This is a genomic window from Streptomyces sp. SLBN-118 (genome assembly GCF_006715635.1).
Taxonomy (GTDB): domain Bacteria; phylum Actinomycetota; class Actinomycetes; order Streptomycetales; family Streptomycetaceae; genus Streptomyces.
Genome location: NZ_VFNP01000001.1, coordinates 2063438 through 2178780, shown reverse-complemented (window position 1 = coordinate 2178780; position 115343 = coordinate 2063438). Strand labels below are relative to the sequence as shown.

At 68.9% G+C, this 115343-nt stretch carries 86 protein-coding genes, 1 tRNA gene, 3 rRNA genes and 1 riboswitch (1 of these 91 cut by a window edge); of the genes, 60 read left to right on the top strand and 30 right to left on the bottom strand.

Translation table 11 applies throughout. The features are described 5' to 3' along the window. Nucleotides 1-79: 79 nt before the first annotated feature. The 9 genes from rpsB (at nt 80) to FBY35_RS09670 (ending at nt 9881) form a co-directional block, all read left to right on the top strand. Nucleotides 80-994, top strand: a complete 915-nt coding sequence (rpsB, locus tag FBY35_RS09710; protein ID WP_142213402.1) for a 30S ribosomal protein S2 — start codon at nt 80-82, stop codon at nt 992-994. 99 nt (nt 995-1093) lie between these two features. After that, nucleotides 1094-1930 carry a translation elongation factor Ts gene (tsf, locus tag FBY35_RS09705; RefSeq protein WP_142213401.1) on the top strand — a complete coding sequence of 279 codons (837 nt, stop codon included), beginning with the start codon at nt 1094-1096 and terminating at the stop codon, nt 1928-1930. A gap of 160 nt (nt 1931-2090) precedes the next feature. Then, nucleotides 2091-2873, top strand: a complete 783-nt coding sequence (gene pyrH / locus FBY35_RS09700; RefSeq protein ID WP_142213400.1) for a UMP kinase — start codon at nt 2091-2093, stop codon at nt 2871-2873. A gap of 128 nt (nt 2874-3001) precedes the next feature. Further along, complete coding sequence (frr, locus tag FBY35_RS09695; RefSeq protein ID WP_142213399.1) at nt 3002-3559, top strand: ribosome recycling factor; 558 nt, start codon at nt 3002-3004, stop codon at nt 3557-3559. Then, nucleotides 3559-4668, top strand: coding sequence for a phosphatidate cytidylyltransferase (locus FBY35_RS09690; protein WP_142213398.1), 1110 nt, complete (start codon nt 3559-3561; stop codon nt 4666-4668). The genes frr and FBY35_RS09690 overlap by 1 nt, the downstream gene beginning before the upstream one ends. 95 nt (nt 4669-4763) lie before the next feature. Beyond that, entirely contained in the window at nt 4764-5870 is a 1107-nt protein-coding gene (gene rlmN / locus FBY35_RS09685) for a 23S rRNA (adenine(2503)-C(2))-methyltransferase RlmN (RefSeq protein ID WP_142213397.1), read from the top strand. A 19-nt stretch (nt 5871-5889) separates the two neighbouring features. Next, nucleotides 5890-6014: riboswitch (TPP riboswitch) on the top strand. Between the two features lie 68 nt (nt 6015-6082). Further along, nucleotides 6083-7174, top strand: a complete 1092-nt coding sequence (locus FBY35_RS09680) for a thiamine ABC transporter substrate binding subunit (protein WP_142213396.1) — start codon at nt 6083-6085, stop codon at nt 7172-7174. 62 nt (nt 7175-7236) lie between these two features. Then, nucleotides 7237-8853: an iron ABC transporter permease gene (locus FBY35_RS09675; protein WP_260848568.1), complete on the top strand. Its 1617-nt coding sequence runs from the start codon at nt 7237-7239 to the stop codon at nt 8851-8853. Further along, nucleotides 8853-9881 carry an ABC transporter ATP-binding protein gene (locus tag FBY35_RS09670; protein ID WP_186356895.1) on the top strand — a complete coding sequence of 343 codons (1029 nt, stop codon included), beginning with the start codon at nt 8853-8855 and terminating at the stop codon, nt 9879-9881. The genes FBY35_RS09675 and FBY35_RS09670 overlap by 1 nt, the downstream gene beginning before the upstream one ends. Here the strand turns inward: FBY35_RS09670 and FBY35_RS09665 are convergent. From FBY35_RS09665 to FBY35_RS09640, 6 genes are all read right to left on the bottom strand, one after another. Next, nucleotides 9868-10803: a hypothetical protein gene (locus FBY35_RS09665; protein ID WP_260848567.1), complete on the bottom strand. Its 936-nt coding sequence runs from the start codon at nt 10801-10803 to the stop codon at nt 9868-9870. The two genes, FBY35_RS09670 and FBY35_RS09665, sit on opposite strands and share 14 nt — an antisense overlap. Before the next feature lie 84 nt (nt 10804-10887). Beyond that, nucleotides 10888-12006 (bottom strand): LOG family protein, encoded by a 1119-nt coding sequence (locus FBY35_RS09660; RefSeq protein WP_142213394.1) that lies wholly within the window; start codon nt 12004-12006, stop codon nt 10888-10890. A gap of 308 nt (nt 12007-12314) precedes the next feature. Further along, complete coding sequence (locus FBY35_RS09655; RefSeq protein WP_142213393.1) at nt 12315-13490, bottom strand: hypothetical protein; 1176 nt, start codon at nt 13488-13490, stop codon at nt 12315-12317. Further along, entirely contained in the window at nt 13472-14200 is a 729-nt protein-coding gene (locus FBY35_RS09650; RefSeq protein ID WP_142213392.1) for an ABC transporter ATP-binding protein, read from the bottom strand. The genes FBY35_RS09655 and FBY35_RS09650 overlap by 19 nt, the downstream gene beginning before the upstream one ends. A 201-nt stretch (nt 14201-14401) precedes the next feature. Further along, nucleotides 14402-15781 carry an aspartate aminotransferase family protein gene (locus FBY35_RS09645; RefSeq protein ID WP_142213391.1) on the bottom strand — a complete coding sequence of 460 codons (1380 nt, stop codon included), beginning with the start codon at nt 15779-15781 and terminating at the stop codon, nt 14402-14404. After that, entirely contained in the window at nt 15766-16272 is a 507-nt protein-coding gene (locus FBY35_RS09640) for an Lrp/AsnC family transcriptional regulator (RefSeq protein ID WP_142213390.1), read from the bottom strand. The genes FBY35_RS09645 and FBY35_RS09640 overlap by 16 nt, the downstream gene beginning before the upstream one ends. Nucleotides 16273-16437: 165 nt before the next feature. Between FBY35_RS09640 and FBY35_RS09635 the strand changes: the two genes are divergently transcribed. Then, nucleotides 16438-17877: a gamma-aminobutyraldehyde dehydrogenase gene (locus FBY35_RS09635; protein WP_142213389.1), complete on the top strand. Its 1440-nt coding sequence runs from the start codon at nt 16438-16440 to the stop codon at nt 17875-17877. A gap of 44 nt (nt 17878-17921) precedes the next feature. Here FBY35_RS09635 and FBY35_RS09630 read toward each other — a convergent pair whose 3' ends face one another. From FBY35_RS09630 to FBY35_RS09615, 4 genes are read right to left on the bottom strand one after another with little or no spacing between them, the layout of a single operon-like run. Further along, the gene (locus FBY35_RS09630; protein WP_142213388.1) at nt 17922-18497 is read right to left on the bottom strand and encodes a TetR/AcrR family transcriptional regulator; all 576 of its coding nucleotides are present in this window, start codon (nt 18495-18497) and stop codon (nt 17922-17924) included. After that, complete coding sequence (locus FBY35_RS09625; RefSeq protein ID WP_142213387.1) at nt 18494-18856, bottom strand: DUF1304 domain-containing protein; 363 nt, start codon at nt 18854-18856, stop codon at nt 18494-18496. Before FBY35_RS09625 ends, FBY35_RS09630 begins: the two co-directional genes overlap by 4 nt. A 57-nt stretch (nt 18857-18913) precedes the next feature. Continuing rightward, a complete protein-coding gene (locus FBY35_RS09620; protein WP_142213386.1) occupies nt 18914-19621 on the bottom strand; it encodes a glycerophosphodiester phosphodiesterase in 708 nt (235 codons plus the stop codon). Nucleotides 19622-19642: 21 nt separating this feature from the next. Beyond that, on the bottom strand, nt 19643-20668 hold the full coding sequence (locus FBY35_RS09615) for an adenosine deaminase (RefSeq protein WP_142213385.1): 1026 nt from the start codon (nt 20666-20668) through the stop codon (nt 19643-19645). Nucleotides 20669-20779: 111 nt separating this feature from the next. Here FBY35_RS09615 and FBY35_RS09610 point away from each other — a divergent pair, with 111 nt between their 5' ends. After that, on the top strand, nt 20780-21475 hold the full coding sequence (locus tag FBY35_RS09610; protein WP_142213384.1) for a DUF4190 domain-containing protein: 696 nt from the start codon (nt 20780-20782) through the stop codon (nt 21473-21475). Between the two features lie 73 nt (nt 21476-21548). Here the strand turns inward: FBY35_RS09610 and FBY35_RS09605 are convergent, their stop codons facing one another. Next, nucleotides 21549-22097: an NADAR family protein gene (locus FBY35_RS09605; RefSeq protein ID WP_142213383.1), complete on the bottom strand. Its 549-nt coding sequence runs from the start codon at nt 22095-22097 to the stop codon at nt 21549-21551. A gap of 175 nt (nt 22098-22272) precedes the next feature. On the opposite strand from FBY35_RS09605, the gene FBY35_RS09600 reads away from it, so the two are divergent. The 7 genes from FBY35_RS09600 (at nt 22273) to FBY35_RS09570 (ending at nt 31453) form a co-directional block, all read left to right on the top strand. Beyond that, the gene (locus FBY35_RS09600; RefSeq protein ID WP_142213382.1) at nt 22273-23787 is read left to right on the top strand and encodes a gamma-aminobutyraldehyde dehydrogenase; all 1515 of its coding nucleotides are present in this window, start codon (nt 22273-22275) and stop codon (nt 23785-23787) included. Between the two features lie 50 nt (nt 23788-23837). Beyond that, complete coding sequence (locus FBY35_RS09595) at nt 23838-25085, top strand: PotD/PotF family extracellular solute-binding protein (protein ID WP_142213381.1); 1248 nt, start codon at nt 23838-23840, stop codon at nt 25083-25085. Between the two features lie 40 nt (nt 25086-25125). Continuing rightward, nucleotides 25126-26277 carry an ABC transporter ATP-binding protein gene (locus FBY35_RS09590; protein WP_142213380.1) on the top strand — a complete coding sequence of 384 codons (1152 nt, stop codon included), beginning with the start codon at nt 25126-25128 and terminating at the stop codon, nt 26275-26277. After that, nucleotides 26274-27200, top strand: a complete 927-nt coding sequence (locus FBY35_RS09585; RefSeq protein ID WP_142213379.1) for an ABC transporter permease — start codon at nt 26274-26276, stop codon at nt 27198-27200. Before FBY35_RS09590 ends, FBY35_RS09585 begins: the two co-directional genes overlap by 4 nt. After that, a complete protein-coding gene (locus tag FBY35_RS09580) occupies nt 27200-27997 on the top strand; it encodes an ABC transporter permease (RefSeq protein WP_142213378.1) in 798 nt (265 codons plus the stop codon). Before FBY35_RS09585 ends, FBY35_RS09580 begins: the two co-directional genes overlap by 1 nt. Before the next feature lie 19 nt (nt 27998-28016). Further along, nucleotides 28017-29429, top strand: a complete 1413-nt coding sequence (locus FBY35_RS09575) for an FAD-binding oxidoreductase (protein WP_142213377.1) — start codon at nt 28017-28019, stop codon at nt 29427-29429. Nucleotides 29430-29653: 224 nt separating this feature from the next. After that, entirely contained in the window at nt 29654-31453 is a 1800-nt protein-coding gene (locus FBY35_RS09570) for a chitinase (RefSeq protein ID WP_142213376.1), read from the top strand. Here FBY35_RS09570 and FBY35_RS09565 read toward each other — a convergent pair. Beyond that, entirely contained in the window at nt 31389-32204 is an 816-nt protein-coding gene (locus tag FBY35_RS09565) for a phosphatase PAP2 family protein (protein WP_142213375.1), read from the bottom strand. The two genes, FBY35_RS09570 and FBY35_RS09565, sit on opposite strands and share 65 nt — an antisense overlap. 113 nt (nt 32205-32317) lie before the next feature. Beyond that, a complete protein-coding gene (gene gabT, locus FBY35_RS09560) occupies nt 32318-33652 on the bottom strand; it encodes a 4-aminobutyrate--2-oxoglutarate transaminase (RefSeq protein WP_142213374.1) in 1335 nt (444 codons plus the stop codon). A 436-nt stretch (nt 33653-34088) separates the two neighbouring features. On the opposite strand from gabT, the gene FBY35_RS09555 reads away from it, so the two are divergent. The 12 genes from FBY35_RS09555 to FBY35_RS09500 all read left to right on the top strand — a co-directional run bounded on the left by FBY35_RS09555 (nt 34089) and on the right by FBY35_RS09500 (nt 50936). Then, complete coding sequence (locus FBY35_RS09555; RefSeq protein ID WP_142213373.1) at nt 34089-36185, top strand: ATP-binding protein; 2097 nt, start codon at nt 34089-34091, stop codon at nt 36183-36185. Between the two features lie 125 nt (nt 36186-36310). Beyond that, complete coding sequence (locus FBY35_RS09550; protein WP_142214988.1) at nt 36311-37876, top strand: PucR family transcriptional regulator; 1566 nt, start codon at nt 36311-36313, stop codon at nt 37874-37876. Between the two features lie 154 nt (nt 37877-38030). Next, nucleotides 38031-38951 (top strand): EamA family transporter, encoded by a 921-nt coding sequence (locus FBY35_RS09545; RefSeq protein WP_260848675.1) that lies wholly within the window; start codon nt 38031-38033, stop codon nt 38949-38951. 292 nt (nt 38952-39243) lie between these two features. Further along, the gene (locus tag FBY35_RS09540) at nt 39244-40689 is read left to right on the top strand and encodes an aldehyde dehydrogenase family protein (RefSeq protein ID WP_142213372.1); all 1446 of its coding nucleotides are present in this window, start codon (nt 39244-39246) and stop codon (nt 40687-40689) included. 211 nt (nt 40690-40900) lie between these two features. Continuing rightward, complete coding sequence (locus FBY35_RS09535; RefSeq protein ID WP_142213371.1) at nt 40901-42850, top strand: acyl-CoA dehydrogenase family protein; 1950 nt, start codon at nt 40901-40903, stop codon at nt 42848-42850. 117 nt (nt 42851-42967) lie between these two features. Next, nucleotides 42968-43696: a hypothetical protein gene (locus tag FBY35_RS09530; protein WP_142213370.1), complete on the top strand. Its 729-nt coding sequence runs from the start codon at nt 42968-42970 to the stop codon at nt 43694-43696. Between the two features lie 45 nt (nt 43697-43741). Next, nucleotides 43742-44992, top strand: a complete 1251-nt coding sequence (gene dxr / locus FBY35_RS09525; protein ID WP_142213369.1) for a 1-deoxy-D-xylulose-5-phosphate reductoisomerase — start codon at nt 43742-43744, stop codon at nt 44990-44992. Then, nucleotides 44989-46290: an RIP metalloprotease gene (locus tag FBY35_RS09520; protein ID WP_142213368.1), complete on the top strand. Its 1302-nt coding sequence runs from the start codon at nt 44989-44991 to the stop codon at nt 46288-46290. The genes dxr and FBY35_RS09520 overlap by 4 nt, the downstream gene beginning before the upstream one ends. Before the next feature lie 161 nt (nt 46291-46451). After that, a complete protein-coding gene (gene ispG, locus FBY35_RS09515; RefSeq protein ID WP_142213367.1) occupies nt 46452-47606 on the top strand; it encodes a flavodoxin-dependent (E)-4-hydroxy-3-methylbut-2-enyl-diphosphate synthase in 1155 nt (384 codons plus the stop codon). Between the two features lie 125 nt (nt 47607-47731). Continuing rightward, a complete protein-coding gene (locus FBY35_RS09510; RefSeq protein WP_186356894.1) occupies nt 47732-48577 on the top strand; it encodes a GNAT family N-acetyltransferase in 846 nt (281 codons plus the stop codon). 29 nt (nt 48578-48606) lie between these two features. After that, a complete protein-coding gene (locus FBY35_RS09505; RefSeq protein ID WP_142213366.1) occupies nt 48607-49176 on the top strand; it encodes a GNAT family N-acetyltransferase in 570 nt (189 codons plus the stop codon). A 65-nt stretch (nt 49177-49241) separates the two neighbouring features. Beyond that, nucleotides 49242-50936, top strand: coding sequence for a proline--tRNA ligase (locus FBY35_RS09500; protein WP_142213365.1), 1695 nt, complete (start codon nt 49242-49244; stop codon nt 50934-50936). A gap of 75 nt (nt 50937-51011) precedes the next feature. On the opposite strand, the gene FBY35_RS09495 is transcribed toward FBY35_RS09500, so the two are convergent. The 3 genes from FBY35_RS09495 to FBY35_RS09485 are packed head-to-tail and all read right to left on the bottom strand — an operon-like array spanning nt 51012 to nt 52805. After that, the gene (locus FBY35_RS09495; protein WP_142213364.1) at nt 51012-51881 is read right to left on the bottom strand and encodes an aminoglycoside phosphotransferase family protein; all 870 of its coding nucleotides are present in this window, start codon (nt 51879-51881) and stop codon (nt 51012-51014) included. A gap of 22 nt (nt 51882-51903) precedes the next feature. Beyond that, complete coding sequence (locus FBY35_RS09490; protein ID WP_142213363.1) at nt 51904-52320, bottom strand: ferritin-like domain-containing protein; 417 nt, start codon at nt 52318-52320, stop codon at nt 51904-51906. Continuing rightward, entirely contained in the window at nt 52317-52805 is a 489-nt protein-coding gene (locus tag FBY35_RS09485) for a hypothetical protein (RefSeq protein ID WP_142213362.1), read from the bottom strand. Before FBY35_RS09485 ends, FBY35_RS09490 begins: the two co-directional genes overlap by 4 nt. Before the next feature lie 151 nt (nt 52806-52956). Here FBY35_RS09485 and rimP point away from each other — a divergent pair, with 151 nt between their 5' ends. The 8 genes from rimP (at nt 52957) to FBY35_RS09445 (ending at nt 61199) form a co-directional block, all read left to right on the top strand. After that, nucleotides 52957-53454 (top strand): ribosome maturation factor RimP, encoded by a 498-nt coding sequence (rimP, locus tag FBY35_RS09480; RefSeq protein ID WP_142213361.1) that lies wholly within the window; start codon nt 52957-52959, stop codon nt 53452-53454. A gap of 2 nt (nt 53455-53456) precedes the next feature. Beyond that, the gene (gene nusA, locus FBY35_RS09475) at nt 53457-54464 is read left to right on the top strand and encodes a transcription termination factor NusA (RefSeq protein WP_142213360.1); all 1008 of its coding nucleotides are present in this window, start codon (nt 53457-53459) and stop codon (nt 54462-54464) included. Between the two features lie 118 nt (nt 54465-54582). Continuing rightward, nucleotides 54583-54861, top strand: coding sequence for a YlxR family protein (locus FBY35_RS09470; protein WP_142213359.1), 279 nt, complete (start codon nt 54583-54585; stop codon nt 54859-54861). Nucleotides 54862-55008: 147 nt separating this feature from the next. Continuing rightward, complete coding sequence (infB, locus tag FBY35_RS09465) at nt 55009-58116, top strand: translation initiation factor IF-2 (RefSeq protein WP_142213358.1); 3108 nt, start codon at nt 55009-55011, stop codon at nt 58114-58116. Nucleotides 58117-58255: 139 nt separating this feature from the next. Continuing rightward, entirely contained in the window at nt 58256-58549 is a 294-nt protein-coding gene (locus FBY35_RS09460) for a DUF503 domain-containing protein (RefSeq protein WP_142213357.1), read from the top strand. 36 nt (nt 58550-58585) lie between these two features. Then, nucleotides 58586-59053 (top strand): 30S ribosome-binding factor RbfA, encoded by a 468-nt coding sequence (gene rbfA / locus FBY35_RS09455; protein WP_142213356.1) that lies wholly within the window; start codon nt 58586-58588, stop codon nt 59051-59053. After that, a complete protein-coding gene (truB, locus tag FBY35_RS09450) occupies nt 59050-59949 on the top strand; it encodes a tRNA pseudouridine(55) synthase TruB (RefSeq protein ID WP_142213355.1) in 900 nt (299 codons plus the stop codon). The genes rbfA and truB overlap by 4 nt, the downstream gene beginning before the upstream one ends. 305 nt (nt 59950-60254) lie before the next feature. Further along, nucleotides 60255-61199 carry a bifunctional riboflavin kinase/FAD synthetase gene (locus FBY35_RS09445; protein WP_142213354.1) on the top strand — a complete coding sequence of 315 codons (945 nt, stop codon included), beginning with the start codon at nt 60255-60257 and terminating at the stop codon, nt 61197-61199. 718 nt (nt 61200-61917) lie between these two features. Here the strand turns inward: FBY35_RS09445 and FBY35_RS09440 are convergent. The 9 genes from FBY35_RS09440 to eccE all read right to left on the bottom strand — a co-directional run bounded on the left by FBY35_RS09440 (nt 61918) and on the right by eccE (nt 75760). Further along, entirely contained in the window at nt 61918-64434 is a 2517-nt protein-coding gene (locus FBY35_RS09440; protein WP_142213353.1) for a Flp family type IVb pilin, read from the bottom strand. 237 nt (nt 64435-64671) lie between these two features. Next, nucleotides 64672-65682: an ABC transporter ATP-binding protein gene (locus FBY35_RS09435; RefSeq protein WP_142213352.1), complete on the bottom strand. Its 1011-nt coding sequence runs from the start codon at nt 65680-65682 to the stop codon at nt 64672-64674. Further along, nucleotides 65637-66638, bottom strand: a complete 1002-nt coding sequence (locus FBY35_RS09430) for an ABC transporter ATP-binding protein (RefSeq protein ID WP_142213351.1) — start codon at nt 66636-66638, stop codon at nt 65637-65639. Before FBY35_RS09430 ends, FBY35_RS09435 begins: the two co-directional genes overlap by 46 nt. Continuing rightward, the gene (locus FBY35_RS09425; RefSeq protein WP_142213350.1) at nt 66635-67528 is read right to left on the bottom strand and encodes an ABC transporter permease; all 894 of its coding nucleotides are present in this window, start codon (nt 67526-67528) and stop codon (nt 66635-66637) included. Before FBY35_RS09425 ends, FBY35_RS09430 begins: the two co-directional genes overlap by 4 nt. Further along, nucleotides 67525-68583, bottom strand: coding sequence for an ABC transporter permease (locus FBY35_RS09420; protein ID WP_186356893.1), 1059 nt, complete (start codon nt 68581-68583; stop codon nt 67525-67527). Before FBY35_RS09420 ends, FBY35_RS09425 begins: the two co-directional genes overlap by 4 nt. A 3-nt stretch (nt 68584-68586) precedes the next feature. Further along, the gene (locus FBY35_RS09415) at nt 68587-70398 is read right to left on the bottom strand and encodes an ABC transporter substrate-binding protein (RefSeq protein WP_142213349.1); all 1812 of its coding nucleotides are present in this window, start codon (nt 70396-70398) and stop codon (nt 68587-68589) included. Between the two features lie 196 nt (nt 70399-70594). After that, nucleotides 70595-73450 (bottom strand): SCO5717 family growth-regulating ATPase, encoded by a 2856-nt coding sequence (locus FBY35_RS09410; RefSeq protein ID WP_142213348.1) that lies wholly within the window; start codon nt 73448-73450, stop codon nt 70595-70597. 295 nt (nt 73451-73745) lie between these two features. Continuing rightward, nucleotides 73746-74465 carry a hypothetical protein gene (locus FBY35_RS09405; RefSeq protein WP_186356892.1) on the bottom strand — a complete coding sequence of 240 codons (720 nt, stop codon included), beginning with the start codon at nt 74463-74465 and terminating at the stop codon, nt 73746-73748. After that, on the bottom strand, nt 74465-75760 hold the full coding sequence (gene eccE, locus FBY35_RS09400) for a type VII secretion protein EccE (RefSeq protein ID WP_142213346.1): 1296 nt from the start codon (nt 75758-75760) through the stop codon (nt 74465-74467). The genes FBY35_RS09405 and eccE overlap by 1 nt, the downstream gene beginning before the upstream one ends. Nucleotides 75761-75981: 221 nt before the next feature. On the opposite strand from eccE, the gene eccB reads away from it, so the two are divergent. The 4 genes from eccB to FBY35_RS09380 all read left to right on the top strand — a co-directional run bounded on the left by eccB (nt 75982) and on the right by FBY35_RS09380 (nt 79601). Beyond that, the gene (gene eccB, locus FBY35_RS09395) at nt 75982-77526 is read left to right on the top strand and encodes a type VII secretion protein EccB (protein WP_142213345.1); all 1545 of its coding nucleotides are present in this window, start codon (nt 75982-75984) and stop codon (nt 77524-77526) included. An 11-nt stretch (nt 77527-77537) separates the two neighbouring features. After that, on the top strand, nt 77538-78779 hold the full coding sequence (gene mycP / locus FBY35_RS09390; RefSeq protein ID WP_142214984.1) for a type VII secretion-associated serine protease mycosin: 1242 nt from the start codon (nt 77538-77540) through the stop codon (nt 78777-78779). Nucleotides 78780-78925: 146 nt separating this feature from the next. Then, a complete protein-coding gene (locus tag FBY35_RS09385; protein ID WP_142213344.1) occupies nt 78926-79267 on the top strand; it encodes a WXG100 family type VII secretion target in 342 nt (113 codons plus the stop codon). Nucleotides 79268-79307: 40 nt separating this feature from the next. Beyond that, entirely contained in the window at nt 79308-79601 is a 294-nt protein-coding gene (locus FBY35_RS09380; protein WP_142213343.1) for a WXG100 family type VII secretion target, read from the top strand. 70 nt (nt 79602-79671) lie between these two features. Here the strand turns inward: FBY35_RS09380 and FBY35_RS09375 are convergent, their stop codons facing one another. After that, nucleotides 79672-79917, bottom strand: coding sequence for a DUF397 domain-containing protein (locus tag FBY35_RS09375; RefSeq protein ID WP_142213342.1), 246 nt, complete (start codon nt 79915-79917; stop codon nt 79672-79674). Nucleotides 79918-79965: 48 nt separating this feature from the next. Further along, nucleotides 79966-83916, bottom strand: coding sequence for a type VII secretion protein EccCa (gene eccCa, locus FBY35_RS09370; protein ID WP_142213341.1), 3951 nt, complete (start codon nt 83914-83916; stop codon nt 79966-79968). A gap of 185 nt (nt 83917-84101) precedes the next feature. Here eccCa and eccD point away from each other — a divergent pair, with 185 nt between their 5' ends. From eccD to FBY35_RS09340, 6 genes are all read left to right on the top strand, one after another. Next, entirely contained in the window at nt 84102-85571 is a 1470-nt protein-coding gene (eccD, locus tag FBY35_RS09365; RefSeq protein WP_142213340.1) for a type VII secretion integral membrane protein EccD, read from the top strand. Nucleotides 85572-85786: 215 nt separating this feature from the next. Further along, nucleotides 85787-86077, top strand: a complete 291-nt coding sequence (rpsO, locus tag FBY35_RS09360; RefSeq protein ID WP_006346214.1) for a 30S ribosomal protein S15 — start codon at nt 85787-85789, stop codon at nt 86075-86077. Nucleotides 86078-86368: 291 nt separating this feature from the next. After that, a complete protein-coding gene (locus FBY35_RS09355) occupies nt 86369-88588 on the top strand; it encodes a polyribonucleotide nucleotidyltransferase (protein WP_142213339.1) in 2220 nt (739 codons plus the stop codon). Beyond that, nucleotides 88585-89964: a pitrilysin family protein gene (locus tag FBY35_RS09350; RefSeq protein WP_142213338.1), complete on the top strand. Its 1380-nt coding sequence runs from the start codon at nt 88585-88587 to the stop codon at nt 89962-89964. The genes FBY35_RS09355 and FBY35_RS09350 overlap by 4 nt, the downstream gene beginning before the upstream one ends. 19 nt (nt 89965-89983) lie before the next feature. Further along, on the top strand, nt 89984-90736 hold the full coding sequence (dapB, locus tag FBY35_RS09345) for a 4-hydroxy-tetrahydrodipicolinate reductase (protein ID WP_142213337.1): 753 nt from the start codon (nt 89984-89986) through the stop codon (nt 90734-90736). A gap of 5 nt (nt 90737-90741) precedes the next feature. Further along, on the top strand, nt 90742-91200 hold the full coding sequence (locus FBY35_RS09340) for a hypothetical protein (protein ID WP_142213336.1): 459 nt from the start codon (nt 90742-90744) through the stop codon (nt 91198-91200). A gap of 26 nt (nt 91201-91226) precedes the next feature. On the opposite strand, the gene FBY35_RS09335 is transcribed toward FBY35_RS09340, so the two are convergent. Together FBY35_RS09335 and FBY35_RS09330 are read right to left on the bottom strand one after the other, a co-directional pair. Continuing rightward, complete coding sequence (locus tag FBY35_RS09335) at nt 91227-91775, bottom strand: hypothetical protein (protein ID WP_142213335.1); 549 nt, start codon at nt 91773-91775, stop codon at nt 91227-91229. A gap of 128 nt (nt 91776-91903) precedes the next feature. After that, nucleotides 91904-92170, bottom strand: coding sequence for a hypothetical protein (locus tag FBY35_RS09330; RefSeq protein WP_142213334.1), 267 nt, complete (start codon nt 92168-92170; stop codon nt 91904-91906). 177 nt (nt 92171-92347) lie between these two features. Here FBY35_RS09330 and thyX point away from each other — a divergent pair, with 177 nt between their 5' ends. The 7 genes from thyX to FBY35_RS09290 all read left to right on the top strand — a co-directional run bounded on the left by thyX (nt 92348) and on the right by FBY35_RS09290 (nt 101948). Then, nucleotides 92348-93088 (top strand): FAD-dependent thymidylate synthase, encoded by a 741-nt coding sequence (gene thyX, locus FBY35_RS09325; protein WP_142213333.1) that lies wholly within the window; start codon nt 92348-92350, stop codon nt 93086-93088. Between the two features lie 208 nt (nt 93089-93296). After that, entirely contained in the window at nt 93297-94196 is a 900-nt protein-coding gene (gene dapA, locus FBY35_RS09320; protein ID WP_142213332.1) for a 4-hydroxy-tetrahydrodipicolinate synthase, read from the top strand. Between the two features lie 133 nt (nt 94197-94329). Next, on the top strand, nt 94330-96015 hold the full coding sequence (locus FBY35_RS09315; protein ID WP_142213331.1) for a ribonuclease J: 1686 nt from the start codon (nt 94330-94332) through the stop codon (nt 96013-96015). Between the two features lie 515 nt (nt 96016-96530). Then, nucleotides 96531-98056: ribosomal RNA gene (locus FBY35_RS09305) — 16S ribosomal RNA — on the top strand. A 298-nt stretch (nt 98057-98354) separates the two neighbouring features. Further along, a 23S ribosomal RNA gene (locus FBY35_RS09300) occupies nt 98355-101478 on the top strand. 92 nt (nt 101479-101570) lie between these two features. Further along, nucleotides 101571-101687: ribosomal RNA gene (gene rrf, locus FBY35_RS09295) — 5S ribosomal RNA — on the top strand. Together the 16S, 23S and 5S rRNA genes with 1 tRNA gene alongside form the textbook arrangement of a ribosomal RNA operon. A 188-nt stretch (nt 101688-101875) precedes the next feature. Continuing rightward, nucleotides 101876-101948: transfer RNA gene (locus FBY35_RS09290), tRNA-Thr, on the top strand. A 46-nt stretch (nt 101949-101994) separates the two neighbouring features. Here the strand turns inward: FBY35_RS09290 and FBY35_RS09285 are convergent. Then, a complete protein-coding gene (locus tag FBY35_RS09285; RefSeq protein WP_142213329.1) occupies nt 101995-104646 on the bottom strand; it encodes a SpoIIE family protein phosphatase in 2652 nt (883 codons plus the stop codon). A 269-nt stretch (nt 104647-104915) separates the two neighbouring features. On the opposite strand from FBY35_RS09285, the gene FBY35_RS09275 reads away from it, so the two are divergent. The 5 genes from FBY35_RS09275 to rimO all read left to right on the top strand — a co-directional run. Beyond that, entirely contained in the window at nt 104916-110396 is a 5481-nt protein-coding gene (locus FBY35_RS09275) for a HAMP domain-containing protein (RefSeq protein ID WP_142213328.1), read from the top strand. A gap of 247 nt (nt 110397-110643) precedes the next feature. Continuing rightward, nucleotides 110644-111324 (top strand): two-component system response regulator, encoded by a 681-nt coding sequence (locus FBY35_RS09270; protein ID WP_142213327.1) that lies wholly within the window; start codon nt 110644-110646, stop codon nt 111322-111324. 114 nt (nt 111325-111438) lie between these two features. Next, nucleotides 111439-114198 carry a DNA translocase FtsK gene (locus FBY35_RS09265; RefSeq protein ID WP_142213326.1) on the top strand — a complete coding sequence of 920 codons (2760 nt, stop codon included), beginning with the start codon at nt 111439-111441 and terminating at the stop codon, nt 114196-114198. 189 nt (nt 114199-114387) lie between these two features. After that, complete coding sequence (locus FBY35_RS09260; protein ID WP_142213325.1) at nt 114388-115221, top strand: helix-turn-helix domain-containing protein; 834 nt, start codon at nt 114388-114390, stop codon at nt 115219-115221. A gap of 71 nt (nt 115222-115292) precedes the next feature. Next, on the top strand, nt 115293-115343 hold the 5' portion of the coding sequence (gene rimO / locus FBY35_RS09255; protein ID WP_142213324.1) for a 30S ribosomal protein S12 methylthiotransferase RimO. Its footprint extends 1407 nt past the window's final position; 51 of the gene's 1458 nt are visible here — the first part of the coding sequence; its start codon is at nt 115293-115295; the stop codon falls past the right edge of the window.

The following is a 115343-nucleotide window of genomic DNA, read 5'->3' as shown; positions in this document are numbered from 1 at the left end:
GTGGCCGCGCTCCTCGGTCCCTTGTGGCACGGCGCGTCGGGGCGTCAGGACAAAACCGAGAATCCAAGGAGATACGGCCATGGCCGTCGTCACGATGCGGGAGCTGCTGGAAAGCGGCGTCCACTTCGGTCACCAGACCCGTCGTTGGAACCCGAAGATGAAGCGATTCATCTTCACGGAGCGCAACGGCATCTACATCATCGACCTGCTCCAGTCGCTGTCGTACATCGACCGCGCCTACGAGTTCGTCAAGGAGACCGTCGCCCACGGCGGCTCCATCATGTTCGTCGGTACCAAGAAGCAGGCCCAGGAGGCCATCGCCGAGCAGGCGACGCGCGTTGGCATGCCGTACGTCAACCAGCGTTGGCTGGGCGGCATGCTCACCAACTTCTCCACCGTCTACAAGCGCCTTCAGCGTCTGAAGGAGCTTGAGCAGATCGACTTCGAGGATGTGGCCGCGTCCGGCCTCACCAAGAAGGAGCTCCTGGTCCTCTCCCGCGAGAAGGCCAAGCTGGAGAAGACCCTTGGTGGTATTCGCGAGATGCAGAAGGTGCCCAGCGCCGTCTGGATCGTCGACACCAAGAAGGAGCACATCGCCGTCGGTGAGGCGCGCAAGCTCCACATCCCGGTCGTCGCGATCCTGGACACCAACTGCGACCCGGACGAGGTCGACTACAAGATCCCCGGCAACGACGACGCCATCCGCTCCGTCACCCTGCTCACCCGCGTGATCGCCGACGCCGTCGCCGAGGGCCTCATCGCCCGTTCCGGTGTCGCCACCGGCGACTCCAAGCCGGGCGAGAAGGCCGCCGGCGAGCCGCTGGCCGAGTGGGAGCGCGACCTCCTCGAGGGCGAGAAGAAGGCTGACGACGCCGAGGCCGAGAAGCCGGCCGAGGCCGCTGCTGAGGCTCCGGCCGCCGAGGCCGCCCCGGCCGCCGAGGCTGCCCCGGCGGCCGAGGCTGAGAAGCCGGCCGCGGACGCCGAGCAGGCCTGACCGCACAGGTTCGGTAGTTGACGGCGGGGGACGGTGCCACAAGCGCCGGCCCCCGCCGCTCACCCGTAGATCTTCGACTTTCGAGAGAGATTCAAGGACATGGCGAATTACACCGCCGCTGACGTCAAGAAGCTCCGCGAGCTCACCGGCGCCGGCATGATGGACTGCAAGAAGGCCCTGGACGAGGCCGAGGGCAACGTCGACAAGGCCGTCGAGGCACTGCGCATCAAGGGCCAGAAGGGCGTCGCCAAGCGCGAGGGCCGCTCCGCCGAGAACGGCGCCGTCGTCTCCCTGATCGCCGACGACAACACCTCCGGTGTCATCGTCGAGCTGAAGTGCGAGACGGACTTCGTCGCCAAGGGTGAGAAGTTCCAGGCCGTCGCCAACGCTCTGGCCACCCACGTCGCCGCGAGCTCTCCGGCCGACCTCGACGCGCTGCTCGCCTCCGAGATCGAGGCCGGCAAGACCGTCCAGGCGTTCGTCGACGAGGCCAACGCCAACCTCGGCGAGAAGATCGTCCTCGACCGCTTCGCGCAGTTCTCCGGTGCCTACGTCACGGCGTACATGCACCGCACCATGCCTGACCTCCCGCCGCAGATCGGTGTCCTCGTCGAACTCGACAAGGAGAACGCCGAGGTCGCCAAGGGCGTCGCGCAGCACATCGCCGCCTTCGCGCCGAAGTACCTCTCCCGCGAGGACGTCCCGGCGGAGGTCGTCGAGTCCGAGCGCCGCGTCGCCGAGGAGACCACCCGCGCCGAGGGCAAGCCCGAGGCTGCCCTCCCGAAGATCGTCGAGGGACGCGTCAACGGCTTCTTCAAGGAGGCCACTCTCCTTGGCCAGCCCTACGCGCTCGACAACAAGAAGTCCGTCCAGAAGGTTCTGGACGAGGCCGGTGTCACGCTGAAGCGCTTCTCGCGCATCAAGGTCGGCATCTGACCCGTTGAGCGATCGACACGGGAGCCCGCTAGGGTTTCTTACGCAGTCGCCGGTCGCGCTCGCGCCGGACGACCGCAGATCTGACGAGGAGGCCATTGCCGACAGGGACACCAGCACCCCAAGGCAATGGCCTTCTTCGTATGTGCACGAGGAGATCTCCATGAACAAGGGCGCGGACGCCAACCAGGCAGCCGACGACAAGAGCGACCACGACGTCAAGCAGGCCGGGCGCTTCATGCTGAAGCTGTCCGGTGAGGCCTTCGCCGGCGGCGGCGGACTCGGCGTCGACCCCGACGTCGTACACGCCATCGCGCGCGAGATCGCCGCGGTCGTCCGCGACGGTGCGCAGATCGCGGTCGTCATCGGCGGCGGCAACTTCTTCCGCGGGGCCGAGTTGCAGCAGCGCGGCATGGACCGGGCTCGCTCCGACTACATGGGCATGCTCGGCACGGTGATGAACTGCCTCGCCCTCCAGGACTTCCTGGAGAAGGAGGGCATCGCCTCCCGTGTCCAGACCGCCATCACCATGGGGCAGGTCGCGGAGCCGTACATCCCGCTGCGCGCCGTACGCCACCTGGAGAAGGGGCGCGTCGTCATCTTCGGCGCCGGTATGGGTATGCCGTACTTCTCCACCGACACCACCGCCGCGCAGCGCGCCCTGGAGATCGACGCCGAAGCCCTGCTGATGGGCAAGAACGGCGTCGACGGGGTCTACGACTCCGACCCCCAGACCAACCCCGACGCGGTGAAGTTCGACGCGCTGGAGTACGGCGAGGTACTCACCCGCAACCTCAAGGTCGCCGACGCCACGGCCATCACTCTCTGCCGCGACAACGCTCTTCCGATCCTCGTCTTCGAGCTGCTCGCCGAAGGCAATATCGCTCGGGCCGTCAAGGGTGAGAAGATCGGCACGCTCGTGAGCGACCAGGGCACCAGGGCCTGACCCGGGGGACTTCCCTCGAGGGATGGACAAAGTCCTGCCGGTCGGACACCGTGCAGGGAACAGACGCGACGCAGGTTCCGCCGGCCCAGTCGAACGCCGGGCCTACTCAAGACACGCAGGAGCAAGTGGTGATCGAAGAGACCCTCCTCGAGGCCGAGGAGAAGATGGAGAAGGCCGTCCTGGTCGCCAAGGATGACTTCGCCGCGATCCGCACCGGACGTGCGCACCCGGCGATGTTCAACAAGATCGTGGCGGACTACTACGGTGCGCTGACCCCGATCAACCAGCTGGCCTCGTTCTCGGTTCCCGAGGCGCGGATGGCCGTGGTGACACCGTTCGACAAGAGCGCGCTGCGCAATATCGAGCAGGCCATCCGCGACTCCGACCTCGGCGTCAACCCGAGCAACGACGGCAACATCATCCGGGTGGTGTTCCCGGAGCTGACGCAGGACCGCCGCAAGGAGTACATCAAGGTCGCCAAGACCAAGGCCGAGGACTCCAAGATCTCGATCCGTTCCGTGCGCCGCAAGGCCAAGGAGACGATCGACAAGTTCATCAAGGACGGCGAGGTCGGCGAGGACGAGGGCCGCCGTGCGGAGAAGGAGCTCGACGACACCACCGCGAAGTACGTAGCGCAGGTCGACGAGCTGCTCAAGCACAAGGAAGCCGAGCTGCTCGAGGTCTGATGAACGACTCTTCCTGGGGGGCCCCGCCGAGTGCCGGTTTCTGGGGACCGCCCGACCAGGGGCCTGCCCCGGCGGGTCCCGCATACGATGAGCATGACGCACAGCAGACTCGGCCCATGCCCATCGTGCCGGACTTTCCCGACGCAGGTAGAGACGCCGAAGACCGTAACGACCGCGACCTGAACGACGACCGCGACCGGGGGGCCGCTCGGCTGAGCGGCCCGCTGTTCCGGGACGAGATTCCGCAGGAGCCCATGCCCACCCCGCCGCCGGCGGCCCAGCCGCCTCAGAAGAAGCGGGCGGGTCGTGATCTGCGTGCGGCCATAGCGGTCGGTGTCGGGCTCGGCGCCGTGATCGTGGCATCGCTCTTCGTCGTCAAGGCCGTGTTCGTCGGCGTGATAGCGGTCGCCGTCGTCGTCGGGCTGTGGGAGCTCACCTCGCGTCTCGAGGAGCGCAAGCAGATCAAGGCGCCGCTGGTACCGCTCGCGGTGGGCGGCGCGGCAATGGTCGTGGCCGGTTATGTCCGCGGTGCGGAGGGCGCCTGGGTCGCGATGGCGCTGACGGCGCTCGCGGTCCTGGTCTGGCGGATGACGGAGCCGCCCGAGGGTTACCTGAAGGACGTCACGGCGGGTGTCTTCGCCGCGTTCTATGTGCCGTTCCTGGCGACGTTCGTCGCGATGATGCTCACCGCCGACGACGGGCCGCAGCGGGTGCTCACCTTCCTGGTACTGACCGTGGTCAGCGACACGGGTGCGTACGCGGTGGGCTGGCGCTTCGGCACCCACAAGCTCGCGCCGCGCATCAGCCCCGGGAAGACCCGCGAGGGCCTGGTGGGCGCGGTGACGTTCGCGATGGCTGCGGGCGCGCTGCTCATGGAGTTCGTGATCGACGACGGCACCTGGTGGCAGGGTCTGCTGCTCGGCTTCGCGGTCGCGGCCAGCGCGACGCTCGGTGACCTGGGCGAGTCGATGATCAAGCGGGACCTCGGGATCAAGGACATGGGCACGCTGCTGCCGGGACACGGCGGCATCATGGACCGGCTCGATTCGCTGCTGCCGACGGCTCCGGTGGTGTGGCTGCTGATGGTGATCTTCGTAGGGTCCGGTTGACCTGCTGACCCTGCTGACCTGCGCGTTCGGCTGAGGGGTTCGGTGTCCGAGGGACGGCGAACCCCTCTTCGTATCTCTGCGACACTGGTAGCACCATGCCCAAGCCCGGAGAACTCACTTTCGTCGCGCCCCGCGGAGCCAACAAGCCCCCGCGGCACCTCGCCGACCTCACGCCCGCCGAGCGCAAGGACGCCGTCGCCGCCATCGGCGAGAAGCCGTTTCGTGCCAAGCAGCTCTCGCAGCACTACTTCGCGCGCTATGCCCACGATCCCGCCCAGTGGACCGACATCCCCGCGTCCGCGCGCGAGAAGCTCGCAGCCGAGCTGCTGCCGGATCTGATGTCGGTCGTACGGCACATCTCGTGCGACGACGACACCACCCGCAAGACCCTGTGGCGGCTTCACGACGGCACGCTCGTCGAGTCCGTGCTCATGCGCTACCCGGACCGGGTGACGATGTGCATCTCCTCGCAGGCCGGCTGCGGGATGAACTGCCCCTTCTGCGCCACCGGTCAGGCGGGACTCGACCGCAATCTGTCGACCGCCGAGATCGTGCACCAGATCGTCGACGGCATGCGCGCCCTGCGCGACGGCGAGGTGCCCGGAGGCCCGGCGCGGCTGTCCAACATCGTCTTCATGGGCATGGGCGAGCCACTGGCCAACTACAAGCGGGTCGTCGGCTCCATCCGCCGTCTCACCGACCCCGAGCCGGACGGTCTCGGTCTCTCGCAGCGCGGGATCACCGTGTCCACCGTCGGTCTGGTGCCGGCGATGCTGCGCTTCGCCGACGAGGGCTTCAAGTGCCGTCTCGCCGTCTCGCTCCACGCGCCGGACGACGAGCTGCGCGACACCCTGGTCCCGGTCAACACCCGCTGGAAGGTCCGCGAGGTCCTGGATGCCGCATGGGAGTACGCGGAGAAGTCCGGCCGCCGTATCTCCATCGAGTACGCGCTGATCAGGGACATCAATGACCAGGCGTGGCGGGGCGATCTGCTGGGCCGCATGCTCAAGGGCAAGCGGGTTCACGTGAATCTGATCCCGCTCAACCCGACGCCGGGCTCGAAGTGGACCGCATCGCGGCCCGAGGACGAGAAGGCCTTCGTGGATGCGATCGCGGCCCACGGTGTGCCTGTGACCGTACGGGACACCCGTGGCCAGGAGATCGACGGAGCGTGCGGACAGCTGGCGGCGACCGAGCGGTAGTCTGGGCTCGAACACTTGCATATTCCGACAGGGGAGCGCCACAGCGCTGAGAGTGCGGCACATGCGTGGAAACAGGCATCTGGTCGCAGACCCTCTGAACCTTGCCCAGGTCATTCTGGGTAGGAAGTTCGGTCATCACTCAAGCTGTTGCGCCCTGCTCACTCCATGTGAGCGGGGCCGCGTCTCTTCCTGGTCACTCCAGGAGGAATTCAGTGAGCACCACCAAGAAGGTGGCGGTTTCCGCCGTCGCCGTCGCGCTCGGCGTCTCGACGCTGGCTGCGTGCGGGGAGTCCAAGGACTCCGCCAAGAACAGCGGTCCGACGTCCAAGACCGTGACACTCGTCGCCCATGACTCGTTTGTCGCCTCGCCCGCCGTACTGAAGCAGTTCACCAAGGAGACCGGCTACACGGTCAAGCTGCTCCAGAGCGGCGACGCGGGCGCCGCCCTCAACAAGGAGATCCTCACCAAGGGCTCCCCGCAGGGCGATGTGTTCTTCGGCGTCGACAACACCCTCCTCTCGCGTGCTCTGGACAACGACCTGTTCACGCCGTACGAGGCCAAGGGCCTGGACCAGGTGCCCGACGAGGTGCAGCTGGACAAGGACAAGCACCGCGTCACGCCTGTCGACACCGGCGACATCTGCGTGAACTACGACAAGAAGTACTTCGCCGACAAGAAGCTGGCCCCGCCCCGGTCTTTTGACGACCTGATCAAGCCCGAGTACAAGAACCTGCTGGTCACGGAGAACGCGGCGACCTCGTCGCCCGGTCTCGGCTTCCTCCTCGGCAGTGTCGGCAAGTACGGCGAGGACGGCTGGCAGGACTACTGGAAGAAGCTGAAGAGCAACGGCGTCAAGGTCGTCGACGGCTGGGAGCAGGCGTACAACAGCGAGTTCTCCGGTTCCGCCGGTGGCAAGAAGGCCAAGGCGGACCGCCCGCTGGTCGTCTCGTACGCCTCCAGCCCGCCGGCCGAAGTCGTCTTCGCCAAGCCGCAGCCGACCCAGGCGCCCACCGGCGTCGCGACCGGAACCTGCTTCCGCCAGACGGAGTTCGCGGGACTCCTGAGTGGCGCGAAGAACGAGGAGGGCGGCAAGGCCCTACTGGACTTCCTGCTCTCCAAGCAGTTCCAGGAGGACATGCCGCTCAACATGTTCGTCTACCCGGTGGTCAAGGGGGCGAAGCTGCCCGAGGCGTTCACCAAGTTCGGCGCAAGCGTCGACAAGCCGGAGACCGTCGCTCCCGACAAGATCGCCAAGAATCGTGAGCAGTGGGTCCAGTCATGGTCCTCGCTCGTACTGAAGTAACGAAGTCCGTCCCGGGTTCCGTCCGCGGTTCCCTACGGAGCAGTGCGGCGCGGCTCGGGCTGATGGCCGGGCCCGCCGTGTTCTTCGCGGTCTTCTTCGCCTACCCCGTCGTCTCGATCGTCGGCCGCGGCCTCCAGGTCGACGGGGTATGGCAGTTCGGGCGGATCGGCGAGGTGCTGAGCCGCGGCGACATCCAGCATGTGCTGTGGTTCACCGTCTGGCAGGCGCTCGCCTCCACCGTCCTCACACTGCTGATCGCGCTGCCCGGCGCGTATGTCTTCGCGCGCTTCGACTTCCCGGGCAAGCAACTGCTGCGGGCGGTGGTGACCGTTCCCTTCGTGCTGCCGACCGTCGTCGTCGGGACCGCGTTCCTGGCGCTCCTCGGCCGTGGCGGACTGCTCGACGAGCTGTGGGGCGTCAGGCTGGACACCACCGTGTGGGCGATTCTGCTCGCGCATGTCTTCTTCAACTACGCGGTGGTCGTACGGACCGTGGGTGGCCTGTGGTCACAGCTTGACCCGCGCCAGGAGGAGGCCGCCCGGGTGCTGGGTGCAGGGCGGTTCGCCGCCTGGCGGCGGGTGACGCTGCCCGCGCTCGGACCATCTGTCGCGGCGGCCGCCCTGATGGTTTTCCTTTTCACCTTCACTTCGTTCGGCGTCGTACAGATCCTCGGCGGACCGACCTTCTCGACGCTCGAGGTGGAGATCTACCGGCAGACGGCCCAGCTGCTGGATCTGCCGACGGCGGCCGTGCTCACCATGGTCCAGTTCGCCGCGGTCGGCGCGATCCTGGCGGTTCACGCCTCGACGGTCCGGCGGCGGGAGACCGCGCTGAAGCTGGTCGACCCGGCCCAGACCGCGCACCGGCCGCGCGGCGCGCGGCAGTGGGCGCTGCTCGGCGGGGTCCTGCTCACCGTGCTGCTGCTGATCCTGGTGCCGCTCGGAGTGCTCGTGGAACGCTCGCTGGACGGGCAGGGCGGCTACGGTCTCGACTTCTACCGGGCCCTGCAGTCGACCGGCGACGCAGGCAGCAGCTTCCTCGTCCCGCCGATCGAGGCGATCTGGAACTCGATGCAGTATGCGCTGGCGGCGACCGGCGTCGCACTGCTCGTCGGCGGGCTCGCGGCCGCGGCGCTCACCCGGCGCGCGGGACGGCTCGTGCGCGGGTTCGACGCGCTGCTGATGCTTCCGCTCGGGGTCTCCGCGGTGACCGTCGGCTTCGGATTTCTGATCACCCTCGACGAGCCGCCGCTGGATCTGCGGACCTCATGGATTCTCGTACCACTGGCGCAGGCGCTGGTCGGTGTCCCCTTCGTCGTACGGACCATGCTGCCCGTCCTGCGAGCGGTCGACGACCGGCTGCGCGAGGCCGCGGCCGTGCTCGGGGCCTCGCCCCTACGGGTCTGGCGTGAGGTCGATCTGCCGATGGTGCGGCGTGCCGTGCTGATCGCGGCGGGGTTCGCCTTCGCCGTGTCGCTCGGTGAGTTCGGGGCGACCGTCTTCATCGCCCGGCCCGACCGTCCGACCCTGCCGGTCGCCGTAGCACGCCTGCTCGGACGGCCCGGGGAGCTCAACTACGGTCAGGCGATGGCTCTTTCGACGATCCTGATGCTGGTGTGCGCGGTAGCGCTGCTGCTCCTCGAACGCATCCGTACCGACAAAACCTCGGGGGAGTTCTGATGGCCTTGCTGCGACTGGAGGATGTGACCGTACGGTTCGGGGCGCGCGTGGCTCTCGACGCGGTGGACCTGGAGGTGGCCGAGCACGAGATCGTCTGCGTGCTCGGCCCGAGCGGCAGCGGCAAGTCCACGCTCCTGAGGATCGTCGCCGGGCTCCAGCCCGCGGACACCGGGCGGGTGCTGCTGTCCGGCGCCGACCAGGCGGGGGTGCCGGTGCACCGGCGTGGAGTCGGGCTGATGTTCCAGGATCACCAGCTCTTCCCGCAGCGCGATGTGGGCGGCAATGTCGCCTTCGGGCTGCGGATGCGCGGTGCCGGCCGGGCCGAACGAGCCCGCCGCGTCGATGAGTTGCTGACGCTCGTCGGGCTGCCCGCCGCACAGCGCCGGGCGGTTGCCTCGCTGTCCGGCGGCGAGCAGCAGCGGGTGGCGCTGGCCCGGGCGCTCGCGCCGGAGCCCCGGCTGCTGATGCTGGACGAGCCGCTCGGTCAGCTGGACCGGGGGCTGCGCGAGCGGCTTGTGGTCGAACTGCGTGAGCTGTTCGGGCGGTTGGGCACCACCGTGCTTGCGGTCACTCACGACCAGAGCGAGGCCTTCGCACTCGCCGACCGTGTCGTGGTCATGAGGGACGGCCGGATCGCCCAGGCGGGCACTCCGCTGGAGGTCTGGCAGCGGCCCGCGTCCGAGTTCGTCGCACGCTTCCTCGGCTTCGACAACGTGGTGGCGGCGACGGTGAGCGGGACGGCCGCCGACACGGTGTGGGGAAAGATCCCGGTGCCGGACGGCTCGCCACAGGGCGAAGGCAAGGTCCTGGTCCGGCCTGCCGGCGTACGGCTGGACGACGCGTCGTCCGGGCTGCCGTGCAGGGTCGAGGGGCTTACGTTCCGGGGCAACCATGTCGCCGTACGGCTGAGGCACTCCGACGCGCCGCCGCTGGAGGCGGAGTGCTCTGTGCGGGACGCGCCGGAGGAAGGGGCCGAGGTGGGCGTGGTCTTCGGCGCCGAAGATGTGGTCGTGCTCAGCGAACGGTGAGGACGTCCTGCGGACGCAGCTCGTCGGCACCGGGCTCATGCGGCTGTGACTCCGTGCCATGAGCCTCGGACGCGCCGAACCAGGCGACCGCGACCGCGCCCGCCACCGCCGTTGCGAACCCGAGGATCGCCATCCACGCGAAACCCTCGCGCGAGGCGTCACCCAGCCACAGCACGCCGATCATGCCCGGCAGTACGGTTTCGCCCACCACCAGCGCCGCCGTCGCGCCGTTCACCGAGCCGATCTGAAGGGCGACCGTGTGCAGGTACATGCCGCCGATCCCGGCCACCAGGATCGCGTACAGCGCCGGGTCCGTGAGCAGCGCACCCAGGTCGAAGGGGTCGATGCCGTTCAGTACGCGTACGCCGACACCCAGCGCGCCGAAGCCGAGACCCGACAGCAGACCGGCCAGGATCGCGGCACGGCCGCCGAGAAGACGTACGAAGACGGTGCCACCGGCCATCAGCAGCAGCGAGATCGCCAGCAGCCACCAGTGCGTCGCGATGGGGGTGTCGCCGCTGCCCTCCGGGCCCGCAGCCGTGGCCAGCAGCACCAGCGCCGAGCAGACGACGGCGATCGAGGTCCACTCGGCGCGGGTCAGCCGGATGCCCAGCATCCTGACGCTCAGCACGGCCGTGATCACCAGATTCGCGCTGATCACGGTCTGCGAGAGGAACAGCGGGAGCAGCCTGGCCGCCAGCGCGCCCAGGCCGAAGCCGACGAAGTCCAGGATGGTGCCGACGATGAACTCCCAGGTCATCGCGGCCTTCGCGGTGGACGAAAGGCTCGGCCCGCCGTGCTGCGTCATGCCCGACGCGGCCGCCTCGCGGCGCGCGGACCTGCGGGATCCCACGGCCTGGAGCACCGACCCCGTGCCGTAACAGATCGAGGCCGCGACAGCGGTCAGTAGGCCAATCAGCACCAGGGGCTCCGTTCACGTGGGGTCAGTCCAACTCCGGCTGGACTGCCAGACGTGTCTTCGGCCTCCGAAGTTGCTTTTGAGTGGTCAACCGCTGCCGGTCAGGCTCATCAGGGCGGCCGGAGCCTCGTCGACCGAGTCGACGAGCGCGATACGCGACTCCATCGGGCGGCCCGCCGCGAGGGACTGGAGCAGCGGCCAGGTGGGGAGCGTCCGCGTCCAGTGCGCGGTATTGACGAGGACCATGGGGGTCGGCTCGCCGCGGGACTCGTAGTAGTTCGGGGTCGCGTTGTCGAAGATCTCCTGGACCGTGCCGGCGGCGCCGGGCAGGAAGATCGCGCCCGCGGCTGAGCGGGCGAGGAGGCCGTCCTCGCGGGTGGCGTTCGCGAAGTACTTGGCTATGTGGCCCGCGAAGGCGTTCGGCGGCTCGTGGCCGTAGAACCAGGTGGGGATGCCGATGGAGTCGCCGCCGCCCGGCCAGCGGTCGCGGACCTCGAAGGCGGCGTCGGCCCAGTCGGAGACGGACGGGGTGAACGAGGGGGCCTTGGCGAGGAGTTCAAGCGCCTCGTCCAGCATCTCGTCGGGGTGCGGTGCGGCGTACGCGCCGAGGTTGGCGGCCTCCATGGCGCCGGGGCCGCCGCCGGTGGCGACGGTGAGCCCGCTCCGGGCGAGGACCCGGCCGAGGCGGGCGGCGCCCGCATAGGCGTCCGTGCCGCGGGCCATGGCGTGCCCGCCCATCACGCCGACGACGCGCGCGCCGATGAGGTGTTCGTCCAGCGCGTCGGATATGGCGTCGTCGTGGATCGAGCGGAGCATGGAGGCGAATATGTCGCCGTCGGCCTTGGTCTTCTGGAACCAGGCGTATGCCCGGGCGTCGGGAGTGGCCTCGTAGCCGTCGGTCGCCAGGCCCTCGAAGAGCTCGTCGGGGGAGTAGAGCAGCCCGCGGTACGGATCGACGTGCAGATCGGGAACCGGCGGGAAGACGAGCGCGCCGTCGGCCCGGACCTTGGCGGCGGCGTCGGGCTGCATGGGGCAGCCGAGGAAGACGGCGCCGGTGGTGTCGGCGCCGAGCAGTGCGAAGGTGCGGTCGGTGAGGTCGACGGACTGGACGCGGTGTCCGGCGAGGGTGCCGTGGGAGACGGCGAGATCGAACTCTTCGAGGGATTCGATCTCGCCGTCGTGGCGGGGTCCGGGGGGAGGCGGCATGCGGCCACGATAGGGGGTTGGGGTTTGGTCTCCCCCACCCCGACCCTTCCCTGAACCGGGGTGGGCCCCCGGACCCCGCCTGGCCGGGCCACGCCTTGCAGGGATCCGGCCCCCGCCGCCGGGGCAGGACGTGCGGGGCTGACGCCCTCGGATCCGGGCGGACGCCCGGATCCGGCGGGGGCTTCGTCGTGTCTTGTGGGACGCGAGCTCGGGGCGCCGGGCTTCGCGCTGCGTTGCGGCCCCTGGCACGGTCGTCGGCTTCGCGGCGTGGGACCCCGTGCCGGACGCCAAGTTCGCGGCGCCCGGTCTCAGGAACTGAGAGGGAACGCCGCCACCGCGCCCACCGCACACGTCAGGGGCGTGAAGACCAGCAGGAGCGTTACCGCTCGCAGGGCCGCCGCCCGGCGGAGGAGGGGGGCCGCGGTGCCCAGGCGGCGGAGGGATTCCGTTGTTGTTGCACGGGCCTGCTTGGCCTCCAGGGCCGAGACCAGGAGCGTCGCCGTCGTGCAGGTGATCACCAGGGCCGCGCCCAGGCCGGTGAGGGGGCCGAAGGGGCGGGGGGCCGCCTCGTCGTAGAGCGCGGAGGCCGCCAGCGCCGCCGCGGCGACCGCGCACACGACACCCAGCGGGCCCCCGATGCGGGTCGCCTCCAGCATCAGGGTGCGGCCCGCCAGCAGGCGGGTCGCACCCGGGCGGAGGGACTGCAGGAGGCGGCCGCAGAAACGGGTGATGCCCGGGCCCGCCAGGGCGAGGCCGAGGGCGGCGAGGGACCAGCCCACGAGGACTCCGGCAGGGTTGCCCTCGACGGGGCCGGTGAATTCGCCCGGCAGGGGAAGCGGTGACCCCGAAACGCCGCGGCTCGCGTATGTCTCGACGGCCAGGCCCGCCGCCATCAGCGCGACCCCCCACGGCAGCCCGGCCGGAGCAGGAGAAGGCGCCGGGGCGGACCCGGACACCGTGGTGGGCGACGGAGACCGCCGTGGGCGCAGTGTCAGCGCAGCCGCCACCGACGAGAGCAGCGGCACCAGCGCGAGCAGTGTCAGCGCCGCGCCCAGCGGCAACGGCCGGTTCGCCGCGAGCAGTTCGGCAGCCGCACCGTCGAACGGCAGCCCCGTCAGATCCCCCCGCAGGTGGAGGAAGAACAGCAGGGCGACCATGCTGCCGAGCGTGCCGGAGACGGCGGTCGACACCGCGGCCAGCGCGCTGAGCCGTGCGGGCCCCAGGCCGATCGCCGAGAGCCCGGACCTCGGACGCGTACTCGGATCCGTACGCGCCACGGCCACCGCGAAGTGCACCGTTGCCGCGAGTGGGATCAGGCACCACACCAGCCGTACCGCGGACGCGCCGGGGTCGGTGGGGTGGGACAGCGCGTATGTCAGCGTGGACAGCAGCAGAAACCCGACGCCCGCGGATGCCGCCGCCACCATCAGGCGGCGCAGCAGGACCAGGGGATGCGTGCCGCGAGCTAGACGGAAAGCGAGCACTCGGGCCGGCCTTCCGCGTCCACGGTCGCGAGCGAGTTGACCCGCCGGCCGTCGACGAGCGCGATCGAACGGTCGGCGAGCGCCGCGACCTCCGCGTCATGCGTGGCGAGCACGACGGTGATGCGGTGCGAACGGGCCGCGGCCGTGAGCAAACGCAGCAGATGCGCCCGGTCCGCCCGGTGCAGCGTCGCCGTCGGCTCGTCCGCGAACAGCACCGATGGCGTGGCGGCCAGCGCCCGCGCGGCGGCGACCCGTTGCCGCTGCGCCTGCAGCAGCGCATACGGCCGCTTACGCGCACACGCTCCGATGTCGAGCCGCTCCAGCCACTCCATCGCCGCGCTCTTCGCCGCGCGGTGCGACATACCGCGCAGCAGCAGCGGCAGGGCGGCGTTCTCCCACGCAGTCAGCTCCGGGACCAGCGTCGGCTCGGGGTCGATCCACCCGAAGCGGTCCCTGCGAAGCCGCTCGCGCCGCGGCACGCTCAGCGTGTGCACGGGGGAGCTGTTGAACCAGACTTCGCCCTCCCGCGCGACCAGTTGACCCGACAGGCACCTCAGAAGCGTGGTCTTGCCACTGCCGCGGGGCCCGCACACGGCGAGGATCTCGCCCTCCCGTACGCCGAGCGATACGCCGACGAGCGCGGGCGAGCCGTTGTGGGAGTGGTGCAGGGAACGAGCCCAGAGCACATCGTTGTCCGGCGGAGCCACCATGGCGTACACCTCGGTTCTGATCAGATTTCCCCTCCCCCGTCCGGGGGAACGAAGACAGGGCCGATGGGTTACTCGGCACGCTAGGGATTCAGAACCGGGGTCGCGGGAAGCACACGGCCCGGGTGCACCCCATCTCACTCGGATGGTCGAAATGAGTGAGGGGTGCCCCGGGCCGGTGGCCGCACGCAGACAGCGTGAAGGCTAGAGCTTCGTCCAGGCCTCCGCGAGAACGCCGCGCAGAACGCCCTCGATCTCGTCGAAGGTCTCCTGCGTGGAGATCAGCGGCGGCGCGAGCTGTACGACCGGGTCGCCACGGTCGTCGGCGCGGCAGTACAGCCCGGCGTCGTAGAGCGCCTTCGAGAGGAAGCCGTAGAGCACACGCTCGGTCTCCTCGTCGGTGAAGGTCTCCTTGGTGGCCTTGTCCTTGACGAGCTCGATGCCGTAGAAGAAGCCGTTTCCGCGGACGTCGCCGACGACCGGCAGGTCGTGCAGCTTCTGCAGGGTGGAGAGGAACGCGCCCTCGTTGTCGAGGACGTGCTGGTTGAGGCCTTCCTTCTCGAAGATGTCGAGGTTGGCCAGGCCCACCGCCGCGGAGACCGGGTGGCCGCCGAAGGTGTAGCCGTGCAGGAAGGTGTTGTCGCCCTTGTAGAACGGTTCGGCGAGGCGGTCGGAGACGATGCACGCGCCGATCGGGGAGTAGCCCGAGGTCATGCCCTTGGCGCAGGTGATCATGTCCGGGACGTAGCCGAACTTGTCGCAGGCGAACATCGTGCCGAGGCGGCCGAAGGCACAGATGACCTCGTCCGAGACGAGCAGCACGTCGTACTGGTCGCAGATCTCGCGGACCCGCTGGAAGTAGCCGGGCGGCGGCGGGAAGCACCCACCGGCGTTCTGCACCGGCTCCAGGAACACGGCGGCGACCGTGTCCGGGCCCTCGAAGAGTATCTGCTGCTCGATCTGGTCGGCGGCCCAGCGGCCGAAGGCCTCGGGGTCGTCGCCATGGATCGGAGCGCGGTAGATGTTGGTGTTCGGCACCTTGTGCGCGCCGGGGACCAGCGGCTCGAAGGGGGCCTTGAGCGCGGGCAGGCCGGTGATGGACAGGGCACCCTGCGGGGTGCCGTGGTAGGCGACCGCACGCGAGATGACCTTGTACTTGGTCGGCTTGCCCGTGAGCTTGAAGTACTGCTTGGCCAGCTTCCAGGCGGTCTCGACCGCCTCTCCGCCACCGGTGGTGAAGAAGACCTTGTTGAGGTCGCCCGGGGCGTGCTGGGCCAGCCGCTCGGCCAGCTCGACGGCCTTCGGGTGGGCGTAGGACCAGACGGGGAAGAAAGCGAGCTCCTGAGCCTGCTTGTACGCGGCCTCGGCGAGCTCGTGACGGCCGTGGCCCGCGTTGACCACGAACAGGCCGGAGAGGCCGTCGAGGTAGCGCTTGCCCTTGTCGTCGTAGATGTAGGTGCCCTCGCCACGCACGATGGTGGGCACGGGTGCGTTCTCGTACGACGACATCCGGGTGAAGTGCATCCACAGGTGGTCGTAGGCGGCTTTGGAGAGGTCCTTGCTCACGGCTATCGGGTTCCCCACATATAGGTCTGCTTCTTGAGCTTGAGGTAGACGAAGCTCTCGGTGGAGCGCACGCCGGGGAGCGCACGGATCCGCTTGTTGATCACTTCGAGCATGTGGTCGTCGTCCTCGCAGACGATCTCCACCATGAGGTCGAAGGAGCCCGCGGTCAGGACCACGTACTCGCACTCGGCCATGGCGGTGAGCGCGTCGGCCACCGGGTCGAGGTCTCCCTCCACCTTGATGCCGACCATCGCCTGGCGTCGCAGGCCCACGGTGAGCGGGTCGGTGACGGCGACGATCTGCATGACGCCCTGGTCGAGCAACTTTTGGACGCGTTGGCGTACGGCCGCTTCGGAGAGACCGACGGCCTTTCCGATCGCGGCGTACGGGCGACGCCCGTCCTCCTGGAGCTGTTCGATGATCGCGAGGGAGACGGCATCGATCGTCGGGGACGATCCGCTGCCGTTCCTGGAGTCTGCGTTTCGACTGGCCACGGGCACACTGTGCACTGCGACTCGTCTGTCCCGCAAGCCCTGAGCGATGAAATTCGTTGTTCGAGGGGTCGAATCTCACTGAATCCGAAGGTGCGGAGGGTCGGGTCTGTCGAAAGCGTCACCCGAGAGCTTAGGGTGGGTGTCTCACCCATCGGACATCTGACAGGAGGGGTGGCAACAGTGACCACCGAGCTGCGTCGTCTGCGCAACTACATCAACGGGGAGTTCCGGGACGCCGCCGACGGGCGGACCATCGAGGTCGTCAATCCGGCCACGGGCGAGGTGTACGCCACGTCGCCGCTCTCCGGACAGGCCGACGTGGACGCCGCCATGGACGCTGCCGCGGCCGCCTTCCCCGCCTGGCGCGACACCACGCCGGCCGAGCGCCAGAGGGTGCTGCTGAAGATCGCGGACGCCTTCGAGGAGCGGGCCGAGGACCTGATCGCGGCCGAGTCGGAGAACACGGGCAAGCCGCTGGGCCTTACCCGTAGCGAAGAGATCCCGCCGATGGTGGACCAGATCCGCTTCTTCGCGGGCGCGGCCCGGATGCTGGAGGGCCGCTCCGCCGGCGAGTACATGGAGGGCATGACCTCCATCGTCCGGCGTGAGCCGGTCGGCGTCTGTGCGCAGGTCGCGCCGTGGAACTACCCGATGATGATGGCCGTCTGGAAGTTCGCGCCCGCGCTGGCGGCGGGCAACACGGTCGTCATCAAGCCCTCGGACACCACCCCCGCGTCGACCGTACTGATCGCCGAGATTATCGGCGCGATCGTGCCCAAGGGTGTCTTCAACGTCCTCTGCGGCGACCGGGACACCGGTCGCGCGATGGTCGAGCACCCGATTCCGGCGATGGCCTCGATCACCGGTTCCGTACGGGCGGGCATGCAGGTCGCCGAGTCGGCGGCCAAGGACGTCAAGCGCGTACACCTGGAGCTGGGCGGCAAGGCGCCGGTCGTCGTCTTCGAGGACACGGACATTCCCAAGGCCGTCGAGGACATCGCGGTGGCGGGCTACTTCAACGCGGGCCAGGACTGCACGGCGGCGACGCGTGTGCTCGTGCACGAGTCGATCCACGACGAGTTCGTCGCGGCGCTGGCGAAGGCCGCGACGGACACGAAGACGGGCGCGCCGGACGACGAGGACGTGCTCTACGGCCCGCTCAACAACGCCAACCAGCTCAAGCAGGTCAGCGGCTTCATCGAGCGGCTTCCGGCACACGCCAAGGTCGAGGCCGGTGGCCACCAGGTCGGCGAGAAGGGCTACTTCTACGCCCCGACGGTTGTCTCCGGCCTCAAGCAGGACGACGAGATCATCCAGAAAGAGGTCTTCGGCCCGGTCATCACCGTCCAGTCCTTCCGGGACGAGGCGCAGGCCCTGGAGTGGGCGAACGGCGTCGAGTATGCCCTTGCCTCGTCCGTGTGGACCAAGGACCACGCGCGCGCGATGCGCATGTCCAAGAACCTCGACTTCGGCTGTGTGTGGATCAACACGCACATTCCGCTGGTCGCGGAGATGCCGCACGGTGGCTTCAAGAAGTCCGGCTACGGCAAGGACCTTTCCGCGTACGGGTTCGACGACTACACGCGGGTCAAGCACGTCATGACGTCGCTCGACGCGTAAGTCCGGTGAACGGGGCGCGGGACCCGGTTTCCCGCGCCCCGTTCTCATGCCGTTCGTGCCACCGGCGTGCGGTGCAAGGCCAGGAGCAGGCACCATATCTGAGCTGCCATCAGCTCCGGGGGCGCCTCGATCGACCCGTGCAGCCAGTCCGCCAGGACGCCCGCGAAGGTCGCCGCCACCGCCGAGGCGATCAGGGGCGCGGACGGGGCTCCGGCCAGCTCGCGCTCACTGCGGCTGCGCTCGCGCAGTTCGCTGTGAAGCAGATCGCCCAGGGGGCCGCTGCCGCCCTCGTGGAGGAGGGTGCGGTAGAGCGCGGCGTGCGGGGCCAGGTCCCTGAAGAAGTCCGTCAGCGCCGGCGGGGGAGCGGCCGGATCCGGGGTGCCGCGCCAGGCGTGCAGGGCGTCCACCGCGTCCCGCACGACCCCGGCGCAGGCGTCGACCGCCAGGGCGTCCAGGTCCGGGTAGTGCAGATAGAACGTGGCCCGGCCCAGGCCCGCCCTGCGGACCAGCGCCGCGACGCTGACCTCCGCGAGCGGACGCTCGGCGCACTCCTCGAGCAGCGCCTCGCGCAGCCTGGCCCGGGTGCGTTCGGCGCGCGGGTCTCCCGTGGGGGCACTCATCGCGCCACCAGCACGGCCGCCAGCGCGAGCGCGCCAGGCAGCGCCTGCGCCACCAGGATGCGCCGGTTCGCCGTGAAGCCGCCGTACAGGCCCGCGACGAGCACACAGCTGAGGAAGAAGACCTGGACGCGGTGTCCCGTCGGATCGGCCGCTATGAGGCCCCAGATCAGGCCCGCGGCGAGGAAGCCGTTGTAGAGCCCCTGGTTCGCGGCGAGCGGGGCGGTCGCGCGGGCCATGTCCGCGTCGAAGCCCGAGAGCTCGCGGCCCGGCCTGCGCTCCCAGAGGAACATCTCCAGAACCAGGATGTAGATGTGCAGCGCGGCGACCAGGCCGACCAGGACGTTTGCCGTTGTGTTCATCGTGGACCCTCAGTTCATGGACAGGTGTCCAGTAAGTATAGACATCCGTCCATGATCTCAGGCCTTGCGGGCAGGAGGGTTCGGCCGTGGGGTGACAACGCTGTGCAGCGCCTCGACGCGGTTGGTGGTGATCGAGTCGACGCCGTAGCGGACCAGCCGTCGCATGCTGCGCCGGGTGTCAGCCACCCAGGCCGAGACCAGCATGCCGTCCCGGTGAATACGGTCCGTCAGCTCCTGGCCGAGCAGGCTGAATCGGTAGTTGAGCCACCGCGGACCCACCGCTTCCAGCAACGTGGGCCGCGGCGGGGCCAGCGACGTCCATGTCATCGCGATCTCGGCCGAAGGATCGGCCGCGCGCACCGCGAGCATGGCGACCGGGCCCGCGCAGTAGTACACCCGCTCACCCGCGCCGCATTCGTGGACGGTGCCCACGATGGTGCGCACCGATGCCTTCGAGGCGCCGGGCAGATCGATCATCACGCGGTGGGTTCCGAGGGCGCTCAGGGCCTCGCTCAGCGAGGGCACCCCGCCGCCGGTGAGCTCGTGCAGCTCGTCCCGGGTGAGTCCGGCGAGGGGCCGGTCGTGGCCCCACAGCCGTTTCAGGGTGTCGTCGTGCAGCAGCACCGGCACGTCGTCGCGGGTGAGGCGTACGTCGATCTCCACCGCGTCCGCGCCCTGTTCGACGGCGGAGAGGATCGAGGGGAGGGTGTTCTCACGGACGCGGTAGGGATCGCCGCGATGGCCAACGACACTGACTCTGCGCATGGGCCCCATTGTCGGGGTCGCTCAGCGCGCGAGCCAGGCTTCTGTGTACTGGTCGATCTCGGCCGCGATCCGCGCCTTGCCGGCCGGGTCGAGGAAGGACGCCTCAACGGCGTTCTTGGCGAGGTCGGCGAGACCGCGCTCGTCCAGCGTCAGCAGCCGGGCTGCGACCGCGTACTCGTTGTTCAGGTCGCTGCCGAACATCGGCGGGTCGTCGCTGTTGATCGTCACCAGCACACCGGCCGCGACCATCTCCTTGATGGGGTGCTGGTCGAGGTCGGCGACGGCGCGGGTGGCGATGTTCGAGGTCGGGCAGACCTCCAGCGCGATCCTCTTCTGCGCCAAGTGGGCGAGCAGCTTCGGGTCCTGCGTCGCGCTGGTGCCGTGGCCGATGCGCTCGGCGCGCAGGTCGTTCAGCGCGTCCCAGATGGTCCCCGGGCCCGTCGTCTCCCCGGCGTGCGGCACTGAGTGCAGTCCCGCGGCGATCGCACGGTCGAAGTAGGGCTTGAACTGCGGCCGCGGCACTCCGATCTCCGGACCGCCGAGCCCGAATGAGACCAGGCCCTCGGGACGCAGGTCCACCGCGAGCCGCGCGGTCTCCTCGGCTGCTTCGAGCCCGGCCTCGCCGGGGATGTCGAAGCACCAGCGCAGTACGACACCGAGCTCGGCCTCGGCCGCCCGGCGGGCGTCCTCGATCGCCGCCATGAAGGCCTTCTCGTCGATGCCGCGGCGGGTCGAGCTGAAGGGCGTGATGGTCAGTTCGGCGTAGCGGATGTTCTGGCGGGCTATGTCACGGGCCACCTCGAAGGTCAGTAGCCGTACGTCCTCGGGAGTACGGACCAGGTCCACGACCGAGAGGTAGACCTCGACGAAGTGCGCGAAGTCGGTGAACGTGAAGTAGTCCGCGAGCGCCTCAGGGTCCGTGGGGACCTTCGAGTCGGGGTGGCGGGCGGCCAGTTCGGCGACGATGCGCGGCGATGCCGAGCCGACGTGGTGCACGTGCAGTTCGGCCTTGGGGAGCCCTGCGATGAAGGGGTGCAGATCGGTCATCGGGGTCCTCCGTGTTCAACGCGCCGCTTGAGTCAGGGATCATCGTAGGGGGCCCGGCCGAGGACAGGGTGAGGGGCCGTAGCATGACGGCGAACCACGATGGGGGAGACCATGTCAGACAACCAAGCCCAGCCGGCGGGCGGCTCCGAGCCCCGCGACCGCGATCCGTGGGCTCCGCCGGAGAGCAGTGCGGCGCAGAACAGGGTGCCGCTGGACAAGCCCGCCGCGCAGCACCCGCCGGCATCGCCGGCGCACGACCAGCAGACCGTCACGTCGATGCCGGGTGCCGGTCCGGTTCCCGATGCGGGCGCTGTGCCGCCGCCCCCGATAGCCCCGGGCGGGCCCGCCCAGCCCGCCGCGGGCCCTTACGGCTATCCCGCGGCCCCGAGCCTTCCCCAGCCCGGCCCCGGCGCCGGTGATCCGTACGGCGGCTACCCCGGGTACCCGGGCTACACCCAGCCGGGCTGGCAGGCACAGCCGGCGAACGGCATGGGTATCACCGCGATGGTGCTCGGCATCCTGTCCATCTGCCTGTTCTGTCTGTACGGAGTCGTGTCGATCGTCCTCGGCGCGCTCGGCCTGATCTTCGGAATCCTGGGCCGCAAGCGGGCCCAGCGCGGCGAAGCGACCAACGGCGGCATGGCGCTCGCGGGCATCATTACCGGCTCCATCGGCATTGTGCTCGGCCTGGTCGTCGTGGGCCTGCTGGCCTGGGGCATCACCGAGGCGATCAACGACGAGCGGAACAGGGACAACGGGTACGACGACTACTCGAACACGCTCGTGCTCGAAGACGCGGCCCACTGACCGGTCGCACCGGTCGCACACCCGGGACGACCGAGCGCACGCCCCGGACCCGGGTCCGGGGCGCAGCCCCCTCTCACCCGCGCTTCCGCAGCTCCTCCCGCGCCTCCATCAGCGCGAACCCCAGCAGATTGAGCCCACGCCAGCGCGTGGGATCCTGCGCCAGCTCGTCGTCCGAGGCCAGCCCGATGCCCCACACCCGGTCGAGCGGGCTTGCCTCCACGAGCACCCGGCCCCCCGTGCCCAGCAGATAGTCGCGCAGGTCGGCATGCTGTCCGAATTTGTGCACACTGCCCGAGCGCACGATCGCGAACCGCTCGCGCTCCCATATCGCGTCGTCGAAACCGCGCACCAGCCGCCCCGCCCGCTTGGCCGCGGCAGGGCTGGTCGCCGTGAGCGCCTGCCGCTCGGCCTCCGTGTCGCCGAAGAGGCGCGCCTTGCCCGCCATCATCCAGTGCTCAGCCGTGGCGTACCGCACGCCGTCGACCACGAACGGTGAGGGCCACCACTGGCTGAGGCAGCTCGGGCCGATGCTTCCGTCCCGCCGCGGCGCGTGCCCCCAGAAGTGCAGATACTTCACTCGCTCGTCGCTGCTGACCTGCCGGATCAGCTCTTCCATCCCCATGCACGCGAGTCTCGCATCCAGCACTGACACTCCGTACGCCCAGAGGTGCCCTGACCCGACACATGGTCGACCGATTCCGTCGCGTAATCAAAAGGCAACAACGGAATCACTTGTTGGAGGAGCCTTGCTCTGTCAGGATCGGCACTCAATTCGAGCTGGAACAACGGAGAGCTTCATGAGCAACCGCTTCCAGGCGCGGGACCGCTACGCGGACGGCGCGCAGTACATCGGCGGGCGGCTGCGGCCCGGCACTTCAGGACGTACGCAGGACATCGTCAACCCTGCCACGGGAGAGACGGTCCACAGCTACGAACTGGCAGCCACCGCCGACGTCGACGCTGCCGTCGCCGCTGCCCGCGATGCGTTCCCCGGGTGGGCGGGTGCCACCCCGGGCGAGCGCTCCGACGCCCTGCACCGCTTCGCCTCCGTCCTCGCGGAGCAGTCCGCCGACTTCGCGTACGCCGAGTCCCTCCAGTGCGGCAAGCCGATCCGGCTCACCACCGAGTTCGACGTCCCGGGCACCGTCGACAACACGGCCTTCTTCGCGGGCGCCGCGCGCCATCTCCAGGGGCAGTCGGCCGGTGAGTACAGCGGTGACCACACCTCGTACGTCCGCCGGGAGCCGATCGGAGTCGTCGGCTCCATCGCTCCCTGGAACTACCCGCTGCAGATGGCTGCCTGGAAGGTCCTTCCGGCCGTCGCGGCGGGAAACACCATCGTTCTCAAGCCCGCCGAGATCACCCCGCTGACCTCGCTGATGTTCGCCGAGGCAGCCAAGGCGGCCGGCATCCCGGACGGGGTTGTCAACGTCGTCAACGGCGCGGGCAAAGACGCGGGCGAGCATCTCGTCGGGCATCCCGAGGTCGCCATGACCTCCTTCACCGGCTCCACCCCCGTGGGCAAGCGCGTCGCCGAGATCGCCACCGCCACCGTCAAGCGGCTGCATCTGGAGCTCGGCGGCAAGGCCCCCTTCGTGGTCTTCGACGACGCAGATCTAAAGGCCGCGATCCACGGCGCGGTCGCCGGTTCGCTCATCAACTCCGGGCAGGACTGCACGGCCGCCACCCGCGCCTATGTGCAGCGGCCGCTGTACGACGCTTTCGTCAGCGGTGTCGCCGATCTGATGGCGGGCGTCCGCCTCGGTGACCCCCTCGATCCCGCCACCGACCTCGGCCCGCTCGTCTCGCACCTCCAGCGAGACCGGGTCGCGGGCTTCGTCGACCGGGCCCGCGCCTACGCCACCGTCGTCACCGGCGGCGAGTCCCCCGGCGGTGACCTGGAGAAGGGCGCCTACTACCGGCCCACCCTCGTCGCGGGCGCCGCCCAGGACAGCGAGATCGTCCAGTCCGAGATCTTCGGCCCGGTCCTCGTCGTCCTCCCCTTCGACTCGGACGACGAAGGCATCGCGCTGGCCAACGACACCCCCTACGGCCTCGCCGCCTCCGCCTGGAGCCGCGACGTGTTCCGCGCGAACCGCGCCACCCGCGAGATCAAGGCGGGGTGCGTCTGGGTCAACGACCACATTCCGATCATCAGCGAGATGCCCCATGGCGGATACAAGGCCTCCGGCTTCGGCAAGGACATGTCGGCGTACTCCTTCGAGGAGTACACGCAGGTCAAGCACGTGATGTTCGACAACACCGCGGTAGCCAGGAAGGACTGGCACCGCACCATCTTCGGCGACCGATAGCCAGCCCACCGCCGCACGAGCGGCGGCACCATCCCGAAAGGGCACAGCGCATGGATCAGCACGAGCCGGACGTCCTGTCCGATGCCCAACTGGCGGCAATGCGACGCAGTATCACCAGCGGCCGGGGCGCCCTCAGTCGCCGTTCGATGCTGCGCGCCGGCGGTATCGGCGCGCTCACCATCGGCGGCCTCGCCTCCTTGAGCGCCTGCGGCATCCCGCCCGCGAAGCGAGAAGGACAAGGAGCGGTCTCGGACGACCACTCCTCTGCGGAGAAGCGGATCAACTTCTCCAACTGGACCGAGTACATGGACGTCAGCGAGGACGAGAAGCACCGTCCCACGCTGGAGCAGTTCACCAAGCGGACCGGGATCAAAATCAAGTACACGGAGGACATCAACGACAACGTCGAGTTCTTCGGCAAGATCCAGCCGCAGCTCGCCGCGGGCCAGGACACCGGCCGCGACCTGATATGCGTCACCGACTGGCTGGCCGCCCGGATGATCCGGCTCGGCTGGGTGCAGAAGCTCGATCCCTCGCTGCTTCCGCACGCGTACGCGAATCTCTCCCCGCAGTTCCGCAGTCCCGACTGGGACCCGGGCCGCGCCTACTCCTACCCGTGGACCGGTATCTCGACCGTCATCGCCTACAACGTCAAGGCGACCGGCGGCAAGAAGGTCGACTCCGTCACGCAACTCCTCGACGACCCCACGCTCAAGGGCCGGGTCGGCTTCCTCACCGAGATGCGTGACTCGGTCGGCATGACCCTGCTCGACATGGGCAAGGACCCGGCCAAGGTCAACGAAGCCGACTACGACGCGGCGATCGGCCGGCTCCAGAAGGGCGTCGACAAGAAGCAGATCCGGCGCTTCACCGGCAACGACTACACCTCGGACCTGGACAAGGGCGACATCGCCGCCTGTCTCGCCTGGGCCGGTGACCTCATTCAGCTCCAGGTCGACAACCCCGACATCAAGTTCGCGATCCCGGCCGCCGGTTATATGACGTCCTCGGACAATCTGCTGGTCCCGGCGAACGCCAGGCACCAGCAGAACGCCACCCGCCTGATCGACTACTACTACGAGCTCCCTGTCGCCGCCCAGCTCGCCGCATACATCAACTATGTGTGCCCGGTCGAGGGTGTCGCCGCCGAACTCACCAAGATCGACAAGTCGCTTGCCGAGAACACGCTGATCCTCCCGGACAAGGCCATGGCCGCCAAGTCCCACGCCTTCCGCTCGCTCAGCAGCGCGGAGGAGAAGGCGTACGAAGAGAAGTTCGCCAAGCTCATCGGCGCCTGACCTGCCCCTGCTCCCCTCGACACCACTGGGACCGCGACCCATGACTGAAAAGACAGAGGGCGGCGACGTCCGCCTCTCCGGGATCGGCAAGACCTTCGGCAGCTTCACGGCCGTCCACCCACTCGACCTGACCATCCCGCAGGGTTCGTTCTTCGCCCTGCTCGGTGCTTCCGGCTGCGGAAAGACCACCACCCTGCGGATGATCGCCGGTCTTGAGGACCCGAGCACCGGAACGGTGTTCCTCGGCGACAAGGACGTCACCGGCCTTCCGCCGTACAAACGCCCCGTCAACACCGTCTTCCAGAGCTATGCGCTCTTCCCGCACCTCGACATCTACGAGAACGTCGCCTTCGGACTGCGCAGGCGCGGCATCAAGTCGGTGAAGAAGCAGGTGGGCGACATGCTCGACCTCGTCGAGCTCGGAGACTTCGCCAAGCGCAAGCCGCACCAGCTCTCCGGCGGCCAGCAGCAGCGCGTCGCCGTGGCCCGCGCCCTGATCAACCACCCCCAGGTGCTCCTCCTCGACGAGCCCCTCGGCGCCCTCGACCTCAAGCTGCGCCGCCAGATGCAGCTGGAGCTCAAGCGCATCCAGACCGAGGTCGGCATCACCTTCGTGCATGTCACCCACGACCAGGAGGAGGCCATGACCATGGCCGACACGGTCGCGGTGATGAACGGCGGACGGGTCGAGCAGCTCGGTGCGCCCGCCGAGCTCTACGAGAACCCGCAGACCACCTTTGTTGCCAACTTCCTGGGCACCTCCAACCTCATCGAGGCCGAGGTCGCATCCAACGGCGGCGGCGAGGTCGTCGTCACGGCCGCCGACGCCAAGCTGCGGCTGCCCGCCCAGCGCTGCGCCACCCAGCCCCGCACCGGCGGAAAGCTGCTGGTCGGTGTGCGCCCGGAGAAGATATCGCTCGCGCACGCGGACGACGCGGGCACGATCAACGACGGCCGTAACCGGTTCACCGGCAAGATCGCCGACTCCAGCTTCATCGGCGTGTCCACGCAGTTCGTCATCGACAGCCCGGTCTGCCCGGAGCTGGAGGTGTACGTGCAGAACATCGAGCGGGACCCGCGCCTGGTGCCCGGCGCCGAGGTCGTCCTGCACTGGAACCCGGAGCACACCTTCGGCCTCGACGCCGCCCAGGACATCGACGCCGGTGTGGAGACGGTGGAGGAGACGCCATGACCGTCACCGAGGCACCGCCCGCCTCGCCCGTCGCCGAGCCGGTCGTCCACAAACCGTCCGTGCGCCGCAAGCTGGTCCCGTACTGGCTGCTGCTGCCCGGCATCCTGTGGCTGGTCGTCTTCTTCGCGCTGCCGCTGGTCTACCAGGCCTCGACATCCGTGCAGACGGGTTCCCTCGAAGCCGGCTTCAAGGTCACCTGGCACGTCCAGACCTACTGGGACGCGCTGAACGAGTACTACCCGCAGTTCCTGCGCTCGGTCCTCTACGCCGGAACGGCCACGATCCTGTGTCTGCTGCTCGGCTACCCGCTGGCGTACCTGATCGCGTTCAAGGCGGGCCGCTGGCGCAACCTGCTGCTGGTGCTGGTCATCGCACCGTTCTTCACCAGTTTCCTGATCCGCACGCTCGCCTGGAAGACGATCCTCGCGGACGGCGGCCCGGTGGTGAACGTGCTGGACAGCGTCGGCTTCCTGGACGTCACCAGCTGGCTCGGCATGACCGAGGGCAACCGGCTGCTCGCCACCCCGCTCGCGGTGGTCTGCGGTCTGACGTACAACTTCCTGCCATTCATGATCCTTCCGCTGTACACCTCGCTGGAGCGGATCGACCCGAGGCTCCACGAGGCGGCCGGAGACCTGTACGCGAAGGGGTCCACCACCTTCCGCAAGGTGACCTTCCCGCTCTCCATGCCCGGTGTCGTCTCCGGCACCCTGCTGACCTTCATCCCGGCCAGCGGTGACTACGTGAACGCCGAACTGCTCGGCTCCACCGACACCAAGATGGTCGGCAATGTCATTCAGTCGCAGTTCCTGAGGGTGCTCGACTACCCGACCGCGGCCGCGCTGTCGTTCATTCTCATGGCGGTCGTGCTGATCATGGTCACCGTCTACATCCGCCGGGCCGGAACGGAGGACCTGGTCTGATGCGCTGGATACGGAAGAACCTTGTGGTCATCGCGGGGCTGCTCACGCTCGCGTACATGATCCTGCCGAACATCGTTGTGATGGTGTTCTCGTTCAACAAGCCCGCCGGCCGGTTCAACTACTCCTGGCAGGAGTTCTCCACCGACGCCTGGGAGGACCCGTGCGGGGTCGCCGACATGTGCGGCTCGCTCTCGCTCTCCCTCCAGATCGCGCTGTGGGCCACCATCGGCGCGACCGTCCTCGGCTCGATGATCGCCTTCGCGCTGGTCCGCTACCGCTTCCGGGCGCGTGGCGCGGTCAACTCGCTGATCTTCCTGCCGATGGCGATGCCCGAGGTCGTCATGGCCGCATCCCTGCTCACGCTCTTCCTCAACCTGGGCGCGGAGCTGGGCTTCTGGACCATCCTCATCGCGCACACCATGTTCTGCCTCAGCTTTGTGGTGGTCGCGGTCAAGGCGCGTGTGCTGTCGATGGACCCGCGCCTCGAGGAGGCCGCGCGCGACCTCTACGCGGGACCTGTGCAGACCTTCGTACGGGTCACGCTGCCGATCGCCGCTCCCGGCATCGCGGCCGGCGCGATGCTCGCGTTCGCGCTCTCGTTCGACGACTTCATCATCACCAACTTCAACTCCGGCAACACCGTCACCTTCCCCATGTTCGTGTGGGGCTCGGCGCAACGCGGCACGCCCGTCCAGATCAATGTCATCGGCACGGCGATGTTCGCCATCGCCGTGCTGATCGTGGCCGGCGGCCAGATCATCAGCGGCCGGCGGAAGAACAGCGCCTTGTCCAAGTAGCTCCGAAGGAGTGGAAACCATGGCCCCAGCTGCCATGACCTTTGCCTCATCACTCTCCGACGCCCAGCCCGTCTCCTATTGGCTGGACGACCCCGCGAAGCCCGGGGCACTGCCGGCACTGACCGGCGACGAGCACTGCGACCTCCTCGTCGTCGGCGGTGGATACAGCGGACTGTGGACCGCGCTGCTCGCCAAGGAGCGCGACCCCGGGCGGGACGTCGTACTGATCGAGGGGCGCGAGGTGGGCTGGGCCGCCTCGGGCCGCAACGGCGGCTTCTGCGCCGCATCGCTCACCCACGGCCTGGGCAACGGACTCGCCCGCTGGCCGGGGGAGATGGCGAAGCTGGAGGAGCTGGGCGCCCGCAATCTCGACGCCATCGAGGCCGCGGTCAAGGCGTACTCCATCGACTGCGACTTCGAACGCACCGGTGAGATCGACGTCGCCACCGAGCCCCACCAGACCGAAGAGCTGCGGGAGATGTACGAGGAGGCGACGCAGCTCGGCTTCACCGGCCTCGAACTCCTCGACCAGGACGCGGTACGGGCCGAGGTGAACTCCCCGACCTTCCTCGGCGGACTGTGGGACCGGCGCGGTGTCGCGATGCTGCATCCGGCCCGGCTCGCCTGGGGTCTCAAGCAGGCCTGCCAGGACCTCGGTGTACGGATCTACGAGAACACCACTGGACAGCAACTCGCCTCGTCCGGAACGGGGATGGCCGTCCGCACCCCCTACGGCCGGATCTTCGCCCGCCAGGTCGCGCTCGGCACGAACGTCTTCCCGTCCCTGGTCAAGCGGGTACGCGCGTACACCGTCCCGGTCTACGACTACGCCCTGATGACCGAACCGCTCAGTCCGGAGCAGCTCGCCGCGATCGGCTGGAAGCGACGGCAGGGACTGGGCGACAGCGCGAACCAGTTCCACTACTTCCGGATCACCGCCGACCACCGCATCCTCTGGGGCGGCTACGACGCGATCTATCCGTACGGCGGCAAGGTCAGCGCCGAGATGGACCACCGGCCCGAGACCTATCTGAAGCTCGCCGCCCACTTCTTCCGCTGCTTCCCGCAGCTTGAGGGGCTGCGCTTCAGCCATGCCTGGGGCGGTGCGATCGACACCTGCTCGCGCTTCTCGGCCTTCTTCGGAACCGCGCACGGCGGCAAGGCCGCTTATGCGGCCGGGTACACGGGTCTGGGCGTCGGCGCGACCCGCTTCGGCGGGGAGGTCATGCTCGACCTGCTCTCCGGGCAGCCGACTGAGCGCACGGAACTGGAGATGGTGCGCAGCAAACCGCTGCCGTTCCCGCCGGAGCCCGTCGCCTGGGCCGGTATCGGACTCACCAAATGGGCGCTGGCCAGGGCGGACGCCAACGGGGGCCGCCGCAATCTGTGGCTGAAGGCGATGGACCGGCTCGGCCTCGGCTTCGACAGCTAGAGATTCGACGGCTGGAAATTCGACAGGATTGGCGGCCGAAACCCGCGTCATTCTCCGCGTCCACCCCGCTCTCCCCCCTGTACGCACTTCTGCGTACAGGGAAGGGAGGCCGGGGCGGCGGGGGAGTGAAGGGCCCGGGCGCAGTCAGAGGTCTTGACAACCTGATTGGTCTGGACCATGTTGAGCGGCGCCCCCACTCAATCCCCCCATGCCCGGAGGCAGTTGTGGACCGCACCAGACTTCCGGCCGCCCTTTCGGCGGCCGCCCTCGCCATCAGCGGACTCGTTGCCACCGCGGCCTCGGCCGGAGCGGCCGACACCGAACTCGCGCGCAACGGCGGCTTCGAGACGGGCCTCGACGGCTGGAGCTGCACGGCGGGCAGCGGTGTGGTGGTCAACTCGCCGGTCCACAGCGGCAGCTCCGCACTCAAGGCCACCCCTGCGGGCAGCGACAACGCCAAGTGCAGCCGGACCGTCAGCGTCAAGCCCAACTCCGACTACACGCTCAGCGGCTGGGTTCAGGGCAGCTATGTCTACCTCGGCGCATCCGGCACCGGCACGACTGACGTCTCCACCTGGACGGCGTCGGCGCCGAGCTGGCAGAAGCTCTCGACGAGCTTCCGCACCGGCGCCTCGACCACGTCGGTGACCATCTACACCCGCGGCTGGTACGGCACCCCCGCGTACGCCGCCGACGACCTCTCCCTGCTCGGCCCGGGCGGCGACCCGGTCCAGGCACCGGCCGCCCCCACCGGCCTGACCGCCGGATCCCCCGGCTCCACCTCGGTCCCGCTGAGCTGGTCCCCGGTCTCCGGCGCCACCGGATACAACATCTACCGCGGCGGCACCAAGGTCCTGTCCGTCAGCGGGACTTCGGCCACCGTCACCGGTCTTGCCCCATCGACCTCGTACAGCTTCCAGGTCGCCGCGACGAACAGCGCCGGTGAGTCCCCGAAGTCCGCAGCCGTCAGCGCGACGACCACCCGCGGCGGCAACCCCGGCACCGGCCTACCCGCGCACGCCCTCGTCGGCTACCTGCACGCAAGCTTCGCCAATGGCTCCGGCTACACACGCATGGCGGACGTGCCCGACTCCTGGGACATCATCAACCTCGCCTTCGGCGAACCGACCTCCGTCACATCGGGCGACATCCGCTTCAGCCTCTGCCCGGCCTCCGAGTGCCCGAACGTCGAGTCCGTCGCCGACTTCAAGGCCGCCGTCAAGGCGAAGCAGGCAGCGGGCAAGAAGGTCCTGATCTCCATCGGCGGCGCCAACGGCCAGGTGCAGCTGAGTAGCACGGCCGCCCGCGACACCTTTGTCTCCTCGGTCTCGAAGATCATCGACGAGTACGGCCTCGACGGCCTGGACATCGACTTCGAGGGCCACTCGCTGTCGCTGAACACCGGCGACACGGACTTCCGCTCCCCGACCTCGCCTGTGATCGTCAACCTGATCTCGGCGGTCAAGACCCTCAAGGCCAAGTACGGCTCCGGCTTCGTCCTCACCATGGCCCCGGAGACCTTCTTCGTGCAGCTGGGCTACCAGTACTACGGCTCGGGCCCCTGGGGCGGTCAGGACCCGCGAGCCGGTGCCTACCTGCCGGTCATCCACGCCCTGCGCGACGACCTCACGCTGCTGCACGTCCAGGACTACAACTCGGGCTCGATCATGGGCCTGGACAACCAGTACCACTCGATGGGCGGCGCCGACTTCCACATCGCCATGACCGACATGCTGCTGACGGGCTTCCCGGTCGCCGGTGACACCGCCAGGGTCTTCCCGGCCCTGCGCCCCGAGCAGGTGGCGATCGGGCTGCCCGCCTCCACCCAGGCGGGCAACGGCCACACCGCGCCCGCCGAGGTGAACAAGGCGCTGGACTGCCTGACGAGGAAGGTGAGTTGCGGCTCGTACCAGACCCATGACAGCTGGCCGTCCCTGCGCGGCCTGATGACCTGGTCGGTCAACTGGGACCGCTACAACCAGTGGGAGTTCTCGAAGAACTTCGACGCCTACCCATGGAGCTGATCAGCAGCAGCGCCCCGCCCAGGCAGCAACTGGCCAGCACGTCCAGGGGCCAGTGGTAGCCGCGCAGCATCAGGCCGATGCCCGTCGCCACCGTCAGCAGGACGGCGGCGGGCATCAGCCGCACCGATACGAGCAGTGCCGCGCCGCAGTACGCGACCATCGCGGTCGCCGTATGACCCGACGGGTAGAAGCCGACCGCCTCGGTGAGCGGGCCCTGCCGGTCGATCAGCGCCTTCAGCGGAACGACGAGCGCGGGCACGGCGGCCATGGCCAGTGCGGCACGCAGGGCCTCGGCCCTGCGGCGCTGCCCCAGGGCGTACGCGATCGCCGTGGCCAGGACCGGAAGGGCGACCTCCATGCTGCCGAGGTCTGCGAGCAGCTCGGTCAGCGCCGGGCGGCCGTGGCCGGCGATTCTGAGTTCGATGCGCTCGTCCACGTACCGCAGCTGCCCGTCTGTGACCACCTGCCAGGTGATCAGCGCGAAGAGAGCGACGCAGAGCGTCAGAAGGGCGCCAGGAGTCAGAAAAGGAGAAGCCGACCGCCTCGGAACAGGGGGGGTGGTTCCGAGTCGGCCGGCCGGACCGGTGTACCGCGCGCCCCGGGGGGTTTGGGGCGGGCGGCCATCCGATCGGTGAGGAGTTCCGGAGCCGGAGGCTCCAGTGGTGTGCGCGAGGGCACGACCAGGACGAGGCTGGGGAGGCTCCGTCCCGGGGTCGCCCGCAGTCCCCTGCGAGCGGGGTGTTTCTCTCATCTGCAGAAACCGTACGGTAGGCGCAGGGGGACCGACAGGCGGATCTACATCCCGCCATCGGCCCCCCACAGAGTCTTCACATGCCCCCGCCGTTACCGCCGGTCAGACCTCTGTCAGACGCCCGCGAACGCCTGCTCGATGATGTCCAGACCCTCGTTGAGCAGGTCGTCGCCGATCACCAGCGGAGGCAGGAAGCGCAGCACATTGCCGTAGGTGCCACAGGTGAGGACGAGCAGACCCTCGGCGTGGCAGGCCTTGGCGAGCGCGGCGGTCGCAGCCGGGTTCGGCTCCTTGGTGTCCCGGTCCTTGACCAGCTCGATCGCGATCATCGCGCCGCGGCCGCGGATGTCACCGATGATGTCGAACTTCTCGGCCATCGCGCCGAGGCGGCTCTTCATGACCTGCTCGATGTGCTTGGCCCTGCCGTTGAGGTCGAGCTCCTTCATGGTCTCGATCGAACCGAGCGCACCGGCACAGGCGACCGGGTTGCCGCCGTACGTACCACCGAGGCCGCCCGCGTGCGGGGCGTCCATGATCTCGGCGCGGCCCGTGACCGCGGCGAGCGGCAGACCGCCCGCGATGCCCTTGGCCGTGGTGATCAGGTCGGGGACGATGCCCTCGTCCTCACACGCGAACCACTGGCCGGTGCGGCAGAAGCCGGACTGGATCTCGTCCGCGACGAAGACGATCCCGTTGTCCTTCGCGAACTGCGCGATCGCGGGCAGGAAGCCCTTGGCCGGCTCGATGAAGCCGCCCTCGCCGAGGACCGGCTCGATGATGATCGCGGCGACGTTGTCGGCGCCGATCTGCTTGTTGATCATGTCGATGGCCTGTGCGGACGCCTCGGCACCGGCGTTCTGCGCACCCGTCGGCCAGCGGTAGCCGTACGCCACGGGCACCCGGTAGACCTCGGGCGCGAACGGCCCGAAGCCCTGCTTGTACGGCATGTTCTTGGCGGTCAGCGCCATCGTGAGGTTCGTGCGGCCGTGGTAGCCGTGGTCGAAGACGACGACCGCCTGGCGCTTGGTGTACGCGCGGGCGATCTTGACCGCGTTCTCGACGGCCTCGGCTCCGGAGTTGAACAGCGCGGACTTCTTCGCGTGGTCACCCGGGGTCAGCTCGGCGAGGGCCTCGGCGACCTCCACGTACCCCTCGTAGGGCGTGACCATGAAACAGGTGTGGGTGAAGTCGGCGAGCTGCGCGGAGGCGCGGCGTACGACGGCCTCGGCGGAGGCGCCGACCGAGGTCACGGCGATACCGGAACCGAAGTCGATGAGGCGGTTGCCGTCGACGTCCTCGATGACACCGCCCCCGGCGCGGGCGGTGAAGACGGGCAGCACGGACCCCACACCGCCGGCGACCGCGGCGGTACGGCGGGCCTGCAGCTCGATCGACTTGGGCCCGGGAATGGCGGTGACGACGCGGCGCTCCTGCGGGATTGCGGTCATGAGGGGCTCCTGGGGGTGCTGTGGACGCTAGTTCTCTTTCTCCGCAGGCTAGGCGCGGGGGAGGGGAGCGGGCATGCGCCGTTCGGGAGTGTTGGGGGTGTGTCGTTGTCCGCGCCGGACATAGGCGGGTCCGCCCCGGACCCGGCGCGCGGACCCCACGAGGCGGCTGTGTCTTCCCGGGGGGCGTCCCCCGGACCCCCGGGAGATGCCCGCAGGGGGGCGAACCAGTGCTGTGTCTTCCCGGGGGGCGACCCCCGGACCCCCGGGAGAGACCCACAGGGCGGGGCGAACCAGTGCTGTGTCTTCCCCGGGGGGCGACCCCCGGACCCCCGGGAGAGACCCACAGGGCGGGGCGAACCAGTGAACTACCCCCTGCGGGGCACTAGATTGACGGGTGCACAGAGAGCGGGCCTGGCTGGTCAGGGGGCAGCAGTTCATGGATTCCGAAGGCACATTCGACGCACGCGGCACACGGTCCAACCCGGTGCCACGGCCCGCGGGGCCACCTGCCGTGCCCGGGATTCCGGCCGTCCCAGGCCATGCCCCGACCACCCGCCCCGCCGTCGTCGACTGGCTGCGCACCCCACGCCCGGCCGCCGAGCCCGGTGTCTGGCGGCTCGGCCACCGCGCCAGGCCCGAGGAGGAGCCCGAGCTCGTACCGGCCCGGCGGCTCTTCACGGGCGCCGTCATCGCGCTGCTCAGCGGCTGGCTGCTGTGGTCACTGCTGTGGAACGGCTACCTCGGCCGCTACTGGATCTGGCCGCTGCTCGTCCTGACCCCGGACTCCTGGCGCTCCGACCCGCCCACCTGGGCCACTGCCAGCTACGTCTACTACGCCGTCGTCGGCGGCGCCATCCTGGTGTTCTTCGCCCGGATCGGCCACGTGCCGGAGATCTGGCAGCGCTATGTGCGCCGCGGCGACAAACCGGTCACCGCCCCGCCGCCGCGGCCCGATGCCGACCCCGCCGACTGGCCCGATCTGCGCTCCGCGGGGCTCGTCGACGTGGCGCAGAGCCTCGCCGAGGCCACCCGCTCGGGCGCGCTCGGCGATGTGGACTACGCGCGTATCCGACGCGCCTGGCAGGGCGTGCATGCCCGGCCGGACCGGCTCGTCGCGTTCACCGACACCGTGCGCAAGCACGGCGCCGCCGCCTGCGCGCATCCCTCCGGCGTGCGCGACCTGCCCCTGCGCACCGCCACCCACGATCTGGCCACCGCCCAGGTCAAGATCGGCACCGCCGTCGACGACGAACGCAACCCCTACGCCCGCCGCACCACCGGCGTCGCCCTCGAACCCGCGCTCCTCGGAACCTCGCTGCTCGCCGTCGGCCCTTCCGGGTCGGGCAAGAGCGTGCGGCTCGTACGGCCCGTCGTCGAGTCCCTGTGTCTGCTCGCGCTCGCCAACCGCGCCGCTGCCGTCGCCGTCACGGCCTACGGCACCGGCCTTGCCCCCGACGACGCATTCGATCTCGTCATCGGTGTCGGACGGCCCGACTCCACTCATGACCTCGATCTCTACGGCGGCACCGAGGACCCCGACGAGGCCGCCCGGGTGCTCGCCGAGGCGCTGGTCGGGGATCTCGCAGCCACTTTGCCCGGCGGCGACAGCAGGCGCGCCGCCACGGCGCTGGCCCAGCTGATCGGGCCCTACCAGTGCGTGCACGGCCACTTCCCGGCCGTACCCGAGCTGCGGGACCTGCTCGGCGGCGCGCCCGCTGCCATGGGCGCGCTGCGCACAGCCCTGGAGGCGGCCCAAGAGGCGGCCCAGCTGCGTGAACTGGACGCCCGCGAACGGCAGTCGGCCCGCGCCGACGACATCGGTGTCCTGCTCGCCGAGCGCATCGCCTTCCTGGACCGGCCCGCGTTCGCGCGGTTCTTCCGCACCGACGGCGCCGGCCGGCAGTTCTCGCTGCGCGCCATCGAGCACCCGCTGCGGGTCCGCATCGACCTGCCCGAACGCGGCCACGCCGAGGCCTCGCGGATCGTGGCGCGCCTGGTGCTCGCCCAGTTCAACGAGGCCGCGCTGACCCGCTCGGACCGCTCGCTCTTCGCCTGTCTCGTCCTCGACGACGCGACGCACACCGTGACCGCCGACTCCGTGCGCGCGGTCCAGCGGCTGCGCTCCGCCAACGCCGGTGTGGTGTTCGCGCTGCGCACGCTGGAGGACGTGCCGGAGCCTCTGCGCGGCCCGCTGCTCGGCGCCGTCGGCTGCCGGATGGCGTTCGCCGGGCTCGCGCCCTGGGACGGGGGCCGGTTCGCCGAGGTCTGGGGCACCGAGTGGGTGCAGACCCGGGACGTCACCAACCGGCAGATCATCTCCGACGAGCCCCTCACCAAGGCGCTGCACATGATGCGCCGCCTGGTCACCGGCAAGGCGGCCACGGCCGAGGCGGTCACGGTCCGCGAGGTCGAGCGGGCTCGCTGGTCCGCCTCCGACCTGGCGCACGCCGTGCCCGCAGGGCATGCGGTGCTCTCTCTGACAACCGTACGGGGCGAGCACGCGCCGCCCCTGCTGGTGGATCTGCGGACCTGAGCCGGACCTGAGCAGATCCCCGGACTGCTACGCCCTGGCAGAATCGAGGTACGCCGTTCGTACGGGACGGCGAAATCACCCGCATGTCTGCCTCTGCACCTCTGCTCGAAGGGCCCCCGGTCCCCATGCCGCCCACGCTCGCCTCGCTCGTCCAGCACTCGGCGCTCAAACTCACCGTGCGCGCGGGGGAGGACCGGCTGGAGACGCCCGTGCGCTGGGCACATGTCAGTGAGCTCGCCGACCCCGTGCCGTACATGGAGGGCGGCGAGCTGCTGCTGGTGACGGCGATGACCCTGGACGCCGAGGACCGCGAGGCCATGCGGCGCTATGTGCGCAGGCTGGTGGGCGCCGGTGTCGTCGGGCTCGGCTTCGCGGTCGGCGTGTACTACGACGACATCCCCGACGCGCTGGTCGAGGCCGCGAGGGAGGAAGACCTTCCGCTTCTCGCCGTACCACGTCGCACGCCCTTCCTCGCCATCAGCAAGGCGGTCTCGGCGGCGATCGCGGCCGACCAGTACCGCGCGGTGACGGCCGGTTTCGAGGCACAGCGAGAGCTGACGCGGGCCGCTCTGGCGGAGGGTCCGCAGGCCGTCGTGGCCAGACTCGCCGCGACCGTCGACGGCTGGGCCGCGCTGTACGACGCGTCCGGCTCGGTCGTCGCAGCCGCTCCCGAATGGGCTTCCCGCCGGGCGGCCCGGCTCACCGCCGACGTGGAGCGCCTGCGCGAGCGGCCCGCACCCGCCAGCGCGGTGGTCGGCGACACCGACGACGACCGGGTCGAACTGCAGTCGCTGGGCACCGGACGGCGCCTCCGCGGCGCGCTGGCCGTCGGCACGGGAGCCCCGCTCGGGACCGCCGAGCGCTATGCCGTGCACTCCGCCGTCGCCCTGCTGACTCTCACCACGGAGCGCACACGCTCGCTCCAGGCCGCGGAGCAGCGCCTCGGCGCCGCGGTGCTGCGCATGCTGCTCTCCGGCCAGCAGGACCATGCCCGCGCGGTCGCCGGTGACCTGTACGGCGGGCTGCTCGACGCGCCCTTCCGGCTGCTGATCGCCGAACTCGCGGGCGAGGTCGACCCGGCCGCCGAGGACCCGCTGCCGGCCTTCGCCGAATCTCTGGAGGCTGCGGCGTCCCGGGCCGCCGAGCCGCTGCTCGTCGTCCCCGACATCGACGGCCGTCTCGTGGTGCTGGCCGCGGACGGCGGCGCGGTCGTCGCGGCCTGCACCGCCGCTTACGCCGACAAGGAGGCCGAGGACGCCGAGGTGGCCGTCGGACTCTCGGCGCCGACCGGACCGATTGCCGCCGCAGGCGCGTACAAACAGGCCGAACAGGCGCTCTCGGTGGCCCGGCGCCGCGGACGCGCTCTCGTAGAGCACGAGGAGCTGGCCGCCGGATCCGTCCTGCCGCTGCTCGCGGAGGACGCGGTGCGCGCCTTCGCCGACGGCATGCTGCGCGCGCTGTACGAGCACGACGCGACGGGCAGGGGCGACCTGGTCGCCTCGCTGCGTGCCTGGCTCTCGCGTCACGGCCAGTGGGACGCGGCAGCCGCCGATCTCGGAGTCCACCGCCACACGCTGCGCTACCGGATGCGCCGGGTCGAGGAGATCCTGGGCCGTTCGCTGGACGACCCGGATGTGCGCATGGAGCTGTGGCTGGCGCTGAAGACGACGGCGGGACCGGCGACCGGGTAATCGACGGGCGCGAGAGATTCTTCGGTCCTCGTGCCCGAAGTCGGGCAAATTCATTGGAACTTCTCGACAGAAGTGCCTAGGGTTCTGCCTCGTGGCCACCAACTCCAGCACCCCAGAGGCCGGCGCTTCCCCCTCGGACACCCCCGCGCCCGACATCTCCGACGCCCTTGTGGCGGCCGAGCCCCGCCGCCGGATATCCGGGGCCGTATGGGGTGCGCTCGCCATCGTGTACGTCGTCTGGGGCTCCACCTACCTCGGTATCCGGGTCGTCGTGGAGACCATGCCGCCCTTTCTCTCCGCCGGGGCCCGCTTCATCCTCGCGGGCCTGATCCTCGCCGGGCTCGTGGCCTGGCGCCAGGGGGTGTCGGCGCTCAAGGTCACCCGCGTCCAGCTCGCGTCCGTGGCCGTGATCGGCCTGCTGCTCCTGCTCGGCGGCAACGGCATGGTCGTACTCGCCGAGACCTCCGTGCCCTCCGGGCTCGCCGCCCTGCTGATCGCCGTCGTACCCGCCTGGGTGGTCGTGCTGCGCAGATCCTTCGGCGAGCGGCCCGGCCTCGGCGCCTATCTGGGCGTGCTGCTCGGACTGGCGGGTCTGGCCGTACTGACCCTTCCCGGCCTCAGCGGCGATGTGCGCCTGTGGGGCGTCCTCACCGTGATCGTGGCGACCGTCATGTGGTCGGTGGGCTCCTTCTCCTCCTCCCGCATCCCGATGCCCGCCAATCCCTTCGCGGCGAGCGCGTACGAGATGGTCGCGGGCGGCATCGGCTGTCTGCTGGTGGGCCTCGGCCGGGGCGAGCAGTACGGCTTCGCCCTCTCGGAGGTCTCGGGCCGCTCCTGGACGGCGCTCGGCTACCTCGTCGTCTTCGGCTCGATCGTCGCGTTCACGGCGTACGCCTGGCTGCTGCACTCCGCGCCGCTGTCCCTGGTCGCGACGTACGCGTACGTCAACCCGGTGGTCGCCGTCCTTCTCGGCGCGCTGATCCTGAACGAGCGGCTGACCTGGCCGATCGCCCTCGGCGGTGCCGTCGTCGTGGCGGGGGTCGTCCTGATCGTGTCGACGGAACGCCGCCGCTAGCTAGGTCCCAGCGCGGCGGGTCCCCCCGTCGCGGTTCGCCCGCGAAACCACCCACCGGGACAGCAACCGCCAACGCCCCCGGCCCACGCTCACCACGATCCCGGCGACTGGCGAAACCACCCACCGGGACAGCAACCGCCAACGCCCCCGGCCCACGCTCACCACGAACCCGGTCACTGGCCAAAGCGTCGCACGCGCCGCGCCCACCACTCCACCCCGGACAAACGCCCAGACGCCCTCCCGCCCCTACCGTGGGGCAGAGACACCCCATCTATCTCGGAAGGGCCGGGACATGACCTCCACCCACGCCTTCTGGCTCGCCGGCCGCCAGGCCACCGGCGAGACCGTGCTCGACGTCACCTCCCCCTGGGACGGACGCCTCGTCGGCCAGGTCTCGGTCCCGACCGAGGACCAGATCGAGGAAGCCGTGGCCGCCGCGCACGCCGTGCGGGACGAGTTCGCGGCCACCCCGGCCCATGTACGCGCCGCCGCGCTCGACCACGTGTCGCGCCGGCTCACCGAGCGCACCGAGGAGATCGCCCAGCTGATCTCCGCCGAGAACGGCAAGCCGGTCAAGTGGGCCCGCGGTGAGGTCGGCCGTGCCGTCTCCGTCTTCCGTTTCGCCGCCGAAGAGGCCCGCCGCTTCAACGGCGGCGAGGCCCAGCGCCTTGACACCGACGCCGGCGGCCAGGGCCGTCTCGCGCTCACCCGCCGCTTCCCCAAGGGCGCCGTCCTCGGCATCGCGCCGTTCAACTTCCCGCTCAACCTCTGCGCCCACAAGATCGCCCCCGCCATCGCGGTCGGCGCTCCGATCATCCTCAAGCCCGCCCCGGCGACCCCGCTCTCCGGCCTGATCATCGGTGAGCTGCTCGCCGAGACCGAGCTGCCCGCGGGCTCCTGGTCCGTGCTCCCGGTCCCGAACGACCAGATGCCCGCCCTGGTCCAGGACGAGCGCCTTCCGGTCATCTCCTTCACCGGCTCCGACAAGGTCGGTTACGCGATCATGGACTCGGTGCCGCGCAAGCACTGCACCTTGGAACTCGGCGGCAACGGCGCGGCCGTCGTCCTCGGCGACTTCGCCTCCGAGCAGGACCTGGACTGGGCGGCGACCCGCATCGCCACCTTCTCCAACTACCAGGGCGGCCAGTCCTGCATCTCCGTGCAGCGCGTGATCGCCGACGCCACGGTGTACGACCGGCTGCTGCCGAAGATCGTCGCGGCCGTCGAGGCCCAGGTCACCGGCGACCCGTCCGACAGCGCCACCGACGTCGGCCCGCTGGTCAGCGAGGACGCCGCCAAGCGCGTCGAGTCCTGGGTGGACGAGGCGGTGCAGGCGGGCGCGAAGCTGCTCGCGGGCGGCAAGCGCGACGGCGCCTCCTATGCGCCGACCGTCCTCACGGACGTCCCCGAGGACACGACGCTGGCCTGCGAGGAGGTCTTCGGACCGGTCCTGACGGTCCGGAAGGCCGACGGGGAGGCCGAGGCCTTCGCCGCCGTCAACGACTCCAAGTACGGCCTGCAGGCAGGTGTGTTCACGCACGACGTACAGACCGCCTTCCGCGCCCACCGTGCCCTCGAGGTCGGCGGTGTGATCATCGGCGACGTCCCCTCGTACCGCGCGGACCAGATGCCGTACGGCGGCGCCAAGCAGTCCGGCGTGGGCCGCGAGGGCGTGCGCTACGCGATGGACGACTACACCTACGAGCGGGTGCTGGTGCTCACGGGCCTCGCCCTGTAACCGCCCGTACGCCGCGGACGACGGCCGGAGCCCACTGTGCGGGGGCTCCGGCCGTTGCCGTTCTTCCGGACAGGTTCCCTCCACTGCGGTACTGAGACTGGTGGACAGGTGAGGAATCGGGTACTACGGACGAGTAGCACCGGTCGGTAAGAGACGATCCGCTGTCCGGCCGGCGCCCCCTGACGTCCCGACTCGCGGCGAGGTGAGCCTCATGTCCGCACCACTCGACAAGACCCAGTCCCAGCCCCACTCCCAGCCTCCGAAGGTCAGTGAGCGCGAAGCACGGCAGGTCGCCGAGGCCGCACGCGAGCAGGACTGGCGCAAGCCAAGTTTCGCCAAGGAGCTCTTCCTTGGCCGCTTCCGGCTCGATCTGATCCATCCCCATCCGATGCCCGCCGCCGAGGACACCCGTCGGGGTGAGGCATTCCTCGCAAAAATGCGCGACTTCTGCGAAACGAAGATCGACGGAGCGCTGATCGAGCGCGAGGCGCGGATCCCCGACGAGGTGATCAACGGGCTCAAGGAGCTCGGCGCGCTCGGCATGAAGATCGACACGAAGTACGGCGGCCTCGGCCTCACCCAGGTGTACTACAACAAGGCGCTGGCCCTCGCCGGGTCCGCCAGCCCCGCCATCGGCGTGCTGCTCTCCGCGCACCAGTCGATCGGCGTACCGCAGCCGCTGAAGATGTTCGGCACCCCGGAACAGAAGGAGCGGTTCCTCCCGCGCTGCGCCCGCACCGACATCTCCGCCTTCCTGCTCACCGAGCCCGACGTCGGCTCCGACCCGGCACGCCTGGCGACCACGGCGGTGCCCGACGGGGACTCGTACGTCCTCGACGGGGTCAAGCTCTGGACCACCAATGGCGTCGTCGCCGACCTGCTCGTCGTCATGGCGCGAGTGCCGAAGAGCGAGGGACACAAGGGCGGCATCACCGCCTTCGTCGTCGAGGCCGGCTCGGAGGGCATCACGGTCGAGAACCGCAACTCCTTCATGGGGCTGCGCGGCATCGAGAACGGCCTGACCCGCTTCCACCAGGTCAGGGTCCCCGCCGAGAACCGTATCGGCCCCGAGGGCGCCGGCCTGAAAATCGCCCTCACCACGCTCAACACCGGCCGCCTCTCGCTGCCCGCCTCCTGCGTCGCGGCCGGCAAGTGGGCGCTGAAAATCGCCCGCGAGTGGTCCGTGGCGCGCGAGCAGTGGGGCAAGCCGATCGCCAAGCACGAGGCCGTCGGCTCGAAGATCTCCTTCATCGCGGCGACCACCTTCGCCCTGGAAGCGGTCCTCGACCTGTCCAGCCAGATGGCCGACGAGGACCGCAACGACATCCGTATCGAGGGCGCGCTGGCCAAACTCTTCGCCTCCGAGATGGGCTGGGTCATCGCCGACGAACTGGTCCAGATCCGCGGCGGCCGCGGCTTCGAGACGGCGGACTCGCTGGCGGCGCGCGGCGAACGTGCCGTACCAGCTGAGCAGGTCCTGCGCGATCTGCGCATCAACCGCATCTTCGAGGGCTCGACCGAGATCATGCATCTGCTGATCGCCCGCGAGGCCGTCGACGCCCACCTGGCCGTGGCCGGAGACATCATCGACCCCGCCAAACCGCTGTCCGCCAAGGCGAAGGCAGGCGCGCGCGCCGGTGGCTTCTACGCCCGCTGGCTGCCGAAGCTGGTTGCCGGACCGGGGCAACTCCCGCGCTCGTACGCCGAGTTCGGGGACCTCGCGACCCATCTGCGCTATGTCGAGCGCTCGTCCCGCAAGTTGGCACGCTCCACGTTCTACGCCATGTCGAGGTGGCAGGGCCGGATGGAGACCAAGCAGGCCTTCCTCGGCCGGATCGTCGACATCGGCGCGGAGCTGTTCGCGATGAGCGCGGCCTGTGTACGCGCGGAACTGCTCAGCGCCACCGAGGACCACGGCCGCGAGGCGCACCAGCTGGCCGACGCCTTCTGCCGTCAGTCCCGCATCCGAGTCGAGGAGCTCTTCAACCGCCTGTGGTCCAACACCGACGACCTGGACCGCAAGGTCGTGGACGGCGTGCTGTCCGGCACGTACACGTGGCTGGAACAGGGCGTCATCGACCCCAGCGGCGAGGGCCCCTGGATCGCCGACGCGACACCCGGCCCCTCCGAGCGCACCAACGTCCACCGCCCGATCCACTAGAACCTTCTCGACCGCACCGGACTCCCTGCCCCACAATCGACCTCTGATCACGGATCACGGATCACGGATCACGGATCACGGATCACGGATCACGGTCAACACCGAATTGGGGCAGGGATGTTCGGGGCAGTCAAGCAGCGTGGTCTACGGAGGGCCGCCCTTGTGGCGGTCGTCCTCGGCGGTATCGGCGCGTGCGACGCCGCCGAGGAGAAGAAGTCCGACGACAAACCCACTGCCGCCGCCCCCGCCGCCCTCACCGAGGCGCAGCTCAGGGCCGTTTCCTTCACCGAGGGCGAGAAGACCGGCGCGTACACCGCCTCCGAGTACACCCTCGGCGGGCCGCTGGGGGAGGACTACACCGCCGATCCCGCTGTCTGCCAGCCCCTTGTCAGCCTCGCCAGGGGCGCCACCGCCCATGATCCCGTCGCCGAGGTCAACCGTGAGGTCGGCGTACCCGGTCAGGTCGCCGGGCTCAGCGTTGCCGTACAGCTGCGGTCGTACGAGAAGGGTCGGGCCGCCGCCGTCATGAAGGCCCTGACCACCGCGGGAGCCCAGTGCGCCGGGGACTACATCGAGGAGCGGGCCGTCGCCAGGGCGAAAGTGCTCAAGGTGGAGCCCGCCAAGGCGCCCGCGTTCGGCGACGAGGCCAGGGCGTACCGCTTCACCTTCCTCGATGTGAAGGGGAAGCTGAAGCTGTACGAGTACCTGACCGTCGTCCGCTCCGGCTCGACCACCCTGTCCTTCCGCGGCGAGTTCCTCGGCACCAAGGACATCGGGAAGGTGCCAGACGAGGTCGTGAACGCCCAGTGGGAGAAGTTCAGCGCGGGCCGCAAGAGCGGCGCATAGGGACGCACTGTCCAGTCGGACAGCGGTTACGGCCACAATGGGGTCATGAGCGACAGCCCATCCCCCCTCGCCGACCCGCATCTCGCCTTCGACGCGACCGAAGGCCTGCGCGACATCGTCGTCCTCGGCTCCACCGGGTCCATCGGCACCCAGGCCATCGACCTGGTTCTGCGCAACCCCGACCGGTTCCGTGTCACGGCGCTCTCCGCCGCGGGCGGGCGGGTCGGACTCCTCGCCCGGCAGGCGCGGCAGTTGCGGGTCGACACGGTCGCGGTGGCCCGAGAAGACGTGGTGCCCGCACTGCGCGAGGCGCTGGCCGATCAGTACGGCTCCGAGCCGCTGCCCGAGATCCTGGCCGGCCGCGACGCCGCCACCCAGCTCGCCGCCTCCGCCTGCCACACCGTGCTCAACGGCATCACCGGCTCCATCGGCCTCGCCCCTACCCTCGCCGCCCTCGAAGCGGGCCGCACTCTCGCCCTCGCCAACAAGGAGTCGCTGATCGTGGGCGGGCCGCTGGTCAAGGCGCTCGCCAAGCCCGGCCAGATCATCCCAGTCGACTCCGAGCACGCCGCCCTCTTCCAGGCGCTGGCGGCCGGGACGAGAGCCGATGTGCGCAAGCTCGTGGTGACGGCCTCCGGCGGCCCCTTCCGCGGCCGCACCCGCGCCGAGTTGGCCGATGTCACTCCCAAGGACGCCCTCGCGCATCCCACCTGGGCGATGGGCCCGGTCATCACCGTGAACAGTGCGACGCTGGTCAACAAGGGCCTGGAGGTCATCGAGGCGCATCTCCTCTACGACATCCCGTTCGAGCGCATCGACGTCGTCGTCCACCCCCAGTCCTATGTCCACTCCATGGTGGAATTTTCGGACGGATCCACCCTCGCCCAGGCCACTCCGCCCGATATGCGAGGCCCGATCGCCATCGGCATCGGCTGGCCCGAGCGGATCCCCGACGCCGCCCCCGCCTTCGACTGGACCAAGGCCTCGACCTGGGAGTTCTTCCCGCTCGACACCGAGGCCTTCCCCTCGGTGGGACTCGCCAGGCACGTGGGGGAGCTGGGCGGAACAGCCCCGGCGGTGTTCAATGCCGCGAACGAGGAGTGCGTGGACGCTTTCCTCGCCGGGCGGCTGCCGTTCAACGGAATCATGGATACGGTCACCGAAGTCGTCACCGAGCACGGTGTGCCCGCCCAGGGAACTCCGCTCACGGTGGCGGACGTCCTGGAAGCGGAGACCTGGGCCCGGGCACGGGCGCGGGAACTGGCAGTGAAGGCGACAGCGGAGGCTCGCGCATGACGATTCTGTTGACGGTCATCGGCATAGCTCTCTTTGCTGTGGGCCTGCTGATCTCCATCGCCTGGCACGAACTCGGCCATCTCTCGACGGCCAAGCTCTTCGGCATCCGCGTGCCCCAGTACATGGTCGGGTTCGGCCCGACCATCTGGTCCCGGCACAAGGGCGAGACGGAGTACGGGATCAAGGCCATCCCCGCCGGCGGCTACATCCGCATGATCGGGATGTTCCCTCCCGGCGACGACGGCCGGATCGAGGCACGGTCCACCTCGCCGTTCCGCAGCATGATCGAGGACGCCCGCTCGGCGGCCTTCGAGGAGCTCAAGCCAGGCGACGACGACCGTCTCTTCTACACGCGCAAGCCGTGGAAGCGCGTGATCGTGATGTTCGCGGGACCGTTCATGAATCTGGTCCTCGCCGTCGCGATCTTCCTCGGCGTTTCGATGGCGTACGGCTTCGCCACCCAGACCACCGAGGTCGCGGGCGTCCAGAAGTGCGTCATCTCGCAGAGCGAGGACCGTGACAGCTGCAAGAAGGGCGATCCCGTATCGCCCGCGCAGGCCGCCGGACTGAAGGTGGGCGACAAGATCGTCGCCTTCAACGGGCAGCCCGTCGCCGACTGGACCACGCTGTCCAACCACATCCGCGAGACGATCGGCCCGGCCACCATCACCGTCGAGCGGGACGGCAGCCAGCAGGTCCTCAAGGCCACGCTCGCCAAGAACCTGGTGGCCAAGAAGGACTCCGACGGCCAGGTCGTCGCCGGCAAGTACGTCCCTGCGGGCTATCTCGGCTTCGCAGCGAAGACCGAGATCCTCCCGCTCTCCTTCGGCGCCTCCGTCGACCGCATGGGCGACATGATCGAGAACGGCGTCGAGTCCATCGTCGCGCTTCCGTCCAAGATCCCCGACCTGTGGAACGCCGCCTTCTCGGACGGCGAGCGCAAGGCCGACTCCCCTGTGGGCGTGGTCGGCGCAGCGCGCATCAGCGGCGAGGTGCTGAACCTGGACGTCCCGACGCAGAGCATCATCGCGACCTTCATGATGCTGCTCGCGACGTTCAACCTCTCGCTGTTCCTGTTCAACATGCTGCCGCTGCTGCCGCTGGACGGCGGGCACATCGCGGGCGCGCTGTGGGAGTCCGTACGCCGCAATGTCGCCAAGGTGTTCCGGCGTCCCGACCCGGGTCCCTTCGACGTCGCACAGCTGATGCCGGTCGCGTATGTGGTGGCGGGGATCTTCATCTGCTTCACCCTGCTCGTGCTGGTCGCCGACATCGTCAACCCGGTCAAAATCAGCTGAGTGACACGTTTGGTGACGGCCGGACACTCTTTGTGTCCGGCCGTCACCTTTGCGTGGCGTTTCCCTCGCGATGTGCTCGCGTCAACGTCAGTGCCGTAATCTCGGAGCCTGGAGCCCGCCGATCTCGGGACCTTGATCCACACCTTGGGGTTGCACAGCAGATGACTGCAATTTCTCTCGGAATGCCGTCCGTTCCGACGAAGCTCGCCGACCGGAGGGTCAGCCGCAAGATCCAGGTCGGCTCGGTGGCCGTCGGCGGGGACGCGCCGGTGTCCGTGCAGTCGATGACGACGACCCGTACCTCGGACGTGGGGGCGACGCTGCAGCAGATCGCCGAGCTGACCGCGTCCGGGTGCCAGATCGTGCGGGTTGCGTGTCCCACTCAGGATGATGCGGACGCGCTGGCGACGATCGCCCGTAAGTCGCAGATCCCGGTGATCGCGGACATCCACTTCCAGCCGAAGTACGTCTTCGCCGCGATCGATGCCGGGTGCGCGGCGGTCCGGGTCAACCCGGGCAACATCAAGCAGTTCGACGACAAGGTCAAGGAGATCGCCCGGGCGGCGGGCGAGAGTGGCACCCCGATCCGGATCGGGGTGAATGCGGGCTCGCTGGATGCCCGGCTGCTTGCCAAGTACGGCAAGGCGACGCCGGAGGCGCTGGTGGAGTCGGCGCTGTGGGAGGCGTCGCTGTTCGAGGAGCACGGTTTCCGCGACATCAAGATCTCGGTCAAGCACAATGACCCGGTCGTGATGGTCAATGCCTACCGGCAGCTCGCGGCGGCCTGTGACTATCCGCTGCATCTCGGGGTGACCGAGGCCGGGCCGGCGTTCCAGGGCACGATCAAGTCCGCGGTCGCCTTCGGGGCGCTGCTCGCCGAGGGGATCGGGGACACCATCCGGGTCTCGCTCTCCGCGCCGCCCGCCGAAGAGGTGAAGGTCGGTATCCAGATCCTGGAGTCGCTCAACCTGCGCCAGCGGCGGCTGGAGATCGTCTCCTGTCCGTCGTGCGGCCGGGCCCAGGTGGATGTCTACAAGCTCGCCGACGAGGTCACGGCGGGCCTTGAGGGTATGGAGGTGCCGTTGCGCGTCGCGGTCATGGGGTGTGTCGTCAACGGTCCCGGCGAGGCCCGCGAGGCCGACCTCGGTGTCGCGTCGGGCAACGGGAAGGGTCAGATCTTTGTGAAGGGCGAGGTCATCAAGACCGTTCCCGAGTCGAAGATCGTCGAGACCCTCATCGAAGAGGCGATGAAGATCGCCGAACAGATGGAGAAGGACGGCGTCCTCTCGGGCGAGCCCGAGGTCTCGGTCAGCTGATCAGCGCGTACCGGCCCCGTTGTGCGCCCCCCCGGCGTTCGGCGGGGCCTTGTGCTGAGCTCGGCAGCCCCCGGACCTGCCAGGTACAGTTCGGAGATCAGCAGACCGTATGGTGAGGCCCCCTCGTGTTGACGCAGACCACCACCCGGGTCCTCGAACCCAGTGACCTCGGCGCAGCGCTCGCCATCCTCGAGAGCGAGCCTGTCGCCAACGCTTTTGTCACCTCACGCGTCCAGGTCGCCGGTCTCGACCCCTGGCGCCTGGGCGGCGAGATGTGGGGCTGGTACACCGACGGGCGGCTGCGCTCGCTGTGCTACTCCGGCGCCAACCTCGTACCGATCTGTGCCACCCCCGAGGCCGTGCGTGCCTTCGCCGACCGGGCGCGCAGAACCGGCCGCCGCTGCTCCTCCATCGTCGGCCCCGCCGAGTCCACCTCCCAGCTGTGGCGGCTGCTGGAGCCGAGCTGGGGCCCGGCCAGGGAGGTACGTGCCCGCCAGCCGCTCATGGTCACCGAGCAGATTCCCGACGGCATCGAGCCCGACCCGTACGTCCGCCGGATCCGCAAGGACGAGATGGACGTGATCATGCCGGCCTGCGTGGCGATGTTCACCGAGGAGGTGGGCATCTCGCCGATGGCCGGCGACGGCGGACTGCTCTACCAGGCCCGCGTCGCCGAACTCGTCGGCGCCGGGCGGTCGTTCGCCCGTATCGACGACGGGCAGGTCGTCTTCAAGGCCGAGATCGGCGCGGCCACCAACGAGGCCTGCCAGATCCAAGGCGTATGGGTGGCACCGGAGTTCCGCGGCCGCGGGCTGTCCGAGACCGGCATGACGGCCGTGCTGCGCTACGCAATCGCGGACGTCGCCCCGGTCGTCAGCCTCTACGTCAACGACTACAACACCGCAGCCAGAGCGGCATACCGCAGGGTCGGCTTCCGCGAGGTCGGCGCCTTCATGAGCGTGCTGTTCTGACCTCGGGCCACGCCAAGTAGGGTTCGTGCATGGCAGCACTCTCAGGCGGTGGACCCGGGACCCCGAGCGTTGCGGTGGCCCCGGTCGATCTCTCGGCGCGGATCGACGAAGCCCTCGCGGTGCAGGCCCTCGCGTTCGGGCTGAGCGACGACGAGGTCGAGGTGCGCCGCCACATCGTCCACCGGCATCTCCTCTGCTCCGGCGCGCGTGCGCTCGGCGCGCTGACGGAGACGGGACGACTCGTCGGCTTCGTGTACGGCATGCCCAACAGCCGCACCCACTGGTGGTCCACCGTCGTGGAGCCGTATCTGCGCCGCAACGGCACCGACAACTGGCTCGACGACTCCTTCGTGATCACCGAACTCCATGTCCACCCCGGTTTCCAGGGGCGCGGCATCGGCCGCTCACTGATCACCACGATCACCGACAGCGTCGAGCAGCCCCGCTCGATCCTCTCCGCGATCGACACCGAAAGCCCGGCCCGCGGCCTGTACCGCGCGCTCGGCTACCAGGACCTCGCGCGCCAGGTGATGTTCCCGAGTGCGCCCAGTCCGTATGCGGTGATGGGGGCAGTGCTGCCGCTGCTGCGCGACAACTGATTTCCGCCTGCCGGTCCGGCCCGGCTAACCTCCTGCTCATCACACATTCCGAGCAGGAGTTCACCATGGCCCAGGTCCAGCGCATGTCCCGTCTGATGATCAAGACACTGCGCGACGACCCGGCGGACGCCGAGACGCTCAGCCACAAGCTGCTGGTCCGCGCCGGTTACGTCAGGCGCAACGCCGCCGGTATCTGGTCCTGGCTGCCGCTGGGCAAGAAGGTCCTGGAGAACGTCACGCGCGTGGTGCGCGAGGAGATGGACGCGATCGGCGCGCAGGAGGTGCTGCTGCCGGCGCTGCTGCCCAAGGAGCCCTACGAGGCGACGGGCCGCTGGGAGGAGTACGGAGCGGAGCTCTTCCGCCTCAAGGACCGCAAGGGCGCGGACTACCTCCTCGGCCCGACGCACGAGGAGATCTTCACCCAGCTCGTCAAGGACCAGTGCACGTCCTACAAGGACCTGCCCGTGATCCTTTACCAGATCCAGACGAAGTACCGCGACGAGGCGCGTCCCCGTTCGGGCATCCTGCGCGGCCGCGAGTTCCAGATGAAGGACTCGTACTCCTTCGACACCAGCGACGAGGGCCTGGCCGAGTCGTACGCGCTGCACCGCGAGGCGTACATCAAGACCTTCCGGCGCCTCGGGCTCGAGCACCGCATCGTCTCGGCGGTATCCGGTGCGATGGGCGGTTCGGCGTCGGAGGAGTTCCTGGCCCCGGCTGCGGCGGGCGAGGACACCTTCGTCTACTGCCCTGCCTGCGACTACGCCGCGAACACGGAGGCCGTGACCTTCGCCGCCGAGGCCGTCGAGTCCGACGGGCACGGTCCCGTCGAGGAGCTGGACACTCCCGACACCCCCACGATCGAGTCGCTCGCCGAGCACCTGGGCGTCCCGGCCTCGGCCACCCTCAAGAACCTCCTGGTCAAGGTCGACGGCGAGATCGTCGCTGTCGGTGTGCCCGGCAACCGCGAGGTGGACCTGGGCAAGCTGTCGGACCATCTCGCCCCCGCCGAGGTGGAGCTGGTCACCGCGGAGGACTTCACGGGCCGCCCCGATCTCGTACGCGGATACGTCGGCCCGCAGGGCCTGGAGAAGGTCCGCTACATTGCCGACCCGCGGGTCGCACCCGGCACCGCGTGGATCACCGGCGCCAACAAGCCCGACACGCACGCCCGTAATGTCGTCGCGGGCCGGGACTTCACCGTCGACGACTACCTCGACGTGGTCGTCGTCGAGGACGGCGACCCGTGCCCCAAGTGTGCGACGGGACTGAAGCTCGACCGCGCCATCGAAATCGGCCACATCTTCCAGCTGGGCCGCAAGTACGCCGACGCCTTCCAGCTCGACGTCCTCGGCCAGAACGGCAAGCCGGTCCGGGTGACCATGGGCTCGTACGGCATCGGTGTCTCCCGCGCGGTGGCTGCCCTGGCCGAGCAGACGGCAGACGACAAGGGCCTGTGCTGGCCGCGCGAGATCGCCCCGGCGGACGTCCACGTGGTCGCCGCGGGCAAGGCGCTCCAGACCGAACTGGCCCTGGACGTCGCGGACCAGCTGGCGGCTGCGGGCCTGCGGGTCCTCGTCGACGAGCGCCCGGGTGTCTCGCCGGGCGTGAAGTTCACCGACGCGGAGCTGATCGGCGTCCCGAAGATTGTGGTGGCCGGCCGCCGGGCGTCGGAGGGCGTGGTGGAGCTGAAGGACCGGCGGACGGGTGAGCGCGAGGAGCTGACGGTGGCGGACGCGGTGGCGCGGCTTCGGGGCTGACGCCTGCGGCGGCCTCCGGGGGCGCTGCCCCGGAGGCCCGCCCCTCGACGGACGGGCTGAACTTCAGCCCCGGCGCTACAGCCAGCCCGCGAACTCCAGCGCCAGCTCCGCCTCCTGCCGCCGCCCCGCGGCCATCGCCCGCGTTCCCGACTCCACCGCCCGGAACAGCGTCCACCCGCGCAACCGGTCGGCGTCCACTTCGAGCGAGTCCGCGAGCCGGTTCACCCTGCGCCGGGCCACCGACGCGCCCGCCGCAGAGGCGATCAGGTCCTCGACTCGGTCGCGGACCAGGCGGGCCAAGTCGTAGGCGCGTTCTCCGACTATGGGCTCGGGGCCGACCGAAAGCCAGGGGGTGCGGTCGGCGGCAAGGACCTTTCCCTGGCGGAAGTTGCCGTGCAGCAGCAGGAGTTCGGGGGACAGCGCCGTGAGTTCGTCCCGCGCGGCCAGCGCCGCCGAGACCAGCCCGGCCGGTCCCGCGGACGCCCGCATCGCCTCCGCCTGACGTGCCGTCCGTTCCGCGACGGTCTCGAAGTCGTGGTCCGCCGGCGGCTCGATCCACAGTCGCCGCAACGTCCCCGCCGCCTCGAGCAGCGCCTTGGCCTCCGGCAGGGACCGCAGCGAGACTTCCGGATGCAGCCGTTCGAGCAGCAGCGCGCCGTCCGTGGCGCCCAGCAGGCGGACCGCGCCGAAGCCGTCCCAGTGTGCGAGCGCCGCTCGCTCGGGGCCCGGGGATGCGGAGGGCGGCGCGATTTTGAGCGCCGCGGCCGTGCCGTCGGGCTGCCGTACGAGAAGGACCAGGCTGCTGCGGCCGCCGGGCGCCATCACCCGCTCGACGTCCAGCTCCCAGTGGTCCGCCGCCTCCTGCACGGTCTTGGGCAGCTGCCCGAGCCAGAGGTCACTCTCGCCCAGAGCCCGGACGAGTCGCTGCGGCGGTTCGAAAGCCATGCGTTTGTTGATCCCTTTCCCCTTAGGTCCGCTCCGTGAGCCCAGGAAAGGCTACGCCGCTGCCGCGCCAGCGCACCGCCCGGACGGCCGCTTCGCGCAGCGCGCTTGCGGCGTCCTTCCGCAGCGGGCCCTCGGCGGCTCGTACGAGGTCGGAGTAGACGTTCGCCACCCGGTCCTCCAGCACGGCGGCGAGCCGCAGGGCCGCAGCCGCGTCCGGGACCCGAAAGGGCAGCGCGTAAGCGGCGGCCGACGCGGCGGGCTCGCCTCCCAGATCGCGGGCCGTGCGGGCCAGCGCGTCCCGGCGGGCCCGGTGCGCGGCGTAAGCGGACATCGCCTCGGCCTTGCGGGCGTCACCGATCCGGCCGCCGACGACCCCGTACCCGTACACCGCCGCGTGCTCGGCGGCGAGCGCGGCCTGTACGGCGTCAAGCGCGCTCACTGCGAGCCCCCCTTCGTCAGCAGGTACTCGTGCGTGGCTCCTGCCGCCGCGACCGAGGCGAGCAGCCGAGCCAGCTCCGGCTCCGCGTCGAGGAGCGCCGCCGTGTACGCGTCGCCGGTGCGGCGCTCGGCCGCGGCCAGAGACCTCAGCGCCGCCGGGGCGTCGGCGGGAACGGGCAGGGTCGGCGCCACTCGGCTCGTCCCGCCGAGCGCGGTGACATGCTCGGCGACCGCGGTCCGCAGCGCGCTCAACTGCCCTGTCAGGACGGGAAGGTGCACCATGACGGCGTCGTAATGGTCACGCAGCGCAGCGCTCGCCGCGGCGAGCCGCCCGCGCAGCGCCGTCTCCGCGCGCACCGGATCGGAATCCGAGTTGGCGGTGCGCCCGCGCTCCGGGTCCTCGTTCGAACAGCCCGTCAACGCCGTGACCGCAGCCGCACCCGTCGCGATGAGCGCACGCCTGCGTGTCGTCCCCGTGCGCCCCACGCCTGTCTCCCTACGACCAGTGATCATCGCCGCAGGCGAGCGTACCTGCGGGTCAGGCACAGGTGGACGGCAACACCCCTCGGAACCGGATACCCTTTGTGCTGACACGCGACGATCCCACAACAGCACACGCGGCCGAGGAGTCACCCGGATGAGCACCACCCAGAGCGAGAGGCTGCGCGGGCTGCTGGAACCGCTCGTCAGCGCCGCGGACCTGGATCTGGAAGAGATCGAGGTGTCCCGGGCGGGCAAGCGCCGCATGCTGAGGATCACCGTGGACTCCGACGAGGGCGCCACGCTGGACGCCTGTGCCGAGCTGAGCCGCGTCATCTCGCAGAAGCTCGACGAGACGGACGCGATGGGCGAGGGCGAGTACGTACTCGAAGTGAGCTCGCCCGGCGCCGACCGCCCGCTGACCGAGCACCGCCACTACGTTCGCGCGACCGGCCGCCTTGTGAAGCTCCAGCTGCACGAGAGCGGGGAACTGGTGGCGCGCATCCTCACCGTGGACGACGAGGGACTCGACCTCGAGGTGCCGGGTGTGAAGGGGCGCAAGCCCACCGCCCGCCGGGTCACCTTCGCGGAGATCGCCAAGGCCCGCGTGGAGATCGAGTTCAACCGCAAGGACAAGAAGGAAGAGGAGGCGTAGCCGTGGACATCGACGTAAAGCTCCTGAAGGGCTTGGCACAAGAGAAGGAGATCCCGTTCGACCTTCTGGTCGAGGCGATCGAGTCGGCCCTCCTCATCGCGTACCACCGCACCGAGGGCAGCCGCCGTCACGCCCGCGTCGTGCTGAGCCGGGACACCGGCCATGTGACGGTGTGGGCCAAGGAAGACCCTGCCGACCTCGAAGAGGGGCAGGAGCCCAAGGAGTTCGACGACACGCCCTCCGACTTCGGCCGGATCGCGGCCACCACGGCCCGCCAGGTCATCCAGCAGCGGCTGCGGGACGCCGAGAACGACGTCACCTTCGGTGAGTACGCCCGCCGTGAGGGCGATGTCGTCGCGGGCATGGTGCAGCAGGGCAAGGACCCCAAGAACGTCCTGGTCAGGCTGGACGACAAGCTTGAGGCCATCCTGCCGGTGCAGGAGCAGGTGCCGGGCGAGGAGTACACCCACGGTCTGCGCCTGCGTACGTACGTCGTGCGCGTCGCCAAGGGTGTGCGCGGTCCCTCCGTGACCCTGTCGCGCACCCACCCGAACCTGGTGAAGAAGCTCTTCGCACTGGAGGTTCCGGAGATCGCGGACGGCAGTGTCGAGATCGCCGCGATCGCCCGGGAGGCCGGTCACCGCACCAAGATCGCCGTCCGTTCGACTCGTTCGGGCCTCAACGCCAAGGGCGCCTGTATCGGCCCGATGGGCAGCCGTGTGCGTAACGTCATGGCCGAGCTGCACGGCGAGAAGATCGACATCGTGGACTGGTCGGACGACCCGGCCGAGATGGTGGCCAACGCCCTCTCGCCGGCCCGCGTCAGCAAGGTGGAGGTCGTCGACCTCGGCGCCCGCTCCGCGCGGGTGACCGTCCCCGACTACCAGCTGTCGCTGGCGATCGGCAAGGAGGGGCAGAACGCCCGTCTGGCCGCCCGTCTCACCGGCTGGCGCATCGACATCCGCCCCGACACGGAGCAGAGCGGCGAGCAGGACTCCGACCGGGACTGAAAGTGATTCCGGCCGGGATGCCGTTCGCGCTGACGGCGGAACCCGGCCACGATCAAGACAACAACCGTTCGATTTTTGCCCCAAAGGGGTGAGGTCGGTGCGGGGAGGTAGACTGAAGGTGTCTGGCCGGACGCGTGGCCGCGCATGCCCTGAGCGAACCTGCGTGGGGTGCCGGGAGCGGGCGGCCAAGACCGATTTGCTGCGCATCGTGGTGACCGGAGACGCCTGCGTCCCCGATGATCGCGGTACGCTGCCCGGCCGGGGTGCATATGTACACCCCGCCTTGGTCTGTCTCGACCTGGCGGTCCGCCGCCGGGCGTTTCCCCGGGCCTTCAGGGCAAAGGGACCGCTCGATACCGCCGATGTAAGGCGGTATGTCGAGCAGGCGGCACAGTAAGAAGAGAACGGCACGGGACCCCGTGCGGTCAGGTACCTCGCGAGTTGGAAGTAGGTCGAGATTGCGATGAGCACTCGATGAGTACGCGATGAGTACGCCCATGAAGTAGCGACGGTCCGGCGGTAACCCGGACCTAAAAGGAGCGAAGTGGCTAAGGTCCGGGTATACGAACTCGCCAAGGAGTTCGGTGTGGAGAGCAAGGTCGTCATGGCCAAGCTCCAAGAACTCGGTGAATTCGTCCGTTCGGCGTCCTCGACGATCGAGGCGCCGGTTGTACGTAAATTGACTGACGCTTTGCAGGGACCCGGCGGCACCGCCGGCAAGTCCGCTGCCAAGCCCGGCGCGCCCCGCAAGGCCGCGCCCGCCAAGCCTGCTGCGCCGTCCCCGGTGTCGTCGGCCCGTCCAGCTGCCCCCAAGCCCGGCGTCCCGGCCCCCAAGCCGGCCGCTGCCGAGGCTCCGGCGAGCAGCGCCCCCTCCGTGGCCCCGGCTTCCCCGGGTCCGCGTCCGGGCCCCAAGCCCGCACCGGCCAAGCCCGCTCCGGCGGCTCCGGTGCCCGCGGCCGAGTTCTCGGCCCCGGCTCCGGCCCAGCCCGCCGCGCCGCAGGCCCCGCGTCCCGCGGGTGCCACTCCCGGCCCGCGTCCCGCCCGTCCGGCTCCGGCCGGCGGTCAGCGTGACGGCGGCCGTGACGGTGGCCGTGGTGGCGAGCGTCCCGCACGTCCCGCCGGTCAGGGCGCCCCGCGTCCCGGCGGTCGCCCGGCCGGTCCCCGTCCGGGCAACAACCCCTTCACCTCGGGTGGCTCCACCGGCATGGCGCGCCCGCAGGCGCCCCGTCCGGGTGGTGCCCCCCGTCCCGGTGGCGGCGCTCCCGGCGCCCCGCGTCCGCAGGGTGGTCCCGGCGGAGCGCACTCCGGTCCTTCCGGCAGGCCCCAGGGCCCCGGCGGCGCCCGTCCGACCCCTGGCGGCATGCCGCGTCCGCAGGCTCCCCGCCCCGGTGGCGGCCCTGCGGGTAACCGCCCGAACCCGGGCATGATGCCGCAGCGTCCTGCTGCCAGTCCCCGTCCTGGTGGCGGTCCCGGCGGTGGCGGCGGCCGTGGTCCCGGTGGCGGCGGCGGTCGTCCCGGCGGTGCCGGTGCCGGTCGTCCCGGCGGCGGTGGCGGCGGTTTCGCCGGCCGTCCCGGTGGCGGTGGCGGTGGCGGTCGTCCTGGAGCGGGCGGCGGTTTCGCCGGTCGTCCCGGTGGCGGTGGCCCCGGTGGTGGCGGCGGCTTCGGTGGCGGCGGCGGCCGTCCCGGCTTCGGCGGTCGTCCGGGTGGTCCCGGTGGCCGTGGTGGCACGCAGGGCGCCTTCGGCCGTCCCGGCGGCCCGGCGCGCCGTGGCCGTAAGTCGAAGCGGCAGAGGCGCCAGGAGTACGAGGCCATGCAGGCTCCGTCGGTCGGCGGCGTGATGCTGCCTCGCGGCAATGGCGAGACCGTTCGCCTGTCGCGCGGTGCGTCCCTCACCGACTTCGCGGAGAAGATCAACGCCAACCCGGCGTCGCTCGTCGCCGTGATGATGAACCTCGGCGAAATGGTCACGGCCACGCAGTCGGTCTCCGACGAGACGCTGCAGCTGCTGGCCGACGAGATGAACTACACGGTTCAGATCGTCAGCCCCGAGGAGGAGGACCGCGAGCTTCTCGAGTCCTTCGACATCGAGTTCGGCGAGGACGAGGGCGGCGAGGACATGCTCGTCTCCCGTCCGCCGGTCGTGACCGTCATGGGTCACGTCGACCACGGTAAGACCCGACTGCTGGACGCGATCCGCAAGACGAACGTCGTTGCGGGCGAGGCCGGCGGTATTACGCAGCACATCGGTGCGTACCAGGTCGGCACCGAGGTCAACGGTGAAGAGCGCAAGATCACCTTCATCGACACCCCGGGTCACGAGGCGTTCACCGCCATGCGTGCCCGTGGTGCCAAGTCCACCGACATCGCGATCCTCGTGGTCGCGGCGAACGACGGTGTGATGCCCCAGACGATCGAGGCACTGAACCACGCCAAGGCGGCCGGTGTGCCGATCGTGGTCGCGGTCAACAAGATCGATGTCGAGGGCGCGGACCCGACCAAGGTGCGCGGACAGCTGACCGAGTTCGGTCTGGTGGCCGAGGAGTACGGCGGCGACACGATGTTCGTCGACATCTCCGCCAAGCAGGCTCTGCACATCGACAGCCTGCTGGAGGCCGTGGTCCTGACCGCGGACGCCTCGCTCGATCTGCGTGCCAACGCGCAGATGGACGCGCAGGGTATTGCGATCGAGGCCCACCTCGACCGCGGCCGCGGTGCCGTCGCCACGGTGCTCGTCCAGCGCGGAACGCTCCGCGTCGGCGACACGATGGTCGCCGGTGACGCGTACGGCCGTGTCCGGGCGATGCTCGACGACAACGGCAACAACGTCGAGGAAGCGGGTCCGTCGACCCCCGTCCTGGTCCTGGGTCTCACCAACGTCCCCGGCGCCGGCGACAACTTCCTGGTCGTGGACGAGGACCGTACCGCCCGTCAGATCGCCGAGAAGCGTGCCGCACGCGAGCGCAACGCCGCGTTCGCCAAGCGCACCCGCCGGGTGTCCCTCGAGGACCTCGACAAGGTGCTCAAGGCCGGTCTGGTGCAGGATCTCAACGTCATCATCAAGGGCGACGCGTCCGGTTCGGTGGAGGCTCTCGAGTCCTCGCTGCTCCAGCTCGACGTCGGCGAAGAGGTCGAGATCCGCGTTCTGCACCGTGGTGTGGGTGCGGTCACCGAGTCCGACATCGACCTGGCGATGGGCTCCGACGCCATCGTCATCGGCTTCAACGTCCGTGCGGCCGGCCGTGCCGCGCAGATGGCGGAGCGCGAGGGCGTCGACGTCCGGTACTACTCGGTGATCTACCAGGCCATCGAGGAGATCGAGGCGGCCCTCAAGGGCATGCTCAAGCCGGAGTACGAAGAGGTCGAGCTCGGTACGGCGGAGATCCGCGAGGTCTTCCGCTCGTCCAAGCTGGGCAACATCGCGGGTGTTCTCATCCGTTCCGGCGAGGTCAAGCGCAACACCAAGGCCCGTCTCATCCGCGACGGCAAGGTCATCGCGGAAAGCCTCAACATCGAGGGCCTGCGCCGCTTCAAGGACGACGTCACCGAGATCCGCGAAGGCTTCGAGGGCGGTATCAACCTCGGCAACTTCAACGACATCAAGATCGACGACGTCATCGCGACATACGAGATGCGCGAGAAGCCTCGCGGCTGATCGACACCTCTGACCGGGGCCGGTCGACGGGACGTATTTCCGTCGATCGGCCCCGGCCGTTGCGTGTACGGTTCTTGTGTCCCTGCCAAGTCGTTGGCGGGGGCCGTCGAACCCGTACCGGCGGGACATCCGGACATACATGTATGTGGGGACACTGTCCTTCGATCTGCTTCTCGGCGACGTACGGTCGCTGAAGGAGAAGCGCTCCGTGATCCGCCCGATCGTGGCCGAGCTCCAGCGCAGATACGCGGTGAGCGCGGCGGAGACCGGCGGGCAGGATCTCCACCGCCGGGCCCAGATCGGCCTGGCCGTGGTGTCCGGGGACACCGGGCACCTCACAGATGTACTCGACCGGTGCGAGCGCCTTGTCGCCGGCCGGCCCGAGGTGGAACTGCTGTCGGTTCGACGCAGGCTCCACAGCGACGAAGACTGAATGAGCTGGGCACAGCAGGAAAAGGGAGAAGGACCAGTGGCCGACAACGCGCGGGCGAAAAAGCTGGCGGACCTCATCCGGGAGGTGGTCGCCGAGAAGATGCAGCGCGGCATCAAGGACCCGCGCCTGGGTACGCACGTGACCATCACGGACACCCGCGTCACCGGTGACCTGCGGGAGGCCACGGTCTTCTACACGGTCTACGGCGACGACGAGGACCGGGCGAGCGCGGCAGCCGGGCTGGAGAGCGCCAAGGGCGTCCTGCGGTCGGCGGTCGGAGCGGCGGCGGGGACGAAGTTCACGCCGACCCTGACCTTTGTCGCGGACGCCCTCCCAGAGAACGCCAAGACGATCGAGGATCTCCTCGACAAGGCACGCGCATCCGACGCCAAGGTGCGTGAGGCGTCCTCGGGCGCGGCGTACGCGGGCGAGGCCGATCCGTACCGCAAGCCGGAGACGGATGACATGTCCGCTGCCGCAGGTGGGGACGACGCCTCCGAATGACACAGCACAACAAGACGCCGGACGGCCTTGTCATCGTCGACAAGCCGTCCGGCTTCACTTCTCACGACGTCGTCGCCAAGATGCGCGGGATCGCAAGGACCCGCCGGGTCGGGCATGCGGGGACGCTGGACCCCATGGCAACCGGGGTGCTGGTCCTGGGCGTCGAAAAGGCCACGAAACTCCTCGGGCACCTCGCGCTGACCGAGAAGGAGTACCTCGGCACCATCCGGCTGGGGCAGAACACCGTCACCGACGACGCCGAGGGCGAGATCACGTCGTCCACCGACGCCTCCAAGGTGGCCAGGGTAGCGATCGACGCGTGCGTGGCCGGGCTGACCGGCGACATCATGCAGGTTCCGTCGAAGGTCAGCGCCATCAAGATCGACGGCAAGCGGTCCTACGCGCGCGTGCGCGGGGGCGAGGACTTCGAGATCCCCGCCCGTCCGGTGACCGTCTCGGCGTTCCGTGTCCACGACGTGCGGGAGGCGGAGGCCGAGGACGGGACGCCGGTCGTCGACCTGGTCGTCTCGGTCGTCTGCTCGTCCGGTACGTACATCCGCGCCCTCGCCCGTGACCTCGGCGCCGGTCTGGGCGTCGGCGGGCATCTCACGGCGCTGCGTCGCACTCGGGTCGGTCCCTACGGCCTGGACTCGGCGAAGACCCTGGAGCAGCTCCAGGAGGACCTGACCGTGATGCCGATCGCCGATGCGGCCGCCGCCGCGTTCCCCCGCTGGGACGTGGACGAGAAGCGCGCCAAGCTGCTCACCAACGGTGTACGGCTGGACATGCCCGCCTACGACACCGCGCCTGTGGCGGTCTTCGGACCCGACGGCCGCTTCCTGGCACTGGTCGAGGAGCAGAAGGGCAAGGCCAAGAGCCTCGCCGTCTTCGCCTGACCGGGCCCGCCCGTGAGGCCCCACCGTGGAACGGGCAGCGCCACTGCCCGTTCCACGATCCCCCTCGCCCAAGGGTCTATCCTCCGCACACCCGGGATTCACCCCTTCGAGGAGGCGCTCGGAGTGAACCACGGGTGTACTGGGGGGCGCGTTCACTACGCGACCTCTTGCCGAGGAGGTTCCCGGCTCGGCCGCGCTCGTGGCGACTGCCCGGAGCCGGTGCGAACCGAAAGCCGCGGGCATGGCAGTCTTAGACCTGCGTAATCGGCAATGACGTACACAGGTTCGGGCGAGGAGCGGTCACAGTGCAGCGCTGGCGTGGCTTGGAGGACATCCCCCAGGGCTGGGGACGCAGCGTCGTCACCATCGGCTCCTACGACGGTGTGCACCGCGGCCACCAGCTGATCATCGGCCGGGCCGTGGCCCGCGCCCGCGAGCTCGGCGTGCCCTCCGTCGTCGTGACCTTCGACCCGCACCCCAGCGAGGTCGTCCGCCCCGGCAGCCACCCGCCGCTGCTCGCCCCGCACCACCGGCGGGCCGAGCTGATGGCCGAGCTGGGCGTCGACGCGATCCTCATCCTTCCCTTCACGACCGAGTTCTCGAAGCTGTCGCCCGCGGACTTCATCGTGAAGGTGCTCGTCGACAAGCTGCACGCGCGGGCGGTCATCGAAGGCCCGAACTTCCGCTTCGGCCACAAGGCGGCGGGGAACGTCGAATTCCTCGCCGAGTTCGGCGCGACGTACGACTACGAGGTCGAGGTCGTCGACCTCTACGTCAGCGGCGCGGCGGGGGGCGGCGAGCCGTTCTCCTCGACCCTGACCCGCCGCCTGATCGCCGAGGGCGACGTCGAGGGGGCCGCCGAAATCCTGGGCCGCCCGCACCGCGTCGAGGGCGTGGTGGTGCGGGGCGCACAGCGCGGCCGCGAGCTGGGCTACCCGACGGCGAACGTGGAAACGCTTCCGCACACGGCGATCCCGGCGGACGGGGTGTACGCGGGCTGGCTGACGGCCGACGGCGAAACGATGCCGGCGGCGATCTCGGTCGGCACGAACCCGCAGTTCGACGGTACGGAGCGGACGGTGGAGGCGTACGCGATCGACCGGGTGGGGCTGGACCTGTACGGGCTGCATGTGGCGGTGGACTTCCTGGCGTATGTGAGGAGCCAGGAGAAGTTCGACTCGATCGATGCGCTGCTGGACGCGATTGCGGCGGACGTGAAGAAGTGCCGGGAGCTGACGGGGGCGGTGTAGCGCGGGGCCGCCGCGGGCCCGGGTCTGGGGGCACGTCCTTCGGGGCTGTCCTCAATCACCGGTCCGGCTGGGGTCCGTCCCGGATGGCGGGTGTGGTCGGGGTGCGGGTGTTCGGGGTGCGGGTTGCGGGCTTGGCCCGTGCAGGACGGTGCCGTCCAGGGCCGCTCCGGGGTCATGTCCTGGACTGCTTTCCTCACCGCGCTCCCGCGCGAGTTGCGCCGCTTTACGTCCAGAACACGACCCCTGCGCGCCCCCTGCGTCCCGGGCCCACCCCGGACCGGGCGCCGACCGTTCGGCGAGCCGCCGGAGTTCAGGGCATGCGGGCAGCCCCCACATGCTCCTCCGCCCTCGCTAGGAGGCCGGCCTAGCACCGGTTCCGAAGCGGCGGGGTGGGGGAACAACTTCACCCGCACCCCGGCCGATCCGCCAGAACTCCAGGGCGCTCTCCGCGGCGAAGCCGGTGGAGCCCCCCGGGCGAGCAGTGCGCACTCACCCGATGCCCCTTGCTCTGCGGCGAAGCCGCTGGAGCTTGGGAGTGAGGGGGCGTCAGCCCCCACCCTCCTCCCCACCAGGGGGCCCGGGGCGTAGCCCCGGTTTCGGGAAGGGGCGGGGTGGGGGAACAAACCCCGCCCGCCGCGCCCGCGGCCGACCCACACCCGTGCCTCAGGCCTTCACGGCCGAGCCGCCGGAGCCCCACCGAATGCTTTGGCTTCCCCGGCTAACCCTTGAAGTTCTTGTTGCCCGTGTACTTCCCGAGGGATCCGTCCGGCCTCACTTCCCAGACGCCCCTGATGTATTCGGGACGGATCCCGCCGGGGAAGGCGATTTCGTCCTCGTGGGAGAAGGGGGGGTCGTCGAACGTCTTGTTGATGTCGATGCCACCAGGCGCATCGATGTCGTAGACGTACTTGGCACCCCACTTGGTGGCGAACTGCTCATTGTTGGTGGTGCCGACGAAAGCGGAATGCTGACTCTCGTTCACATAGCTGTCCAGATCCGGGTTGTTCGGATCCTGCGGCGCGAAGCCTTCCTTGAAGATGACGCTCGGCGGGCGGGTGTCATTGCGGTAGAGCTGTTCACCGGATTCACGCCAGGTCACATGACCCTGACCGTCGATGCTGTCCTGAATGTCTTCCACGTCCACCTTCGGGTCGATCGCGACCTCCGGATGAGGGTTGGGCTCAAGCCCGACTCCCACATTGGCGTCGCTGCCCTCGTCGTGGTCGGTGTTCTGCCGTGTCGCATCCGAGCAGCCGGCGGCACTTTCGGCCTGCTGGAGGGTGTCGAATCCGGAGACCACGGCACTGCTGGTGGCCATCAAGTCGTCGGCAATGGCGCTGAGACCGGACACTGCTTGCTCCAGGCCGGCGTCATCAGCCCCATCACCGGGGCCGCCGGCGAGGGCGACCCGGCCGCCGGAGCCGAAGGCACCGGCGTTCAGCCCGTTGGCGTCGCAGTTCTTCGGGGACTGCTGGCGATCCTCGTGATCGTCGGGATCCTCGCGGTCGGGGTCGTCAGGCTGTGTCGGCTCAGCGGTGGGCCGGCCACCAGAGCTGGAGCCCGCGGACGTTCCCCCCGATGAACCGCCGTTGCTGCCGCCGCTCGACCCGCCGTCCGATCCCCCGGACCCGCCGGAACTCGTGCCGCCGATGAGGCCACCGATCAGACCGCCGCCGGTGCCACCGCTCGACCCGCCGGACGAGCCGCTGCTGTTTGCCCCCGATGAACCGCCGGCTCCGCCGGAAGAGCCGCCTCCGTTTGCCCGGCCGGTGTTCGATCCGCCGTCCGAGCCCCCAGATCCGCCGGAGTGGGAACCGCCGCTGTTGCTGCCGCCGTTGGCCCCACTCGACCCGCCGGATCCGCCGGACGAGCCGCTGCTGCTTCCGCCCGATGAACCGCCGGCTCCGCCGGAAGAGCCGCCGCCGTTCGCTCCGCCGGTGTTCGATCCGCCGTCCGAGCCCCCAGATCCGCCGGAGTGGGAACCGCCGCTGTTGCTGCCGCTGTTGCTGCCACCGTTCGCCCCGCCGGATCCACCCGATGAGCCGCCGGTGTTCGATCCGCCGTTGTTTCCGCCTGACGATCCGCCGGATCCGCCGTTTGCCCCGCCGCTGTTCGACCCGCCGTCCGATCCCCCGGCCCCACCGCCGCTGCTGCTCCCACCACTCGACCCGCCGGAAGTCGAACCGCCGCTCGCCCCACCGCTGTTGCCGCCGGATATGCCACCCGAGGCGTTGCCTCCGTCGGTGCCGCCGTTGTCGCCTCCTGTCGATCCGCCCGAGCCGGAGCCACCCGAGCCACTTCCGCCGCCGGTACTGCCGTCGTCGGCCCCGCCGTTGCTTCCGCTCGTGTCGCCGCCCCCGGTCGACCCGCGGGAATCGGAGCCGCCCGAAGCAGCACCACCAGAGTTGGCCTCGCCGGAGCTCGCACCGCCCGTAGCCGTGCCACCCGAACTCGAACCTCCGTCCGTGCCCCCGTCTGCGCCCCCCGTCGTACCACCCGAATCGGTGCCACCGTGGGCCGTGCCCCCACTACCGCTCCCGCTCCCGCTGGCCGCTCCGCCGCCCCCGGGACACGATGATTCGGTGACGGCGCAGACGATCTCGTTGCGGAGCCCGTTGGCGACGGACTGGGACACGCCACCGGTCGCCAGAGTCAGGATGATCAGCGTGACGACCACGATCAGGCCCACGTACTCGACGGCCGTCTGTCCTCGCTCCCCTCGCCGGAAGAGCATGCGCGAGAGGGAGAATCGGCAGAGCGCCGCACGAAGGTCGCGCCAGTTCCGTGTCCGCACGGGCGCTCCGAACCACGTCCCGCTCTCCGGCTTTGTGAGGAACGCCAGGATCAGCACCGGCAGGAGCAGCTGGCTCAGGCCAAGCAACGACCCGGCGGCGAGGTTGAGCAGACTGCCCGCGATCAACCACGTCTGTAAGGCGATCAGACCTCTCCAGACACGTCTGCCGCCCCTGGGGATGCGCCACAAGAGCACCCAGGACAGGACGCCCGGTGCGGCCGCGTACAACGCGAGTCCGAAAAGTAACGGAGTCATCGCCCGGTCGGCGACGGCCGAGCCGATCACCCCTAAGGAGCCGACCACCGTGAACGCGAACAGCACGTGCAGCAGAATGCGTACGGCCTTGAGCGAGGATGGCCCTGTGCCGCGGTCGTCCGTGTACGCCATGGGGGCACCGGTGTGCGCGACGCCGGTGACCGTGTGGAGCCCGAGCCGCGACAAGCGACTCACCAACCTCTCGGGGTGCAAGTGAACCGACTGGTACTCACACGCCACGGGGGCGTCCCCCGGGAGCACCGGCCACGCTAAGCCGGTCCCCGGGCCCAGAGACAGGGCCCCAGGGCCCACCCGGGGCCCAAGTCGGCCGATGAGCCCTCAACAGGGTCCGGGCTCAGGGCCCGGCGAGCCCGTCGTCGTGTGCGCGTCGTCCGGGACTTCGATCCGACCTCACGCCCACCGTCAGGCCCAGTGACAGGCCACCCCCGCACCCTTCCCCAACACCTCCAGCACCCCCGTGCGGCACTTCTCCGCCACCCCCGCCCTCTCCGCCTCTCCCGACGCCAGCACCTGGCAGCGTGCGTGGAAGCGGCAGCCGGGCGGGATGCGGGTCGGGTCCGGGGGCTCGCCCGTGAGGACCACCGGGGGGACCGACGCCTCCGGGAGGACCGAGAGCAGGGCGCGGGTATAGGGGTGGCGGGGCGATGTCAGGACGTCCTCGACCGTTCCCGACTCAACGATCCGGCCGAGGTACATCACCGCCACCCGGTCCGCGATGTTCCACGCGAGACCGAGGTCGTGGGTCACCACGAGTGCGGACAGGCCCAGTTCGTCCCGCAGACGCAGCAGGAGCGCGAGGATTTCGCCCCGTACGGACGCGTCCAGAGACGCCACCGGCTCGTCCGCGACGATCAGTTCGGGCTCCAAGGCCAGCGCGCCCGCGATGACGACGCGCTGGCGCTGGCCGCCGGAGAGTTCGTGCGGGTAGCGGAGGAAGAAACGTTCGGGGGGACGCAGCCCGGCCCGCGCGAGGGCCTGGGAGACTGCCGCGTGCTCGTCGCCCTTGTACCCGTGGATCCGCAGGCCCTCGGCAACCGCGTCGTACACCGTGTGCCGGGGGTTGAGCGAGCCGCTCGGGTCCTGGAGGACCAGCTGGACCCGCTTGCGGTAGGCCTTGAGGGCACGCGAGCTACGGCCGAGCGGGACGCCGCCGAAGGTCACGCACCCCGAGGTCGGTGGTACGAGGCCGAGCAACGAGCGCGCCAGCGTTGTCTTGCCACAGCCGGACTCGCCGACGAGGGCCACGACTTCGCCCGCGCCGATGTCGAGGTCGACCCCGTCGACGGCGCGGGCCGGCGCGCCACCGCGCCGCCCCGGGAAGGAGACATGCAGGCCGGTGGCCGAGAGGAGGGGGGTGGGCAGGGCGGTCACAGTGCCTTCTCCGTCCGTACGGGCGCGCCCACATGCACGCATGCCGCCCTGTGCCCCTCGCCCGCCGCGACGAGCGCCTGGTCCTCGTGGGCACAGGCCTCCACCGCGACCGGGCAGCGCGGGTGGAACGTACAGCCGCTCGGCAGCGCCGACGGGTCGGGCGGATCGCCCGGCAGGCCGCGTGGTGCCCGTCGGGACGCTGAGTCCCCGATGCGCGGGAAGGCCGCGGACAGGGCCCGGCCGTACGGGTGCGAGGCCGCGCCGTACACCGCCCTCGCCGGGCCCTCCTCGACGATCCGGCCCGCGTACATCACCGCCAGCCGGTCGCAGGTGTCCGCGAGCACGGCCAGGTCGTGGCTGATCATCACCAGGCTGATGTCCTGCTCCGCGACCAGCTGCTCGATGAGCCGCAGGATCTGTGCCTGGATCATGACGTCGAGGGCGGTTGTCGGCTCGTCGGCCACGATCAGCCGCGGGTCGCAGGCGAGCGCCATCGCGATCATCACGCGCTGGCGCTGACCGCCGGACAGCTCGTGCGGATACGCGTCCGCGCGGGCGACCGGCAGTCCGACGTGTGTCAGCAGTTCGCGGACACGTCTCTTCGCCTCGGACTGTGTGGTCCTGTGGTGCAGCAGGATCGGCTCGGCGATCTGGTCGCCGATCCGGTGCACCGCGTTGAGCGAGTGCATCGCACCCTGGAAGACGATCGACGCGCCGGCCCAGCGTACGGCCCGCAGCCGCCCCCACTTCATGGTGAGGACGTCCTCCCCGCCGAGGAGGATCTCACCGCTCAGGTGCGCGGAGGGGGGCAGCAGGCGCAGCAGCGCCAGTGCCAGGGTGGACTTGCCGCAGCCGGACTCGCCCGCGAGGCCCAGCTTCTGCCCGGCGGCCACGCTCAGATCGACGCCGCGTACGGCGGGGACCGCCCGGGTCCCCGAACCGTAGGTCACCGAGAGGTCTTTGACTTCGAGCAGGCGCTGCGCAGTCTGCACGGTCATCGCGTCACCCCCAGCTTGGGGTTGAGCACTGCCTCGATCGCCCGCCCGCACAGCGTGAACGCCAGCGCCACCAGGGCGATCGCGATCCCGGGCGGCGCCAGATACCACCAGTGGCCGGACGAGACCGCGCCCGCCTCCCGCGCGTCCTGGAGCATGCCGCCCCATGAGACCACGGCCGGATCGCCGAGCCCGAGGAAAGCCAGCGTCGCCTCCGTAAGGATGGCGGTCGAGATACCGAGCGTCGTCTGGGTGAGGACGAGCGGCATGACGTTCGGCAGTACATGGCGGGTCATGACGTGGCTGTGGCCGCCGCCGAGTGCCCTGGCGCGTTCGAGGTACGGACGCGATTCGACCGCGATCGTCTGGGCCCGCACCAGCCGGGCCGTGGTGGGCCAGCTGGTCACGCCGATCGCCAGGATCACCGTCCACACGCTGCGGGACATCACGGTCGCCAGGACGATCGCCAGCACCAGCGTCGGCATCACCAGGAACCAGTCCGTGATCCGCATCAGGACCGTCGAGAACCAGCCACCGTAGTGCCCGGCGGTGATGCCGACGAGAGAGCCGATGGCCACCGACAGGGATGCCGCGAGCAGTCCGACGGTGAGGGAGATCCGCGCGCCCCACACCAGCAGACCGAGCAGCGAGCGCCCGAACTGGTCGGTGCCGAGCGGAAATTGAGCGCTCGGCGGTTCCAGAGCGGTGCCGGGCGCGTTGGTCACGCTCTGCACGTCGCTGCCGACGAGCATGGGCGCGGCGAGCGCGATCAGGGCGATGACCGCGAGCCCGCCGAGGCCGAAGAGCCCCGCCCGGTGAGTTCGGTACGCCTGCCAGAAGCGGGTCACCGAATCGCGGCGCCGTGTCCAGGTGAGAGTTGCGGCGGTCGTCATCGGCCCACCCGGGGATCGAGCAGCGGATAGAGCAGGTCGGCCAGCAGGTTCATCAGGATCATCGCGCCGGCGAAGACCACGAACAGGCCCTGGACGAGTGGCAGATCGGGCACGCTCAGCGCCTGGTAGAACAGCCCGCCGAGACCCGGCCAGGAAAACACCGTCTCGACCAGGATCGAACCGGCAGCCACATGGCCCAGGTTGATGAAGACCATGGTGACGGTGGGCAGGAGTGCGTTGGGCACCGCATGCCTGCGGCGAACGGTGTCGTCCCGAAGCCCCTTCGCCCGTGCCGTCGTCAGATAGTCGCTGCCCATCTCGTCCAGCAGCGAGGAGCGCATCACCAGCAGCGTCTGCGCGTATCCGACAGCGACGAGGGTGATCACCGGCAGCACCAAGTGGTGCGCCACATCGACGGCGTACGCGAAACCGCTCTCGTCACCCGACTCCATGCCGCCGGTCGGGAACAGACCCGGGATCGGGCCGACCCCCACCGAGAAGGTGATGATCAGCAGCAGCCCGAGCCAGAAGGACGGCACGGACCACAGGATCAGCGCCACCCCGGTGTTGAGCCGGTCGCCGCGGCTGCCGTGGCGCCAGGCCGAGCGGGTGCCGAGCCAGAGCCCGATCGCCGAGTAGATCACGACGGCGACGCCGGTGAGCAGGAGCGTCGCCGGCAGCTTCTGTGTGATCAGCTCCCCGACGGGCGCGTGGAACTGGTACGACCGGCCGAGGTCGCCCGTCAGCGCCTTGCCGCAGTAGTCCGTGAACTGCTGCCACATCGGCTTGTCGAGGCCGAACTGGCGGCGCAGTGCCGCCAGTTGCTCGGCGGACGTCGGCGCGCCGTGCGTCATGGCCTTCACCGGGTCGCCGGGGATGATCCGGAAGAGGAAGAAGCTGGTGACGAGGACGGCGAGCAGCGAGACGGCGGCGCCGCCCAGCTTGCCCGCCACATACCGGAGATACGCGCGCGTGCTGCCGCTCGTGGCATGGGCTTCGGGGGCCCGGGCCACGGCGGCAGTGCCCGTTGTTCCGGTCGTGCTTGTGGTGCTCATCGGCTACTCACGGTCTTCCGCGGTGGAACGCCGACGCATCGCGACAAAGACCCCGAGTCCGGCGGCGAGAAACACGACCGAGCCGATGCCGATCACGATGCCGCTGCCGGAGCTGCCTTCACCGGCGGCCGGCTCGGCCGACCACCAGCTCCAGTAGCCGTCCTGACCCCAGAGATTGCCCCCGGCCTCCGGCATCGTCGTGATGGACTTGATCTGGTCGGTGCGGTACGCCTCGACGGCGTTCGGGTACGCGAGGACATTCATGTAGCCCGTGTCGTACAGCCGCGATTCCATCTCCTTGACCAGCACGGCCCGCTTGGCGGTGTCGTACTCCGCGGTCTGCTGCGCGTACAGCCCGTCGAACTGCTCGTCGCAGATGAAGTTGTCCGTCGCGCCGGTGTCCGTGGGCGTGGCCGGGAGCGCCGAGCAGGTGTGGATGGACAGGACGAAGTCCGGGTCCGGGTTGACCGACCAGCCGTCGAAGGCCAGGTCGTAGTCTCCCTTGACCCAGGGGTCGGAGACATTGTCCAGACAATCGACCGTGAGCCCGACTCCGAGCTTGCCCCACCACTCCTTGAGATACTTGCCGACCGCCTTGTCGTTGGGGTCGGTGGCGTGGCAGAGAATGCGCAGGTCGAGCGGCTTGCCGTCCTTGCCGACGCGTTTGCCGCCGCCGTTCTTCCGGTAGCCCGCCCGATCGAGGAGGGCTGCCGCCTTCGCCGGGTCGTAAACGATCTTCTGGTTCGCTCCCGGCTTCCAGAAGTACGGGCCGAAGCGCGGCGGGATATAGCCCTCGCCCTCCACGGCATGTCCCTGGAAGACCTTGTCGACGAGGGTCCTGCGGTCGGTGGCATGGAACAGGGCCTTGCGCACGGCTGGTTCGAGCAGCGCCCGGTGGCCGCTGCCAAAGGTGCTGCCGTCCTTGGACCTGGCTCCCGGGTTGGTGGCGAGGGCGAAGAAGCGGCGGCCCGGAGCGTCGTTGACCTTGATGTTCCCCTCGCGCCCCAGGGCGGTGGCCTGGGCGGGGGTGAGGCCCTGGACGAAGGAGACCTCGCCCTTCTGCAGCGCGGCGACGGCCGCGTCACCGTCCTTGTAGTACTTGAGTACCAGCTCGTCGAACTTGGGCGCGCCGCGCCAGAAGTCCTTGTTGGGCTTGAGCTTGACGAACTGGTCGACCTTGAAGTCGGTGATGACGAAGGGACCGTTGCCGACGACCGGGAACCGCTTGTCGTTGTTGAACTTCGAGAGGTCGCCGACCTTCTCCCAGATGTGCTGGGGCACGATCGGGACATCCAGCGCCAGCATGGTGGCCTGCGGCTTCTTCAGCTGGATGACCAGGGTCCGGGGGTCGGGTGCCGTGACCTTCCTGAAGTTGGCGGTGAAGCTGCCGTTGGCGGTGGCGGCGTCGGGGTCCGTCATCATCGTGTTGAAGGTCCAGGCGGCGTCCTTCGCGGTCGCCTGCCGCCCGTCGGACCATGTGGAGTCCTCGCGGATGGTGTACGTCCAGGTCAGCTTGTCGGGGGACGTCTTCCACGCGGTGGCGAAGCCGGGGATCGGGTGCGCGTCCTTGACGTCGTAGTTCGTCAGGTACTCGTACGCCAGGCGGTGAACGGTGGTGCTGACCAGCTTCTGCGCGAGGAACGGGCTCAGGGAGTCGACACTCTGCGAGACGGCGACGGTGAGGACCTTCTTGCCTCCGTTGTCCTTGCCCCCGTCGTCGGCGGCCCCGGCCGGAGGGGTCGCCGAAGCGGCCAGCAGTATGGCGGCGCCCGAGGCCAGAAGCAGTCGGATGCGGGGCGCGTTCTTGTGGACCATGAGACGGGACCTCGTGATCGTCACTCGCTCGGAAAGGCGGCTTGATGCCTGGCCAGCCAGCTGGTGAAGCGAAGGTTTATCAGCGGGGCCAAGCCGAGTCAACGGTCCGTCAGATCGCGCCTGGGCTGCGGGAATGCGCTGAGGGCCCGCACCGTCGTGCCGGTGCGGGCCCTCATTGGTCAGTACCTCTGCCGCGCTACTGCTGAGGGGCCGGGGGCGCCTGCGGGGGCTGCTGCTGGGGCCATCCGGCGGGCGGCACGGGACCCTGGAGATCCTGCTGTCCAGGACCACCCGACTGGCCCTGCTGACCGGGGTGGCCCGGCTGCCCGGGCGGCGGTCCGGCCGGGCTCGCGGGGGACTGGGCCTGGGAGGGGTACGACTGCTGCCAGCCCTGCGGCGGGTAGAGCTGCTGGGGCTGCTGCTGGCCCGGGTACTGCTGTGGCGGCTGAGCTTGGGGGTGGGAACCCTGCGGGTAGGGCTGCTGGCCTCCGTACGGCGGCTGCGGTTGCGGCTGGTGAGGCTGGTGAGGTTGCTGTGGGGGGTACGGCTGCCCGGGCAGGGGCTGGCCCGGTACCTGCTGCTGACCGGGCATCGGCGGTGCCAGGTGCGGAGGCGGGTTGCCGTCCGCGGTCCACAGTCCTTGCTGCTGCTGGGCGCGTACGAAGTCCTCGGCGATCAGGGCCGAGAGGTTGAAGTACGCCTCACGGGTCTTCGGCCGCATCATGTCGAGGTCGACCTCGGCACCGGCCGCGAGGTGCTCGTCGAAGGGAACGACGATCACACCGCGGCAGCGCGTCTGGAAGTGCTGCACGATGTCGTCGACCTTGATCATCTTGCCCGTCTCGCGGACTCCGGAGATGACCGTGATGGACCGCTGCACCAGGTCCGCGTACCCGTGCGCCGACAGCCAGTCGAGCGTCGTGGACGCACTGCTCGCACCGTCCACGGACGGGGTCGAGATAATGATCAACTGGTCCGCCAGGTCCAGCACTCCGCGCATCGCGCTGTAGAGCAGACCGGTGCCGGAGTCGGTGAGGATGATCGGGTACTGCTTGCCCAGCACGTCGATCGCGCGCCGGTAGTCCTCGTCATTGAAGGTCGTGGAGACGGCCGGGTCCACGTCATTGGCGATGATCTCCAGACCGGAGGGCGCCTGCGAGGTGAACCGGCGGATGTCCATGTACGAGTTGAGATACGGGATCGCCTGCACCAGGTCCCGGATCGTCGCCCCGGTCTCGCGGCGAACGCGCCGGCCGAGCGTACCGGCGTCGGGGTTGGCGTCGATCGCCAGGATCTTGTCCTGCCGCTCGGTGGCGAGGGTCGAGCCCAGCGCGGTGGTCGTCGTGGTCTTGCCGACACCGCCCTTGAGGCTGATGACCGCGATCCGGTAGCAGGACAGCACCGGCGTACGGATGAGCTCGAGCTTGCGCTGGCGCTCGGCCTCCTCCTTCTTGCCGCCGATCTTGAACCGGGCGGAGGGGCCGGGGTTACGGCTGCTCTTTGCCTTCTGCTTGTTGTTGCGCAGGAGGCGGTCGGAGGACAGCTCGACAGCGGCGGTGTACCCGAGGGGCGCACCCGGCACGGAACGCTCGCGCTGGTCGTGCGTGACCGGCGTGGGCCAGGCGGCACCGGCACGCGGATCGGAGGGCCCGACCGGCGGCTGGGGCTGGCCCTGTGGCTGGCCCTGGGAGTGGGGCTGGGCCTGGGGCTGCGCCAGCGGGTGGGACTGCTGCGCGGGGAGATGGGGCGTGGCGGGCGCGGGCAGATTCGGCGTCTGAGCCGGCAGAGCGGTCTGAGGCGACTGAGGCGTCCGAGGCGTTTGCGGCACCTGGGGCGGCAGCGGTACGGGCGCGTTCGCGCCGGGCTGCGGGAACCCGTAACCGCCCTGCGGGGCCTGGGCATCGGGCCCGGGAACAGCGGGCGGCAGCGGCGCGGCGGGCGTCGGCTGCGCGGGCTGCTGCCCGGGCTGCGGGAAGCCGTATCCACCGTGCTGCGCGGGCTGTCCCTGCTGCGGGAAGCCGTAGCCGCTCTGCGGGGCGCCGGGCTGTCCGGCCTGGCTCGGCTGCCCGGGCTGGGGGAAGCCATAACCACTGTGCGGAGCGGCAGACTGCTCGGCGGTCTGGGGAGACACGGGCCACTGCGGCGCCGACGTCGGCGCGGCCGGCTGGAAGGCGGGCGGCAGGGGCAGCGGCGGCTGGCCACCCTGCACCTGCGCCGGCGGCACGGGCGCCCAGGGCTGGGCGGGCGCCGGGGCAGGCGGTGCGTCCTGGGGCCCGTCGGCCACGGCGGAAACGGAGTCCTGCGGTGCCGCGTCCTGCGGTACGGAGTCCCGCGGTACGGAATCGGCAGGCTCCTCGGTGGCACCCTCGGCGGCGTCTTCGTCAGCGGACTCGTCGGACTCGTCGGACTCGGCGCCGGGCGCGATGTCGGCGGCTTCCGCTTCCTCTTCCTCCGCAGCATCCGCATCCGAGTTCACGGTTGCGGCTTGCTCAGCCGCGACCTCCGCCTCGGGCTCACCGGCCGCCTCCGCGGCGCTCTCCGGGGCCGGTTCGGGAGCGGCCTCGGCCGCCTTGGCCGCGGCCCGCTCCTCCATCTCACGCTTCAGAGCGGCCGGGGAGAACCGCATGGTCGCCCCGCTCTCCACATCGCCGCCCCCGAAGGGCTGCGGTGCGGGCTCGGCGACGGGCGCAGGAGCCGGAGCGGGTGTCTGCTGTACGGGCGCGGGCGCTGGCGTGGGCGCGTGTGCAGGCGCGGGCGCAGGCGCGGGTGCCGGGACCTGCGCCTGCGGAGGCGTAGGCACCGGCGCCCAGTTCGGCTCGAAGCCACTGCCCGCAGGCAGCCCGGGCACAGCCACCGGTGCCCCGTTCGGCGGTGGGGGAGGCGGCGTCTGACCCGTGCCCCCGCCCGATGTGTCACCCGCGTTCTGCGTGTACCAGGCCGGCGGGGTGTAGTCGATGGTGAACTCACCCGTCAGCTCCGCGGGCTCCGCGTCGGACTGATCATCGACGGGAATGTTCCAGCCCCCGTGGATCTCGTCCCGATCGCCGTTCACTTTGCCTCCTGGTGTGGTCGAGCACCCTTGTGCCGTCGTGGGTGGGGGCGACCTCTTCGTCCGATCGGCCCGGCTCTCCCCCTAAGGGACGCGGCCACCATGCCCGCAGGTTCTCCTGCCGCGTCCTGTCCCACCCTAATCGTCAACAACGCCCTACCGGCAGGCCGGACCGCCCCTCGTCCACTGTCCCGTACATCACGCCGCGCCCCCAAGTGAGCCGGGCGCGGCTGAGCGTAAGGAAGCCGACGGGTCAAATCGGTGCAAGTGCCCACGGACTTCTGGCCGTCGGTCCCCGTCAGTCCATCCGCCGGGCGCTGCCCAACAATCCGGTCTCGGCGTCCGTGGCCTGCGTCATGACGAACTGCCGGTCCCGCGCGGTGCACCAGAGTGTGACGCCGTCAGCGAGGGTGGACAGCGCCTCCGTCTCGGCACGGGGGAGGTGCATGATGCGGCCGATCTGCGCGGCCTCGTCGGGCGAGACGCGCTGGATGCCGACCAGGGCCGACTTCTCCATCAGCCGCGGAGCCACCGGGCTGAGATACGGCAGCAGAGTCAGCACCGACTGCCAGGGGGCCGAGACCACCCGGCCGCGTGGCGGCCGCATTCCGCAGTCGCGGATGACGACGACCGGACTGCCCGCGGACGCACCCTGCGGCGGCACCCGCCCCACGTCGTGGAGCGAGATGACCTGTGTCCCTCCGCCGGCGGCCTGGGCCAGCGTCGTCCAGGCGTGCCCCCGGCCCGTCTCCACCGTGACACGCGCTCCGGTCGCGGCCGCCCGCAGGGCGAGCACCTGCGCCGTCCACAGGCCGCCGATCAGCGTGACGTCGTACGCGGTCGGCCGGTTGATGCCGAGCACGGCCGGTCTGGCCTCGGCGTCCACGCCGATGACCACGCCGTCGTCCCCGACGGGCAGCGCGAGCGCGGCCAGTTGGTCCGCCGACAGCGCGTGACGGTCCCTGCGCGGTCCTATCAGTCCGAAGCCGATACGCGGCTTGGCGGCAGACGAAGGCATCAGCGGGCTCCCCCGAGAGGCAGTGTGGCGAGCATCCCGGGCAGCTGTTCGCGGTCGAGCCGCACCAGACCGGTCTTGACCCCGCGGGCGGCGCGCTCCAGTTCATGGCGCGCGGTGACGAGTTCCTCGTCACTGCGCCCGGTGATACGGACATGCCCGGTGACGGACACATCCTGCCGGTCGCCCTGGCCCAGCGTGAGGCTGAAGGTGGTGGCCAGGGCGGGAATCGAGGTGAGCAGGGCGACGAGCTGCGGCATCGGGGCCCCGCCGCCGCCGAGTTGGGGCCAGCGGCCCACCCAGTACGTGGTGTGGCGGCGGTCGTCGACGCGCCAGGTGCGCGAGGTCTCCTGGGTGCGCCGCGCCGGCGCCTCCGCCCGGCCCGCCTGTGCGATGGCCATGGGGCTGGCGCACGAGGACGTGGCGATGGCCGCCGTCAGCTCCTGCTCGGTCAGTACGGTCGCCCGGAATCCGGCACCCGTGAGTCGGCTGGCCAGTTGGTCGGCGCTGCGCACCAGGCACTTCTGCGCGCCTTCGAGTCCGCCGCCGCGTGCCGCAACGGCTTCCGGGCAGAGCTCCGGGTCGAGCTTGAGCGCGATCCAGGTGATACGGAGCGCGGGCGAGCCGGTCTGGGCCTGCAGGGGCGCGTAGTTGCGCGCGGCCACCGACTGCTGCGGAAGGTGCGGGGCGGGTGCGGGCTGCGTGTGCTGGACGATCTGCGCCGACTCCAGCCGGATTCCGTCGACGTCGAGCACGTCCCGTACGAGGGCCATCGGCAGTGGCCTGGCAGTGCGTTCGGGCCGCAGGGCCGTCGCGTCGGACTCGACCTGAAGCAGTGCCGTGAGGAAGGTTCCGTCGCCGATCATGCCGACCGGTCGCCGGTCGCGGTCGCTGTAGGTGTACGTCCGCAGGGCGGGGTCGCACTCGACGGCGGGCGCGAGACCCGGCTCCGTATCGGCGGGCAGGACCAGTGCAGCGGCCCTGCGCCTGCGCGAGCGCAGGGCGAAGACGGTCGCGAGCCATTCGGGCAGCGAGCGCCGGTGCCTGCGCAACAGCGCGAGCAGTACCAGCAACGCGGCCACCACAACGGCCGGGACGAGCATCAGAGGGTCGATCACCCACGCCACGAGAAGCAGAGCGGCGGCTATCTCGATCAGTACGAGTTGTTGCAGTCGGAACGAACCGAAGTGCCCGGGTCGTGCCTTGAGCCGGGGTGCGGCCGGTGCCTGGGACGGCGCTGCGGGCCGCGCGGAGGTCCGGCCGTGGGCCGAGGGCCGTACCCGCGTCGCGGAAGCCATTATTCAGGCACCCCCCAGTTCATTAGGCCCCAATTCATCCCGATCACCCCTGTCCAGCCCTGCCCAGCAAGGCATCTGACGGCTGGATCACCCTACCCGCCCCACAAGCACCATCGATCAACAGGCATAGTAGGGGGCCGGTCCGGCAAGCCGGGCCCGGGGACCGCGCTCACCACAAGGCCCCCGCGGGGAGACAGTGCCTTCTTTATCAATGGGGACTCATGGCATCACGGCGGGATGAGCTCAACGCGTACACCTTTGCGAAGAAGCGCACGGTGGCGGCATTCCTCCAACCCTCCGCGACAGGTACGGAGGAGGGGGCGCCGCGCCCGATGCGCGCCGTCATCCCGAGCCTGATCGTCGGCGCGCTGATCATGGCGGGCTTCGGTGCCTTCGGCATGTTCAAGCCCAAGGCGCCCAAGGACTGGGACAAGCCCTTCGCCAACGTGATCGTCGGCAAGAGCTCTACCACGCGCTATGTCGTTCTGACGACGGGCAAGGGCAAGAGCGAGAAGGTCCTGCTCCACCCCGTGCTGAACCTCGCGTCCGCCCGACTGCTGCTCACGCCCCAGCAGTTCAAGGTGATCCAGGTCAGCGACGACATCCTGGACTCCGGCAAGCCGCCGCGCGGCCCCATTCTCGGCATTCCCTACGCACCCGACCGGCTGCCGTCCGCCACGGACGCCGCCGAGGCCAAGCGCTGGGCCGTCTGCGAGCAGCCCGGTGGCGGCAAGGGAGTCAGTGTGCAGAAGGCGACGTTCGTCCTCGGCGACCGCGATCTGAAGCGCACCGAGGGCAAGCAGCGCCTGGGCGGCGGCCAAGTCCTGTACGTCCAGAGCGAGAAGGACCAGCAGCGCTACCTGGTGGACGCGGCCGGTACCAAGTACCTGGTGCGCGGCACCGGGAAGGACGCCTCGTTCCTCACCCGCACGCTCGTCGGCAGCAAGCAGCCGCAGACCGTCACCGACGACTGGCTGGCCACTCTGCACGACGGCAGCCCGGTCGACTTCCCGGTGATTCCGGGTCAGGTCGGCTCCAAGGCCGGTGTCGGCGGCGGGCTGACGGACAAGCAGGACCGGATAGGCATGGTGCTCCAGGCCCAGACCGGCTCCGGACCCCAGCACTACGTCGTACTGGCCGGCAAGGTGCAGCCGGTCTCCGACTTCGTCGCCTGGCTGCTCATCAACTCGCCGCAGACCGACCGGCTCAACATGGGCGGTGAGGCCACCACGGTCGACGCTCAGTCGATCGCGCCGAAGGACGAGTTCTTCTCCGCCGAGAAGCACTGGCCCTCGCTCCGGTCCAAGCAGGTCAACGAAGCGGGCGGCGAACGCGACACCGTCTGCAGCGTGCTGCGCAAGGTCGATGGCAAGGGCCGTACGACCCTGTCGACCTGGGCCGGGTCCGAGTACCCCGCCGAGATCACGGCGGGCGGCACCAGCACCTATGTCACCCCGGGAACCGGCCTGCTGTTCACCCAGGTCCAGGGCAACCAGACCAAGCCCGACGGGTCGCTGTTCCTGGTGACCGACACCGGACTGCGGTACGCGGTCCAGGCGAACGGTGACAGCGACAAGGACCGCTCCGACATCGGCACGGGCGGCCAGGAGAAGCAGCAGGACGGCCGCCCCGAGCCCAGCCAGGCGCAGATCCGGCTCGGCTACGAGAAGGTCGTCCCGACGCTCGTCCCGATCACCTGGTCGGAGTTCCTGTCCAAGGGGCCCCGCCTCGACACCAACAGCGCGCGTCAGCCGCAGGGTTCGTAGGGGTGCGACCGATGCCGTATCTGCGCAGGAAGGCCGCCCTGCTGACCGTCGCGGCGGCGCTGACGGGCCTGGCGGCCACGCCTCACGCCCAGGCCCACGATGTCCCCCACGAGCTGGGCATCGACGGCAGTGGCGAGTGCACGTTTCCGATGAAGCAGCAGATCGAGGGGATTCCCTGGCCGCTCCAGCGGGTCCTGCTCGACGAGCTCTGGCAGGACACCAAGGGCAAGGGCGTACGCGTCGCCGTCATAGACACGGGCGTGGACAACGACAACGTCCAGCTCAAGTCCGCCGTCGACGCCTCGGCGGGCAGGGATCTCCTCAAGCCCGACAAGAACAACCAGGACGAGAAGCGCGGCAAGACCGACGGCACGGTCGACCTGGTCGGCCATGGCACCAAGGTCGCGGGCATCATTGCCGCGCGTCCCCGCAAGGGCACCGGTTTCGTAGGCCTGGCGCCCGAGGCCACGATCATCCCGATCCGCCAGAACGACGAGAACAACAGCGGCAACGACCGCACGATGGCTACGGCGATCGATCACGCGGTCGCCAAGGGTGCCGGTGTCATCAACATCTCCCAGGACACCACCAAGCCGCTGTCGCTCGACTCGGAGCTCAACAAGGCCGTGCAGCGGGCCATCAGGGCGAAGGTCGTCGTCGTCGCTTCCGCCGGCAACGACGGCATGGACGGCAAGCTGAAGACCACCTATCCCGCGGCGTTCCCGGGCGTCCTCGCCGTCGCCTCGTCGGACCGCAACAACGAACGCGCGGCCTTCTCGCAGGCGGGCGAGTTCGTCGGGATCGCGGCCCCCGGCGTCGACGTGGTCTCCACCGTCCCCGGCAACGGCCAGTGCGTCGACAACGGCACCAGCTTCTCGGCCCCGTATGTCGCAGGCGTAGCGGCGCTGCTGAAGGCCAAGTACCCCAAGTGGACGGTGGAGCAGATCATCGCCCAGATCGAGCAGACCGCCGAGCGCAGCATCAACGGCAAGGACAACTTCGTGGGCTGGGGGGTCGTCGACCCGGTGCGCGCCCTGAGCGGCGACGGCAAGCCGATCAGCGCCCCGAGCGCGGACCCCGGGCCGCCGAAGCCGCCCGCTCCGCAAGCGGCGCATCTGGCGCTGACCGAGACGGTCCAGGAGCGCAACGAGCGTTACGCAACCTATGCGTTGGGCATTGGCGTCGTACTGGTGGCTGTGGTCGCCGGCTCGGCGACAGTCATCCGGGACACCCGGCGCAAGAGGGCCCAGTGAACCAAGTCTCCATACGGGACTTTGCAGTTGGAACTGTCGTATCAAGTGGTTAGAGTGACAGCAGGACTCAGTGAGGACTGGTCCGGCACGGGGGCGGCATCCACATGGCTTCCGTCTACGTCACCGTCGAAGGAAGAAGGGGCACGATGTCGGGTAGCGGCAAAGACCTGAACGTAACCAGTGGCGAAATCACCGGTCTGTCCAAGCAGATCGACAAGTTCCAGGGCGAGCTGAACTCGCGGATCGGCTCGCTCAACAGCGTCGTGGACCAGATCCAGTCCGGCTGGAAGGGCGCGGCGAGCCAGGAGTACGACCGGGTTCAGAAGGACCTCAACCTGCGTCTGCGGAACGTGCAGCGCGACCTGGAGAACCTCCAGAACCTCGTGAAGATGAGCGCCGACGGCTTCGATGCGCAGGAGACCGAGCGCATCCAGAGCTTCCGCAAGGCGGAATCCTCGCAGGGCAGCAGCGCCATCCTCAGCATCTGAGCCGTCCGGAACCTCGCCGAATCGCTACCAGGAGTACAGCATGACGACTGCGGTCAATTACGACACAGTGACCACCGCCGCCAGTGACGTCCGCGGCACCTCGAAGTACCTGAACGAGCAGCTCCGCGACCTGCTGTCGCACGTCAAGAGCGTTGCGGGCAACTGGGACGGTGAAGCCAAGACGGCCTACATCGAGATCCAGAGCAACCTCGCCAGCGACATGGACGGCCTGAACGCCGACCTGGCCCACATCGCGCGCCTGCTCGACGAGTCCGTCATCGGCTACCAGGACACGGACAAGGGCAACGCCGCCCGTTTCCGCATGATGCACTGACGAGCACCAGACAGACGCACAAGGGGGGTTGCCCGCCACTGGCGGGCAACCCCCCTTGTCGTACGTCCACTTACCTCAGATCGAACTCGCCGTCGCGCGCGCCGAGGACGAAGGCACGCCACTCGGCCTCCGTGTACCTCAGGACCGTCTCCGGGTCCAGCGACGAGCGCATCGCGACCGCCCCGCCCGGCAGATGAGCGATCTCGACGCGCTCCTCGTCCTTGCTCGTGCCGGGCGCGCCGATCCACTCCACACCGGAGATGTCGAGGGCGTACAGCTCTTCCTTCTGGCGTTCCTTCTCGCTTGCGTCAGCCATCGGCGCGGTCCCTCCCACAGACGTGTCGATCGAGGTGCGCGAACCACCCTACTGGTCCGGCAGCCAGCCCAGCTGCACGAGCGGTGCGCCCCGCTTGCGCGAGACGAACGTGCCACGCCCCGGAGGCATCGGCCGCGCCCGGACATTGCCGAGGATGTCGCCCTCGCCGGGGTCGCCCGACAGGATGACGCCCTGCGCCCCCAGTTCCTTGATGCGCTGCATGAAGGACTCGTACATGGCCCGGGACGCTCCGGCCTGGCTGCGCGCGACGATGAACCGGATGCCGACATCGCGGGCGAAGGGCAGATTGTCCACCAGCACCGAGAGCGGATTGCCGGAGTTGGTGGCGACCAGTTCGTAGTCGTCGATGAGCACGAAGAGCTGCGGTCCGGTCCACCAACTGCGGTCGCGCAGCTGCTGCGGAGTGATGTCCGGCTTCGGCGCCCGCTTGCCCATGACCGTGTTGATCGCGTCCATGTGCATTTCCATGGCGGACGTCATCGGCGCGTACTCCAGCAGATGCGAGGAGGGTACGGCCTCCAGCATCGTCCGCCGGTAGTCGCCGACCACGATCCTTGCCTGCTCCGGGGTGTAGCGCTCGGTGATCTGCTTGGCGATCAGCCGTAGCAGCGCCGTCTTTCCGGACTCGCTCTCGCCGAAGATCAGGAAGAACGGATCGCTCTCGAAGTCGACGAACACCGGCTCCAGGTTCGTCTCGTCGATGCCGATCGCGATGCCGTGCTGCGGGTACTCGAAGCCCTTCGGCAGCTGCTCGGCCGGCAGCCGGCGCGGCAGCAGCCGGACGGCAGGCGCCGGGGGGCCCGCCCAGTTCGCCTTGACGGCCTGGACGAATGCGGCCGTGCCCTCCGCCAGATCGGCGGAGCCACTGATCGAGTCGATACGCGGCAGAGCCGTCATGAAGTGCAGCTTCTCCGGGACCTGGCCACGGCCCGGTACACCGGTCGGGACGTTCGCGGCGACCTTGCGGTCGAACTCGGAGTCCATGACGTCACCGAGGCGCAGCTCGAGACGGCCCAGCATCTGGTCCTTGAGCGCCGCGCGCACCTCCATGTAGCGGGCGGCGGTGATGACGACATGGATGCCGTAGCCCAGACCGCGCGCCGCGAGGTCGGCGACCACCGGCTCCAGCATCTCGTAGTCGTTCTTGAAACCGCCCCAGCCGTCGATGACCAGGAAGACGTCTCCCCAGGCCTCGCCCGGCAGTTCGCCCGCGGCCCGCTTGCGGCGGTAGGTGGCGATGGAGTCGATGCCGTTGGCGCGGAAGAACTCCTCGCGCCGGTTCAGTACGCCCATGACCTCGGCGACCGCACGACGCACCCGCTCCGGGTCCAGGCGCGAGGCAATACCGCCGACATGCGGCAGGTCGGCCAGCGAGGACAGACCGCCACCGCCGAAGTCCAGCGCGTAGAACTGCACTTCGCTCGGGGTGTGCGTCAGGGCGAACGACGAGATCAGCGTCCGCATCAGCGTCGACTTTCCGGACTGCGGACCGCCGACGACCATCATGTGGCCCGCCGCGCCGGAGAAGTCCCGGTACAGCACCTCGCGGCGCTGCTCGAAGGGCTTGTCGATCAGGCCCAGCGGTACGGTGAGACCGCCCGGTCGTGTGTACTCCGTCGCGGTCAGGCCCCGGTCGGGGGTCGGCGCGAGACCGGGCAGCACCTGGTCGAGCGTGGGCGCCTCGTCCAGCGGCGGCAGCCACACCTGGTGGGCGGGCACGCCCTGTCCCTCGAGACGGCGCACGATCACATCGAGCACGGTGTCCGCCAGCGCCTCGTCGTCGGCGGCGGCCCGGGCGGTGGCGGCCGGGTCGGGAGCCGCGTACACGACCGGCACGGGGGCCGCGGTGAAGACAGCGGGCCGCCGCTCGATGGGCAGCTGGCCCACCGACAGATCCGGGCCTCCGGTGCGGTACGTCCCCGAGACGTACGCCGCCTTGAAACGGGTCATCTCCTCGGTGCCGAACTTCAGATAGCCGGAACCGGGCACCGACGGCAGGTGGTACGCGTCGGGCACGCCGATCGCCGTACGTGACTCGGCCGCCGAGAAGGTCCGCAGACCGATCCGGTACGAGAGATACGTGTCCAGGCCGCGCAGCTTGCCCTCTTCCAGGCGCTGGGAGGCCAGCAGCAGATGCACACCGAGGGAACGGCCGATCCGGCCGATCTGGATGAACATGTCGATGAAGTCGGGCTTGGCGGTGAGGAGTTCGGAGAACTCGTCGAGGACGAGAACCAGCGAGGCGAGCGGCTCCAGCGGAGCGCCGGCGGCACGTGCCTTCTCGTAGTCGTGGATGTTCGCGTAGTTGCCCGACTTGTGCAGCAGCTCCTGCCGCCGCTGCAGTTCACCGCGGATCGCGTCTCCCATGCGATCGACGAGTGTGAGGTCGTCCGAGAGGTTGGTGATCACGGCCGCGACGTGCGGCATCTGCGACATTCCCGCGAAGGTCGCACCACCCTTGAAGTCCGCGAGGACGAAGTTGAGGGTCTCCGAGGAGTGCGTGACCGCAAGGCCCAGCACCAGCGTGCGCAGCAACTCGGACTTTCCGGAACCGGTCGCGCCGACGCACAGACCGTGCGGGCCCATGCCCTCCTGCGCGGCCTCCTTGAGGTCGAGCATGACCGGCTGGCCGTCCTCGCCGACACCGATCGGCACCCGAAGACGCTCGGCCACCGAACGCGGCCGCCAGGTGCGCGCCACATCGATCCCTGCCGCGTCACCCAGGTTCAGCAGATCCGTGAAGTCCAGGTTGGCGAGCAGCGGTTCGTCGTCGTCGCCCCCGCCGATGCGCAGCGGCGCCAGCTGACGCGCGAGCGCCTCGGCCGCCGGCAGCGATATCCCGTCCGGCACACCCTCGTACGCCACCCGGGTACCGGACTCCAGGCGCAGCCGCCCGGGACGCACGACCACCGAGAGACCGCCGCGCGGCTCGTCCAGATCGCCGGAGACGACCTCGACTATGGTGACGCCCTGCAGTCCCTCGGCAGCCGCGAACAGCGAATCCGGCGGCACCATCCCGCCGTCCAGCACGACGACGACATGCGGCTGGTCCATGACCGGCTGGTTCTCCCGGCTGAACCGCGGCCGGCCGTCCAGGCGGCTGTGCAGCAGCTGCTCCAGCTCACCGAGGTCGTCGCCGAACAGCCGCTTGGTCCCTGCGCCGTCCACCTGACCGGCCACTTGTGTGTGCGGCAGCCACTTCGTCCAGTCCCAGCGCCCGACCGCGCCCGGCGCCGTCACGACCGCCAGCATCAGGTCTTCGGGGGAGTGCAGCGTCACCAGCTGGGAGACCAGCGCCCGCGCGGCCGACTGCGCGGACTCCGGCTCGCCGGAGACCGTCACGTGGTAGAAGGCACGCATTGAGACCGCCATCGGCAGCCCGTCCAACGAGCCGTGCACCGCGAGGAATTGCTGCATGGCCCCGGCCGACAGCGGCTCCAGCTCGTCCACCGGCGCCGTGTCCGGTGCGACGAGCGGTGTGGCCAGCTGCTGCGCGCCGAGACCGACGCGCACCTGTCCGAAGTCCCCGTCGCCCACACGCCGTTCCCACACCCGCGAGCCCTCGGCCACCAGCGACCACAGCTGTTCGGGGGCGGGATGCAGATACAACTGCGCGTCACGCTGCTTGCGCGCGGTCTTGCGCACCGTACGCCGCGTCTGGGCAAGGTATTTGAGGTAGTCACGGCGGACATCCGCCATTTGCCCCTGCGTACCCTTGCGGAATCTGACGATCTGGGCGACGACCATTCCGACCGTCGAGACCAGCATCATCACGCCCATGATGCGCATGAACGGAGGGGCCTGCGGCGAGAAGAAGAAGACCACCGAAGAACCCATGCCCAGGACGGGCAGGACCTGCATCAGCATGCCCTCCTGCTGACCCCGCGGCAGTTCCGGAGGAGCCTCCAGAGTCAGTTCCTCCGTGGGCACTTCAGGCGGCAGCGACCTCGGCGGGCGTTTCACGACGATCTGGCTCACCGGAGCATCAATCCCTCGATACGGACGGAAGACGGACGGGCGAATTCCGCGCCGGCGCCCCCGTGACTGCCTTTGCTGCGGACTTCCCTCCGCGCGACGGTGATCCTACTTGCAGACCCATCGGGTGTGTCCCGGTAGGGTGGCGCGCGCACCGTGCGCAACCGCGAATCAGGGGGTCCAGACACGTGAGTACGACCGCAGCGACCGGCTTCTGCCGCGTCACAGTCGTGGCGCCGGACAGCCGTATCGATGTCGCTCTTCCCGAGGACATCGCCGTCGCCGACGTCTACCCGGAGATTCTGCGCCTCACCGGCCAGACCCAGGCTCCGGGAACTCCGACCGGCTACCACCTGGTGCGCCGTGACGGCACGGTACTTGACGGCGCTCGCTCGCTCGCCGCCCAGCAGGTGCTCGACGGCGAGGTACTCAGCCTGCGCCCCTTCGCGGAGTCGCTGCCGCCCGCCGTGTTCGACGACGTCTCCGACGCCGTCGCCTCCGCCGTCACCCGCGACCGGCACCTGTGGAGCGACGAACTCCTGCGCGGCGCCGGGCTGGTGGGCGGTGTCCTGCTGCTGGTCCTGATGGGCTTCGTGCTGTGGTTCGCCGATCCGGTCCGCCACGACATGCACAGTCTTCCCGGCATCATCGCGGGAGCGGCCGGACTCCTGCTCACCGCCTTCGCGGGAGTACGCGCCCGGGTCTACTCCGACCGTGCCACCGCCGTCGCGCTGGGCCTCGGCGCTCTGCCGCTGCTGCTGATAGCGGGCTCCGGCATCATCGGCCCGGACGCCGGCCACGGTCCCGGCAAGCTGCAGTTCCTGCTCGGCTGTGTGACCGTCCTGGTCGCCTCGGTCGCTCTCGTCGCGCTCACCCCGAGCGGCGACGCCCCCTTCGTAGCGGCCACCTTCCTGAGCACCACCGGCACCATCGCCACCTTCGCCGCGATCCTCACCGAGGCCTCCGCCACCGAGACCGCCTCCGCCGTCGCCCCGGTCGCCATCGGCCTGGTCGCCTTCCTGCCCGGCCTCTCGGCCCGCTTCGCCCGGCTGCCGATCGGCTACGCCTCGCCGCGCAGCGCCGCCGAGGACGATTTCGAGGCCGACCCCAATGAGACCCCCGACGCCCAGCCCGTCGACGGCGAGCGGATCGCGGCCCAGGCCCGCCGCGGCCACGAAATGCTGCTCGGTCTGGTCGGCGGCTGCGCCGCGGTCGTCGTCGCCTGTGCCGCCGTGCTCGGCTTCTCCGACAGCGTCTGGGGCCAGTGCCTCGCCCTGGCCGCCGGTCTCGCGATGCTGCTGCGCGCGCGGCTCTTCCGCTACACCTCGCAGGTCGCCTGCACGCTCGTGGCCGGCATCGCCGCGATAGCGCTCCTGGTCCTCGGCCTCTCCCTGAACCCGCCCGTCGACCTGGTCAAGGATCTGCTGATGTACGGGGACCGGGGCGGCCTGGACATCCGTACGATCTGGCTCACCGCGGCCGTCGCTGCGGGCGCCGCCCTGATCACGGCGATCGGCCTGATCATTCCGCGCAAGGGCCTCTCGCCCTTCTGGGGCCGGCTGCTCGACCTCGCGGAGGGCGCGGTGCTGCTCTCACTGGTCCCGCTCTGCCTGGCCGTACTGGACGTCTTCAATGCGGCCCGCTCCATGACCAGCTAGGTCCTGTCCGGCAAGATCGGGCGGACAGGGCCTGGACCGGCTGTCAAGAGCCCGTCCGTGGGCTGGTACGCTGGGCGACGGCCGTTTGTGTACGCGTACCCGGAGTATCTGGGTGCAGCGCTCATCGGACCTTCGCCTCCGAGTCACGGAAGCTCCCCTGAGATCAAGACCAGGGGCACTCGTGGGCGCATCGAACATCAAAAGAGGAGTACCGAGTGTCTCTCGACGCCGCTACGAAGAAGCAGATCATGGCCGAGTTCGGCACCAAGGAGGGCGACACCGGCTCCCCCGAGGTCCAGGTCGCGATGCTCTCCCGCCGGATCTCGGACCTGACCGAGCACCTCAAGACGCACAAGCACGACCACCACTCCCGCCGTGGTCTGCTGATCCTGGTGGGCCAGCGCCGCCGTCTGCTGCAGTACCTGGCCAAGAAGGACATCCAGCGCTTCCGTACGCTGGTCGACCGCCTCGGCATCCGCCGCGGTGCGGCCGGCGGCGCCAAGTAAGACGCCGTGAAGGGAGCGGTTCCCACTCTTAGGGGGCCGCTCCCTTTGCTGTACGTGCGCGACGTACCGGACGGCATTTAGTCTGGTCGCACAAGGCAGTACCGAACGACAACGCAATAACGCAATACCGAACGAACGAGAAGCCGCCTCACCGCCGCCGGTCCTCGGTAGTGGCCCCCGGAGAACCAAGCCCCGGGTGCTTCGATCGAAGACCGGCCCGCAGAACGAGCGCTTCTCGGCCACCGTCCCCCGCCACACGGGCGAGGGGACGAAGACGAGGAGAAAACGCTAGTGGAGAACGAGACCCACTACGCCGAGGCCGTCATTGACAACGGTTCCTTCGGCACCCGCACCATCCGCTTCGAGACGGGCCGGCTGGCCAAGCAGGCCGCCGGTTCCGCCGTGGCGTACCTGGACGACGACACCATGGTGCTGTCGGCCACCACCGCTTCCAAGAAGCCCAAGGACCAGCTCGACTTCTTCCCCCTGACGGTGGACGTCGAGGAGCGGATGTACGCAGCCGGCAAGATCCCCGGCTCCTTCTTCCGTCGTGAGGGCCGGCCCTCCGAGGACGCGATCCTCACCTGCCGCCTGATCGACCGCCCGCTGCGCCCCTCCTTCAAGAAGGGCCTGCGCAACGAGATCCAGATCGTCGAGACGATCATGGCGCTCAACCCCGACCACCTGTACGACGTGGTCGCGATCAACGCCGCCTCCTGCTCCACGCAGCTGGCCGGCCTGCCCTTCTCCGGCCCCATCGGCGGCACCCGTGTCGCCCTGATCAAGGGCCAGTGGGTCGCCTTCCCGACGCACACCGAACTCGAGGACGCTGTCTTCGACATGGTGGTCGCCGGTCGCGTCCTGGAGGACGGCGACGTCGCGATCATGATGGTCGAGGCCGAGGCCACCGAGAAGACCATCGAGCTCGTCAAGGGCGGCGCCGAGGCGCCGACCGAGGAGCTCGTCGCTGCCGGTCTCGAGGCCGCGAAGCCCTTCATCAAGGCGCTGTGCAAGGCCCAGTCGGACCTCGCCGCCAAGGCCGCCAAGCCCACCGGCGAGTTCCCGGTCTTCCTCGACTACCAGGACGACGTCCTGGAGGCACTGACCGCGGCCGTCAAGGGCGAGCTCGCGCAGGCGCTCACCATCGCAGGCAAGCAGGAGCGCGAGACCGAGCTCGACCGCATCAAGGAGGTCGCCGCCGAGAAGCTGCTCCCGCAGTTCGAGGGCCGTGAGAAGGAGATCTCCGGTGCATACCGCGCGCTGACCAAGAAGCTGGTCCGCGAGCGCGTCATCAAGGACAAGGTCCGCATCGACGGCCGTGGCGTCACGGACATCCGTACGCTCGCCGCCGAGGTCGAGGCCATTCCGCGGGTACACGGCTCGGCGCTGTTCGAGCGTGGCGAGACCCAGATCCTGGGCGTCACCACCCTCAACATGCTCCGTATGGAGCAGCAGCTGGACACGCTTTCCCCGGTGACCCGCAAGCGCTACATGCACAACTACAACTTCCCGCCGTACTCCGTCGGTGAGACCGGCCGCGTCGGTTCGCCGAAGCGCCGCGAGATCGGCCACGGCGCGCTCGCCGAGCGCGCCATCGTGCCGGTGCTGCCGACGCGCGAGGAGTTCCCGTACGCCATCCGCCAGGTCTCCGAGGCGCTGGGCTCCAACGGCTCCACGTCCATGGGCTCGGTCTGCGCCTCCACCATGTCGCTGCTGAATGCCGGTGTGCCGCTCAAGGCCCCCGTCGCCGGTATCGCCATGGGTCTGATCTCCGAGGAGATCGACGGCCAGACGCACTACGTCGCACTCACCGACATCCTCGGTGCTGAGGACGCCTTCGGTGACATGGACTTCAAGGTCGCCGGTACGAAGACCTTCGTCACCGCGCTCCAGCTCGACACCAAGCTCGACGGCATCCCCGCCTCGGTCCTGGCCGCCGCGCTGAAGCAGGCCCGCGACGCCCGCCTCCACATCCTCGATGTGATGAACGAGGCCATCGACGTCCCGGACGAGATGTCCCCCAACGCCCCGCGGATCATCACCGTCAAGATCCCGGTGGACAAGATCGGTGAGGTCATCGGCCCCAAGGGCAAGATGATCAACCAGATCCAGGAGGACACCGGCGCCGACATCACGATCGAGGACGACGGCACCATCTACATCGGTGCCGCCGACGGACCGGCCGCCGAGGCCGCCCGCGCCACGATCAACGGCATCGCCAACCCGACCATGCCGGAGGTCGGCGAGCGCTACCTGGGCACGGTCGTCAAGACGACCACCTTCGGTGCGTTCGTGTCCCTGCTCCCGGGCAAGGACGGCCTGCTGCACATCTCGCAGATCCGCAAGCTCGCCGGTGGCAAGCGCGTGGAGAACGTCGAGGACGTGCTCGCGGTCGGCTCCAAGGTGCAGGTCGAGATCGCCGAGATCGACTCCCGCGGCAAGCTCTCCCTGATCCCCGTGATCGAGGGCGAAGAGTCCGCCGACGAGAACAAGGACGACGCTGCCAAGTGACGTCCCGTAGTTCCAGGACGACGGCCCGCACCTCTTCGGAGGCGCGGGCCGTCGCCCGTACCCAAACGCTTCTCAAGGGTGAGCACGGCATCGGCACCGTCCGCCGCACCGTCCTGCCCGGCGGCCTGCGCGTCGTCACCGAGACTCTGCCCTCCGTACGCTCCGCCACCTTCGGCATCTGGGCGAACGTCGGCTCTCGCGACGAGACGCCCTCGCTCGGCGGCGCCACACACTACCTGGAGCACCTCCTCTTCAAGGGCACGCGACGGCGTTCCGCCCTCGACATCTCATCGGCGATCGACGCGGTCGGCGGCGAGATGAACGCCTTCACGGCGAAGGAGTACACCTGCTACTACGCGCGCGTGCTCGACACCGACCTGCCGCTTGCCATCGACGTGGTCTGCGACATGCTCACCGGATCGCTGATCGTCCAGGACGACGTGGACGCCGAGCGCGGCGTCATCCTCGAAGAGATCGCGATGACCGAGGACGACCCGGGCGACTGCGTGCACGATCTGTTCGCGCACACGATGTTCGGAGACAGCCCCCTCGGCCGCCCGGTTCTCGGCACGGTCGAGACGGTCAACGCGCTGAGCGCCGACCGCGTCCGCCGCTTCTACAAGAAGCACTACGACCCGACCCATCTGGTCGTCGCGGCCGCGGGCAACATCGACCATGCCACCGTCGTACGCCAGGTCCGCAGGGCCTTCGAGAAGGCCGGCGCACCGTCCCGTACGGACGCGACCCCCACCCCGCCCCGCGGCGGGAACCGCACCCTGCGCACCGCCGGCCGCGTCGAACTGCTGGGCCGCAAGACCGAGCAGGCCCATGTCGTCCTCGGTATGCCCGGCCTCGCCCGCACCGACGACCGCCGCTGGGCGCTCGGCGTACTGAACACCGCCCTCGGCGGCGGCATGTCCTCGCGCCTGTTCCAGGAGGTCCGCGAGAAGCGCGGCCTGGCCTACAGCGTGTACTCGTACACCTCGGGCTTCGCCGACACCGGCCTCTTCGGCGTCTACGCGGGCTGCCGCCCCAGCCAGGTCCACGACGTCCTGAAGATCTGCCGAGACGAAATCGAGCGGGTCGCGTCCGAGGGTCTCTCGGACGAGGAGATCGGCCGCGCCGTCGGCCAGCTCTCCGGATCCACCGTGCTCGGCCTCGAGGACACCGGCGCGCTGATGAACCGCATCGGCAAGAGCGAACTGTGCTGGGGCTCGCAGATGTCGGTCGACGAGATGCTCCAGCAGATAGCCGCCGTCACCCCCGACGAGGTGCGCGCGGTAGCAGGCGAGGTGCTGGGACACCGCCCCTCCCTGTCGGTGATCGGCCCGCTGAAGGACAAGCAGGCGGACCGACTCCACGAAGCGGTCTCCTAACCGTAAGGAAGAGAGAGCAATGAGCAAGCTGCGCGTGGCCGTTCTCGGCGCCAGGGGCCGTATCGGCTCGGAAGCGGTACGAGCCATCGAGGCCGCCGACGACATGGAACTGGTCGCGGCTCTCGGCCGGGGCGACAAGCTGGAGGCCCTGGTCGATTCGGGAACCCAGGTCGTGGTCGAACTGACCACGCCGGCCTCGGTGATGGGCAATCTCGACTTCTGCGTACGCCACGGCATTCACGCCGTCGTCGGCACCACCGGCTGGACCGACGAACGCCTCTCGCAGCTGGGCACCTTGCTCGCCGCTTCGCCCGAGACCGGTGTCCTCATCGCACCGAACTTCTCCATCGGCGCCGTCCTCACCATGAAGTTCGCGCAGCAGGCCGCGCGGTACTTCGAGTCCGTCGAGGTGGTGGAACTGCACCACCCGAACAAGGCCGACGCCCCGAGCGGCACCGCGACCCGCACCGCCCAGCTCATCGCGGCAGCGCGCGCGGAGGCGGGCTGCGCCCCCCAGCCGGACGCGACCGTCACCGCGCTGGACGGCGCCCGCGGCGCGGACGTCGACGGCGTCCCCGTGCACGCCGTACGGCTGCGCGGTCTGCTCGCCCACCAGGAAGTCCTGCTGGGCGGCGAGGGCGAGACCCTGACGATCCGCCACGACTCACTCCACCACAGCAGCTTCATGCCGGGCATCCTGCTGGGTACCCGCCGTGTCGTATCCACCCCGGGCCTCACCTTCGGCCTGGAAAACTTCCTCGACCTGGGCTGACGGTCATGGGTGGAAAGATCACGTACTTCTTCCTCGCCACCGCGCTGGTGCTTGTCTTCGGCGTGGTGGCGCTGGAGGGCGTGCTGCTCATCCTGACCGGTGAGCCCGCCGCCATGGGGATGGGAGCGGTGGCCTTCCTGCTGCCGGTCGTCGGCGCCTGGTTCCTCTGGCACAACACCCGCTTCGCGCGCAACGCGCATCGGCTGGCCCGTGAGCTGGAGGCCGAAGGCGGGGTGCCGGCCGAGGAGTCGAGGCGTACGCCCGGCGGGCGGATCGACCGTGACGCGGCCGACGAGATCTTCGCGAAGCGGCGGGCCGAGACGGAGGTCTCACCGGACGACTGGCGCTGCTGGTTCCGGCTGGCCGTGGCCTACCACGATGCCCGTGACACCCCGCGCGCCCGCAAGGCGATGCAGCGCGCGATCACGCTGCACGACGGCCAGGCAAGCCCCTCAGGCGTGTGAGGAGCGGGGGTCCGAGGCGAGCCCGGTCAGGCTCCGCGGTACTCGGCCCCCCACGCCTCGACGGAGTCCGCCGCCCGGTCGAATGCCTCGACGCGTGACAGGAAGTCCGCGTTGTGATCGGTCAGCAGGGGCAGCGCTTCCCCGTGCTGCGCTACGGCGACGAGCGCCTGCCCCTGCACGGTGCGCGGCAGCCCGAGCCAGCGCACCGGCTGTTGCACGGTGCGTACCGCGGAGACGCGGTTCCACGGCACCGTCGCGGTCGAGAAGAAGGCCACCCGCCGCACTCCGTGCCGGCTGACCCAGACGCCCATTCGCAGCAGCCTCAGCGAGGCGAAGATGAGCGCGAGCCCCAGGCCCAGACAGACGCCCGCACCCGGCAGCTCACCGGCGAACGCGATGATCATCGCCGCGATGAGCACGAACGAGGCGAGCAGCAGCAACAGCGCCGCCGCGCCGACCCGCCACGGACCCGGACGGTACGGACGCCGCCAGCGGTCGTGATCGTCGAAGGGCAGCGCAACGTCGTCATCGCTCGTGCCAAACGCACGGTCGGCCGTCAGAAAAGGCAGGGGCACGACTGATCCTCACTCACCAGCACACTCGATTCGGCTGTGCCCGGTGAGGCTACCGAGGCGTTCACGGCCGGACCACCCCCGGGGGGCCATGGGGGTGCCCCCGCGCCCGTCACAGCCGGGGGAGAGAGTCAGCGCCCGACGGACGCCTCGGACTGCTGCGAATGTCCCGGCGTCCGGCTGGTTTCCAGCGCGGGAAGCCCGAAGAGCAGGGAGCCGGCCAGCCCGGCGACGATGGTCAGCCCGATCAGCGTACGCCCCGCGAGCTGGGAGACGCTGGGCCGTACACGGGGTGGCGGGGTCACGTTGCTGCGGAAGCGATCGGCCTCGGCGACAAACTCGAACGGGACGGCCTCTCGCCTGGGGGCACTGCCCAGCGGTAGCTGGGGGAGGGACATCAGGGCACTCTCCTGGGTTCTGGTCGGGATTCTCATCGGTGGTCTACTGGTAGAGACGTCAAAAGCAGTCATTTGGTGCCGTCGTTCCCCGATTTACCCAAAGAGCCCAGAGGCACTGCTGAGGCAATACGTCGTTAAAGTGGGCGCCGCCTATGCGTTCAACCGGAAGGACTCCTGGTGCCCGACACCCCCGCCGAGACAGCCACGCCCAGTTTCCGCAGCGATGTCACCGTCGAGCTGGTGAAGCACACCGCCGGTGACTCCGACGTGCTGTGGGCCGCCCGCGTCTCCACGGCAGGCGAGCAGTCTCTGGAGGAGCTCCAGAAGGACCCCGAGCGGTCCAAGGGACTGATCAACTACCTGATGCGGGACCGCCACGGCAGCCCCTTCGAGCACAACTCGATGACCTTCTTCATCAGCGCCCCGATCTTCGTCTTCCGCGAGTTCATGCGGCACCGGGTGGGCTGGTCCTACAACGAGGAGTCCGGGCGCTACCGCGAGCTGCAGCCGGTCTTCTACGTCCCGGGCCAGCAGCGCAAGCTTGTGCAGGAGGGCCGCCCCGGCAAATACGTCTTCATCGACGGCAGCCCGGAGCAGCACAAGGTCGTCACCGACGCCATGATCGACTCGTACCGCAGCTCGTACGAGACGTACCAGGAGATGCTCGCCGAGGGCATCGCCCGCGAGGTCGCACGCGCGGTACTCCCCGTCGGCCTGTTCTCGTCCATGTACGCCACCTGCAACGCCCGCTCGCTGATGCACTTCCTCGGCCTGCGCACACAGCACGAGCTGGCCAAGGTCCCGTCCTTCCCGCAGCGGGAGATCGAGATGGTCGGCGAGAAGATGGAGCAGCACTGGGCAAAGCTCATGCCGCTCACCTATGCGGCCTTCAATGGCAATGGCCGCATCGCCCCCTAGGACGCCATCGTCCCGTGGAGCACAGTTGTGCGGGCCGGACCGGAGAAGTGTCCGCATTGCGGTGTTTCGTGAAGTTCATCTAGGCTGATCAAACGGACCCGGCACTGCTTGAACCCCCGAGCAGGCAGTGCCGGGCTCCGCACGTCACGTCGTACGTCACGTCCCCCGAGGGGACACTGCCAAGTGAGCAGCGAGTAGCGTGTTACCCATGGCTCCGATCTCCACTCCGCAGATCCCCTTCGGGCGGGTCCTCACCGCCATGGTCACGCCCTTCACGGCGGACGGCGCACTCGACCTCGCCGGCGCACAGCAGCTGGCGGCCCATCTGGTGGACGCAGGCAACGACGGCCTGATCATCAATGGCACCACCGGTGAGTCGCCGACCACCAGCGACGCGGAGAAAGACCAGCTCGTACGGGCCGTACTGGAGGCCGTCGGAGACCGGGCCCATGTCGTCGCCGGTATCGGCACCAACGACACGCGCCACAGCATCGAGCTCGCCCGCACAGCCGAACGCTCCGGCGCGCACGGCCTGCTCGCGGTGACGCCGTACTACAACAAGCCCCCGCAGGAGGGCCTGTTCCGTCACTTCTCGGCCATCGCCGATGCGACCGAACTGCCCGTCATGCTCTACGACATCCCCGGCCGCAGTGGCGTCCCGATCGACACCGAAACGCTGGTGCGCCTCGCCGATCACCCGCGTATCGTCGCCAACAAGGACGCCAAGGGCGACCTGGGCCGCGCCAGCTGGGCCATCGCCCGCAGCGGTCTCGCCTGGTACTCCGGCGACGACATGCTCAACCTCCCGCTGCTCTCGGTCGGCGCCGTCGGCTTCGTGTCCGTAGTCGGCCATGTCGTCACCCCGGAGCTCCGCGCCCTCCTCGACGCCCACCTCACCGGTGACGTCCAGAAGGCCACCGAGATCCACCAGCAGCTGCTCCCGGTCTTCACGGGCATGTTCCGCACTCAGGGCGTCATCACCACCAAGGCGGCACTGGCCCTGCAGGGCCTCCCTGCCGGACCGCTCCGGCTTCCCCTGGTGGAGCTCTCCCCGGAGGAAACCGCGCAGCTCAAGATCGACCTCGCGGCCGGTGGGGTACAGCTCTAACCACAGACTTCACAACTGAATACGCGAAGAAGGCCGACCGAAACCGGTCGGAACCAAGACAACAGCAATTGCACGAATGTCATGTACGCCACGTGCCGGAGCGGTACGTGGCGTGCGTGGTGAGGAGAGTCTTTTGAGTCATCCGCATCCTGAACTCGGCGCCCCGCCGAAGCTTCCCAAGGGCGGCCTGCGCATCACCCCTCTCGGCGGTCTCGGCGAGATCGGCCGGAACATGACGGTCTTCGAATACGACGGCCGACTGCTCATCGTCGACTGCGGCGTCCTCTTCCCCGAGGAGGAGCAGCCCGGAATCGACCTGATCCTGCCGGACTTCACCACCCTCAGGGACCGCCTCGACGACATCGACGGCATCGTGCTCACGCACGGCCACGAGGACCACATCGGTGGCGTCCCGTTCCTGCTCCGCCTGAAGCAGGACATCCCGCTGATCGGCTCCAAGCTGACGCTCGCGCTGATCGAGGCGAAGCTCCAGGAGCACCGCATCCGCCCGTACACCCTCGAAGTCAACGAGGGCCACCGCGAGCGCATCGGCCCCTTCGACTGCGAGTTCATCGCGGTCAACCACTCCATCCCGGACGCGCTGGCCGTCGCCATCCGCACCCCCGCGGGCATGGTGGTCCACACCGGCGACTTCAAGATGGACCAGCTCCCGCTGGACGGCCGGCTGACCGACCTGCACGCGTTCGCGCGGCTGAGCGAGGAGGGCATCGACCTCCTGCTCTCGGACTCGACGAACGCCGAGGTCCCGGGCTTCGTCCCGCCCGAGCGTGACATCTCGAACGTCCTGCGCACGGTCTTCGCGAACGCCCAGAAGCGCATCATCGTCGCGAGCTTCGCCAGCCACGTCCACCGCATCCAGCAGATCCTCGACGCGGCCCACGAGTACGGCCGCCGCGTGGCTTTCGTGGGCCGCTCGATGGTCCGCAACATGGGTATCGCACGCGACCTGGGCTATCTGCGCGTCCCAGCGGGCCTTGTCGTCGACGTGAAGACGCTCGACGACCTCCCGGACCACGAAGTGGTCCTGGTCTGCACGGGCTCCCAGGGTGAACCGATGGCCGCCCTGTCCCGCATGGCCAACCGCGACCACCAGATCCGGATCGTCCAGGGCGACACCGTGATCCTTGCGTCGTCCCTGATCCCGGGCAACGAGAACGCGGTCTACCGCGTGATCAACGGCCTGACCCGCTGGGGCGCGAACGTCGTCCACAAGGGCAACGCCAAGGTCCATGTCTCGGGCCACGCCTCGGCCGGCGAGCTCCTGTACTTCTACAACATCTGCAAGCCGAAGAACCTGATGCCGGTTCACGGCGAATGGCGCCATCTGCGGGCCAACGCCGAACTCGGAGCCCTGACGGGCGTTCCGAAGGACCACATCGTCATCGCCGAGGACGGAGTCGTCGTCGACCTCGTCGACGGCAAGGCCAAGATCGTCGGCAAGGTCCAGGCCGGTTATGTGTACGTCGACGGCCTCTCGGTCGGCGATGTCACCGAGGCATCCCTCAAGGACCGCCGGATCCTCGGCGACGAGGGCATGATCTCGGTCTTCGTCGTGGTCGACTCGAGCACCGGCAAGGTCGTCGGCGGGCCGCACATCCACGCCCGCGGCTCCGGAATCGAGGACAGCGCCTTCGGCGCAGTACTACCGAAGATCGAGGAGGCGATCGCCAAGTCGGCCTCCGACGGGGTCGCCGAGCCGCACCAACTGCAGCAGCTGGTCCGCCGCGTGGCGGGCAAGTGGGTCTCCGACACCTACCGTCGGCGTCCGATGATCCTTCCGGTCGTCGTCGAGGTCTGACCTGGCCAACTCCGGAGCGGGGCCCCCGATTTGCATCGGGGCGCTCCGCTCCAGTACGTTTACGTCTCCGCCTGAAGGGGAACCCGGCGCGCACATGCGCTCGGGAACCGTCCCCGAAGTGGGCGGGAATTCCGACTCAGAATCTCTGATAAAGTCGGGTCAGCCGAAAGGCAATGGCCTTCCAACGGCCGCTGGAATCGAATTCCTCACCGGAAACGGAGCGGAAATAGAGTCTGGTAAGGTTGGAAATGCAAGACCGAAGGGAAGCGCCCGGAGGAAAGCCCGTGAGGGTGAGTACGAAGGAAGCGTCCGTTCCTTGAGAACTCAACAGCGTGCCAAAAGTCAACGCCAGATTGACAACCCCGGCCCATTTCGGTGGGTTGGAGGTTCCTTTGAAAGTCCTGTCGGCCCTTGTGGCGGGCAGGCGAAAACACAGCGAGGACGCTGTGGACGACTGGTCTTATTCCGACTGGTTGTCCCGCTCTTGTGGTGTTGAACCCGATTACGGGTAAACATTCATGGAGAGTTTGATCCTGGCTCAGGACGAACGCTGGCGGCGTGCTTAACACATGCAAGTCGAACGATGAAGCCCTTCGGGGTGGATTAGTGGCGAACGGGTGAGTAACACGTGGGCAATCTGCCCTTCACTCTGGGACAAGCCCTGGAAACGGGGTCTAATACCGGATACCACCTCCCGAGGCATCTTGGGGGGTTGAAAGCTCCGGCGGTGAAGGATGAGCCCGCGGCCTATCAGCTTGTTGGTGGGGTGATGGCCTACCAAGGCGACGACGGGTAGCCGGCCTGAGAGGGCGACCGGCCACACTGGGACTGAGACACGGCCCAGACTCCTACGGGAGGCAGCAGTGGGGAATATTGCACAATGGGCGAAAGCCTGATGCAGCGACGCCGCGTGAGGGATGACGGCCTTCGGGTTGTAAACCTCTTTCAGCAGGGAAGAAGCGCAAGTGACGGTACCTGCAGAAGAAGCGCCGGCTAACTACGTGCCAGCAGCCGCGGTAATACGTAGGGCGCAAGCGTTGTCCGGAATTATTGGGCGTAAAGAGCTCGTAGGCGGCTTGTCACGTCGGATGTGAAAGCCCGGGGCTTAACCCCGGGTCTGCATTCGATACGGGCTAGCTAGAGTGTGGTAGGGGAGATCGGAATTCCTGGTGTAGCGGTGAAATGCGCAGATATCAGGAGGAACACCGGTGGCGAAGGCGGATCTCTGGGCCATTACTGACGCTGAGGAGCGAAAGCGTGGGGAGCGAACAGGATTAGATACCCTGGTAGTCCACGCCGTAAACGTTGGGAACTAGGTGTTGGCGACATTCCACGTCGTCGGTGCCGCAGCTAACGCATTAAGTTCCCCGCCTGGGGAGTACGGCCGCAAGGCTAAAACTCAAAGGAATTGACGGGGGCCCGCACAAGCAGCGGAGCATGTGGCTTAATTCGACGCAACGCGAAGAACCTTACCAAGGCTTGACATATACCGGAAAGCATCAGAGATGGTGCCCCCCTTGTGGTCGGTATACAGGTGGTGCATGGCTGTCGTCAGCTCGTGTCGTGAGATGTTGGGTTAAGTCCCGCAACGAGCGCAACCCTTGTTCTGTGTTGCCAGCATGCCCTTCGGGGTGATGGGGACTCACAGGAGACTGCCGGGGTCAACTCGGAGGAAGGTGGGGACGACGTCAAGTCATCATGCCCCTTATGTCTTGGGCTGCACACGTGCTACAATGGCCGGTACAAAGAGCTGCGATGCCGCGAGGCGGAGCGAATCTCAAAAAGCCGGTCTCAGTTCGGATTGGGGTCTGCAACTCGACCCCATGAAGTCGGAGTTGCTAGTAATCGCAGATCAGCATTGCTGCGGTGAATACGTTCCCGGGCCTTGTACACACCGCCCGTCACGTCACGAAAGTCGGTAACACCCGAAGCCGGTGGCCCAACCCCTTGTGGGAGGGAGCTGTCGAAGGTGGGACTGGCGATTGGGACGAAGTCGTAACAAGGTAGCCGTACCGGAAGGTGCGGCTGGATCACCTCCTTTCTAAGGAGCATCTAGGCCCTGTCACAGGGGTCCAGAGCCACTACGTCGGCAAATGTCCGACGGTGGTCAGCTCATGGGTGGAACGTTGACTATTCGGCACGGTTTCAGGGCTTCACTAGTACTGCTTCGGCGTGGAACGTGTGGTCAGGGGATCGTGCCGGGCGCGCTGTTGGGTGTCTGAGGGTGCGAGCGTGAGCTCGTCCTTCGGGATGCCGGCCCCGGTGAACTCGCCCTGTTGGGTGGGGTGGTGGGTGGCTGGTCGTTGCTTGAGAACTGCACAGTGGACGCGAGCATCTGTGGCCAAGTTTTTAAGGGCGCACGGTGGATGCCTTGGCACCAGGAACCGATGAAGGACGTGGGAGGCCACGATAGTCCCCGGGGAGCCGTCAACCAGGCTTTGATCCGGGGGTTTCCGAATGGGGAAACCCGGCAGTCGTCATGGGCTGTCACCCGCTGCTGAACACATAGGCAGTGTGGAGGGAACGAGGGGAAGTGAAACATCTCAGTACCCTCAGGAAGAGAAAACAACCGTGATTCCGGGAGTAGTGGCGAGCGAAACCGGATGAGGCCAAACCGTATGCGTGTGATACCCGGCAGGGGTTGCGCATACGGGGTTGTGGGATCTCTTTTTCATTGTCTGCCGGCGATGAGACGAGTCAGAAACCGTTGATGTAGGCGAAGGACATGCGAAAGGTCCGGCGTAGAGGGTAAGACCCCCGTAGCTGAAACGTCAGCGGCTCGTTTAAGAGACACCCAAGTAGCACGGGGCCCGAGAAATCCCGTGTGAATCTGGCGGGACCACCCGTTAAGCCTAAATATTCCCTGGTGACCGATAGCGGATAGTACCGTGAGGGAATGGTGAAAAGTACCGCGGGAGCGGAGTGAAATAGTACCTGAAACCGTGTGCCTACAAGCCGTGGGAGCGTCGCGTGCAGAGCTTGCTCTGTGCGTCGTGACTGCGTGCCTTTTGAAGAATGAGCCTGCGAGTTTGCGGTGTGTTGCGAGGTTAACCCGTGTGGGGAAGCCGTAGCGAAAGCGAGTCCGAACAGGGCGGTTTAGTAGCGCGCTCAAGACCCGAAGCGGAGTGATCTAGCCATGGGCAGGTTGAAGCGGAGGTAAGACTTCGTGGAGGACCGAACCCACCAGGGTTGAAAACCTGGGGGATGACCTGTGGTTAGGGGTGAAAGGCCAATCAAACTCCGTGATAGCTGGTTCTCCCCGAAATGCATTTAGGTGCAGCGTCGTGTGTTTCTTGCCGGAGGTAGAGCACTGGATAGGCGATGGGCCCTACCGGGTTACTGACCTTAGCCAAACTCCGAATGCCGGTAAGTGAGAGCGCGGCAGTGAGACTGTGGGGGATAAGCTCCATGGTCGAGAGGGAAACAGCCCAGAGCATCGACTAAGGCCCCTAAGCGTACGCTAAGTGGGAAAGGATGTGGAGTCGCAGAGACAACCAGGAGGTTGGCTTAGAAGCAGCCACCCTTGAAAGAGTGCGTAATAGCTCACTGGTCAAGTGATTCCGCGCCGACAATGTAGCGGGGCTCAAGCGTACCGCCGAAGTCGTGTCATTCACACATGATCCCCAACGGGAGTGTGGATGGGTAGGGGAGCGTCGTGTGCCGGGTGAAGCCGCCGCGTAAGCGAGTGGTGGACGGTTCACGAGTGAGAATGCAGGCATGAGTAGCGATACACACGTGAGAAACGTGTGCGCCGATTGACTAAGGGTTCCTGGGTCAAGCTGATCTGCCCAGGGTAAGTCGGGACCTAAGGCGAGGCCGACAGGCGTAGTCGATGGACAACCGGTTGATATTCCGGTACCCGCTTTGAAACGCCCAGTACTGAACCCTCTGATGCTAAGGCCGTGAAGCCGTCCTGGATCCTTCGGGTGAAGGGGAGTGGTGGAGCCGCCGGTCCAAGGTGGTAGTAGGTAAGCGATGGGGTGACGCAGGAAGGTAGTCCAGCCCGGGCGGTGGTTGTCCCGGGGTAAGGGTGTAGGCCGTGTGATAGGCAAATCCGTCACACATTGAGGCTGAGACCTGATGCCGAGCCGATTGTGGTGAAGTGGATGATCCTATGCTGTCGAGAAAAGCCTCTAGCGAGTTTCATGGCGGCCCGTACCCTAAACCGACTCAGGTGGTCAGGTAGAGAATACCGAGGCGTTCGGGTGAACTATGGTTAAGGAACTCGGCAAAATGCCCCCGTAACTTCGGGAGAAGGGGGGCCATCTTTGGTGATCGGACGTGCTCCGTGAGCTGGGGGTGGCCGCAGAGACCAGCGAGAAGCGACTGTTTACTAAAAACACAGGTCCGTGCGAAGCCGTAAGGCGATGTATACGGACTGACGCCTGCCCGGTGCTGGAACGTTAAGGGGACCGGTTAGTCACATTTCGGTGTGGCGAAGCTGAGAACTTAAGCGCCAGTAAACGGCGGTGGTAACTATAACCATCCTAAGGTAGCGAAATTCCTTGTCGGGTAAGTTCCGACCTGCACGAATGGCGTAACGACTTCTCGACTGTCTCAACCATAGGCCCGGTGAAATTGCACTACGAGTAAAGATGCTCGTTTCGCGCAGCAGGACGGAAAGACCCCGGGACCTTTACTACAGTTTGATATTGGTGTTCGGTTCGGCTTGTGTAGGATAGGTGGGAGACTGTGAAGCTTGGACGCCAGTTCAGGTGGAGTCGTCGTTGAAATACCACTCTGGTCGTGCTGGATGTCTAACCTGGGTCCGTGATCCGGATCAGGGACAGTGTCTGATGGGTAGTTTAACTGGGGCGGTTGCCTCCCAAAGGGTAACGGAGGCGCCCAAAGGTTCCCTCAGCCTGGTTGGCAATCAGGTGTTGAGTGTAAGTGCACAAGGGAGCTTGACTGTGAGACCGACGGGTCGAGCAGGGACGAAAGTCGGGACTAGTGATCCGGCGGTGGCTTGTGGAAGCGCCGTCGCTCAACGGATAAAAGGTACCCCGGGGATAACAGGCTGATCTTCCCCAAGAGTCCATATCGACGGGATGGTTTGGCACCTCGATGTCGGCTCGTCGCATCCTGGGGCTGGAGTCGGTCCCAAGGGTTGGGCTGTTCGCCCATTAAAGCGGTACGCGAGCTGGGTTTAGAACGTCGTGAGACAGTTCGGTCCCTATCCGCTGTGCGCGTAGGAGTCTTGAGAAGGGCTGTCCCTAGTACGAGAGGACCGGGACGGACGAACCTCTGGTGTGCCAGTTGTCCTGCCAAGGGCATGGCTGGTTGGCTACGTTCGGAAAGGATAACCGCTGAAAGCATCTAAGCGGGAAGCCTGCTTCGAGATGAGGACTCCCACCCCCTTTGAGGGGTTAAGGCTCCCAGTAGACGACTGGGTTGATAGGCCAGATGTGGAAGCCCCGCAAGGGGTGGAGCTGACTGGTACTAATAGGCCGAGGGCTTGTCCTCAGTTGCTCGCGTCCACTGTGTCAGTTCTGAAGTAACGAACTGTCGAGTCCCCCCTGGCCGGGGGATTCCGGTGTCGGATATCTTCATAGTGTTTCGGTGGTCATTGCGTTAGGGAAACGCCCGGTTACATTCCGAACCCGGAAGCTAAGCCTTTCAGCGCCGATGGTACTGCAGGGGGGACCCTGTGGGAGAGTAGGACGCCGCCGAACAATCATTGTGGGAAAGCCCCGCACCTCCTGGTGCGGGGCTTTCCTGCTTTCACGGGGCTCTTCCTGCCTACGCGGGCCGGCGTCGGCCTCCAAGTGGTCGCCACCGGGCTGCTCCGGGGGCTGCTTCGAGGTGGTTCGGAGCACCGTTTGCACAGGGTATGATCTAACCCGTTGCCACCGCGCAGCACGCCCCAATAGCTCAGTCGGTAGAGCGTCTCCATGGTAAGGAGAAGGTCTACGGTTCGATTCCGTATTGGGGCTCGTACAGACGAAGGCCCCCGCCAACTGGCGGGGGCCTTCGGCGTGTTCAGGCCCTGTGGGGCTCCGGGACGCGCATCGCCAGGATGGCCATGTCGTCTGATGCGGGTTCGGCGGCGAAGCGTTCGACGGCACGCAGGACGCGGGAGGCGACCGCGCCCGCTGTCAGGCCCGTGCAGTTGGTGAGGACGTCGATCAGGCCGTCGTCCCCCAGCATGCGGGTGCCCTCGCGGCGTTCGGTGACGCCGTCGGTGACGCAGAGCAGGACGTCGCCCGGGTCGAGGGTCACCATCTGCTCGTACAACTCCAGGTCGTCCATGACGCCGAGGAGGGGCTGGGGTTCGGCCGCAGGTTCGACGCTGCCGTCCTGGCGCAGGCGCAGCGGGAGCGGGTGGCCGGCGCAGACGACCTTGAGGATCGCGCTGCCGTCCTCCTGCGGCCACAACTCGCCATAGAGGAGGGTGAGGAAGCGGCTCCGGGCTCCCTCGTCGAGGATCGCGGCGTTGAGCCGCTCCAGGACCGCGGGGCCCCCGAAGCCCTCCCGGGCGAGCAGGCGCAGGGCATGGCGGGCGAGGCCGGTGACGGCCGCAGCTTCCGGGCCCGTACCGCAGACGTCGCCGATGGCGAAGCCGTATGCACCGTCGCGGATCGGGAAGACGTCGTAGAAGTCGCCGCCCACTTCGTTGCCTTCGCCCGCAGCGCGGTAGATGACTTCGACCTCCACGCCGGGGACATGGGGGAGTTCCGGCGGGAGGAGGCTGCGCTGGAGCGACTGGCTGATGGCCACGCGCTCGGAGTACAGGCGGGCGTTGTCGAGGGCGAGGGCCGCCCGTCGGGAGAGGTCTTCGGCGAGTTCCAGGATCTCCTGGCGGAAGTGGTCGTCCGAGGGCTTGCCGAGGGTAAGCATGCCGATGACGCGGTTGCGTGCGACGAGCGGCAGGACGACCGTCTCTCCGCCTACCGCGGCTGCGGTGGCGAGGGTGGCGCCGATGCCGGAAGAGACCGGTGGGCCTGAGCCCAGGCCGAGTTCGCGCCGCGAGGTGCGCAGAGCCGCGCGGTGGCCTGCCTCGGCCGGCGCGGTCCACACGCGGGCGCCGGGGGTCGTCACCGGGTCGGGCGGGTCGATCTTGGAGAGGAGTGCCTTGAGGCCGTCGATCCTCTCCTCGTCCTCGTGGAGTACGTAGCTGAGATACGGCTCGGAGGACTGGTCGGCGATCGTGTAGACGGCGCACCAGGTGGCGAGCGTCGGGACCGTCATCTGGGCCATCAGGGCCAGCGTCTGGTCGCGGTCGAGCGTTCCGGCGAGCAGGTCGGAGGCCTCGACGAGGAAGGAGAGGGAACCGCGGCGCAGCCGCTCCAGCTCACCGAGGCGGGCCGATTCGACGGCCAGGGCGATGCGGTCGGCGGCGAACTGGAGGCGCAGGGCCTCCTCGTTGGAGTAGCGGCCCGCGGATTCTGCGGCCACGCCGAGGGAGCCGGTGAGGCGCCCCTCGACCTTGAGCGGGACGGTGACGACCGAGCGCATGCCGGTGGAGTTGAGGAGCGGAACGGCGCCCGGGACGGCCGTGAGGTCCTCGTGGACGGCGGGCATGCGGGCGGAGCCGTAGCGACCGGTGCCGGCTTCGACGGGGACTCGGGCGAACCGCTGGCGGGCCGAGGGCAGCCCGGTGGTGGCCCGTACCTCCAACTCGGTCTCGTCGTCGGTGGCCAGGAGTAGGAAGGCAGCGTCTCCGTCGAGCATGTCGCGGGCGCGCTCGACGGTGCGCTGGAGGAGGCCGTCGAGGTCGTCGGGTGCCGGGGAGCCGATGAAGATTTCGAAGGGGTCGGTGGTGCGCTCGGTGCCGGTTTCGGTGACAGGGGCGCGCTGCGGTGTCTGCAGGATGGCGCGTTCGTCGTCGCGTACGAGAAGGCAGACGGTGGAGGGGTCGCCGTTGGTGTCCCGTACCCGTAGGTGCGATGCGTAGACGGGGATGACGCGGCCGTCGGTGCCGCGGACGCCGTAACTGCCTTCCCAGCGCGAGAGCCGGAGCGCGTCCGCGATGCCGGTGCCGATGCCGGGCGTGTGCGGCCAGGCAGCGACGTCGGTGAGGGGTTTGCCGACGACCTGGTCGGCCGCGTAGCCGAAGAGGTGCTGCGCGTCCTCGTTCCAGACGGAGATCGAACCGGAGCGGTCGATCTGAATGACGGCGACGCGCACGCGTTCGTCGGTGACCGGAAGCAGGGCCACGGGCAGGACAGGGCCGGCGGAGCGGGTGCCCACCGGGCGCTGGGGGAGGTCGAGTTGGAACCAGACCTGTTTGTGGGTGGGGGTGTACTCGACGCCCCAGCGGGAGGCGAGGGCCGCGCACAGGAGCAGACCGCGGCCGTTCTCGCGGTCGGGGCTCACGATGACCCGGCCGCTGCCCTGCAGTGGGATCTCCCGTTCCGGGTAGCGGTCGCCGACTTCGACGCGTACGCCGTCGTCCGTGCGCAGACACAGGACGTCGGCGGCGGTGCCCGCGTGTACAACCGCGTTGGTGACGAGCTCGCTGGTGAGGACGACCGCGTCGTCCACCACGTCGGAGTACCCCCACCCGTGGAGTGTGTCGCGCACAAAGGCGCGGGCGGTCGCGACGGACCGCCCGACAGGGTCGAACGTGGCAGCCGCCCGCGCGGTGATCACAGAACTCCTCGTACGCGTTTCGACGCCCGGCTCTGCCATGATGCGGCCTGCCCCTCCCGGTGCCCGGTGCTAGTACTCGCCCCACACCACCCCCGCCGGGCGGACCGGGGCGGTTGGACAGCCGGATGCCAGGTTACTTACCTTCGCTGTCCGAGCGGATGCCGGTCGAGACTGTTTCCGCCTACCGGGGGCGGGGACGCTATGCGAAGCTGCCGAACTGTTATGGCCTGGTTCGGCCATGGTGAAACACTGGGCAGGCTTCTGGAGACAGCCCGGGCAGTTCGGTCAACCCCTGCGGGAGGGACACGGTGGAGTCTGGCGTGGCGGCGCGTGCCAACAACACGCGCGCAAAAGGCGGACGGTCCCGGAACAATGGGACAACCGAAGTCGATTCGGCGGCCCTGAACAGGCTGCTGGCGGCTCTGGTGTCGATGAGGGACGGGAATTTCCGCAGGCGCCTGACGGTGTCCAGCGACGGCGTAATGGCCGAGATCGCCGCTGTTTTCAATGAAGTGGCGGACCGGAATCTTCACCTCACGGGTGAGCTCGCACGCGTACGCAGGATGGTCGGGCGCGAGGGGAAACTGACCGAGCGGCTGGAGACGGGGGCCTGTGAGGGCTCCTGGGCGGCCGCCATCGACGCCTCGAACGCGCTGGTGGACGATCTGGCGCGTCCGGTGTCCGAGGTGGGGCGGGTCCTCTCGGCGGTCGCCGAGGGCGACCTGGAGCAGCGTATGGAGCTGCGCTCGCACGCCCCGGACGGCACCGACGGGTCCGTTCGTCCGCTTCGCGGTGAATTCCTGAAGGTCGCCCGTACCGTCAACAACCTGGTCGACCAGCTGTCGGCGTTCACCGACGAGGTCACGCGGGTCGCGCTGGAGGTCGGTACCGAGGGCAAGCTCGGCGGTCAGGCGCAGGTGCGCGGTATGTCCGGTTCGTGGAAAGACCTCACGGATTCGGTCAACACGATGGCGTACCGGCTCACCGCTCAGGTGCGTGACATTGCTCTCGTCACCACGGCCGTGGCCAAGGGCGATCTGTCGCGGAAGGTCACCGTCCATGTGGCCGGCGAGATGCTTCAGCTGAAGAACACCGTCAACACGATGGTCGATCAGCTGTCCTCCTTCTCCTCCGAGGTGACCCGGGTGGCCCGGGAGGTCGGCACCGAGGGCGAACTCGGCGGCCAGGCGACCGTGCCCGGTGTGGCGGGCGTGTGGAAGGACCTCACCGATTCGGTGAACACCATGGCCGGCAACCTGACCTCGCAGGTGCGCGGCATCGCCGAGGTCACGACGGCCGTCGCCAATGGCGATCTGTCGCAGAAGGTCACGGTGAGTGCCCGCGGCGAGGTGGCCCAGCTCGCCGAGACCATCAACCAGATGACTGAGACGCTGCGGACCTTCGCCGACGAGGTCACCCGGGTGGCGAGCGAGGTCGGGGCCGAGGGGCTCCTCGGCGGGCAGGCGCAGGTGCCGGGAGCAGCCGGCACGTGGAAGGACCTCACGGACTCGGTGAACACCGTCTTCCGTAATCTGACCACCCAGGTGCGGGACATCGCCCAGGTGACGACGGCGGTCGCGAACGGTGATCTGTCGCAGAAGGTCACGGTGGATGTCGCGGGCGAGATGCTGGAGCTGAAGAACACCGTCAACACGATGGTGGACCAGCTCTCGGCCTTCGGTTCCGAAGTGACACGAGTGGCCCGCGAGGTCGGCGTCGAGGGCCGCCTCGGCGGGCAGGCCGAAGTGCCGGGTGCGGCAGGCACGTGGAAGGACCTCACGGACTCGGTGAACACCGCGTTCCGTAACCTCACCGGCCAGGTGCGGGACATCGCCCAGGTGACGACGGCGGTCGCGAACGGTGATCTGTCGCAGAAGGTCACGGTGGATGTCGCGGGCGAGATGCTGGAGCTGAAGAACACCGTCAACACGATGGTGGCGCAGCTGTCCTCGTTCGCCGACCAGGTCACGCGGATGGCGCGGGACGTGGGCACGGAGGGCCGCCTCGGCGGCCAGGCGCGCGTCGACGGCGTCAGTGGTACGTGGAAGGAACTGACCGACTCCGTCAACTTCATGGCGGGGAACCTGACTTCACAGGTGCGCCAGATCGCTCAGGTGACGACGGCGGTGGCCCGCGGTGACCTGTCGCAGAAGATCGACGTGGACGCCCGGGGCGAGATCCTGGAGCTGAAGAACACCATCAACACGATGGTCGACCAGCTCTCGGCCTTCGCCGAGCAGGTGACCCGGGTCGCCCGCGAGGTGGGCACGGACGGTCGCCTCGGCGGCCAGGCGCAGGTGCCGGGCGTCGCCGGAGTGTGGCGTGATCTGACCGACTCGGTGAACGGCATGGCCGAGAACCTCACCGGTCAGGTCCGTAACATCGCGCAGGTCGCCACCGCGGTGGCCCGCGGTGACCTGTCGCAGAAGATCGACGTGGACGCGCGCGGCGAGATCCTGGAGCTGAAGAACACCCTCAACACCATGGTGGACCAGCTCTCCAACTTCGCCGAGCAGGTGACCCGGGTGGCCCGCGAGGTGGGCACCGAGGGCGAACTGGGCGGCCAGGCCGAGGTGCAGGGTGTCTCCGGCACCTGGAAGGACCTCACCCAGTCCGTCAACTTCATGGCGAACAACCTGACGTCGCAGGTGCGCAACATTGCCGAGGTGACCACGGCGGTCGCCAAGGGCGACCTCTCCAAGAAGATCACCGTCGATGCCAAGGGCGAGATCCTCGAACTGGTGACGACGGTCAACACAATGGTCGACCAGCTGTCCGACTTCGCCGACGAGGTGACCAGGGTCGCCCGTGAGGTGGGTACGGAAGGTGTGCTGGGCGGTCAGGCCCGGGTGCGCGGCGTCACCGGCATCTGGAAGGACCTCAGCGACAACGTCAACCTGATGGCCAACAATCTGACCAATCAGGTGCGCAACATCGCCCGGGTCTCCGCGGCGGTCGCCAACGGTGATCTGACGAAGAAGGTGACGGTCGAGGCGCGCGGCGAGGTCGCCGAGCTGGCCGAGACCGTCAACACGATGGTGACGACGCTGTCGTCGTTCGCCGACGAGGTCACCCGCGTGGCTCGCGAGGTGGGCACCGAGGGCGAACTGGGCGGCCAGGCTCATGTTCCGGGCGTCTCCGGTACGTGGAAGGACCTCACCGAGTCCGTGAACTCGATGGCGTCCAATCTGACGGGGCAGGTGCGCCAGATCGCCACGGTCACCACCGCCATCGCCAAGGGCGACCTCACCCGGAAGATCGACATCGATGCCCGGGGCGAGATCCTGGAGCTGAAGACCACCATCAACACGATGGTCGACCAGCTGTCCTCGTTCGCGGGGGAGGTCACCCGCGTGGCCCGCGAGGTGGGCACGGACGGGCAGTTGGGCGGTCAGGCCCGGGTCCGGGACGTCGACGGCACCTGGCGCGACCTCACCGAGTCGGTGAACGAGATGGCCGGGAACCTCACTCGCCAGGTCCGCGCGATCGCGGCCGTGGCGACCGCGGTGACCCGCGGCGATCTGAACCTCAAGATCGACGTGGACGCCGCGGGCGAGATCCAGGTCCTGCAGGACAACATCAACACGATGATCGCGAACCTGCGCGACACCACCCTCGCCAACGAGGAGCAGGACTGGCTCAAGGGCAACCTGGCCCGTATCTCCGGTCTGATGCAGGGCCGCCGCGACCTCGACGACGTGGCCTCGCTGATCATGAGCGAGCTCACGCCGGTCGTCTCGGCGCAGCACGGCGCGTTCTTCCTGGCGATGCCGACGAGCGGCGGAACGGATGTTCCTGGGGGCGGGGAGCTGTCGTACGAGCTGTGCATGCGCGGCAGTTACGGCTACTCCGCCGGCCTGATGCCGACGTCGTTCCGTCCCGGCGAGACCCTGATCGGCACCGCGGCGGAGGAGAAGCGGACCATCCAGGTCAATGTGCCGCCGGGCTATCTGAAGATCTCCTCGGGGCTCGGGGAGGCCTCACCGGCGTATGTGATCGTGCTGCCAGTGCTGTTCGAGGGGAAGGTCCTCGGGGTGATCGAGCTGGCGTCGTTCCAGCCCTTCACCCAGATCCAACGGGACTTCCTCAATCAGATCGCCGAGATGATCGCGACGAGTGTCAACACCATCAGCGTCAATACGAAGACCGAGGTGCTGCTGAAGCAGTCGCAGGAGCTGACCGAGCAGCTGCGTGAGCGCTCGGCGGAGCTGGAGAACCGGCAGAAGGCGCTGCAGGCCTCCAACGCCGAGCTGGAGGAGAAGGCCGAGCTGCTGGCGCAGCAGAACCGCGACATCGAGGTGAAGAACACCGAGATCGAAGAGGCGCGGCAGGTTCTTGAGGAGCGGGCCGAGCAGCTCGCGGTCTCGATGCGCTACAAGTCGGAGTTCCTGGCGAACATGTCGCACGAGCTGCGTACGCCGCTCAACTCTCTGCTGATTCTGGCCAAGTTGCTGGCGGACAACGCGGAGGGCAACCTCTCGCCCAAGCAGGTGGAGTTCGCCGAGACGATCCATGGCGCGGGCTCGGATCTGCTGCAGCTGATCAACGACATCCTCGATCTGTCGAAGGTCGAGGCGGGCAAGATGGACGTCAGCCCGACCCGTATCGCTCTGGTGCAGCTCGTCGACTATGTGGAGGCGACGTTCCGGCCGCTGACCGCGGAGAAGGGGCTCGATTTCTCCGTACGGGTGTCGCCGGAGCTGCCCGCGACGCTGCACACCGACGAGCAGCGGCTGCTGCAGGTGCTGCGCAACCTCCTGTCCAACGCGGTGAAGTTCACCGACAGCGGCGCGGTGGAGCTGGTGATCCGGCCGGCGAGCGCCGATGTGCCGCAGTCGATCCGTGAGCAGTTGCTTGAGGCGGGCTCGCTGCGGGACGCGGACGGCGATCTGATCGCCTTCTCCGTCACGGACACAGGGATCGGGATCGCGGCCGGCAAGATGCGGGTGATCTTCGAGGCCTTCAAGCAGGCGGACGGCACGACCAGCCGCAAGTACGGCGGCACGGGCCTGGGTCTGTCGATCAGCCGGGAGATCGCGCGGCTGCTCGGCGGGGAGATCCACGCGGCGAGCGAACCGGGCCGCGGTTCGACCTTCACTCTCTATCTGCCTCTTCACCCGAGCGAACTGCCGCCGCAGGGCTACCCGCAGCTCGCCCCCGGTGCCGCCGATCCGCAGCGCGGCTCCGCGGACGACGACGGGGAGGACTTCATCCCGCAGGGGCACTATGAGCCGTCGGGGCCCATGGACGCACACGCGGGCCCGGCGGCCCTGTTCCGGCGCCGGCGCAAGGCGCTCGGTTCCACGGAGCAGCGGCACGCGCTGCCCGGGCGCCAGGGCGCGGCGCCCGGCTCGGAGCAGTGGGTCGCGGCGAACGGAAGCCAGGAGGCGCAGGAGGCGCGGCGCACGTTCGCGTTCGACAGCGAGAAGGTGCTCATCGTCGACGACGACATCCGCAATGTCTTTGCCCTCACCAGTGTGCTGGAGCAGCACGGTCTGTCGGTGCTGTATGCGGAGAACGGCCGGGAAGGCATCGAAGTCCTGGAGCAGCACGACGATGTGACGGTCGTACTGATGGACATCATGATGCCGGAAATGGACGGGTACGCGACGACGACGGCGATCCGCAGGATGCCTCAGTTCGCCGGCCTGCCGATCATCGCGCTGACCGCGAAGGCCATGAAGGGGGACCGCGAGAAGGCCATCGAGTCCGGCGCTTCCGACTATGTCACCAAGCCGGTCGATCCGGACCATTTGCTCTCGGTGATGGAGCAATGGATGCGCGGGTAGTGAGCGATGCCTGCCCGGATCGCCGCGACTTGCTGACTGACTGTGGCCGAAGGCGTGTGAGACGACGGTATTCGGGGAACCTTCTGGTCTCCCGCTACGTTTCTGCTACGTGCACAGTGACATCGCGGTGACAGGGTGTGTCGACAGGCGGGGTGCGGCTACCATGACCGGCACAAGGACGGGCGACGCAAGGGAGTCGTCCCCTGGGGCGGCGCCCGGTGCACTTCCGGGGCGAGGAGGACGGGCCATGGTGCAGAAGGCCAAGATCCTCCTGGTCGATGACCGGCCGGAGAATCTGCTCGCGCTGGAGGCGATCCTCTCTGCGCTCGATCAGACACTGGTGCGGGCATCGTCAGGGGAGGAAGCGCTCAAAGCGCTGCTGACGGACGACTTCGCGGTCATTCTGCTGGACGTCCAGATGCCCGGCATGGACGGATTCGAGACGGCCGCGCATATCAAGCGGCGGGAGCGGACCCGGGACATCCCGATCATCTTCCTCACCGCGATCAACCACGGCCCGCACCACACCTTCCGGGGTTACGCCGCGGGTGCGGTCGACTACATCTCCAAACCCTTCGACCCATGGGTGCTGCGCGCCAAGGTCTCGGTCTTCGTCGAGCTGTACATGAAGAACTGCCAACTGCGCGAGCAGGCCGCGCTGCTGCGCCTCCAGCTGGAGGGCGGCGGGCACCCGGCGGGGAACAACAAGGAGCCCGCGGGGCTGCTCGCCGAGCTTTCCGCCCGGCTCGCGGCAGTTGAGGAACAGGCCGAAGCGCTGTCCAAACAGCTCGACGACGACTCGGCCGATGCCGCCGCTGTCGCCACCGCCGCCCATCTCGAACGCAAACTCACGGGTTTGCGCCGGGCGCTCGACGCGCTGGAACCTGGCACCGGCGGCGGTGCGCCGACGCTCCCCTCGCAGAACTGAACCGGCACCCGGAGCTTGAGGGACCGTCAGTTTCCGGCTCCGGGACGACGACACGAACGGGTGAAGCAGTAGGCACACGTGTCCACTGCGGTCGACACCGGTAACCTCACCATCATGGCCTCACGTACGTCCGGCAAGGGTTCCCAGGGCACGGCGGGCACCGCGAAGCGCGCCGGCCGTACGACCGGTGCCGCGAAGAAGGCGGCGCCCGCCAAGAAAGCCGCCGCGAAGAAGACCGCGCCCACAAAGAAGGCGCCCGCGAAGAAAGCGGCGGCCAAGAAGGCCGCGCCGAAGCCCGCACCGTCCCCCACAGGGGGCGTGTACCGCCTCGTGCGCGCCCTCTGGCTCGGTCTCGCCCATGCCATGGGCGCGATGTTCCGCGGCATAGGGAGGGGTGCTAAGGGCCTGGACCCGGCACACCGCAAGGACGGTCTGGCGCTGCTGCTCCTCGCCCTGTCGCTGATCATCGCCGCCGGTACCTGGTCCAATCTGAGCGGTCCGGTCGGCGATCTCGTCGAGATGCTGGTGACCGGAGCCTTCGGCAGGCTCGATCTGCTCGTCCCCATACTGCTGGCCGCGATCGCCGTACGACTGATCCTCTATCCCGAGAAGCCCGAGGCGAACGGCCGGATCGTGATCGGTCTGTCCGCGCTTGTCGTCGGCGTCCTCGGCCAGGTTCATGTCGCATGCGGCTCGCCCGGCCGTGGGGAGGGCACGGAGGCGATGCGGGACGCGGGTGGGCTGATCGGCTGGGCCGCGTCCAAGCCGCTGATCTTCACCATGGGCGAGGTGCTCGCCGTACCGCTGCTCGTGCTGCTCACGATCTTCGGTCTGCTCGTCGTCACCGCGACCCCCGTCAATGCGATTCCGCAGCGGCTGCGGCTGCTCGGATCCAAGCTGGGCATCGTCGACCCGGCGTACGAGCCGGGGGCGGACGGCGAGGCCACCGACGACGACGCGCACTACGAGGATCAATGGCGCGAGGCCGTGCCCGGGCGTGCACGCCGCTCCTCCGCGCGCCGGAGCGAAGCGGCGGACTACGACCCCGACCACGCCGAGCAGGAAGCCCTGTCCAGGCGCAGGCGGCCGCGCAGGCCTTCGGTACAGCCCGCCATGGACCGTCCGATGGACGCGGTGGACGTGGCAGCGGCGGCAGCCGCGGCGCTCGACGGTGCCGTCCTGAACGGCATGCCGCCCTCTCCACTGGTCGCCGACCTCACGCGGGACGTCACCGCCGAGCGCCGGCGGGCCGCGAGTCCGGTGCCGGGCGCCCGCGAGCCCGAGGAGCCCGAGCCGAAGCAGGCCGGGCCGAAGGGATCCGTACCGGACCTGACCAAGCCCGCGCCCGAGGAGCCACAGCCCCTGCCGCCGCGCGCCGAACAGCTTCAGCTCGCCGGCGACATCACCTACGCCCTGCCGTCCCTGGACCTTCTGGAGCGCGGGGGCCCCGGCAAGACGCGCAGCGCCGCCAATGACGCGGTCGTCGCTTCGCTCAGCAACGTCTTCATGGAGTTCAAGGTGGACGCGGCGGTCACCGGTTTCACCCGGGGTCCGACGGTCACGCGGTACGAGGTGGAGCTCGGCCCGGCCGTCAAGGTCGAGCGGATCACCGCGCTCACCAAGAACATCGCGTACGCCGTCGCCAGCCCTGACGTACGGATCATCTCCCCGATCCCCGGCAAGTCCGCGGTCGGCATTGAGATCCCGAACTCCGACCGCGAGATGGTCAAGCTCGGCGATGTGCTCCGGCTCGCCGACGCGGCGGAGGACGACCACCCCATGCTGGTCGCGCTCGGCAAGAACGTCGAGGGCGGCTACGAGATGGCCAACCTCGCCAAGATGCCGCACGTCCTGGTGGCGGGCGCGACCGGCTCGGGCAAGTCCTCCTGCATCAACTGTCTGATCACCTCGGTCATGGTGCGGGCCACCCCCGAGGACGTCCGCATGGTGCTCGTCGACCCCAAGCGGGTCGAGCTCAACGCGTACGAGGGCATTCCGCACCTGATCACACCGATCATCACCAACCCCAAGCGGGCCGCCGAAGCACTGCAGTGGGTCGTGCGCGAGATGGATCTGCGCTACGACGACCTCGCGGCGTTCGGCTACCGCCACATCGACGACTTCAACCAGGCCATCAGGAACGGCAAGGTCAAGCCGCCGGAGGGCAGCGAGCGCGAGCTCACGCCCTATCCGTACCTGCTGGTCATCGTCGACGAGCTCGCCGACCTGATGATGGTCGCGCCGCGCGATGTCGAGGACGCCATCGTCCGCATCACCCAGCTGGCGCGCGCCGCCGGCATCCATCTGGTGCTGGCGACCCAGCGGCCGTCCGTCGATGTCGTCACCGGTCTGATCAAGGCGAACGTGCCCTCACGGCTTGCCTTCGCGACATCGTCGCTCGCCGACAGCCGGGTCATCCTCGACCAGCCCGGCGCAGAGAAGCTGATCGGCAAGGGCGACGGCCTCTTCCTGCCGATGGGTGCCAACAAGCCCACCCGTATGCAGGGCGCCTTTGTCACCGAGGACGAAGTCGCGGCCGTCGTCCAGCACTGCAAGGATCAGATGACTCCCGTCTTCCGCGAGGACGTCGTGGTCGGCACCAAGCAGAAGAAGGAGATCGACGAGGACATCGGCGACGACCTCGATCTGCTCTGCCAGGCGGCGGAGCTGGTGGTGTCCACGCAGTTCGGTTCGACGTCGATGCTCCAGCGGAAGTTGCGTGTGGGCTTCGCGAAGGCGGGAAGACTCATGGATCTGATGGAGTCGCGGAACATCGTCGGGCCGAGCGAGGGCTCCAAGGCGCGCGACGTTCTGGTGAAACCTGATGAGCTGGATGGAGTGCTCGCCGTGATTCGCGGGGAGTCCGAGTCGTAACGCTTCTGAGAGCAACCGTTTCTCTTAGTCGTACGTCAAGTTGGAGGGAGGGACAGCCGGATGTCCCACCATCGAGATGGCCCACCATTCTGATGGCGTACAAAGTCCCTCCGCCCAGTTGCCCCACCCTTTCGTACCACCCATAGACTGAACCTCCAGCAGGTGGCTACACGCTCGAAAGGCGCCCCCGTGTCCATCGGCAACTCCCCCGAAGACGACCGGCCTTCAGTCGAACCCGTAGCTGAAGACGACCAGCCTTCGATCGGATGTGCGCTCCAGCAAGCCCGCAACGCCGCAGGTCTGACCATCGACGAGGTCAGCTCCTCCACCCGGGTGCGCGTCCCGATCGTGCAAGCGATCGAGCAGGACGACTTCTCCCGCTGTGGCGGCGACGTCTACGCGCGCGGTCATATCCGCACGATCGCGCGTGCCGTCGGCCTCGATCCCGAGCCGCTCGTCGCACAGTACGACGCGGACCATGGCGGCCGTCCTGCCCCGACACCTGCCGCCCCGCTCTTCGAAGCCGAGCGCATCCGTCCCGAACGCGGCCGTCCCAACTGGACCGCCGCCATGGTCGCCGCGATCGTCGCGGTGATTGGCTTCGTAGGCTTCACGCTGGTCAACGGCGGTGACGACGGCGACAAGGGCAACCATGTGGCGGAGGGGCCGGCTCCCGAGCAGAAGCCCACTCCGACCAAGCCCGCCACGAACAAGCCCGTCGATCCCACCCCTTCCGACAGTGCCATCGCAGCGGTGCCCAAGGACAAGGTGACGGTGAAGCTCTCCGTCCTGGACGACAAGAGCTGGATCTCCGCCAAGTCGCACAACGGCAAGCTGCTCTTCGACGGAACCCTCCTCAAAGGCGAGTCCAAGACCTTCCAGGACGACGAGCGGGTCGATCTGATCCTGGGGAACGCGGGCGCGATCGAGCTGTATGTGAACGGCAAGAAGGTCGAGGACGAGTTCGAGACGGGCCAGGTCGAGCGGCTCTCCTACACCAAGGGCGACCCTGAGGTCGGCTAGCGCAGAAGGCGTGCGAAGGCCCATAACCCTGGGGGCAGGGGCGTGGGTCAGGACAAAGTAGTCTTGAGCCCATGCCCGAACGCCGTACCGTCGCCCTTGTCACTCTTGGCTGCGCCCGTAAC

What these genes read in the sequence shown, in the direction of transcription:
- FBY35_RS09675 (WP_260848568.1), top strand. Translation starts at nt 7,237, where the DNA reads ATGGCCGGGCCCGCCGTGTTCTTCGCGGTCTTCTTCGCCTACCCCGTC.
- mycP (WP_142214984.1), top strand. Translation starts at nt 77,538, where the DNA reads ATGCCGTATCTGCGCAGGAAGGCCGCCCTGCTGACCGTCGCGGCGGCG.
- FBY35_RS09615 (WP_142213385.1), bottom strand. Translation starts at nt 20,668, where the DNA reads ATGACCGATCTGCACCCCTTCATCGCAGGGCTCCCCAAGGCCGAACTG.
- gabT (WP_142213374.1), bottom strand. Translation starts at nt 33,652, where the DNA reads ATGACCGCAATCCCGCAGGAGCGCCGCGTCGTCACCGCCATTCCCGGG.
- FBY35_RS09620 (WP_142213386.1), bottom strand. Translation starts at nt 19,621, where the DNA reads ATGCGCAGAGTCAGTGTCGTTGGCCATCGCGGCGATCCCTACCGCGTC.
- FBY35_RS09610 (WP_142213384.1), top strand. Translation starts at nt 20,780, where the DNA reads ATGTCAGACAACCAAGCCCAGCCGGCGGGCGGCTCCGAGCCCCGCGAC.
- FBY35_RS09630 (WP_142213388.1), bottom strand. Translation starts at nt 18,497, where the DNA reads ATGAGTGCCCCCACGGGAGACCCGCGCGCCGAACGCACCCGGGCCAGG.
- FBY35_RS09340 (WP_142213336.1), top strand. Translation starts at nt 90,742, where the DNA reads ATGGGTGGAAAGATCACGTACTTCTTCCTCGCCACCGCGCTGGTGCTT.
- FBY35_RS09520 (WP_142213368.1), top strand. Translation starts at nt 44,989, where the DNA reads ATGACGATTCTGTTGACGGTCATCGGCATAGCTCTCTTTGCTGTGGGC.
- FBY35_RS09285 (WP_142213329.1), bottom strand. Translation starts at nt 104,646, where the DNA reads ATGGCAGAGCCGGGCGTCGAAACGCGTACGAGGAGTTCTGTGATCACC.
- eccE (WP_142213346.1), bottom strand. Translation starts at nt 75,760, where the DNA reads ATGGCTTCCGCGACGCGGGTACGGCCCTCGGCCCACGGCCGGACCTCC.
- FBY35_RS09530 (WP_142213370.1), top strand. Translation starts at nt 42,968, where the DNA reads ATGTTCGGGGCAGTCAAGCAGCGTGGTCTACGGAGGGCCGCCCTTGTG.
- FBY35_RS09495 (WP_142213364.1), bottom strand. Translation starts at nt 51,881, where the DNA reads ATGGCTTTCGAACCGCCGCAGCGACTCGTCCGGGCTCTGGGCGAGAGT.
- FBY35_RS09595 (WP_142213381.1), top strand. Translation starts at nt 23,838, where the DNA reads ATGGATCAGCACGAGCCGGACGTCCTGTCCGATGCCCAACTGGCGGCA.
- pyrH (WP_142213400.1), top strand. Translation starts at nt 2,091, where the DNA reads ATGAACAAGGGCGCGGACGCCAACCAGGCAGCCGACGACAAGAGCGAC.
- FBY35_RS09270 (WP_142213327.1), top strand. Translation starts at nt 110,644, where the DNA reads ATGGTGCAGAAGGCCAAGATCCTCCTGGTCGATGACCGGCCGGAGAAT.
- dapA (WP_142213332.1), top strand. Translation starts at nt 93,297, where the DNA reads ATGGCTCCGATCTCCACTCCGCAGATCCCCTTCGGGCGGGTCCTCACC.
- FBY35_RS09420 (WP_186356893.1), bottom strand. Translation starts at nt 68,583, where the DNA reads ATGAGCACCACAAGCACGACCGGAACAACGGGCACTGCCGCCGTGGCC.
- FBY35_RS09330 (WP_142213334.1), bottom strand. Translation starts at nt 92,170, where the DNA reads ATGTCCCTCCCCCAGCTACCGCTGGGCAGTGCCCCCAGGCGAGAGGCC.
- FBY35_RS09405 (WP_186356892.1), bottom strand. Translation starts at nt 74,465, where the DNA reads ATGCCTTCGTCTGCCGCCAAGCCGCGTATCGGCTTCGGACTGATAGGA.
- FBY35_RS09650 (WP_142213392.1), bottom strand. Translation starts at nt 14,200, where the DNA reads ATGGTGGCTCCGCCGGACAACGATGTGCTCTGGGCTCGTTCCCTGCAC.
- FBY35_RS09380 (WP_142213343.1), top strand. Translation starts at nt 79,308, where the DNA reads ATGACGACTGCGGTCAATTACGACACAGTGACCACCGCCGCCAGTGAC.
- FBY35_RS09415 (WP_142213349.1), bottom strand. Translation starts at nt 70,398, where the DNA reads ATGGTCCACAAGAACGCGCCCCGCATCCGACTGCTTCTGGCCTCGGGC.
- FBY35_RS09265 (WP_142213326.1), top strand. Translation starts at nt 111,439, where the DNA reads ATGGCCTCACGTACGTCCGGCAAGGGTTCCCAGGGCACGGCGGGCACC.
- dxr (WP_142213369.1), top strand. Translation starts at nt 43,742, where the DNA reads ATGAGCGACAGCCCATCCCCCCTCGCCGACCCGCATCTCGCCTTCGAC.
- ispG (WP_142213367.1), top strand. Translation starts at nt 46,452, where the DNA reads ATGACTGCAATTTCTCTCGGAATGCCGTCCGTTCCGACGAAGCTCGCC.
- FBY35_RS09625 (WP_142213387.1), bottom strand. Translation starts at nt 18,856, where the DNA reads ATGAACACAACGGCAAACGTCCTGGTCGGCCTGGTCGCCGCGCTGCAC.
- FBY35_RS09660 (WP_142213394.1), bottom strand. Translation starts at nt 12,006, where the DNA reads ATGCCGCCTCCCCCCGGACCCCGCCACGACGGCGAGATCGAATCCCTC.
- FBY35_RS09585 (WP_142213379.1), top strand. Translation starts at nt 26,274, where the DNA reads ATGACCGTCACCGAGGCACCGCCCGCCTCGCCCGTCGCCGAGCCGGTC.
- FBY35_RS09580 (WP_142213378.1), top strand. Translation starts at nt 27,200, where the DNA reads ATGCGCTGGATACGGAAGAACCTTGTGGTCATCGCGGGGCTGCTCACG.
- rimP (WP_142213361.1), top strand. Translation starts at nt 52,957, where the DNA reads ATGAGCACCACCCAGAGCGAGAGGCTGCGCGGGCTGCTGGAACCGCTC.
- FBY35_RS09425 (WP_142213350.1), bottom strand. Translation starts at nt 67,528, where the DNA reads ATGACGACCGCCGCAACTCTCACCTGGACACGGCGCCGCGATTCGGTG.
- FBY35_RS09500 (WP_142213365.1), top strand. Translation starts at nt 49,242, where the DNA reads ATGGCCCAGGTCCAGCGCATGTCCCGTCTGATGATCAAGACACTGCGC.
- FBY35_RS09550 (WP_142214988.1), top strand. Translation starts at nt 36,311, where the DNA reads ATGCCGCCCACGCTCGCCTCGCTCGTCCAGCACTCGGCGCTCAAACTC.
- rlmN (WP_142213397.1), top strand. Translation starts at nt 4,764, where the DNA reads ATGCCCAAGCCCGGAGAACTCACTTTCGTCGCGCCCCGCGGAGCCAAC.
- FBY35_RS09565 (WP_142213375.1), bottom strand. Translation starts at nt 32,204, where the DNA reads ATGAGAGAAACACCCCGCTCGCAGGGGACTGCGGGCGACCCCGGGACG.
- FBY35_RS09430 (WP_142213351.1), bottom strand. Translation starts at nt 66,638, where the DNA reads ATGACCGTGCAGACTGCGCAGCGCCTGCTCGAAGTCAAAGACCTCTCG.
- FBY35_RS09600 (WP_142213382.1), top strand. Translation starts at nt 22,273, where the DNA reads ATGAGCAACCGCTTCCAGGCGCGGGACCGCTACGCGGACGGCGCGCAG.
- FBY35_RS09505 (WP_142213366.1), top strand. Translation starts at nt 48,607, where the DNA reads ATGGCAGCACTCTCAGGCGGTGGACCCGGGACCCCGAGCGTTGCGGTG.
- dapB (WP_142213337.1), top strand. Translation starts at nt 89,984, where the DNA reads ATGAGCAAGCTGCGCGTGGCCGTTCTCGGCGCCAGGGGCCGTATCGGC.
- FBY35_RS09385 (WP_142213344.1), top strand. Translation starts at nt 78,926, where the DNA reads ATGTCGGGTAGCGGCAAAGACCTGAACGTAACCAGTGGCGAAATCACC.
- FBY35_RS09605 (WP_142213383.1), bottom strand. Translation starts at nt 22,097, where the DNA reads ATGGGGATGGAAGAGCTGATCCGGCAGGTCAGCAGCGACGAGCGAGTG.
- FBY35_RS09460 (WP_142213357.1), top strand. Translation starts at nt 58,256, where the DNA reads ATGTATGTGGGGACACTGTCCTTCGATCTGCTTCTCGGCGACGTACGG.
- FBY35_RS09590 (WP_142213380.1), top strand. Translation starts at nt 25,126, where the DNA reads ATGACTGAAAAGACAGAGGGCGGCGACGTCCGCCTCTCCGGGATCGGC.
- rpsB (WP_142213402.1), top strand. Translation starts at nt 80, where the DNA reads ATGGCCGTCGTCACGATGCGGGAGCTGCTGGAAAGCGGCGTCCACTTC.
- FBY35_RS09575 (WP_142213377.1), top strand. Translation starts at nt 28,017, where the DNA reads ATGGCCCCAGCTGCCATGACCTTTGCCTCATCACTCTCCGACGCCCAG.
- FBY35_RS09690 (WP_142213398.1), top strand. Translation starts at nt 3,559, where the DNA reads ATGAACGACTCTTCCTGGGGGGCCCCGCCGAGTGCCGGTTTCTGGGGA.
- FBY35_RS09555 (WP_142213373.1), top strand. Translation starts at nt 34,089, where the DNA reads ATGGATTCCGAAGGCACATTCGACGCACGCGGCACACGGTCCAACCCG.
- FBY35_RS09540 (WP_142213372.1), top strand. Translation starts at nt 39,244, where the DNA reads ATGACCTCCACCCACGCCTTCTGGCTCGCCGGCCGCCAGGCCACCGGC.
- eccB (WP_142213345.1), top strand. Translation starts at nt 75,982, where the DNA reads ATGGCATCACGGCGGGATGAGCTCAACGCGTACACCTTTGCGAAGAAG.
- FBY35_RS09435 (WP_142213352.1), bottom strand. Translation starts at nt 65,682, where the DNA reads ATGCGTGCATGTGGGCGCGCCCGTACGGACGGAGAAGGCACTGTGACC.
- truB (WP_142213355.1), top strand. Translation starts at nt 59,050, where the DNA reads ATGACACAGCACAACAAGACGCCGGACGGCCTTGTCATCGTCGACAAG.
- tsf (WP_142213401.1), top strand. Translation starts at nt 1,094, where the DNA reads ATGGCGAATTACACCGCCGCTGACGTCAAGAAGCTCCGCGAGCTCACC.
- FBY35_RS09375 (WP_142213342.1), bottom strand. Translation starts at nt 79,917, where the DNA reads ATGGCTGACGCAAGCGAGAAGGAACGCCAGAAGGAAGAGCTGTACGCC.
- FBY35_RS09670 (WP_186356895.1), top strand. Translation starts at nt 8,853, where the DNA reads ATGGCCTTGCTGCGACTGGAGGATGTGACCGTACGGTTCGGGGCGCGC.
- FBY35_RS09535 (WP_142213371.1), top strand. Translation starts at nt 40,901, where the DNA reads ATGTCCGCACCACTCGACAAGACCCAGTCCCAGCCCCACTCCCAGCCT.